Genomic DNA, 115,343 nt, shown 5'->3' with positions numbered 1-115,343 from the left:
TCCCAACATAATACACAAACACAAAACAATATCGTTTTATATTAGACGAACAAATGAGATACCATGAATAAAATAATCCTGCCTGCAGTAGCGATCATCGCAGTACTTTTTATCGTTGTAGGACTCGTAGGAGACAATAAAGCTGCAGAAGATAGTGCAATTATTACTGTAACCAATATCCAACAATTGAACGATGCACTCGCTGAAGGCCCGGTTCTGGTAGAAATTGGTTCGGACATCTGCCCCGCATGTATTGCATTGAAACCCATTATTGCAGACATCGCAAATGACTATGAAGGCACAGCTACCGTTATGTATATAAATACAAAAGAAACCGGAGCTATTGCAGCTAGTTTCAATATATACTCCATTCCTGACTCGTTTGTCATCGCTGAAAGAAGTGATAACGGTTACATCTACATGGGAGTAAACGGACAGACAACTACAGATAGAAATAGAGCAAGATTTATAGGCCTGACCACCAAGAAAACACTAAAAAGTGTACTTGATGCAGCAATCGAATACAGGCAGTAACTATCAGGTACAACAAAATGCTGGAAGCTACTTCACTCACACCTATCGCCGCTTTTTTTGCAGGAATCGTGAGTGTGCTCTCACCATGTGTGCTTCCATTACTTCCGATCGTTCTCGCTTACTCTACAGGAGAAAGCAAGCTTAGGCCCCTTGCAATCATCGCAGGGCTTACAATATCATTCACGACCATGGGCATTGCTGCTTCTGCCTTTGGAGAATACTTATTGCCCCATCTCAATGAGCTCAGAATACTGGCCGAACTCATAATAATCTTCATGGGACTTTCAATGCTAATGGAAAAGGACACGCTCGCGTTCCTTTCACAATACACCGGAAAGATCCACGCTGAAGGAAAAGGACTGTTTGGCGGGCTTGCAATAGGTATTTCTCTTGGAATTGTATGGATCCCATGTGTAGGACCGATCCTTGCTTCCATACTCACATTAGTCGCGCTTGAAAGTGATGTATTATACGGCATTACCCTTCTTTTCACATATTCCATGGGCTTTGCTGTCCCAATGACCATCATTGCTTATTCAGCAAAACTGTCCGGTAACATGCTTGGCAAACTATCAGAATATGACATTGAACTTAAAAAAGTGGCAGGAATAATACTAATAGTTGTTGGACTATGGATGGTCTACACTAACCACATTGTTGGCTACGTATGATGCAGTAAATACAACTAATAATTTCATAAGGATTAAATATCAACCAACTATTGTTTTTATTAAAGTCAATTAAGATGAATTGACATAAAGAATTTGTTGGTGGTACTGTGAAATTTAGAAAAGTGATATTAACTGGAATTATTGTTATAATTTATACTTGTATGATAACTACATCGTTGGCTGCCATCCCGGATACGACAGGAGATTTTTACTCCCCTGACATAAGTTCACTGGATGTTTTAAATAATGGAAACAATCTCAATATAATCATAACATGTACAGAGGATATTGCAGATTATAGTTTTTATGGAGCTGTTTTCATTGACACAGACCAGAACATTCTGACAGGGTACGCTGAAAATGGTGCTGATTATGTATATCAGTTCAGTTATATGAGCATAATCTACTCTGACCCCATGATAACCACGACACTTAATGATGACATGGTAGACTCAGGCACACTTCAGGCACAGAGCAATACTATATACATCACACTGCCCTTCTGGATGCTTGGCAATGATGACGGAAATGCCGATGTTTTTGTTGCAGTCCATGACCAGATGGTAAAAGCTCTTGATTTTGACAGGGCACCTGATTATGGAGTAATTGACACCAGCACAGGTGGTGTCAAAATACAGCAAACTGCTTCAAGCAATGCACGCATCTTTGACAGAGTTGGAGACGGCGGTGCTGCAGATATAGAAAATATTGATGCAACCGTCGGAAATGGGATGTTGAACCTTGTAATAACCTATGCCAATAATGTTGAGCCAAGCTCCTTTTCATATGGAGATGATATCACCGGCTGGGTGAACATTGATATTGACCAACAGCTTGCCACAGGTTTCACAAATACGGAACAGGCACCACCGACATTTGGAGTGGATTACAGAATAGAGTACGCAGCAGGAAGCCTGACAGGTACAGACGCAGCCATCAAAATGATAAATACAGATTCTGAATTGGCGAAACTGGGATATTCAGATACAACGACGAGGTCTCTTGGAGTCCCCTATAATGATGGTACTTTCAAAGTATCAGGAAATACGGTTTACCTTGGAATACCACTTACGTTACTTGGTAATGATGACGGAAATATGTACATCACCGTTGATTCCTTCACATTACAGGATTCCCTTGGAGGAGACATTGACAGCTTACCTGACAACGGTAATGGAGCCATTGATACTTCGGACGGATCCATTAAAGCATTGCTCAGTTATGGAAATGACAGGATGACATTCACAGACTCTGAATCTGATTCCACAGGGTTCGGGCATGACGGAGATGAGATCGTTTCCATAGAAACAGGATTCGATGAAAATAACATGCTGATAACTGTCACTTATAGCAGTCTGAACCTAGATGATGGTGCGATCACAAACATTTTCTTTGACATGGATCAGGATAACACAGAAGACTATTCATTGATCTATAGTCTGCAAAATGGAAAGCTGTCTGCCAGTATGATTGGAACGTTTGCCGGAAAATTCGAAGTAAAGGAAGTAACCCACCTGATCACCATGCAAGGAAACAAAATGTACCTGAGTATTCCATCAGTATTTCTGGGTAACGATGATGGGAATATGAACTTACATGCTGAAACAGCCCTCGTCAACTACGGAGCTAAGATTAGGAATTTTGAAACCGGAATAGTACAATTGAATCCGGATGAGGATGCCCGTACACTTTATGACAGAGCCCCGGATACAGGTTCATACACCATTGGAAGAAGCAAGGATTTCCAGGCTGCTGCAGAAAATGCAAATGTTCCACAGGCAGCACAGGAAGAAGAATCACCAGGATTTTCAGGACTCATAGCTTTTATTGCCCTGATAACCTGTTTGTATATCGCAGTCGGGAAAAAGAAACTGTAATATTAATATAAAGCAGAAATGTAAGAAAAGTAGGAATTCAAAATTAGAAAAGTTAAATGTGCTTAATCAATAGCACATTCATCATCGTTTGCTATTGCGACAAGTTCATTCACGCAGGCGACTGCCATTGGTGTCCCACCACGTGTGCCAACACATGTGATTGAAGGAACGTCGGCGTCCCTGACAACTTCCTTAGACTCTGCAGCATTGACAAAGCCTACCGGAGTGCCAACAATTATTGCTGGCTTGATGCCTTGCTCTATCATCCTGCATACTGCAAATGCAGCAGACGGAGCATTGCCGATAGCAACAATGGAACCTTCAAGTATATCCTTGCATTTCAGGAAACCTGCTGCGGTCCTTGTGATGCCGTATTTTTTGGCAAGTTCTGCATCCTCATCTTTGTCGAGTACACAGATAACCTCACAGTTGTGTCCCCTTTTGGTGACACCTGACTTAACCATATTGATGTCAACAAGGATGGGTGCACCTGCTTTGATGGCTGCTACGCCTGCCTTGATGGGCTCGTTAACAAAACGCATGATGTCTGCAACCGCAGGGTCGCCTGTTGAAGTAACACAGCGCTGTTTTACTTTATCCTCTAAAGTCTCATCGCCTACAAGTTTGCGGGCGATGTTACGGCTGGTCATGTATATGGCTTTGGCTTCGTCTGTCTGTGAGCCGAGATCGGTGCAGATATCAACAAGTTCAGGATCGATCTCAGTTGTCATTTCTACAAGTTCTTCGATACTTGCGTCTGTCTTTTTGGCTTCAGTAGTCATACTTCCGGTGATACCCCCTTGGAGTAATTATCCTCTTGCCATGTGGTGAATCCCATATGCGGGAATCGTTGGTGGTGATAAGGATAGTGGTGCTCATGTCCACCCAGTCATTGTGGTCCATAACCTCGCCAAGGGTGGTAACTATGTAATCCTGATCTTTGTCCCTGAGGGCATTCTTCACAAGACCTACAGGAACGGAGTCATCCTTGTGGCGTCTGATTATCTCGATGGCCTTTGAGAAATTAGATTTACGCTGACGGCTCTTTGGGTTATACAGTGACATCACAAAGTCCCCGGATGCTGCTGCATCCAACCTTTTCTCGATGACTTCCCACGGTGTCAGGAGGTCACTAAGACTCACAGTACACATGTCATTGACAATAGGTGCACCCAGCACACTTGCAGCCGCTGTGATAGCAGTTACACCGGGCAGTACCTCTACTTCAACTTCAAGGTCTGCGTGTTCTGCCACTTCAAGGACAAGGCCCGCCATTCCATAAACGTTTGCATCTCCGCCACTGATCATGGATACAACATTTTCCTGTGCAAGCTCTACAGCCTTGCGTGACCTGTCGACTTCTTTACCCATGGCACTACGTACGATTTCCTGTTTGTCCAGCAGGCTTGCCATCTGGTCAAGATAGGTTCCGTTTCCTACAATATAGTCAGAGGTCAGTATTACATCCCTTGCCTTAACTGTCAACTGTTCCACAGAACCCGGACCTATACCAATAATGTAAAGCTTTCCTTTTGCTTTACTCTGCGATTGCGATTGTGACCCTTCCATATACCTTCTTCCTTAGTATTAATTCCTTTTTTTCCGACAACGCCAGCGCAGCAGGTTCTGCCACACCTGTTAGCCCGAAGCGTTTTGCCTGCGAAGCCGATGGCGCATCATAGTTATTCAATTCGTCGTGATCTATGAATGTTATAGTGAGCCCGAAAAACTCTGCTGCTTCATGCAGGCCGGTTTCGTTCTCTTTCAGTTTTGCTGATGCGAGTCCTTCCACATCATCAATGCTTCTGCCTGCCTCTGCAAGTGCATTGTTAATCGCATCGATGGCTTCCTGGCTATCGATACCTCTTCGGGCTCCGATACCTATGATCATGCGTTTTCAGCCTTTTCCTTATCCTTTTTCAGGACCGATACATCATCTCCGACAATGACTATTTTGGGACCCTTGATCTCAAGGACTTCGACATCCTCATCGAGCAAGGCACAGTTCACCTGCACTGTGGAAGGCTTGTTTACAATATCACAGCCAAGTGTTTTGGCAATGCCCTCGACAGAATTTCTATTATGGACTTCCGTGGCAGTCGTGACTACAGGAACCGGACCAATTTCGGCTATCTTTCTGACAACCTCATTGCCCCCATGATGACCTCCAAGAAGCGGGATGGCGAAGTTCATATTAGAATCTACAACTATTACAGCAGGATCCTTCCATTTATCTTCAATGAGAGGTGCGATTTCACGTACAACGATGCCTGTGGCAAATACCGCCACGATAGCATCATATTCTTCAAAGGCTTTTTTGAAGATACTCTTGTCATACATCAGGACATCGGCATTCAAATGTCCTGCTAGGCGCTCTGCAACCTCAAGATTTCTCTCAAAGGTTATGACAGCGGTTCTTGTGCCACTCCGTATAAGTAAGACCTCCCGAAATTACCATATTCCACAGGCTCTACAACTCCGCCGATAAGGATCATTGCAGAGCGCTTGATGCCTGCTTCCTTGACCTTGTCTGCAATGTCAGATACCGTGCCCTTAATGATCTTCTGGTCAGGCCATGATGCATGGAAAACTACGGCAACAGGGGTATCTGGTGCATATTCAACTTTTTCCATTATCTGTTCTATTTTCTGGGTTCCCAGGAAAACAGCCATTGTAGCGTTATGTCTTGAAAGCTCCTTTATCTGGTCTTTTTCAAGAGTCTTGCCTGCAGGACGTGTAATTATTAGAGTTTCTGATACTTCATTAAGTGTAAGCTGTGTTTGTAATGCAGCTGCTGTTGCGAACACTGAAGATACGCCGGGAATGATCTCTACTTCTACGTCGAATTTCTTCAATTCCTCTATCTGCTCAACTATGGAACCATAGAGTGAAGGATCTCCGCTGTGTAATCTTACAACTTTCTTACCTGCTTCGAGATTGTCAACAATAAGTTTGTTTGTTTCATCAAGGGTGAGTCCGTAGCTATCTATTTTCTCACCATTTGAGTAATTAAGCACTTCTGGGTTTACAAGGGAACCTGCATATATTACGAGGTCTGCCCCTTCAAGAAGTTCTTTTCCCATAACAGTTATGTATTTAGCATTTCCGGGACCTGATCCTACGAAATATACTTTCTTGTTTGCCATCTTTGATTCTCCCTGCAATCATTTCTTTTCTGCAAAGATGATACTGAAATAGTTCCCTTTTTCAGGAATCTTCTCTCTTTCTGTGATAATGACTTCTTTTTCACTGAAAAGGCGCTCGCAGAATGTGAATTTGTTAAAACCTTCCTTTTCATAGGACTCGATTATCTCAAGAGGCCTGCTGGCCTTCAATCTGATCCTGTATTTGCTGTCTGATCCATCACTTACTTCAAAAGATGAGTCCACTTCTGCTCCTGTCTGTGCAGCAAAGGATGTTATTGAGCTGATACCCGGGATCGTTGCTGTTTCAACGTCCGGGTAGAATTTATTCATCACACGTTTTAGGTGAGTGAATGTTGAGAAGAAATTTGGATCACCAATCAGACCGAAAACCACAAGATTGTCTTTTGACTCCTCAGCAAGCATATCAGCATTCTTCTTCCACACTGCGTTGAGCACATCATAGTCTGTCAACATGGGGAATTCCAGGATCTCTGCATCTGCATAGGGTGCTACGAGATCGGCTGCAAGCCGACCGGGAACATATACCTTATAAGCATTTTTCAGGGCCTCAACAGCCTTCAGCGTCAGAAGTTCCGAATCACCGGGTCCAAGTCCTACTCCGACAAGCATTTTTAATCACCATTATTACTTTTTTATTCCTGACCGGCCAACAACAATATACACCGGGTTTTCAGGTTTGAACATAGTCTCACCTGTAAGCGGCACGCCACGTGAAACTATTACATGCAGTACCTCATCGAATAAGTCAAGTTCTTTCATCTTATTTATTACGTTTACGACCGTTTCTATTCGCACTGCATTCACAACAATACTCTTTGCCTTTTTTTCGGCAAGCACTTCAAGCACGCGGGAAATGTTTTTTGTACCACCAATGAATGCACAGTCGATGGAACCTATATCCTGTTTTTCAAGTATTTCGGAAGACTCTCCGGATAACACCCTGGAATTAGTGATATTGAATGTTTCGAAGTTCTTCTTCGTTACATTAATTGCCTCTTCCCTTGCATCAATGGCACATATGTTGATTGCTCGCACCATTTTTGAAGCTTCTATAGATACGGCTCCTGTACCACAACCTATATCGAAAAATCTGCAATCATCCTTTAAATCAAGTTTAGATAGGGATACTGCAATAATCTCCGGTTTCGTAGGACCGCCACTTACGTGCAAAAGTTCTGTCATGTTCCACCTTAACTAAGATAAATTTGAGTTATTGGAGTTAAGTAGATATAAGTTGTCCTTCATAAAACTGTTGCATTATTGCGATATGGTATATGGTTTTAAAAATTATTATGGCGGTTGCAATGGAAAACAAGAAAAATGCTAAGAAGTTACTGGTATTAGGGACTGCATCCGACGTTGGTAAGAGTATAATGGTCACAGGGCTGTGCAGAATCCTTTCCAGGAAATATAAGGTTGCACCATTCAAGGCCCAGAACATGAGCCTGAACTCATGGATAACAAAAGATGGTAAGGAAATAGGTATTGCTCAGGCAATACAGGCCAAAGCCGCCGGGGTGGAACCAACTGCAGACATGAATCCCGTACTTCTTAAACCAAAAGGTGACAGGACATCGCAGGTGATAGTGCTTGGTGAGCCTTATGCAGATAAATCCGCAGGCAACTACTATGATTCCATTGAAGAAATGCATGGCGTACTCCGTGGAGCTCTTGAAAGGCTTGAAACCGAGTATGACCTGATTGTAATGGAAGGCGCAGGCGGTGCAGCAGAGATAAATCTCTATGATCGTGATATCGTTAATATTGGAACCGCACGCATAACAGGTGCACCTATTATACTGGTTGGGGATATTGAATCCGGCGGTGTCTTTGCAAGCCTTTACGGAACTAAGGCACTGTTACCCGGGGATGTTAGTGAGAATCTCAAGGGTTTTGTCATTAACAAGTTTAGGGGCGATCCTGCCATACTCGAACCGGGTTTAAGGCAGCTTGAAGAGCTAACAGACGTACCTGTTCTCGGAGTATTGCCATATTATAAACTAAAGATACCTTCTGAGGATTCAATGGCAATCCGGAAGAAAAAAGGCAGTATTGAAAACGAGGATATCAATGATATTGATATTGCAGTCATCCGCTTGCCAAGGATATCTAACTTCACTGATTTCGAACCTCTCGAAAGGATTGCCAATGTCAGGTATGTTGATCTTGACGAGAACCTTGGTACGCCTGACTGTATAATGATTCCCGGTACCAAGAATACAGTCAGCGATCTTCTGGATCTTCAGAAAAGTGGTATGGATGCTCAGATCAAGAATCTTAAAGGTAAGGCGACCATTTTTGGTATTTGTGGCGGTTATCAGATGCTTGGAAAGATCATTCACGATTCGGGTGTAGAGAACGGAGTTGAGGCTGATTATGAGGGACTTGGATTGCTTGATATCGAAACAGTTTTCGGTGAATATAAGAAGAAGACAGTTCAGGTCCGTAAAGAGATAGTCGCCGATGGTCCTATATTCAAGAATATCAAAGGCGATGAGATATGGGGCTACGAAATTCACATGGGTGACACAAAGACTCCTAGGACCGTTTTCGGAGATGATGGCAGCATTGATGAAAGTGGTACTGTGATAGGTACGTACCTTCACGGGCTGTTTGAAAATGAAAATATCCGTCACGCTCTCATGATATACCTTGCCGAGAAGAAGGGTGTGGACTACCATCCTGAAACAGTGACAACAGAAGAGGAAGCTTACGAGGAACTTGCTGAGATTGTGGAAAGCTGCCTTGACATGAAAAAGATTTATGAACTAATTGAAAACCAGGAATAAATACCCCTATTTTTTAAATCAGCAGCATCTGACTGTTGTTTTCTTTTTTTGCACCGAACTTTCAATTTCAAACATGTAGCCTTGGCCATCTTTTTTGAATCCACCCTGAAAGGCCTTTTGTTACTTATTTACAAGCAATGTTTGCACACAGAGACATTGTAAATAACACTACTTATGTAAGCCAATGGAAAATAATATATACATAGTTACACATTGTAGGCCCACCTATAAAAAATAAGAGAACAAAAGGTTACAAAATGAACGAAAAAACACTGGATTTCATCGAACCTGAAACATCCGTGAAGGTTCTGAAAGTAGCAGGGCAAAAGTCCTCAAGAAAAAGAATTCTTGACATGGGGCTCACTCCCGGAACAAGGGTGGACGTTATTCGCAGGGCACCCCTGGGTGACCCGGTGGAGTTCAAGCTTAAAGGCTACAATCTCTCTCTCAGAAAAAGAGAGGCTGGAACCATCATGGTCGAAATACTTGAGTAATTGGAAAATCTGATCCAAACCAGAGTGGTGACAGAATGACAGAAAAAATAACGGTAGCCATTACCGGCAACCCCAATGTTGGAAAGACCTCCATATTCAATGCAATAACAGATTCAAAACAACACGTTGGAAACTGGCCCGGAGTAACCGTTGAGAGAAAGATAGGAAAAAGAGTCCACAATGACATTGAAATGGAAATTGTAGACCTTCCCGGAACCTATAGTCTTACAGCTTATTCACTTGACGAGATAATAGCACGTGATTTCATTATTGAAGAAAAGCCGGACATTGTAGTGCAGGTTATAGATGCAACAAATCTTGAAAGGAACCTTTACCTCACGACCCAGTTGATGGAACTGGGAGTGAAAATGATCATCGCACTCAATATGACCGACCTTGCACTAGCAAAAGGTGACAGCATTGATGCGGAGAATATGCAGGAATTCCTCGAAATACCCGTAGTATCCACAATCGGAAGTAAAGGAAATGGGATAGAAGGTCTTCTTGATGCAGTTGCAGGAGAGATAGATAAGACGCAGTTCACAGAGAGCGTGTTCACCTACGAAGAAGAAATAGAGAACAATGCTGATGAACTTGGATCGATCCTTGGAACTGATCCTTATTTTGCACATTATCCGTTACGATGGTTCAGCATGAAGTTGCTTGAGGGCGACGAGAATATAATTAAAAAAGCAAGGGAAAGCGATAGCTATACCCGTATAAATGAGATACTCAGCAAAATAGATGCTGATAGTTTAGAGGCAAAAATAGCAGACCAGAGATACAAGACCATACAGGCCATGCTAAGGCAGGTTTGTGACATCAACACTGAACATCTTAGCGGTTCGGACATGGTTGACCGCGTGGTGACAAACAGAGTTCTTGGAATACCTATATTTCTGTCTTTGATGTGGGCAGCTTTTGAGATTACCTTCACTTTTGCCACACCCTTCATGAATATAATAGACATATTCTTCGGATGGCTCGCAGAAACTGCCACAAATGTCATTAATATCCCATGGCTGGCATCCCTTGTAGGAGAAGGAATGATAGCAGGTGTCGGGTCGGTACTGATATTCCTGCCCAACATCCTCTTGCTCTTCTTCATGCTCTCCCTGATGGAAGACAGCGGATACATGTCAAGAGCTGCATTCATCATGGACAAACTGATGAGCAAGATCGGATTGCACGGCAAGTCATTCATTCCCCTTATAATGGGATTCGGATGTAACGTTCCTGCCATAATGGCAACACGTACCATCGAAGACACCAGAGACAGGCTCATTACCATACTTATCACACCTTTCATGTCATGCGGAGCAAGGCTGCCGGTCTATGTGTTGTTGGCAGGTGCCTTCTTCGGAAGAGATGCAGGTGTTGTGATCTTCAGTTTGTATGCTTTTGGAATACTTGTCGCGATAGTAAGTGCAAAACTCATGCGAAGTACAATACTAAGAGGTGAAGATGCACCTTTCATTATGGAACTCCCTTCATACAAGATACCTACACTCAAAGGAAGTACCATCCACATGTGGGAAAGAGGCAAGATATACCTCAAAAAAGCAGGAACTATCATACTCATAGGTGTTGTTGGAGTATGGTTACTTGCATCAATTCCGGCACCTGGAAGTGGAGGGATCTTTGCTTCCGAGGAAATTTATGGCAGCACAAATTCCGTAATAGGCGTCATTGGAGTAATGTTAGAACCCCTTGTAGCGCCCCTTGGATTTGACTGGAGAATTGCTGTAGCATTATTGTTCGGCGTTGTTGCAAAAGAAATAGTCGTTGGTTCCATGGGTGTACTCTATGGAGTAGGCGAGAATGAAGCAAGTCTTTCAGCCGTACTTGCAGCTGGAGCAATGACACCCCTTGCAGGTCTGGGGCTAATGGTGTTCACTCTTCTGTACGCACCATGTTTTGCCTGTATAGGAGTTATCAAAAGAGAAACAGGTTCATGGAAATGGACCATGTTCCAATTACTTTACGGCACAGGACTTGCATGGGGAAGTGCATTTGTTGTGTACCAGGTTGGCAGCAGAATGGGACTACTTGCCTGAACTACAAAGGAGATGATGTAGATGAAACAAAATCATGAAAATAAAGAATTAATATTTGCAGCACTTGCAGGAGCGCTGTACACCATCTTTGGAATATTCCACATTGCAGAAGGACTTGGAATAAATACCGCAACAGCAAGTCAACTATTCGTCCCGGGCGACATCCTCGGCGGGTTCTGCCTTGTGGTCATAGGAGCAGTATTCCTTTACGGCCTAAAGGAAATGAAACAGGGAATTAACGCAGGTGTCTCCTTCGTTTATGTAGGGATATTGATGTCACTTGTATTCATGGGAGCATACCTGTTGATAATGGGCGGCACTCTGCTTGATTCCTTTATAGTCCCCGATGACTACGAAGGATGGAGTATAATGGAGACTTTCAGACCGGGAATCTACCTTGGACTACTTTCACTTGCAGGAATACTGCACTGGAAAGACAGGTTTTCCCTTAATGAAGTACTTGTATTCAGGGAGGGAGCATAATGGTAGTCGGTTACAAATTTTTCCTGAAAAGAATAGCCACAATAATGGACTCCAAAGAGAATCTCATCATCTGGACCATTGCTGGTAGGCTCAACCTCAGGCAAGATGAATTCAGGAACCTCCTGAACATCATGGAAAAAAAAGGAGATATAGAGTGTACAGCTGAAGGAGAAATTAGCTGCGGCGGGAACTGTCCAGGGTGTTCAAAGCTCTGCGCAGGCCCTGAACTATCTGCAGGGAACAGTAAAATAAAATCCTACAGGCTGACGGAAAAAGGCAGGAAAAATTGCGGAAGAGTGTCCTGATACCTTTGATATTATTTTCCGTTACATTGCTTTTTTACTGTCAATTTCTGTTTTATGCTTTTTTGAACTTTCTGATCTCTGGCTCCGTTTAATTTTGTCTTTTTTGTTTTTTGCTTTTGACAAAGCCATAAGTATTAAATACAATTAGTCATCTTTAATCACTATTGTATAGATATATACATCAATGCGTTCAAAGGTGCTCACATGAAGGACTACATAAAGAAAGTAAGTGAAAAGCAGAACCTCACAATAATGGAAGCAGAGGACGCTATCACACAGATATTCACAGAGGCCACTGATGCACAAATTGCCGGCCTCCTCATAGGCCTGAAAATGAAAGGGGAGACTCCTGAAGAGATCGCAGGTTTTGCCACCGGGATGAAAAAAGCCGCAAATACAATTGCACCGGAAGTTACCGGTGTGCTCGTGGATGTCGTGGGCACCGGTGGTGACAGGCACAATACCATCAATGTTTCGACTGCAGCAGCCATCGTAACTGCAGCAGCCGGTGTAGCCGTTGCAAAACACGGTAACCGTTCTATAACCTCTCTTTCAGGAAGTGCTGACGTGCTGAAGGAACTCGGTATAAAGGTGGACAAATCACCTGAAGAAGTAAAAGCATCGATCGAAAAAGATGGCATCGGTTTCATGTTTGCACCAATATTCCATCCTGCGATGAAAAGGGTCGGACCCATTAGACAGGAAATGGGAGTCAGGACCGTGTTCAATATGCTCGGGCCCCTTACAAATCCTGCAAATGCAAAAACTCAGCTTGTTGGTGTTTTTGACAAGAAGCTATGCGAACCATTTGCCCAGGTAATGAAAAAGCTCGGTGTTGAAAGAGCAATGATAGTTCACGGAGACGGCATGGATGAGATATCCAATATATCCGAAACATATGTTGCCGAACTCAAGGACGGAAAGATCAGCACCTATACACTCACTCCTGAAGAGCTTGGGATCAAGAGAGCAAAAGCAAATGATATTGTAGGCGGCACACCGAAAGAGAACGCACTTGACATAATATACATCCTCAAAGGTGAAAAAGGACCTAAGAGAGATATTATAGTAATGAACTCCGCCGCGGCCCTTTATGTTGCTGGCAAAGCTGGCTCCGTAAAAGAAGCCATTCCAATGATCGAAGAGATACTTGATAGTGGTAGAGCCATGGAGAAACTACTGGAATTCAGTGATAACAACAACATCCAAGAGGTTATACATGAAGCAGCTTCCAAGAGTGAAGATATGCGGAATGCAGTCTGCTGAAGACATAGAACTGGCAGTAAGCTATGGAGCTGATGCTGTTGGTTTTATCACAGAGGTTCCTGTGAACACACACAGAAAACTGGATGTACAAACAGCAGCAGAGCTTGTAAAATCAGTACCCTTCTTCGTGGACTCAGTACTTGTGATAATGCCATCTGACGGTCAACAGGCACTGGAACTTATAGAGAAGGTAAAACCAGATGTTGTACAGCTTCACAATGAGCTCAGCCCTGAAGAAATAGAGATCATACGCAACGGCACGCACCAGAAGATCATAAGGACATTTACCATACCTGTAGAAAGCAAAGAATTGCCTGCAAAGCTTGTGACTGAACTGGATGCACTACTTGACAATGACCTGATAGACGGCATACTTCTGGATTCGGGCAAAGCAGGAACCAGTGGTGGCACAGGCGCGGTGCATGACTGGTCAATAAGCAGGCAGGTAGTGGAAAATACAAATATCCCGGTGATACTTGCCGGAGGATTAAAACCCGAAAACGTCCGGGAAGCGGTGGAGCAGGTACAACCATTTGCTGTTGATACTGCATCCGGTGTAGAGACAGAAGGAAAGAAAGATCCTGCCAAAGTGCGCAGGTTTGTAAGAAATGTAAGGTGTGTTAATGGTTAATTTTGATCTTAGCAAAGAAGAATTCGTATCTTTAGTGAAGGGGGCTCAAAAACCTGCTATTGTACAGCTTATGGCAAAGGTTGAGAGTATCTGCAGTCCTCTCCAGTTGTATGCAACCCTCCAGAATGCAGGTCATTCATATTTGCTTGAGTCAGTAGAGAAGGAAAAGAAACATGCAAGGTATTCGTTTGCAGGTGCAGACCCTGAGATTGTTGTCTCGATAAAGGACAGGTTCCTGACGATAGAGTGCCAGCAAAATTCTGAGCTCACGAAGTATATCTATAGGAATGTCAAGTCAATGGGAAACATTGAATCCCTTATTGGTGGCAAGTTCAGGTTAAAGATCAGCGAAGATGAAGATGCACTTGCAGCTTTTAGAAAAATATACCCCACCAGCAACGATACTATCCTGCTGAACCAGAAGCGCTTTGACAGGCAGACCTTCTTAGGAGGGGCCATAGGATACAATAGTTACGATTTTGTGTATGATTCGTGGTTAGGCATGGAAAAAAAAGGAGATGCTGAAACACCGGACATGCACTTCTCCATAATGACGAAGACCTTTGTCTTCGATCACATTACTAATGAGACATGTATGGTGGTTACACCTTTTGTGACTGAAGAAAGCGATCTTGATGCTGTTTATGAGCATGCTCTCTCTGAAGCACTTTTGATGGAAAGGTCACTCCAGATGGCATCTGTTATAGGTATCAGTGAAGACATCCCGGCTACCGATTCTGAAAAACCGGTTGCTAACATGGATCAGGATGCATATGAAGAGGCTGTGAGAAAATCAAAGCAGCACATAATTGACGGAGATATTTTCCAGGTTGTCATATCCAGAAGGTATTCTGTTAAGATGAGTCAGACGCCTCTGCAGCTCTACATCAGGCTCAGGAATATTAATCCCAGTCCTTACATGTACATCTTCAACTTCAAGGACGTAGGTATCGTGGGAGCCAGTCCCGAGACACTGATGACCGTTTACGATGATAAGGTCATGACCAATCCGATTGCAGGTACCTGTCCCCGTGGAAAAGATGATGATGAGGACCAGAAGCTTGCAGCAAAAATGCTAAACGATGAGAAAGAGTGCGCAGAACATGTCATGCTCGTGGATCTCGGCCGCAATGATGTGAGAATGGTTGCAAAGGGTGGGACCGTAAAGGTTGATGATCTCATGAGTGTCATCAAATATTCTCACGTACAGCACATCGAAAGTACTGTCAGCGGAGAGATGAGGGACGGATGTGACCAGTTCGATGCCACAAGAGCTATCTTCCCGGCAGGTACACTCTCTGGTGCTCCAAAGATACGGGCTATGGAGATTATAGACGATCTTGAACCTGAATCCCGGGGAATCTATGGTGGAGGTGTTGGTTATTATTCCTGGAACGGTGATGCTGATTTTGCAATAGTCATCAGGACTGTATTGATAAAACACAACACTGCATACGTGCAGGCAGGTGCGGGAATTGTTGCGGATTCCGACCCTGCATATGAGTTTGAGGAGACAGAAAGGAAAATGGCGGCAATGATAAAGGCAATCGGAGGGAAATAATGAAGATACTGTTCATCAACAATAAGGATTCTTTCGTATGGAATCTGGTGGACTATGTTTCTATGTTTGAACCTGAAACAGTGGTAGTTCCGAACACCATATCTCCCGAAGAGGTCAGGGTTATTTCGCCGGATGCCATCGTTGTCTCTCCGGGGCCGGGTACTCCTCACAAAACCGAAGATATCGGCACATGCCTGGATATCATCCGGGAATTTGGGTCCGAGGTTCCTGTGCTTGGTGTATGCTTGGGGCACCAGGCGATAAACACAGCTTTTGGTGGCAGCATCGGGCATGCGAAAAGCGGACCTATACATGGAAAAACATCCGAGATAAGTCATGAGCCATCCCGGCTCTTTGATGGAGTATCGAATGTATTCAAGGGTGGAAGGTATCATTCCCTTGCGATTAAGGAACTTGCCGAGGGCTTAAAGGTAACGGCAAGGACAGAAGATGACATTATCATGGCAGTGGAACACGGAACATATCCTATATACGGAGTCCAGTTCCATCCTGAATCGATACTTACTGTGGAAGGTATGAAGATTATCGAGAACTTCCTGAAAATTGCAGGGATGCATAAGGATTAAGCCTTTGCAGGCTTATTAGTAACCATGCTTATCGGTATCACAGGAACACCGGGAACAGGGAAGACATCTGTTACAAAACTAATGGAAAATGACCCATCATATCAGGTAATCCATCTCAATGAGCTTATCAGGGAAGAGAATCTTTATTCGGAAGTCGATCATGAGAGGGACTGCGTCGTCGCTGACATGGACCTGGTATATAACAGGGTTCTGGAACTGCAGGATAAATTATATCCTGTCACCATAGTTGACAGCCATCTCTCACACCATATTGCTGATATCGTTATTGTGCTGAGGACATCGCCTGAAAAACTGAAAGAAAGATTGGAAAAAAGGAAGTATTCAGTTGAAAAAGTACGGGAAAACCTCGAAGCAGAAGCCCTGGACATCATCCTGGCGGAAGCGGTGGACTGGTGCGAGAAGGTCTTTGAACTTAATACGACAGGAGGAACTGTGGATGGAACCTTCAAGGATATCGGGAAAATAATAAAGGCACTTAAGAGAGGAGAAACAGAAGAAATCGAACAGGCTTACAGACCAGGGTCTGTGGACTGGAGCGATTACTTATTTGATTAGCTTCCATCCCCTATTTTTTATGCTAAGGTAACGCCTTTAAAGTATCCACATATAAAGGTAATTTCAGTGTGAAAGTACTGCCACTACCATATTCACTTTCAACTTGTACCTCACCGTTATGCATTTTTGCATACTCCCTTACAAGCATAAGACCCAGACCTGCGCCTCCGTGTTTGCGACTTGTCGAGCCATCCGCCTGCACAAAAGGTTCAAATATTCGATCCATATCAGCTTCTTTTATTCCAATTCCACTATCTGAAACAGATATGCATATGCTATCATCCACCTTTTTTACATCTATTGATATTGCACCACCTGCGCGTGTGAATTTCAGGGAATTTTCAACCAGATTATAAAGCATTTCTGTGGTCTTAATGGCATCTGCTGTTATCTCCCCAACATCAGAATCTATCTTTGTACTAATAGTAATGTTCTTTTTAGAGGCCATTGCACCCGTTCTGTTGAGAACTACAGATAAGACATACTCCGGATGAAAGCTTTCAATCAAAAGAGACATTTTTCCAGACTCTATCCCGGACAGGTCCAGCATCCTGTTAATGAGCTCGAGTAATTTATTTCCACTTGTATTAATAATTGATAACTGTTCTTTTTGTACCGTATTGAAACTACCCGATAAACCTTCGAGTAAAACATCAGAAAAACCAATTATAGAACTCAAAGGAGTCCTTAACTCATGGCTGATGTTACCCAACAACTCATCTTTATAGCGATTAGCCTCTTCAGCAGCTATCCTTGCACGCAACATTTGTTCTTCAGCAAGCTTTCTGTTGGTTATATCTACACATGTACCAATTGCCCGATGAGGAACACCATTTTGATCGATCTCAAAAGGCTTTCCATGGCCTGTAACCCATATCCACTCCCCTGACCGGGAACGCATTCTGAAATCCATTTGAAAAGTTTCCAGTTTTTGTAGATCCCCCAGTAATTTTGAGCTTATAAACTCACTTTCGTCAGGGTGCAAAAGGGAAGTAAATGTTTCAAATGAACGGGAAAGTTCATGTGGTTCATATCCAAACATTTTGTACCAGCCAGAACTGAAATACGCGGCATTGGTATCCATATCCCAGTCCCAGAAACCAGATTCTGAAACCTCCATTGCAAGCTTGAGCCTTTCCTCACTTTTACGAAGAGAGGACTCTGCTTTTTCTTTTTCCATGAGAACAGCTTTACTATCAAGGGCTTCCCTTACAGAAAATGGAAGTCTTTTCATGCGATCCTTAAGCACATAATCTGTTGCTCCTGCCTTCATGCATGAAACAGCAGTTTCCTCATTCAGAGAACCTGTTAAAACGATGAAAGGAATACGGTTGTCGAACTCTAGCAGTATTTTAAGTGCCTGCATGCCGTCAAACGTTGGAAGACTATAATCAGATATTACAATATCAGGGGCAAATTCTTCAAGTGCTCTTGAAAAATCTTCACTTGTTTCAACTCTCAATGACTGGAAATGCACCCCATTTTTTACAAGCATCCTCTCTGCCAATTCTGTATCAAAGGGAACATCCTCTACAAACAATATATGCAGAATAGAATCGTTTTCCATCTTTTTGGGCCTCACTATCTTTTGAACTCATTCATTAGCAACCAATAAAAACCGATCTTCCTTATGGCCTCCACAAAGTTGTCAAAATCCACTGGTTTTACTATGTAACTGTTAACACCAAGGCGATAACTCTCTACAACGTCACATTCTTCCTTTGAGGATGTCAACATGACAACAGGAATCACCATTGTTTCCGGGTCACTTTTTATTGCTTTCAGCACCTCCAGACCATCAAGTTTTGGAAGTTTCAGATCAAGAAGAATCAAACGGGGTTGTGTTTTAATGTCCCTGTCTTTAAACTCCCCGTGCCCATAGATAAAATCAAGAGCTTGCTCACCATCTCCAAGGACAACTATATTGTTTACAATGTTGTTCTTTTTCAAAGCCCTAAGAGCTAATTCCACATCATTAAGGTTGTCTTCCACAAGTAGGATCTCTACTTCATTCTCCACACACATGATCTTCTCCTATAGGTAATGAAAAGTAAAATGTCGCTCCTTCATTGACCTTTCCCTCAGCCCATACCTTGCCACCATGCCTGCCCACTATACGTTGAACGATAGCAAGGCCAACACCTGTCCCCTCAAACTCTTTTTCGTTATGAAGACGTTGGAATATTCCAAATAGTTTGTGACTGTAACGGGGATCAAAACCCACACCATTATCCCTGACATAATAAACATTCATACCGTCCTCAGTGTAAGTTCCGACATCAATTATGTTCTCTTCCCTGTGCATACTGTACTTCACAGCATTGGACAAAAGATTAATCCACAACTGCTTTATTAAAGTAGGGTCTGCAAAACAAACAGGAAGATCGGATACTGTAAACACAAAACTCTTTTCATTTTCGCTTGCTACAAGATCATTAAAGACCGACTTGACCATGGCATTCATATCAATGGCAACATGATTAATTTCATTCCTCCCAATCTTGGAAAGGGCCAGCAAGTCTGTGATGAGCTTATCCATCTTTTGAGTGTTTGTCCTGATCACATTGAACAGGCGCTCACCCTCTTCATCAAATTGGTCCTCATAGTCTTCCATTATTATCTTCGAAAAACCATCAATCGCTCTCAGGGGAGCACGCAGGTCATGGGATACAGAATAAGCGAATGCCTCAAGCTCCTTGTTAGCTTCCTCCAATTGGAATGTACGTTCTACAACACGTTGTTCAAGTTCAGCATTGAGCTTCCGAATTTCTTCCTCTGCCTGTTTACGTTTGTCGATGTCCTCTATCATGCCTATGAAGTACAAAGGTTTACCATCAGGAGAGTGCACCATCGTAACGGCTAAATTCACCCATACAGTCCTGCCATCCCTGCAAATGTACCTTTTCTCCATTGAATAGTCATTAATCTCTCCGGCAAGAACTTCTTCTACATAAGGAAGCTCTTTTTGGAGGTCCTCAGGATAGCTAATATCAGAAAAATTCATTTCAAGCAATTCTTGAGAATCATAACCTATGATATCACACAACCGCTGATTGACCTGAATGAAACCACCATCCATATTACATTGACAAACGCCTACTGCCGCTTGCTCAAAAGTGGCACGGAAACGCTCCTCACTTTCACGCAGTTTATCAGCGGCAAGTTTTCGCTCTGTGATATCTTGCATGGAACCGGTCAACTGTGCAACCTTGCCATCTTTCATGATTGTACGGGCAAGTGTGCGCACCCATTTGTGTATCCCTTTAGCTGATATAAGTTCCAGCTCAAGGTCATATGGTTCACCCTTTTCAATAGCATCGTGTATTGCTTTTTCGAGGATAACTTTTGAATCCAGAGAATAGAAACTCAATCCTATCTCTCTATTCGTTTCATCGTCAGGGTCAAGGTCATGAATATGGGCAACTTCAGGAGTCCATGTACCCTCGCCCGTGGAAACATCAAATTCCCAGCCACCAATCTTCGCGATGCTTCCTACTTCATTCAGCAGACGGTCCCTCTCATGAAGAGTTATCTCTATAGTCTTACGCTCAGTGATGTCCCTGAATATGGTAAGCTGCAGATTATCGTTGTCTGCTGTAATTATGTCACCGGAAACGAGAACATGTTTTTTTTCTTCGGCCTTTGTAATGACCTCAGCTTCAAAATTCCTTACAAACCCTTGATTCTGAAGCTGAGCGATATATTGCTCCCTTTTTGCAGGATCCAGCCAGAATTCTACATCTAGAGTGGTTCTACCAATAAGCTCTTCCCTGTCAAAGCCCATGTTCCTGAAGAAACTCTCGTTGACGTTGATAATTTTCTCATTGGATGTCGTCAATATCATGCCCTCCGGTACGGTGTTAAATATTCTGGAGAACATTTCCTCTGACTTTATAAGAGCTTCTTCAGCCTTTTTGCTTGCAGTTACGTCCCTCACACTAGCAAGAATACATTTTTGGTCGTTCAACATCAAAGGCCGGGCATTTATCTCTACCGGAAATTCGGTTTCATCCTTGCGGACATGGACCCACTGGAATTGCATACCATAATCAAGAATTTCTTTTATAGGTGAAACTGAATTGTCACGCAAATTTGGAGCTGACAGGTCACAGGCAACCATCTCCAATAATTCTTCCTTCGAATAGCCATAACGTTCCAAAGCAACATTATTGGCATCCAATATCTGTCCACTTTCATCAATTAAGAACAACGCATCAGAATTGTTATCAAACAATTGATGATAACGGTTTTGAGACTCGGTCAAAGAAAACGTACGTTCCTTTACTTTCTTTTTAAGAGAAGTAGCATAACTAAGAAGAACATAGGCCATTGCCTACAGAAGAAAAACAATAACAAGTCCGCTTTTTTTGAAAATATCCAATGGTTCTTCAATGGAAGCCGACCATCCCCCTACAGGAACAGCGGCGAGTTCCCATCCACCTTCAGGCAGGTCCACGAAATAGGTCATTGGAACCATCAGAAGCGTATCGTTGGAACCAACCAGAATCTGACCGGAGCCGTCACTTAGAACCATATTCAAGTTTTCAGATGAAGTATCCAATCCTGCTTCATGTAACAAAGGATGGACATCAAAAACAAGCACTGCCATCCCCCAGAGTGAATCGTTAAGGTAAACGGACTGTCGGAATACCATACCAAAGCCACCCTGTCGCAATTCATAAGGGCCACTGATTGCTACCTCTTGCGTCTGAATGGTTCTTTGTACATCAATACGAACCTGTGGACGCTCATCGTTGATCAGATCATCAAGGTTTCTTCCTACAACAGCCTCATTGCCTGAAACAGGATAGACATACACTTCAGTGAACGTTGGAAATAACTGAATTGACCTGACAACTGATGTACCGAAATACAAACCGGAGGCAAAACTTTCAAAATTTGCATCCAATTCATTTTCAGTAGGGTTTGCCTGAGCAAATGCTTCCAGTCCTTTAAGATGAGACAGATGCAGATTTACCTGATTTGTCAATGCAGCCCCATAAGAGATCAATTGCATTTCAACTTGAGCTTGCTGACCTTCCAACAAATGGTCCTGATATACAAGACTGGCCTGCCACCACACAAATAACAATAATACCAAAATTACTACTGCACCTAACAATGCTATGTGACTCTGGCCAATGCGTGACAAGACATCAGATATCTTATGAGGTTTCCCGGACATCACCATAATTGCGCCCCTCCGCCTACTTTCTCTTTTTACTTAGTCTTAAAATATCCATTTATCAGGAACCATCCAAATCAATATGGTTACAGAATTCCCCTGTCAATTGCATTAACCCAAAACAATGGATACGAGCATATATGCTTTATTACTTAGTTAATGAAATATTGAATGCTTTCATAAATAAATTTTTGGTTTAGTGAATAACAAAAACTATGATTACGATTTTGTATTTATTATATAAGAGCACAGATATGACAAAGAGACTGTAATAAACATCATAAGCAAATTTTTCCACTTGTCTTTAGTATTGATAATAACAGATAAATAGAGAAAACTGACAATAATAAGTTGTAATGATTTTTTGCGTCTTTATGCCGAGGTGACAGAGTGGCTAATGTGACCGCCTGCAGAGCGGTTTTTCGGGAGTTCGAGTCTTCCCCTCGGCATCCTATATATAAGGAAGTTTTACTGTGACACTAAATGTTTACAATACATTAACGAGAAGTATAGAGGAATTTATCCCCTTTCACGGAAAAAAAGTCAACATGTACGTCTGCGGCCCTACAGTGTATGATCACTGCCATCTGGGGCATGCGAGAAGTTACATTTCTTTTGATGTGATCAGACGCTATCTTGCTTACAGGGGATATGACGTCAGATATGTCTCGAACATAACTGATGTTGATGACAAGATAATAGACAGGGCAAAGGAAACCGGAGAAAATCCTTTTGAGCTGTCCCGCAAGTTCACTGAATCCTTCATAGAGGACATGGAAACCCTCTCAGTGCTGGCTCCTGACACTCAGCCAAAGGTCACAGAACACATTCCCGAGATCATCGAAACTGTTGGAACATTAATAGAAAACGGTACAGCGTACGTGACCCACAAAGGCAATGTGTATTATGATCTGACAAAATCAATGGACAAGATAGGCATACTGAGCCATCAGACCGTGGAAGGACTTATGGAAGGCTCAGGGAACAGGATCGATGTAGAAAAGGACAAAAAATACCAACTTGATTTCGTGCTCTGGAAAATCTCTCCGGAGGATGAGCCCGGATGGGAAAGTCCCTGGGGTAGAGGGAGGCCTGGATGGCATATAGAATGTTCTGTGATGTCAGTGAAACACGGCTCGGAACAGCTTGATATTCATGGGGGAGGAGCAGATCTAATATTCCCTCATCATGAAGCTGAGATAATGCAATCAGAAGGTTACACGGGTATAAATCCTTTCAGCAAGTATTGGCTTCACAATGGTTTTCTGACTATTGATCATGAAAAGATGTCAAAGTCCAAGGGTAATTTCTTCACAATCAAACAAGTGCTCAGTAAATTCTCCCCCGGAACTATAAGGTTCTTCATAGTCTATACACAATACAGAAGTACTATAGATTTCAGCGAGGAGACCCTGAAAGAAGCTGGCAGGGCAAGAAAGAGATTACTAAATACGATATCAAACGTAAAACATGCCCTGAAAAAAGCCCATGAAGATGGAAATGATAACGGACTTACGGATTTAATAAGTGAAACCAGGGATGCATTCATCAATTCCATGGATGATGATTTCAACACAAGAGAAGCAATTGGAAATCTTTTTGTGTTCTCTCGTAAGATAAATTCTATAATTACCAGTGAAAAACCAGGCCGCTTATCACTTGAAAAAATACTGGAATTCTATTCAGAGATCAACGAAGTACTTGGAATACTTACAGAGGATGAAAAACCAGCTTCCGAAGATGTTGCAAATGGTCTGTCAGAGGAAGATATTACGGAAATGATAGGACTCCGGGAAAAGGCACGTGAAGAAAAAGACTGGGCAAAATCCGATGCAATCCGGGATAACCTTAAGGAAAAAGGAATTTTTATCGAGGATAGGAAAGATGGTATCCGGTGGAAACGGATGTAAGACTTAAAGCAAAAGCATACGTTACAACCTCATATTGCAAGCATCTAATCATTTAGGATAAAAATCTATTTTTTGAGTTATTGATGGTAATGAAAGTTGATTATAGATCCAACACTTTTTTATCCTTGAGCGAGGCAGTGATCTTGTCCACAGCATCTCCTGCATTCTCTGCATAAATGTCGGCTCCGATATTGTAAGCCCACTCTTTAGTTACAGGTGCGCCGCCAACCATTGTTTTGACGTTGCGCCTGAAACCTGCCTCATTTAGTTCCTCCTCTATACGTCTCTGATTGATCATCGTAATGGTCATAAGTGCTGACGAAGCTACAACATCTGCTTTAACTTCCTTTGCCTTTATTACATAATTCTCTATAGGCACGTCCCTGCCAAGGTCCACGACATTATAACCTGCAATCTTGAGCGCTGTTACAACAATGTCCTTTCCTATGGAATGGATATCACCTTCAATTGTGCCTATAACAACTGTGCCTTTTGACTTGGGTTTAGAGCCCGTCCTGTCCAGTTCAGGTAACAGTATGTCAATTGCTGCCTGCATTGCATCAACCGCTGCACTAACATGAGGAAGGAATACTTTGCCTGCTGCAAACTGTTCACCCACAGCTGTCATTGCCGCTGTGAACCCTTCTTCAATGAGTTCGGAAGGGTCCATACCTGCATCAAGGGCTTCGGTAGCAATCTTTTTTGCTGCTTTATCATCAAATTCCATGACAGCTTTTTTTGCCTTGGCAATAATCTCTTGCTTTTTAAGCATTGGAATTTCCTTTTTACTCTAGTCTGCAACCTTCTTAATGAAAAAGAGGTGTAGAAACAATCAATAAAATTACTAGAAAGATAAGTTATATAGAATAAACTGAGTGCAATGTGTCTATTGCATATGAATGTAGAAAAGAGAAAGTAATATGCAATTATCCTTGCAATATTACAGCGTGCTTGTAATACTAGAGTTGAATATTGTACATCTCAGATTAGAAAAATACATCCCTTACAAGTTCAGAAGAGAAAATCGGTTTGTAGAATTCCAAACCCCTTTGCTTGACACAAAAGGGTGTGGAGATGGAATTCTACGGAGGAAATTGCATGGTTTGGATGGATATAGACACTTTATGTTTAAGAAAGGACTATTCTTCAGCCCCGAATTCTAACTACATAAACTAATACAATGGACCTGATCATAACCTAATAACTGAATAAATGATTTCTCCGGGAAGATATGTTATAACTACTCACATGAAGAATTTTGCCCGGAGAAATCTCTTAATACTTGTGGCTTTTTGCCATCTCTACTATTGCTTGGAGGTTCTCGGTAGGGGTTTTGCTTACAATGCCACATCCAGGGCCAAGGAGGCCAATTCCTGCATCCAGTACCTTCTGTGACTCTTCCCTGATAGCTTCAGGTGTCTGGTTCCAGAGCATGTTAACAGGATCGAGATTACCTACTATGACAGCTCTCTCTACATTTCCTACAGCTGTTGCAGCATCTACATTCTGGTCAACACTGATTCCGTCCACTCCACATGTTTCCATGAGTGAGAGGCCCTTGGTAGTGTCACCACAGATATGTAGTACGGTAGCAACGTTGAGTTCACGCATCGCATCGCAGATTCTCTTATGGAAAGGTACGACGAACTTCTCGTAGAATTCATTGCCGATAAGCTGGGCACTTGCGGTTGGGTCAATGATTACCATTGTATCTGCACCGCTCTCAACCATCTTCTTTGCATATGCAACACTGAAATCAGTTGTGAATTCCATGAGTGCAAGACCAAATTCCTCATCTGTCATGATAGACATGAACCAGTCATCACCTTTGAGGTGCTGTGCAAGAGAGAAAGGACCAAGCATGCTGCCCATGATGGGCAAATCACTGGCATATTTATCTGCGAGCAGTTTGATAGCATCACAGACAACGTTAATTCTTCCCTCGTTGAGGTCATAACCTTTGAGCTTGTCGATATCTTCAATGGTCTTGACAACATGACCAACAACGGATGGCTGCTGTTCCTGTGTGCCGTCCTTGATCTCACAGCCAAAGAATTCTGCTTCTGCAGTAATATCGAAAGGTACACGTACGGCTTCAAAACCGACTACGGTGTGGCCTGCTTCTGCAAGAGTTGCCATTTTTTCAGCATCGCTGTTAGCCTCGGGCCAGAAGGCTCCACAGGCTTCCATCTGGTCAACTGTTCCTGTTTGGGTGACTGATATCGCAGGCATCCTGTCAACAGGCTGACCTTTAAGTGCTCTTGCCAATCTTTCTTTAGGGGTATATTCTGCCATGGATAATTCTCCTATTATTGACATCGGTTTTTTATTCTGAATAGATAATTGGTATTGGAATAATTTGAAAATTGTAATTATTGAATACAATTTATCCTGTATTGCAACCTCTGAAGACTCAGTTAGTTATGAATTCACATGCTTGGTGTGAATAAAAGTATTCAAAATCCACTTTATCGTACATGCCCTCTAACCAAATGAATAGCATTTTCATAAGCGTGAGACATTTCATGCATCTTGAATTCCCGTGACATCTTTAGCAACAATGATAAGTTTTCAAGCAATTCCGTAAATTCAACAAGAAACATTCTGATACTTTTTTTATAGGTTCTTTTTTACATTTGTGTACTTAGATTGAATATGTATTGAGAATCAGAGGGGGTACTTAGTACCCCTCTGAAAAATACTCTCATTAATCTCAGAACATTGCACTCATTTTTGCTACTGCATCTCCTGCATTTTCGCCGTAGATGTCTGCACCAATCTTATCAGCCCAGTCCTTAGTCACAGGTGCGCCGCCGACCATTGTCTTGACGGAATCACGAACTCCTGCTTCCTTGAGCTTTTCTTCGAGCTGGATCTGGGCGACCATCGTAGTAGTCATGAGGGCGGAAGAACCTACAACGTCTGCACCGACTTCTTTTGCTTTTTCAACAGTAACTATTCAGCCTACCACAATTAGCCTATTGATACTGATTTAATCAAAACGGAGATGTTTGCTCACTAACAACCTAAGAATCAAAAAAGCAATCAATGGCAACAATCAAAATTAATGATCCTAATAAAATGTAGGTCTCAACTTTTTGTCAAGATTGCTATTGATAGTGTTTTTATCAGGCTGAATAGTTACTTTCTCAACATAGGCGCTAATTGCTACATCCCTTCCAAGGTCTACAACCTTGAAACCAGCGATCTTGAGCATTGTTGCAACAATATCCTTACCGATTGAGTGAATATCTCCCTCGATTGTGCCAATAACGACTGTTCCCTTGGTCTCAGTCTCTGCACCCTTTGCCTCAAGTGCCGGAGTAAGTACATTTATGCCTGCAGTCATTGCTTCAGAAGCTGCGATAAGATGTGGCAGGAAAAGCTCTCCAGCCTCAAATTTGTTTCCAGCTTCGTTCATTGCTACAGTGAAACCGTCCTGGATAAGGTCTACAGGATCTACGCCTGCATCAAGGGCTTCTTCAGCAACTTCTTCTGCCATTTCATCATCAAATTCCATGATAGCTTCTTTTGCTTTTTCAATAATTTCTTCTTTTGTAGCCATAAAATTACCTCAGTTAATCAATAATTTGTCTTTAGTTTTCTGTAACCATATTGTCAACTTTTGTGACGATGGCTTTCATATCCTTAAGAATATCAGCGTCAATTGGTATAGGTTGATAGTTTTCCAGTATATCTGTTACCTTGTCATGTGCGACACTTGCCATGTCTTTTGAACCTGCATTTTCCCAGTCACCTATCATCTGTCTGTTGATGATTTCCGGATGGGAAGGAAGATCCACATTCTTCAGTGTAGACTTATGTGCAAGGAAATGCCCGCCAAATCCTGTTTTCTTAATAGCTTTATAGGCAAGGGTTTCTTCATTTACAGGAACACCATTCCTGGATTTCATAATCATATTGATAAACTCGTTATCTATTACAAGCTGCTCGAGTGAGAAAGTCATACCAAGTTCAAGCATACCTGCACCATATATCACACTGGCACCTGCATATGCAGGAATAAGTCCGGTAATGGTTTTCTCATGCCCAACCTGGGCATCAGGTATCTTGGCATCTGCCTACGAGCCTGCTACTACACACGGAAGACCATAGTATTGTGCAAGCTTTGCGACTCCCGCACTAATTAACCCGAGCTCAGGCGAGCCAACTGGTGCTGATCCTCCTTTTATGTCGAATGATGTTGTAGAACTGCCGTAGAATGTCGGATGCCCCGGTTTGAAAAGCTGTGTAAGGACAACACCGGCAAGAACTTCAGCATTATGTGTCACAAGAGTTCCTGCAATAAACACTGGTGATGATGCAGCTCCCATAGCCATGCTCAGGACCATCATCGGCATGTCATATTTGGTAGCCTGAAGTGCCATTTCACAGATCGTGTAGTCAAGTTCCAGAGGACTTGTAGGACAGCCGCCAAGTGTGAACAGCGATCTCTTGCGCGCCTCTTCCTCATCTCCGCCATAGAACGCTTTTACCAGTTCAAAATAATAAGGTACTTTGTCGGCCTCCGGGTCCAGAAGAAGGTGCTTTGAAGTGTTCTCCGTAAGTGCCATTACTTCATGCATAGTTCTGGATACAGGCTCACCTGCCAGATCAATTGCAGAAACAGGAGAACACAGGTAGCTTATATTTGATGCCCAGTCTGCGATGGAAATGTTCTGCGACCAATGATAGTGGCAATGGATAATTTTTTGCTGCTGGGATTCTTCAAGCATAATGGAATTTATGGAAATAAAGAACTGATGAGCCATGATAAAAGAGCTATTGAATGGGGCAGGGATTTGTGTCAGTATTACATAAGCATTTCAGAATCTGTTGAGTAGATATGAAAAGGAAGAAACAAAATGAGCTCAACAATCATTGACACACTAATGCTATCTGAAAAAAGAAGAGATATCATGCTTTTGTTATCCAGCGGGCCAAAGAATCGTGATGAAATAACAGAAGACCTTTCTATGCCCTGGCAATTGTTAAAGCAGCCTGTTAAAGAACTGAAAGATACCGGAATGATCTTTCAAAAAGAAGATAATTACAGATTATCAAATAACGGACAGTTGATGATAACTGCTCTGATGCCCTTATTGACGATAGTCAATACATTTTCATCTGATATTGATTACTGGATAAACAGAGATTTACAATCAATTCCTCATAATCTGGCAAAAAGAATGGGTGAACTTGAAAATTCCACCGTTAGTACTCTTTCACTGGATTACATGTTCGAGCCGCTTAAGCATTTTGTCGAGAATACTACTCAAACCAGATACTTGAACATCGTTCTATCTCTTTTTGACCCGGAAGCTCCTTCAATTCTTAAGGAGCTTTCAGAAAAGGATGTTGAAATATCATTGGTGTTTGAACGTAATACCTACGATAAAATGAATGAGAATTTCAGGGATGAGCTTGATGAGCTTAATAACTATAAAAACATCAGTTTTTACTGCATAGATTCCGAGGTCAATCCTCCCGAAATAATCATCAATGATGAGGAAATTGCGATCATATTGTTTAATAAGAACGGGAAATATGATTACAGGGAATTACTCAGCTCCGATGAAAAGGCCATTGAATGGGGAAATGAACTTTTCGAATATTACCAAGGGATCTCAAAACCTTGTTCGAAAAATAATGCTATTACACCTAAACCGTGAAAAGCAGTAACTTTTCTTGAATGACTCTGCTGGCCAGATAAGATTGCAAATACAAATGTGTCTTGCAATACTATATATGCATGAATGTGCATATATGCAATTATATGCAAGAGAACAAAGCCAAGTTCTTCAAAGCACTGGGAGACAAAACCAGGCTTACTATCGTAGGATGTCTTTTGAAGCAGGACCGCTGTGCTTGTGACTTCTCTGCAACCACAGGAAAGGACCAGACCACTGTATCCCGGCATCTGAAAATACTCTGTGAAGCAGGCATCCTCAGATATGAAAAGGATGGAAGATACGTAATTTACAGCATAAAGGATGAGAATATGAAAGAAACACTTGAAAAATGCGGAGTCGAAAAAGTAGAATCGTGCTGTCCGGGAAGCGTAATGGATTCGGATACGAAGAAGAATATTGTGAAGAAAGGTTATAGTCAAATCGCATTGGGTGTTGCACAATGTGGATGCTGTGGAGACCTTACAAATGAACAAGTGGCAACATCCATCGGATATTCCACTGAAGAAACACAGTCATTTTCTGAAGCAAACCTTGGTATTGGATGCGGAAATCCAACAGCACTTGGCGAGATAAAAGAAGGTGATACTGTTCTTGACCTGGGTTCCGGAGCAGGATTTGACAGTTTTCTGGCTGTTGAGAAAGTAGGCGATAGCGGAAAAGTCATCGGTGTGGATATGACAGATGAAATGCTTGCAAAGGCCAGGAATAATGCCGAAAATTATGGATTTGAAAATGTAGAGTTCAGGAAAGGAGACATTGAAGAGCTGCCCGTTGAAAGTGATTCTATTGACGTCATCATAAGCAACTGTGTTATAAATCTGACACCTGACAAATCCCGGGTATTCAGGGAAGCATACAGAGTGCTCAGAAAAGGCGGCAGGATGTTCATATCTGATATGGTCCTGTCGAAGGATCTTACGGAAGAGGAAAAAAATAACGAAGAACTCATTTGTGCCTGTGTTGGTGGAGCTTTGCTAAAAGATGACTACCTGAGCAAAATAAAGCAAGCCGGATTCTCTATAAAAATAGTAGGAGAAGATACCGACATCAGTAAAAGGCAGTATTCAGGATACCCGGTTGAGAGCCTTAAACTGGAACTGATAAAAACGGATGTATAAGCAGTGAATAACAAACAGATTCCCGTTCTAAAAATCACAGCTGGTTTGGTCGCATGTCCAGCCTGTAAAAAAATCGGAGTTACTGTAAAGAATGTCACAGTCAGGCATATAGTCGAAAAAGAGCAGATGGAAAGAGTTGGAAAGGGAGATTACCATCTTTGCATGGACCCTGAATGTGATATTGCTTACTACGATGAGAAAGGTACTATTTTTGATAAGAGAGCTATCAAAGTTCCATTGTGGTTCAAGAAAGATGCAAGTCCCAAATATGCCTGCTACTGCAGCCGTATAACAGAGAATGATGTTATCAAAGCGGTCCTTGAACACGGAATGCAGGACATGGGAACCATTAGGAAATTCTATGACAAGGATGAAAAATGCCAGTGCAAAATAAAGAACCCAACAGGCAACTGCTGCACAAAAGCATTCAACAAAGCTATCCGCAAAGGTATCGAATCAAAAAACAGTTAAATGGCATGGATTTCCGTGCCTGAAATTTCTTTTTATCAGGGAATATTCTGAAAAATAACTAGTCAATATCTGTTTTTGATACGCTTTTAAGCCGGTTCACGCCATCGATCTCATCAATGACATCAACAACAGCTTCAGGAACAAGAACTCTCCAGTCCTCATCATTCAACATTCGTCTTCTGGTCTCGCTGCCGGAATAGCCTTCTCTCTGGTACATAGGGGGTTGCCTGACAATGATGCCCGCTTCTTTGAATAACTGGATAACAAGAGGATTATTGGAATATACAAGTTCAAAAGGCGGAGTCATGGAAATAATATGTGATACCCATACGGCGTTACGTTGAAGGTCTTCAATAGGTATGGCATAATGCATCACATCGGCATCCTCCAGAGCATGCCTTATCATCATCACGCGCTCACCGGCAGTAAAAGGATTCCTTGGTTCATGGCTTTTTTGCGCGCTACCAATACCAATTACCAGTTCATCCACATCTTGGGCAATACTGTTAATGATCGAGTAATGCCCGAGATGGAATGGTTGAAAGCGTCCTATGTAGAACGCTCTTCTCATGTGCATATATGATAACCGTCAGTGAATTCCACATTCGTCGAATGTGAACTTCTCACATACTTCCAGATAGTGTTCTGAGTTGTTATCGTGTTTCATCTTGGCAAGCTTCTTCACAAGATCCAATCCGGGTTTAGGATCTTCCATGATCTCGACCTTATCCTTGACAAGCTCGAACATCTCCTTACCTACATCTGTGCGTATGAGTACACAGTTCCAGCCATCCGGGGTACCGACTGATCCAAGTGAAATATCAGCGGATACTGAAGTGTAGTCACAACAGTGATGACATGGATTTCTTGCGTGGTGAGCTACTTCGGGGATCTTCACACTATGGGCTTCGCCGTCCTTTGTGTAGTTCCAGAATTTACCCTTGCCAAAGTCCATCTTGACTACATCTTCGAGTTTAAGTCCCATTATTTCAGGAACAATTGTCTCGGTCATTACATCATGATAGAAACTTTCCATGCAGAGTAGTCCAAGAATCACGACGATCTTGTCGCTTGCATTTTCTACAATTAGACGTGCACCATGTGCCTGGCAGGGTACGCCAATAACGCCAATTTTATCGTATTTCTCAAAAGGTTCCTGAAGAGCTGAAAGAACTGAATCATATGTATACTTGGTACCGGTAGTACTGTCGACATCTTCCGGTTTTGTCATAAGTATAAGCTCAGTACCCCATTTGTCATCCTTGGTGATACCAACAATGCAATCTACAGCACCGGTTTCGAGCAAAGCTTTTGCCAGTAATGAGGTAACACCACCATCCTGACCTTGAATGGTGCTTTTTGCTCCAAAGAACTCTTTTACATTTGCGAATTCATCTTCTTCATATCCGTCAATAACAGGACAAAGCCTTCCGCATGTAAGACATCCTTCACATACATCAGGTGCTGCTCCTTTGACGTACAATTCTAAATTATTAGGGTCACGGACTTCTGCACGCTTGTTCATAACAATAGCACCGGCAGGACATGTTGAAACACATGCCCCGCAAGCAGTACAGACGTCGTGTTCAATGACCTCTAATATTTTTGGATGGGCCATTAATTGCCTCCGACGTTCATTTTTTTGTTTTATCCGATTATTTCTTTACCGATGAGCTTGATGGCTTTCTCTTTGTTTGGTCCGATTGGGGATCCTGCTACGATCTGTGTTACACCGATGTCAAGCAAGTCGTTAATCCTTGCCTTACAGTCTTCTGGTGTTCCGCAGATTGAGAATGCGTCCATCATGTCTTTTGTAACCATACCGCCCATGAGTGAGCCGAAGTCACCCTTTGCGATAGCTCCACCGATATCAGCCTTTGCTGCAACATCAATGCCATGGCGTTCAAGTACCATGTCAGGGGAACCTGCAACAATGAATGCAACTACAATCTGTGCTGCACTTGCTGCCTTTGCAGCGTCCTTGTCAATTGAGAAGCATGCATATGCTGCTACATCAACGTCCTTAGGATCGCGTCCGGCCTTCTTTGCACCTGCTGCGATCTGCTTTACAGCTACTTCAAAGTCCTTTGGGTGTGATGCGTTGATCAGTACACCGTCTGCTACCTCTCCTGAGAGCTCGAGCATCTTTGGACCCTGTGCACCGATGTAGATTGGTACATTTCCAGCATTAAATGCCATCTTTGCACCGTTGAACTTGACCATGTCGCCATCCTGGGTTACTTTCTCTCCTGCGATGAAGCCACGGATTGCTGAAATGCTTTCCTTTGTTGTGGTAAGTGGCTTGTCCCATGAGATGCCCATTGCATCAAAAGTTGCCTTGTCTCCAGGGCCCAGACCGAGAATTGCACGGCCACCTGATATCTCATTAAGAGAAGCAATACTTGATGCTGTGATAGCTGCGTTCCTTGTGTATGGGTTTGTTACACCTGTTCCGAGCTTGATACTGTTTGTGTTCATTGCAAGCACGGTTAAAGTTGAGTACACATCACGGTTGTTGTAGTGGTCTGTGATCCATACGTTGTCAAAGCCCTGCTGTTCAGCAAGTTTTGCATAGTGAGCAATTTTCAAAACCGGGTCGCTAGGTACAAATTCTATTCCAAATGTCATTTGAATCCTCCTCTAAAGTGTGTTCCTATTCAGGTATCTATACATATTTAAAACTTTGTTGGTCTGATTTTGCAACTGCATATAAAAACAATCCGCAAAGAGCAGTATAAAATTAATACGCACACATAAATAATTCAATCAGAACCAAACGAATAAAGAAAAACTGTAGAAAGACAACACTGTGTAAAATATGGATATGTATTTACCGTTACAGATATATTCAGTAAATGTCAGATGAAATATTGTTCATATTTGCAGGAGGTGACGCACCGGGAGTTATTGAGTCATTACCTGGAGGAGTATTTGCCTATCTGCAAGAATATGAATTGAATATGAGAATCGTTTACAAACAAATTAATTTTTGAGTAGAGTGATATAATGAAATGTTATGAGTGCGCAAAAAATGGTAAAACAACTGATACGTTGGCTGTCTGCAGTGTCTGTGGAAGGGGTGTATGCAAGGAGCACCTGGTCAGGGAAGAGACTCCCATATGGGATGGAGAATACAGCATAAAACTGAAATGTGGCATGGGGGTTGAATGCAAGTACGAGGACGTACATCACTGGAAAAAAGTGCTTTGTATGCCCTGCCATGAAGCCCTCAAGGAGAACTACTAGGTGATATTATGATGAAATGCTATGACTGCATGGAAGACGGGAAGGACGAAGAAGCAACGTGTGTGTGTATCTCTTGCGGAAAAGGACTTTGTACCGACCATGTAAAAGAACTTGAACTTCCTGTGTCAGTGGGAAAACCACCTCATGTTAACAGGCTTCCAAAAGGTTTGCCAAGAATGCTGTGTCATTATTGCTTTGACCAGACCATCGAAGATTCATTTGATTAAAGATTATACAACAAGGTGATAGAATCATGTGCGGAGAAAATAGGGGAAAAGGATGCGGACATAATGAGATAATTGGAGACATGTCAGATAAACTGGGTTTTACTCCTGAAATACTGAAAACACTTGGAGAACTTGAGCCTGAGTTCCTTCACAAGTACAACATGTGTAACAATAAGATACTCTCAGACGGAGTACTTCCGGCCAAAACTAAAATTTTGATGGCTCTTGCAGTAGTTGCGTCAAAGCAGTGTGAACGTTGTGTCCTCTCACAGATGAAGAGTGCTTTGAATAACGGGGCAACAAAAGAGGAGATCATGGAGACAATGGATGTTATTTTCATCACATCCGGTGCTCCGGCAGTAGCAGCATGCAGGGATGCATTGAAAATGCTGAAATAAAAATATCATGAGGGGGGGGGACCAATCTGGTTCCTTTTCATCATTCAATTTATCACATAATATTATACTATTGAGAGGATTGGAAATGAGGGGGACTGTTGTAAGATGCAGCCTGTTTTTTGTGGCAGCCATTGTTTTATTATCTATTAGCAATGGATTTGCAGCCGCAGAAGAGGCCACTAAATTCGGAGAATTATCTGCTGATGACTTCACTTATGAAAGCAGGTGTAGACAATGCCATGCGATCATTTACGGAGAATGGGAAGGTACAATGCATTTCAATGCATATCTTGACCCTTTTTATCTGGAAGAGGTAAAGGTTGCGAGCGCTGATACTGACGGATTAGTAGATGAATTCTGTTCCCGTTGTCACACACCCATAGGCGTGGTGTCCGGTGAGATACCGCCTGTAGATGGATCTGAAATGAGTGACATATCAAAACTTGGAGTTCAGTGTGATTTCTGCCATGTGGTATCAGGAAGCAATGGAACAGGCAACGCCCAGTTCATAGTCACCCCTGGAGATACTAAATGGGGGCCTCTTAGTGACGCAAAGTCAGCCTATCATGAATCCGAATACCTCGAGCTTTACACCCAATCAGAATATTGTGGAATGTGTCACGAAGTTATACACCCAGTAAACGGACTTGTAATAGACGACACATATCCAGCATGGAAAGACAGCCAGTACGCCGAAGACAATGTAGTATGTCAGGATTGCCATATGACAGAGGGTATCACAGAGTTCAAGGCGAATCCTGGTCGTGCAGGATCAGGTGCCCCTAAAAGAGACCATATATCCACACATGAGATAACCGGTGGAAATGCATTTGTCACAGCAATGTTTGGTGCTGAAAATGTCGGAGAGATGGCCATTGAAAGACTTCAGAACGCTGCGACACTGGACATAACTGTACCTGAAATAGCAGCCACAGGTGAAGAAGTCACAATCGAAGCAGCTATCACCAACTCTGGTGCCGGACACAATCTACCAACCGGTGTTTCCGAAATAAGGCAAATATGGCTTGAAGTAATGGTCACTGATAGCGAAGATAAAGAGATATACAGTGCCGGAACCCTTGACACGGAAGGGAATATAGAATCTGCAAAGATAATTTACAATAATGTGTTGGGTGACAGTGAAGGCAATGCGACTGATAGTTTCTGGCTTGCCGACAGGGTACTGGAAGACAACAGGATCGGACCAAAGGAAACTGTGAAAGAAGAACACACATTCATCCTGCCTGACAATGTTGTTTATCCACTTAAAGTGGAAACCAGCCTCAATTACAGGTCAGCACCTCAGGATACGATCGACCACCTGTTTGGAGAGGGAATGTATGAGGTACCTGTAATCAATATGAATGAGGTATCCAATACAATATATGATCCGGACACATCCCCGGAAGAGAGAAACGAATCAACGCCAGGTTTCAGTATATTCACTGCTTGCATGGCTTTTATGTTGATGATGTACATATTCAAAAGAAAATAATCGGAGAAAATAAAAAATGCCACCAGAAGTAGACTTGAACAAATGTGGAGGTATCGGTGCATGCGCTGAATCATGCCCGACCGATGTAATAGACATTGAAGAAAATGAGAACGGGGACCTTAAATCCGTCATTGCACGACCCGACGATTGCGTGGAATGTGGAAACTGTGTGGATGCCTGTCCCACAGAAGCTATAACCCTGGACTAAATACCAGTATGGAGTGCCAGCATGTCAGACAATCAAGGTATCCGTTTGTTGGGAATATCGGGCAGCCCACGGAAAAAGGCTACGGATTATATAGTCAACGAAGCCCTGCAGTATGCAAGGGATAAATTCGGGGCTGAAACCGAATACTTCTCTTCAAGTGGAAAGGACATGAAGTTCTGCATCCATTGTGATTATTGTGTGCGAACCAAAAAGGGGTGCATACATAAGGATGACCTTGTTGAGCTCTACGAGAAGATGATTTGGGCAGATGCCTGGATCATCGGCACTCCGGTATACCAGGGCACTTTAAGTGCCCAGACAAAAACAATACTGGACAGGTGCAGGGCGGTTGTCGCTCGTGATCCGAAAGCCTTTTTAAATAAGGTAGGAGCAGCTGCTGCTGTGGGCGGTGACAGGGTCGGAGGTCAGGAACCCGCGATCCAGGATATACATGCTTTCTATGTTATCAATGAAATGATACCCGTAGGGGGAGGGTCATTTGGCTCTAATTTTGGCGGAACGTTCTGGTCAAAGGACAAAGGCGCTGAAGGAGTTGCTGAGGATTCGGAAGGAATACGAAGTCTTCACAGGACCGTTAATAAGATGATGAAGACGGCCATGGCAATGAAGACTCTCAAATAAAGGTGTGAACTTGAAATTCGAAGAACCTGTAATCGAGGTAATCAAACGGGCACATAATGTGAAGAGTTTCAGGTTCAAAAGGCCTGAAGGTTTTGATTTCAAAGCCGGGCAATATATTATTGTAACCATAGCTGTCGATGGAAAAAATGTCAGCAAACCTTTCAGTCTCTCAAGCAGTCCAACGGAAAAGGACTATATCGAATTCACAAAAAGACTTACAGGACACGAATTCTCCAACGCACTTGATTCTATGGAAGTAGGGGATATAGCTGGGATCAGTGGGCCTTTTGGAAAGATGACTTTTGAGGGAAAATATGACAAGATAGCACTCTTGAGTGGAGGCATAGGCATTACACCCATGATCAGTATCTGTAAGTATTGCACTGACATGAAGCTCAGTACGAATATCATACTGCTATGCAGTGACAAGGCTGAACAGGATATGATATTTACAGAAGAACTTGAAGAAATGCAAAAACAAAATCCGAATCTTACCGTTTTCAATACACTAACAAGGGCTTCAGAAAACTGGAAAGGGTGCAGAGAGCGCATATGTGAAAGCATGATCTTAAGAGAACTTCCTGACTACGCAGAGAGAATTTTCTACGTATGCGGACCGCCTCCTATGGTGGACTCAATGATGGAGATGCTCCACGACATGAAAATACCTGACAGCATGATAAGCAAGGAAGCACTGATTGGATATTGAGCCAGTTTTTAAAGAACAAAAGGAGGCAGCAAAAATCATGAAGAGGATAGCATGGGGAATTACCGGATCAGGAGACCTGATCAAAGAGACATATGATGCAATGGTTGACATCAAGCAGAAAAGCAATATCGAGATCATGGTCTTCTTATCCAAAGAAGGCGAGACAGTTATGAAATGGTACCGTATGTGGAATGATATCCAGAGGGATTTCCCTAATTTCAAGACCGGCGCAGGACCAAATTCACCCTTTATAGCAGGACCACTGCAGGTAGGACACTACGATGCACTTATTATTGCCCCTTGTACTGCAAATACCGTTGCCAAAATAGTATACGGCATTGCCGACACACTTGTCACAAACGCTGTTGCACAGACTGCTAAAGGAAAAACTCCAATTTACATCCTTCCTGTGGACCAGAAGAAAGGCACTGTAAAAACAGCATCACCTGAAGGCCGCATTATGGAACTGAAAATGCGCGATGTTGATGTTTCCAACACGGAAAAGCTGGGACAGATGGAAAATATAACCCTACTCGAAAAACCAGATGATCTATACGATCTTCTTGGAATAAGTAAGGATTAAAAGAAGGTATAACCTTCCCGGAGATAAATATCAGGCAAGTTGCCAATTATATCATCCAGATTCCTGACAGACCGGAATGTAGCATATGCTGCAATGAAACTGTCCAGGGCATCTCCATCCTTATTGTCTATTATTTTTTCCCGGATCTCATCCGGGACAGTTATTCCTTTATGAAGCATTTCATCCAGGATGTGTTTCCGGGTTTGCCTCTCTTTTTCTGTCCTTCCCTTATAGCTAATGTAAAGGTCTTCACTCTTCAGTGTTGATGCCGGACATGTTTCCATAATCCATGGATTATCTTCCTTTGGTTTCTGCATTGGGAGTGCGCAAGCTTCTCCCGACATTACAAGAGGGCGTACAACATCACGAATTCCGTAGTATGTCTGTTTGTATACCCAGAGATTGTAAATGCTAAACGGAGCTTTGACCTCGATATCTGTAAGACGCTTGAGTTCAGTTTTCCCACCGGCAATTCGCATCGCCTTTTTAAATTCGTCGGCAGATTGATATTCATGAGGAAAATCAGATACAAAAGAATACCAGTCTTTCCCGGACATCAGTTTGTGAGGAAGACTAAAAGGGAAATCCATCCCGAAAACAGAGTGTTTATTTGAGATTATCAAATCACGAAGGGCAGAAAGACATGCGTGTCGTTCCTTGCTATTATTAGCTACAATATCCGATATGGGATAACATTTGAGAACTGTAAGCACATCATCTTCTGCAACACCCTCACTTATCCATATCTTGCGACCTGCATCTTTTGCACCACTGAAGTCAACACCATAAACCCTGCGTTTCCTTCCAGTGGCAGCAAATATCATGTATAATTCCGATTCAGTTGTCCCGCAGACCTCTGATGAAATCAAGAGTCATCTTATGAGCTTCATCGTCGGTGAATTGCTTTGGCGGATGCTTCATGAAATATGAAGATGGAGAATAAAGGATACCGCCTGTTCCACGGTCTAAGGCAAGTTTACAGCATCTGATAGCATCAATGACTACACCTGCGGAATTAGGTGAATCTTCTACAGAGAGGCGTAACTCAAGATTCATCGGAACATCACCAAAGAGCTTGCCTTCCATTCTCAGGAAACATACCTTATTGTCATTCTGCCAGGGGACGTAATCACTTGGTCCGACGTGGATGTTATCATCTTCCATTCTCTGGGAGACAACTGACTGTACTGCTTCTGTTTTAGATTCCTTCTTAGATGCAAGTCTGCTTCTGTTGAGCATGTTAAGGAAATCGGTGTTGCCGCCGGTGTTGAGCTGGTATGTTCTCTCAAGTTTTACACCACGCTTGTTGAAAAGATCCGCCAGTGTCCTGTGAGTGATGGTAGCACCAAGCTGGGCTTTTATATCATCGCCGATTATTGGTATGCCTTTCTCTTCGAACCTTTTTGCCCATTCGAGGTCACTTGCAATAAATACCGGCATGTTGTTGATGCAGGCCACACCTGCCTCAAGCGCGCAATCCATGTAGAAACGTGTTGCTTCTTCAGAACCTACAGGGAGATAGTTAAGTAATATCTCAGCTCCTGAGTCCTTTAATTCTTTCACTACCTGGTCCTTATCGGCTTCTTTTTCAGTGGAAGGAATAAATCTCCTGTTATCACTGTAATTGGCCATGTGTTCGGAAAATCCGTCCTGTATCCATCCCATTTTTACTTTTGCGCCGGTTTCTGGAACATTCGGACAAAAGACAGTAGTGCAGTTCGGCAGTGCAAAAACAGCTTCAGAAACATCTTTTCCAACTTTTCGTTTATCAATGTCAAAGGCCGATACAATTTCTATATCGAAGGGCTTGTAACCACCAATATCCCAGTGCATCAATCCTATAGCATCGCTTTCATCCTTGGTTTTATAATACTCGATACCCTGAATAAGGGAACTTGCACAATTGCCAATTCCTGCAATTGCTATTTTGATCTTGTCCATTCCATTACCTCTATAAAAGTGATTTTTGAAAGTAAATGACATATAAAATATAAGCAGATTAATGTATTGTTACAAATAAAAAGTTTTCTAAATAGAGGGGTGTTGCCAACTTTTGTTAAGACACGAGTTCAGGCAGATGAAACTAAGCTCGAAAAGTATATTAAGCCAGAATAAGATAAGATTTGATACAGTGGGTTTAGCCTTCGTTCGAGTATCGGGCATTGGCACTTTAAGTTTATACATATTGCTCTAAAGGAGATTTTTAAATGAAAGATATACTACATGAGATCGCAGAAGAGCTTGATCAACTAAAATCAATGGACCAGGCAATAGGTCTGGCAATAGAACTTGAAGAAGAGGGAATGGAGTATTACAGTGAAAAAGCATCTGTAATGAAGAACGAGACTGCCAGCAAACTATATGTTTTCCTTGCCGATGAGGAAAAAAAGCACGCTGAATATCTAAAGCAATTCAGGGAAAGCAAGCACATTCCTGAAGTCGAATTCACTTTCCCAAAATTCAAGGCATCATTCACGGAAGAATTCTCTGATGAGAAACTTGAAGAGATAGGGATACTTCTGGGAGCTCTTAGATTCGAACACAAGAGTGAGTATTTCTATATTGAACTTGCAGATAGAGCAGATAACGAAGAGCAGCGTGTGTTCTTTGAAAAGATAGCTGCTGCTGAAAGGGGACACTACCAGATAATTGATGAGTTGCTTGGTGCTGCAACTGAGTTCAGGATGCAGACATAAGCAGGAGAACTTTTTATGGATGATAATGAACCATTGAAAATAGCCGAGGGCATATACTGGGTAGGTGTTGTTGACTGGAACCTGAGAGATTTCCATGGCTATGAAACTCCTAAAGGTGGCAGCTATAACGCGTATCTTATAATTGATGAAAAAATAGCACTTATTGATACAGTAAAGGCAACTTTTTCCGAGGAAATGCTCAAGAGGATAAAGAAAATAGTTGATCCGTCAAAGATCGACTATGTAATATCCAATCATGTTGAAATGGACCATTCCAGTTCTATATCTACCATCATGGACATTGCACCCGGTGCAAAGTTGTTTGCATCATCCAAAGGACAAACTGGGCTTTCTGAACATTACAAGGAAGATGGGTGTGAAAACTGGAACTTCCAGGTTGTGAAAACCGGGGATGAAATAAGCCTTGGCAAAAGGACACTTATGTTCATCGAAGCCACAATGCTTCACTGGCCCGACAGTATGCAGACATACCTCAAGGAAGACAAGATACTATTCTCCAACGATGCTTTTGGCCAGCATATTGCTACTTCCAAGCGCTTTGATGACGAGGTAGAGGATGTCATGGAAGATGCGGCTATCTATTATGCCAACATACTGCTGCCTTTCAGTCCTCAGGTCCTGAAGTACGTGGAAAAGCTGAAAGAGCTCGATGTAAGTCCTGAAATGATAGCTCCTGCACATGGACTCATCTGGAGAAAAGGCGTATCAAGAGTAATTGAAGAATATGGCAAATGGGCAAGAGGATATTCTTTACCCAAGCTGCTGGTAATTTATGACAGCATGTGGGGCAGCACTGAAAAAATGGCCATGGAAATTGTTGAAGGTGTAAGGTCTGCAGGTGTTGAGGTCAGGCTGCGCCATCTCAGGAAGAATGACTGGAGCATGACAATGAAAGAGGTCATGGAATCTCCTGTCATCGCAATAGGATCTCCCACAATGAACAACAGGATGTTCTACACGATATCCGGTTTTCTAACTTATGTAGCCGGACTTCGCCCCAAGGGCAAGAAATACTTCCTCTTCGGTTCCTATGGATGGGGAGGAGGAGCTGTCAAAGGCATGGAAAAAGAGATTGAAAGCGCAAAATTCGAACTTGCCATGGAGAGTATGCAGGTAAAATTCAGACCTTATGAGGAAGACAAGAGAGCGTGCCGTGATATCGGTTACAAGCTTGGGGAAATGGCAAAAGAGAATGCAAAATCTTAAATTTATGAAAATAAATGTTAATATGAAAATAACGAGAGTGTTACAATGAAATTCGAAGGCGAACTTGAATCAGAATTCTATGAAAGGTCACAGAAAAGTGCAGAGAAAGCAGGGTACAGGCTCAATTCAGACTGGGATGTAATCACTACTGCGGTCAAAGGTATCTGTAACAACAAAAAAGAATATGGCGAATGGTACTGCTTCTGCCAGAAGAGAACCGGGGATAAAGAAAAAGACAAGAAAATCATTTGTCCATGTGCCGCAAGGACGAGGGATGTTGAAACCCGTGGTGCCTGCAAGTGTGGACTCTATATTAAGTAAAGTAAAAACATTCTTATTTTTTGATTACTGGAACTGGAATACCAGTACTCCAGATAATTATTTTTTGCATATTCAGTGACCCATTTCACATGATACAAAAGAAAGAGGAAAACCTGGAAAAAAAGGAAAGTGAAAAAAAGACAGAAGATAATCCTAGAGATAGGAACAAATTATCTGACATTTGTGCTGAGATTAAAATCAACCAGATAATGTCAAAAGAAACCACTGTCGTAAGGGATACTGAACCTATCGAAAATATCATAGAACTTATGGCAAAGACACCATACCACAGCTATCCTGTACTGAATTCAAATGATGAACTGGTTGGTATCGTTGACCAGGATAATATACTTGAATTTCTCTTTTTTGAAAGAAGCCATCGAAATCACCATACGCACCTGATGGCCATCAAAGCATTAAGTGAAGAGGCATCCAGCCTTATGGTGCATCACCCTGTAACACTCCCCTATAATACAAACCTCTGTGATGCTGCTGACATAATGATCAAACATCATATTGATCGGTTGTGTATTACCAAGAACAAAAAACTGCTTGGTGTCGTTTCAAAATCAGATATGATTAAAAAAATACATGGATTGCGGAGAAAATGACCAATGGAAGTGCTCCTCCAGATATTGGTCATATTGTTCTTAGCAAGAATACTCAGTGAGATTAGCGAAAGATTCGGACTGCCAGGCATAATTGGAGAAATTGGAGCCGGATTTATCTTTGCTCTTGCTTTAAAACCTGATGATATTGAGACGTTCACATTCTTTGCAGAACTGGGAGCCATATTCCTGCTATTTACTGCAGGTTACAAAGAGGTGCATATAAAGGATCTGAAAGCTGCATCAACAAATGCACTCATCCCTACAATATCACAGATACTTGTGGCGTTTGGTTTTGGATTCATATTGGGAGAAATGTTCGGTTTTAGTTTCATAGAGAGTCTGTTCATGGCGGTTGCTTTTAGCCCCACAAGTATTAGTGTTGTTGTTAAAACGTTGATAGATACTGATTATCTTTCAAGCAAACCAGGATCGATGATGCTCACATCAGCAATATTCGACGATATAATAGGCATATTCCTGTTGTCCATTGTAGTATCATTTGCAACACTCAATCAATTCCCCTCAGGCATCCACATACTTGGTATCTTTGGACAAATACTGGCATTCATAATCATAATAGGCATTTTGGGATGGAAGCTCTTCTCGCGCCTTTTCGAATACGTACAGAAAATGCACACTAAAGAATCACTGTTCTCTTTTGTGATACTCATTGCATTATTCTCAGCATACCTTTCAGAGGCATTCGGGCTGCATGCAGTCATTGGTGCTTTTTTTGGCGGAATACTTATCTCAGACCTGCCACTTGCAAAAATAGAGACCGTGCAAAAAAAGGTTAGTGGTATTGCCTACGGATTTTTCACACCACTTTTCTTTGCTTTCATAGGGCTTTCAGTAGATATCGAAATACTATACACCGCTGGCGCCTTTGCTATACTTGTTATTGTACTTGCCCTTTCAGGAAAACTTATCGGAGGATTCATTGGCACAAAACTGGTGGGTTTTAGTTCCATGGATAGTCTGATATTTGGAATAGGCATGATGCCACGTGCCGGAGTAGAACTTGTGGTTATTGCAATAGGTAAGGAACTTGGAATAATCAGCAATGAGGTATTCTCTGCTATTGTATTGATGGTTGTCGTATCCATTATCATCACTCCGATACTACTGGAAATGTCTATTCGATACAAAGAACGAGGAATGGCAGTATCCGAGTAGGAAATATCTAAAACAATAATTACTTAAATTAGTGAATAAGACTATTTATGAAATCTAACAATTAATTGATATTATCATCCGATATAGGAGGGGTTACTATTAGCCAGGATACAGGATTTGGGAATTTAGGCAATGATGACAGAAATGAAGATAGCCTGAAAAAAGACATCAATCCGGATGTTATGAAATACGATACAGAATCGTTTGATGTCCATAAAAAGATGGAGCTTCGAATTAAAGCCCTTGAGGAACTTGTGAACAATACCAGGGTTATAGCTTTTTTGCGCAGTCCGGTGGAGAGTGCACCGTTGGAATTCATTTCCAGAGGAATAGAAGAATTCGGATACAAAGCAGAAGACTTCACTTCAGGCAAAATCACATTCAAAGACCTCATACATCCGGATGATGCTGACCGTGTAAACCTGGAACTTACAGAGAACGCAATGGAAGGTGCAAGTGACTTCAGGCAGACATACAGGATCAGAACCAAAAAAAGTCATGTCAGAGTTGTAGAAGAAAGAACTGCCATCATGAGGGACAAGAATGGCAAGATCATCTATTACCAGGGAGTTCTTGACGATATAACCGACAAGCAATAACCTGATAACTGGCAGGTGTAAGCATAGCCCGCGTCTTTGCAATAAGTGAAACGTTCTATGATATTCTTTTCAACAAAGGCAAACCGATTTCTGCCTGCCCAGGTGGAGCTATGCTCAATAGTTCTATTTCACTCGGCAGAACAGGAGTTACGATTTCACTTATAAGTGAATTTGCCCGTGACAATATTGGGAATAGCATATATGAATTCCTAAGAGAGAACAACGTATCAACTGAGTATCTCCACCGCTACGAAGGTAAATCACCATTATCACTTGCTTTTTTAAACGACAGGAATGATGCCACGTATGAGTTCTACGAGGACTTTCCGCAAGAACGCCTTCTGACAGATATGCCCTGCTTTGCTCCGGATGATATTGTAATGTTTGGATCCATCCTTTCTGTGGCAAAGGAAGCCAGAAATAAGCTGGAAACCATCATCAATTCTGCAAAAAATGCAGGCTCAATTATTCTTTATGACCCTAATTTTCGAGAATCCCAACTTCCACTGATTGAAGAGATAAAGCCTATGATATCTAAAAATATAGCATATTCAGATATTGTGAGAGCCTCGGATGAGGACATGAAACTGGTAAAAGGATGCGAAAATTCTGAAGAGGCATATGAGTTTGTTCTGGAAAATGGCTGTGATCACCTTATATATACATCCAGTTCAGACGGTGTATACCTGAATACACCTTCTTTTTCAAAGTTCTATGAAGTACCTAGCATACAACCAGTTAGTACCGTAGGCGCCGGGGACAGTTTCAATGCAGGCATCGTTTACATGCTATATTCCAGAAAAATCAGAGATATTGAAGATATTCAGGAACATGTATGGGATGAAATAATAGGAAAGGCCATCGACTTTGCTTCTCATGTCTGTATGAGCACTGAGAACTATATATCCAACAACTTTGCCAATGGATTAAAAAAGATATAACACTAATACTAATTACTCAATTAAATTGATTAAAGTGGAGTGGGAGTAAATACAGTGGGTAACGCAGCTGTGGGAATCGAAGAGATGTTCGCAGGCCTCGAAAGTTCCGCAAAAGGACTTTCCGGGCAGGAAGCACTCGAAAGGTTACAGAAGTACGGAAAGAACGAACTTGAAGAGAAGGAAAGAACTACGGCATTGAAGGTCTTTGCCGGACAATTCGTGAACCTGATAGTATGGGTACTTATGGCTGCTGCTGTTATTTCCCTGATGATCGATGAGATCATTGACTTCTGGGTAATACTGTTTACAATTGCTGTTGTTATCGTACTTGGCTTTATACAGGAATACAGGGCTGAAAAAGCAATGGAAGCCCTGAAAAGCATAGTACAGCCCGAAACAACGGTCATCCGGGACATGAAACTTCGGAAGATACTCACAACTGATGTAATTCCCGGAGATGTACTTGTCCTGGAAACAGGAGATAAGGTGCCTGCAGATGCTGTCCTTTTTGAAACCATTGCCCTTAGACTGGATGAATCTGCCCTTACCGGTGAAAGTGTTCCGGTTGGGAAAACTCAAAATGAAAATATCTTTGCAGGTACCCAGCTTGTACATGGAAAATGTAAAGCTTTGGTCACGTCCACAGGGATGCGAACAAAGATAGGACAGATTGCCAGCCTAATACAGACAAAAAGTGAAGATACGCCCCTGCAGGCAAAGATAACAAGATTATCCCTGACACTTGCAATACTTGCGATACTTGCCTCAGCACTCACTTTTCTAATTGGTATTTCCATTGGTGCCCCTTTTGCTGATATGCTGCTCATAGCCCTTGCACTTGCTGTTGCAGCAGTGCCCGAAGGGTTGCCACTTACACTTACAATAACCCTTGCCTACGGTATGAAGAAAATGGCAGGTCACAACGCCATAATCAGAAAGATGCTCGCTGTTGAGACACTTGGTTCCACAACGGTCATATGCACGGATAAAACAGGCACCCTCACCAAGAACGAAATGACCGTGGAGAAGATATTTACCAGTGGGAACGTGCTCGAACTTACAGGGTCAGGGTACGCACCTAAAGGAGATTTCCTGAAAAAAGGCGACAGTGTCGATGTGAAGGAAGAGGATACTTCAATAAAACTGCTAAAAGCCATCGCATTGTGTAATAATTCTGCCATAGAAAAAAGAAAGGATAAATGGGAAGTTATCGGAGATCCTACGGAAATTGCGCTTACTGTTGCAGCTGCGAAGGCAGACATTTGGAAGGATGAACTGGATAAAGACTATGAGATGGTTGAGGAAATTGTTTTCACTTCTGAAAGAAAACTTATGACAACCATCCATAACACCGGCAGAGGAACAGTCTCATTCACAAAGGGAGCACCTGAGTTCGTTATCCCTAAATGTAGCAGTATTGAAAAGAACGGAGAATTATACAGCATCACCCAAGAGGACAGGGAAACAGTACTTGATAAAAATCTCGAGTTTGCAAGTTCGGCTTATCGTGTACTAGCAGTTGCATGTAAGGAAAGTCCCGGAGAAAAATTAGAGGGGAACTCTGAAAAGGACATGACTTTCCTTGGACTTGTTGCCATGATCGATCCTCCTCATGAAGAGGTCAAGGATGCCGTGGAAATGTGCAGAAAAGCCGGTATTAAGGTAATTATGATAACCGGCGATAACCAGGAGACTGCAAAAGCCATCGGAAGAAGCATCGGACTCTTTGGATACAGACAGGGATGCGGAGTCTATGAAGACGAGAAACTCCAGCGTATAGCAGCTGACTGCGCAGTGACCGGGGATGAGCTAAACGAGCTTAATGATGAAGAATTCTCAATTATAGTTGAGAACATAAATGTGTACGCCAGGACAATGCCGGAGCAAAAACTCAGGATCGTAGATACCCTGCAGAAAAAAGGACACATCGTTGCCATGACAGGTGATGGGGTCAATGATGCACCAGCGCTTAAAAAAGCCAATATTGGTATTGCCATGGGAATAAAGGGTACTGATGTTGCAAAAGAATCCAGTGTCATGATACTGCAGGATGATAATTTTGCCACCATTGTGGAAGCTGTCAAAGGTGGACGAACGATCTATGATAATATAGAGAAATTCATAACATATCTGATATCAAGGAACTTCACCCTGGTGATTCTCATCATGGCAGGCATCACACTTCTTGGTTTTGACCTCATACCACTGCTGGCACTACAGATACTTTTCATCAATATGTTCAACGAGATAATGCCTGCGATCTCACTGGGACTGGACCCTGCAGCAGACGGTATAATGAATAGACCACCTCGTGACCCGAACGATAATTTCCTGAAGAAGAGAAACCTATTTTTGGTCATCACCCTGGCACTCATAATGGGAATAGCATCTTTCCTTGTATTTGCCCTGAGTGACCCCGCAAACGACACCGTTATGGCAAGAACACTAACGTTTGCAACCGTAGTCAGCATGATACTTTTTATACCGCTGGCATTCAGGTCACTTGAACGCTCTGTGATTAGTATAGGTATTTTCACCAACAAGCTCATGATAGCAGGCGTGCTGGCTACCTTCTTCGCAACAATGTCAGTAATGTACATACCTCGTCTGAACGAAGCATTCGGATTGTTACCACTATCCCCGGAAAAATGGATCATGCCAATAGGAGTTGCTTTCATTACATTCCTCTGTGCAGAGGGACTAAAATACATCACCAGGAGTGTGAAAACCACAGATGATGTCTGGAAATAGAAAAATGGCGTTCATACTTTTTGGAGTGCTTGCAGTCATGGTTCTCATTGCCATAACAATGAACGGCACACGGAACACACAAGAAGAAGTCATAATACCTGACGAAATATTGGACTGCGATTACTGCACTTTCAATTACATAACACCATTCACACTGGCATACACATATCAGCAGCCAGACGGGAACAGGGTTGTAGAAGGTAACATTGATGCCATGAATGCAGACTACACAGATGTAGAGCTGTCAGGCAAACCTGAATGGGTAATTGCAGCAGATTCGAGTAATGGAAGCATCTGGGCTGTTGTACTCGATGACGGGACAGTAGAAGCCTTTGAGCTGTCTGATGGTGAGCTGGAAGAAATTAATATAAGTCCTGCTAAGATTCATACCGACAGCCCTCCAATACTGATGATCAAGAATGAGGAAGCTTTTTTGCTTGCACCGGGATTGTGGAATGAATCACTATTAAGCCATCCTGTCGTTCTTCCAAGCTCAGGGAGGACAGTGTTTATAGAAACAAGCGGAGACCTCGTATTCAGAGTCAATGACAGGGAATCTGCACGTCTTGAAGTCAACGCCCTTCCCGATGCACGCCTGCTGGTTGACGAAGATGAGAGAATACTTCTACTGACAGGCCCAACTGAAGATTACAAACATGGGGTGCTGGGAGACAGCATAGAGGCTTCAAGTATCACATTGGTCGAAACTGCAGGAACACCTGCAATTGCTAAAGTTATCGATATTCCTGAAGGAGATGTCATTGAAGGAATAGTCCCCTTATGGGCTGACCTTGATGGAAACGGAATACGCGAGATAATTGTCACTTTAAGCAATGCAAATGAAGGTGCAAGAGTCGTGGTTTTTGATGAAGATGGAACAACTGTGGCATCCGGACCAAGTACCGGAACCGGATATAGATGGAGACATCAGATAGCTGTTGCACCATTTGGACCAGAAGAAGAAACAGAGATCGTGGATGTGCTCACACCGCACATTGGAGGAATTGTAGAATTCTACCAGTGGGAAGGAAACGAACTACAGGTTTCTTCGAGTCTTTCAGGATACAGTTCTCATTTAGCCGGATCGAGGAATCTGGACATGGCACTTGCAGGGAACTTTGACAATGATAGCAATTTTGAATTAATGCTTCCAACTCAGAATTACAGGGAACTTGCAATACTGGAGCATAATGAAAATGGTGTTCATGTTAATGGATATCTTCCACTTGAAAGTAGATTGACCACTAATATTGCAGCTGTAACCCTGAAGAATGAAAGTGTTGCTATTGGAGTGGGAATTGACACCGGAATATTAAGAGTGTGGTATTGACAAACACAAAAATCCTGCAGGAATTATCAATGATCTCCACGATGCTGTGAAACAGATTAAAAGCAAGAAAACGTCTCTGAGTTTAGTAATAAAAGAGCCTGAAATATGCCCTTTTTGCACATATATTAGGTAGATCTTATTGCAAAACCTATTAATCTGTTGAACCTTATAATAATCCAACAGATGACAATACAGGAAACAAGCGAAAGCAAAGAGCCTTACATACTTCCAGATGCAATAACCCTGAAAGTTCATGAAGTCATGGATGAAAATGTTGACAAACTGGTTTCTCTTTTCAAGGTGCTTTCTGATCCCGTAAGGATACGTATCCTCAAAGCCCTACAGGTAAGCGATCTTTGTGTTTGTGTACTGGTGGAGATTACCGACTACAAACATTCGGCACTTTCGTATCACCTGAAATTGCTCAAGGATGCAGAGCTCGTGGACTCGAGAAGAGACAAGAATTTTCAGACATATTTCCTTACAGAACCTGGCGAAAAAATGTTGAGGACAATTGAGTCCTCATTTAAAAATGGGATGTAAATTTATATTTTCTCAGTTGGAAGGGCTGTGTTAAGCTTTACGTAGGTAACACCTTTGAGTGACATGATCCTCTCAGCGACAACTTTGACATCTTCTCCTTCCCCGTCAAGGATGATTACCTCGAGACAGTTATCATGGTCAAGGTGAATGTGGATTGCTGATTTTATAAGGTGGGAATAATCGTGCTGTATGTCTGTCAGAGCACTTGAAAGACCACGTTTTGTGTGGTCGTATATCAGTGTGATGGTACCAACACGTCTGCCTTTTACATCGCTCATCCATTCGTAGTGTGTAATATAGTTCCTTATGGCGTCCCTGATACCTTCTGATCGGGAGGAATAGCCTCTTTTTTCTATAATAGTATCAAACTTGGTAAGCAGGTTTTCCGGAAGTGATACACCTATACGCATAAGTTCCTGGTCCATTGAGATCACCTTTAATAATCATATATGTCTGAAATAATAACATTTTGTATGCAATTATAGTACATTAATGCTACATCAATTAAGATATAAATAATTATAGAACATCTATATATAAAGTAATCAACAATGCCATTGACAAAAGGATGATACAAATGAAGAAAGAAGAGCTATACTCAGGAAAAGCAAAGACCATCTACAAAACCGAAGATCCGGAAAAGCTGATATCAGAATTCAGGGACAGCTTAACAGCATTTGACGGCAAGAAAAAGAGTGAGGCTGCTAAGAAAGGCTACTATAATGCCCAGATATCCAGGAAACTCTTTGAAATGCTGGAGGAGGAAGGTATAAAGACCCATTATATCTCAATGGAATCTGATACCGATATGCTTGTTGATGCGGTGGAAATAATTGCCATAGAGGTGATCCCGCGTAATATTGCTGCAGGTTCTATCACACGTAAGTACCCTATAGAAGAAGGAACTGTTTTTAAGAAACCCGTGATAGTTCTGGACTTTAAGAGTGATGAGTATGGTGACCCGATGCTCAATGAAGATATTGCTGTTGCCATGGAAATTGCAAGCTACGAAGAGATAGCACAGATACGTGAGATGGCACTTAAGATCAACAACATTCTCGTGAATTACCTTGATGAGAAAGGATTCCTTCTCCCTGACTTCAAGCTTGAATTCGGAAGAAAAGACGATGGTGAGATTGTTGTAGCCGATGAGATCTCATGTGATACCTGCAGGCTCTGGGACAAGAGTACAGGGCAGTCTATGGACAAGGATATCTTCCGTTTTGATAAAGGCGATCTTTCAAAAGCATATGAGGAAGTCGCAAGGCGCATAGTGCCTGAGATCTTTGAGTAAGCACACACATTTACTCGTAATGAGGGGATGAAATGGAAAAATATGATGTAATAGTTGTGGGAGCAGGCATAAGCGGCCTTTTGTCTGCCCTGTCACTTTCCAAACATGGAAACAGAGTGCTGGTTCTTGAGAAAAACGAGTTTGTCGGAGGAAACTGTAACAGTTATATGGTGGATGGTTTCCAGGTAGACACTGGTGCTCATGCCATTACGCATCTTCAAGCTGGCCCCTTGAGGAGACTGATGGATAATTACTTTGATTATGTTCCTATCTTCGAGGACTACGGCCATTATTTTGTACGTACTGAAGACTCTTTTATGAAGGTACCATCCAACGTCAAAGAATTTGTTACGTTTGATGTTCTCCCCAGAAAAGACAGGATTGTGGTCACACAGGCAATTACCAAAGCCCTCACCCTTTGCACATTTGGGATTGATCTCTCAAAGCAATCTGTATATGATTCAATGCCTGGCAAGCTTTCCAAGGAAACATATGATTTCATGGATGCTATCTCCCATTTCCTTTCAGGAAAGGATATGAGGCAGACATCTGCCCAGAGAATCCTGGCGGGGAGCAGCTTTGTAAGGGACAGTGTGCCTCAGGAACAGCTTGAAAGCATAATGAATAATGAGGAGATGGCTGTAGAGCCGGTTCCAAGAACAATACTTCCACCAAATCTACATGCTTCATTACAGACAAGGATCAATAGAGTTTCCAATCCTTTCACATCTCTTGGAAGACTGGCTACCAATCAGGTAAGCTATTCCCAGGGCTATCCCCGAAAAGGTCTGAAGGCGCTTCTAAATGCCCTTTTGTCCTCGCTTCCAAAGACTGTGGAGATCAAGACAGGTTGTCAGGTAAAGAAAATACTTACGGACAAAGGCAAGATAACCGGTGTTGAGGCTGATGAGGTATACAATGCCAGCAAGGTCATATACACAGGATTTGTCACGGACCTTCCTTCCATGGTAGAGAGTCTTCCAAACTCCTATATACAGGAACTTAAAGGAGTAGTCCATACAAAGAGTCTTACAGTCTGGCTAGGACTGGATAAGGTAATGAAAGATTTTAGTTATACAGGATCTGAGATATGGTTCAAGGAAAATCCCTACTGGGCCATGCCTATCAGCAATTATGATGCCTCACTGGCTCCAAAAGGAAAACAGCTTGTTGGTTTCACATTCATAATTGATGAGGAGAACAATGAAGATGTGCAAACAAAGAAAGCATATGAAACAATCTATAATGCTATCCCGGGAATAGAAGACCATATAGAAATGAAGCATGAGCAGATTACCGTTCCTGAAAAGGCTGCCGTGACAATTGATGGTTATTTTGCGGACGTCAGGACACCCATCAGCGGGCTTTACACAGCCGGAACAGATACTGATAAAAGAAGCATGGGCATAACCCGTGCGGCTTATTCCGTTGTAGAATTGCTCAAAAAGATGAACGAAGACAATTGTCTTCACAGATAACAATGAGAAGGTGATTACCTTCTCAAAACCATTGTCCTTAACCTGTCTGCTGCATGCTCGGACTTGTCTGCAATGTCTCCGATACCACTCACCAGACGGACCAGATGATATACGCCAAGTGCACCAATAATATCTTCATTGTTAAAGATCGTTTTTACAAGTTCCTTTTCTACCAGATCTACCTGATGTTCCATTTCCTCTACTTCCACAACAAGTGCAAGAGTCTCCTCAACATCTTTTTTGCTGAAGGATGTTTCCAGCAACTCACTAAGGGTTGAAACAAGAACCTCATACATTTCCACTGTTTGAAGAGTCTTTTCCGTGAGATCAATGAATCCCTCACGAATCTCGGGAGGCGCATCAAACTTTCTGACAGTAAGCCAGAATGCCGCTTCCTGTGCATCATCAGATATTGAATCCTGCGGTTTGAGGAAGTTTAGCAGATCATTGGCATGGACCGGCAGCATAATGGAAGATGATAGTTCGGACCGGATGGTCTGCTTGATCACATCTGCTTCATGCTCTATAACATCAATCTCCCGATTGAGTCGTTCGACTTTTTCCATGTCTCCGTCGCAAAAGGCAATCACGGATTCCCCGAGTTTTCTTACGGCTTCGCCTCCTTTGTTAGCGTGCATTCCCAGTGGCTTAAACGGTGAGCTTGCAAATATATTCAATACCGAGCGGATATATTCTTTCTTGATCATATTCCGATCCCCAGAAGTCCTGTAAATATAAGCGCGGATGTGAGTGCTGCAATAGGCACTGTTACTACCCAGGAAGCAATTATCTTCCATATCACACTTAAGTCAACCGCTGCAAGGCCACCTGCAAGTCCCACACCTATGACAGAGCCGACCAGTGTGTGAGTAGTTGAGATAGGTAGTGAACTGAAACTGTGCAATACGACTACAGAAGCCGTTGCAAATTCAGCTGAGAAACCTCTTGTAGGTGTCAGTTCCGTTATTTTTGTGCCTATTGTCTCTATCACACGGTATCCCCATGTGGCAAGACCCAGTACCATTCCGAAACCTCCTACGACCATGACCCAGAGAGGTATCTCTATGCCTGCAAGCCCCAGTGCATTGAGTCCTGCATACAATGGTCCTACCGCATTGGCCACGTCATTAGATCCGTGTGCGAATGCAATGTAACATGCTGTCATGATTTGAAGTATCACGAACTTGTTCTCAATCTTATAGGGGTCGTCTGTTTTCTGCAATATGAAATGCCTGATTAGCGAAAATATCAAAAAAGCAAGTAAAGCACCCAATAGGGGAGATACCAGCCAGCTTCCTACTATTTTTAAAAGAACTCCCCACTGTATATCACTGAATGCAATGATGCCTTTATATGCGGCTATCAGACCAAAGCCAAGAACTGCTCCGACAATAGAATGTGTTGTGGATACAGGAAGATTGTAGAAAGTTGCAAGTGTAATCCAGAAACTCGCAGCAAGAATCGCAGCAAGCATACCAATTGCCACAAGGTGCGAGTCTAAAAGACTGATAGTGTCAATAGGTACTATACCTTTGGCGATTGTGGATGTTACTCTTTTTCCAAAAAATACCGCACCTGCAAACTCAAAAACTGCTGCAATAATAATAACCTGTTTTATAGAAAGCGCACCGCTACCTACAGACGTTCCCATGGCATTGGCAAGATCGTTTGCGCCAATGTTCCATGCCATATATAAACCTGCTGCAATCAACAACAATACGAGAGGATCAAAAAGACTCATCGATAATATTCTCCACTATATAGATTTAGTATACAAAAGAAGAGACATTGAGATAAATGTGCGTACCATATACTATATAGCAATAAATAAACTATATAGTAATTATTGAACTATATTACAATGATTAGAAGAAACTGTCAAGTGTCCTCTGAAAACGCACATCTGGCAATAAAGAAGCTTTTGGCAACCATTCTGATGAAGAGGTCTTCAATCGGGTCGAGATATCAGCAAGTGCCTGTTCAACAGATTCAAATCTTTGGGGTTCACTATTGAAAGCTTCCCTTACACCCTCCCTTACAACCCATACACCAAGAGGTGCCCAGTATTCAGGCCTTATTTCCCTAACCATAAATACAGTTGCCTGTCTGCGTATGGAATGGAGATATTCCAGTGCACCCAACCGAGCTGCATAGTAGCCTCCTGCAAGATTGGAATATTTATTTTTTCCATCAAAGTTCTCATGATCTGCACCGATCCACGTATCTCCCCCTGACCAGACAGTGCGCGGCATCCAGACCTCCATTAACTCAAATGAGAACATACGGGGAATGAAAACAATTTCAAAGTGGTTGCCAAATACACCACCACTAAAAACCATGACCTCACTTAATTGCTGATAGTCCCGAATACCTTTAAGAAGGTCTTTCCCAACCATGTCATCGACTGCGGTTATAGACCAACGGGTTGGGACAAGTTTTCGTTCCTGCCCCAGCAGGCCGATGGAAAAAAGGCGTGTGATATGTTCCGCAGCAACATTACTATCCCATAACTCTGATATGGCATCCTTTGCAAGTGCGTCGGTATCATAGACAAGTGCGTCAACTTTTTTGGGCACTTTCGGATTCTCGGTGATATCAAAATCCTTCAATTCACCCGAGGGACCCATTGGAGTAAGTACATTATCGAATTTGAGCTTGTTTTGTATGGGCTTGTTGAACCAGGCTTCGGTGTCAACAGGTTTTTTTGAGAGGGCCAGCTCCTGTGATTTCTCTATCAGGGGATTGTCTGGATTACGGGCATTTTTGACGTTGATGCCTGTGTTTGCCCGGACCAGCTGGGAACGAGAGGAAATTATGTCCTGTATCCCCATCCTCAACAGGGCTTTAGGGTCTTCAAGTAGCATTGCCTCATCCCCACCAAGCTCAGGTGGGATCATTGGACCTGCTTTAACCTCAGGATAGTTGTACCTTCCTACAAAAACAGATGGAGGCGATGCCCCAAAAATAGAAGAATCTCCGGATGATTTTGGAATTACAGACTCTATGGACTTAAATTTCTCCAGGATAGGACATCTTGGTCGCCCACAAAGACCTTTGCCCTTACATTTTATGCAAAGATTTCGCGTCAATGAACCTCGTTATCTCCGCAAAGAACGCAATAACCAGCATCAGGTTCATTCCTGTTGAGCCAGCCGGAACGCTGGACGAACTTGCATACATTACACATTCCAGCAACCTGGTCCCTGGATTTCATTCCATCAAGCAGGCTGGTAGCAAACCTCTTGATCTCCTGCTGGGCCTCTTCTGAAAAATCAACTTCTGCACCACGTTTATCGTTGATATACTGGGAAACAGCAGCTCTTGAGAGTCCCAATACATCTGCAACTTCCTGCTGATTTTTTCCATGCTCCCAGATCATACATCTGGCAAGCTCTGCACGTATAGCAGGCAGTACACGTTGAACCATAATTTCACATGTTGTTTTCACAAGAAGTCACCTTTTTTTAAGTATCATTTATTTTTTTGCCGAAAATCTTCGATTGCCATCTTAAGAGCGTCAAGTGCAAAGCCCGAACACCTGTCCTTTCCATCAGGAAGACCATCAAGGGCATTGATGACATCTTCGTTTGTTAGTTCAAGAGCTTCATCGACCGTCTTTCCCTTTGCCAGGTTCGTTACCATGCTTGATGTGGAAATAGCGACAACACAACCAAATGTCTTGAATTTGACATCTTCAATAACATTGCCCTTCACCTTAATAGATATATTTATTATATCACCATCGACAGTGCTTCCAATCTCACCCACACCATCAGCATCCTCTATACTTCCCACATTCTGTGGACTGCTGAACTCCTCAATAACTTTCTTTGAATACATGACTTACTCCTGCTATTCATTGGCTGGAAACTGCGGACATTTCCCTCAGCTTTAAAACTGTTTCCTTGAGGCTCTTAACAACATAATCGACATCTTCCATAGTGTTCTCCTTTCCAAGGCTTATTCTCAGAGAACCATGTATGTAATCGTCCTCTATATTCAGGGAACTGAGTACATGGGATGCCTTAAGGGATTTCGATGAACATGCAGAAGCAGTTGATGCTGCAATTCCCTTTATGTCAAGTAGCATTAAAAGCGATTCTCCTTCAACGTACTTGAAACTCAGGTTTACATTGTTCGGAAGACGTTGGGTAGGATGGCCATTAAGGCGCACATCTGCAATTGAATCAAATATTCGGGAAACAAGGGAATCACGCATTTTCTTCATATGTTGTGAGTCCGCATCCAGAAACTCATTTGCAAGAACCATCGCTTTACCAAGACCTACAATACCCGGGATATTCTCTGTTCCTGAACGCATACCCATTTCGTGATTTCCACCGAAAACGATCGGCTCAATTGCCGTGCCCTTACGAACATACAGTGCCCCTGAACCTTTTGGTCCGTGTATTTTGTGTGAGGAAATGGACAGCATATCAACTCCCAGTTCATTAACATCAACAGGAATCTTTCCCATGGACTGCACTGCATCGGTGTGGAACAAAATGTTGTGTTTACTTGCAATTTGTGCAATTTCCTTTATGGGCTGAATGGTACCTACCTCATTGTTGGCATGCATCACAGTTATGAGAACCGTATTCTTACGAATTGATCCCTCTACCATCTCAAAGTCTATTACACCATCAGAATCAACAGGAACATATGTTACTTCATGACCCATACTTTCAAGGTACTCACAGGTATTAAGCACTGCAGGATGCTCAATGACTGATGTGATAATGTGTTTTTTTCCTGTATTATGAGGGATTACTCCCCTTATGGCAAGATTGTCAGATTCGGTTCCACCTGAAGTGAATATTATCTCATTCTTTTCTGCACCAATAGAATCGGCAACTTGCTGACGTGCAATTGCAAGTGCCTCTGCAGCTTCCTGCCCGAAAGAATGCAAACTTGATGCATTTCCAAACTTTTCGGTAAAATAAGGTAACATGGAATCAAGCACAAGAGGATCTACTGGTGTAGTCGCACTGTGGTCCATATAGATACGTTTCATAATATCTACATCTAGTAGAGAATACTTTCAATAAATAAATATCCTTCAGCAAAGAACACTGAAGAATTACATTCTGGCAGAAAAATACTGCAAGATTATGTGTGGATATTCCACACACAAAAGAAAATAAGATTAATCCTTAATCTGATCCGGAGAGAATCCCCGTTCAACAAGAACTTCTTTCATGCGTCCGAGGTGGTTTCCCTGCAATTCGACACCATTGCCTTTTACAGTACCGCCACATGCAAACTTAGATTTCAGATAGGTGGAAAGTTCATGAAGATCTATTTCATGGGCATCAAAGCCTTCTACAACAGTAACTTCTTTTCCGTATCTTCTTCTATTCACTTTAACCGTTATTCTTTGCTGTTCCTTTGCCACTTCTTCACATATGCAAAGTTCTTTTGGCAATCCGCATACCGAACACATTTCAGAACTCATCTTGTGGTATTTCCTCCGAGATTATTATCTATTTTAAACACTCCATAGTCTTTAACTAAAATAGATGATTAATGTAAACAGCGATGATATTAAAATCTAATGGTGAATACGTTGCTACACACGTCGAATTTGCATGTAGTACTTTTAAACAGGCACTGGGTCTTATGTTCAGGAAAGATATTCCTGAAAATTATGCCCTGGTGTTTGTAATGAAAAAATGTAGAAAAGTATCATTACATATGCTCTTTGTCAATTATCCAATTGATGCTATTTTTCTTGATGAGCAAAAAAGAGTTATCCAGACATCCAGCCTGCAAGCCTGGATTGGCATATGCTCCTGTAAGGAAAAAGTCAAATATATCATAGAAACATCCCATGGAAAATCTGACAAAATCGGAATAACTGCAGGGGATAAAATATATTTTGAAAATCGATGCCATTAAGCCATTAACCCTTGCACATGCCATATTATTGGAATCTGCCTTAAAACCTGTTCAAAGAAATGTTTATTACATTAAGGGTTCTTTAAAGCCCTGATAATTCACCCTATACATATCATCATATTAAACCAGAGGCACATCAATGTTACCTGAAAATGATCTTAATATAGTAACTAAAGAGATGGGAAGGGAGCCAAACCTTGTGGAACAGGGATGTTTCCTGAATCTCTGGAGTGAACACTGTTCATATCGTTCAAGCGCACCATTATTAAAAACCTTCACGACCACGGGAGACCGTGTGATCATTGGCCCGGGTGATGATGCTGCTATCATCAGGTTTGGAAATGGCTGGGCTCTTGCCGTAGGAATGGAAAGCCACAATCATCCTTCATATGTGGATCCTTACAATGGGGCTGCAACTGGTGTCGGAGGAATTGTACGTGATATCATCTCTATGGGTGCACGTCCTATTGCACTGATGGATCCTCTTTACTTCGGACCTCTTGACAACCCGAAGAACCTCTATCTTTTCGAGCATATAATCGAGGGTATTGCCGGATATGGCAATTGCATCGGTGTGCCTGTAGTGCGAGGAGAAGCACTGTTCGACGAATCCTACAGTGGGAACCCTCTTGTGAACGTAGTGTGTGTGGGCCTTGCGCGTGAGGAGAACATTGTTACGGCATGTGCACAGAAGGCAGGCAACAAACTCGTGCTGATGGGCTCTACAACCGGAAGAGACGGACTCGGAGGGGCTTCTTTTGCATCAAGGGATCTTTCTGAATCATCTGAGGCAGAGGACAGGCCAAGTATCCAGATCGGTGACCCGTTCACAGAGAAACTCGTGATAGAGGCAACCCTTGAGGCAATCGGGAAAGGATATGTAAAGTCTTGCAGGGACCTTGGGGCAGCCGGGCTTGCCGGTGCAAGTTCGGAGATGGCATCCAAGGGCAATCTGGGGATGAACATCATCGCAGATAATGTGATCCTGCGTGAAACCGGCATGACACCTTATGAAATACTTATTGCCGAATCACAGGAACGCATGCTGCTTGAGGTAGAGCCTCAGAATGTCCAGGCTGTTCTGGACATTGCTGAAAAATACGACCTCAATGGCAGCATGATAGGAGAACTTACTGAGGAACTGACATATACCGTGGAGTTCAAGGGAGAGGTAGTTGCCGATATACCCATCAAAGAGTTAACAGAAGGAGCACCAACGTTTGAGCGCCCTTCAGAAGCTCCTGCTCCACGTGACATCGGAGATAAGCCAGACATACCAGCAGACCTGAAGCAAACAGTACTTGACTTGTTGTCATCCCACAATGTGGCTTCCAAGAAATGGATATACAGGCAGTATGACCATGAGGTGCAGCTAAGAACAGTAGCAAAGCCAGGTGATGATGCAGGCATACTGCGCATAGATGGAAACGAGGGAATTGCACTTTCCTGTGGATGCAATCCAAAGCACACCCTTTTGGACCCGTATCAGGGAGGAAAGGGTACAGTCACCGAGAATGCTATGAACCTGGCTGTCAAGGGTGCGTACGGTATAGCTCTTGTCGATTGCCTGAATTTTGGTAATCCGGAAAGGCCTGATATATACTGGCAGTTCAAACAGGCTATCCTGGGACTTGGGGATGCTGCAAGGGAATTGTCTATCCCCGTAGTTGGTGGAAACGTATCTCTCTACAATGAGAGTGAGGAGTTCAAGACTGCGATTGCTCCTACTCCCTCTATCGGTCTTGTCGGATACGTTGAAGATGTCACCATGGCCCCTTCTGGTCTTTTCATGAATGAAGGAGACACGATCTTCCTTGTCGGAATCACAAAAGATGAGCTTGGTGGCTCGGAATATTACAACATCATTGGAAAGGAAAATGATGGAAACGCACCACAGCCACCGGAAAATACCACCAAGATAATCGATACGCTCATAGACCTTGCAAAAAGCGGAAAGCTCACAGCATCCCACGATGTAGCACTTGGAGGAATTGCAGCTTCCATTTGTGAAATGTGTGAGAACTACGGTGCAGATGTCGATTTGAGCAATGTAGGAGAGAGCCTCAGGGCAGATGACATACTGTTCTCCGAATCCTATGCAAGGGCACTGGTAGTTACTTCAGAACCTGATGTTGTTACAGATTTACTAAAAGATGTACCATATGCAGTGATTGGAACAGTTAGTGGAAAGACATTGGACATCCGTATAGGAGATTCAAATATCCAGCTGACCCCTGATGAAATAAAAGAAGCAAGAGACAGCCTCATGGCATTGATGATGGAATAACCATCATCAATCCTTTACTTTTTTAATTTTAAAAGAAAAGACTATTCGCTTTCCTTGAGGGCATCCTCATACAATTCATTGATGTTTGTTGTTATAGGATTACTCCTCAGTAATTCGGCAAAAAATGCCAGATTATAAACCATGTATCGAACAGTCTTGTTCGTATAGAGGTGCCTCTGACCACCTGCTTCTATGTAACTTGGGCCCGGTCCGGCATCTCCAACCCAATAGCTATCGACGTTAGGTGGAATAGTACATCCCAGATGGGTAAGATTGAATAGTGTATTGGCTGCTACGTTGTGTGCGCCATCCTCGTTACCCGTTACAAGGACTCCTGCAACTTTGCCGTAAAGAGGGAACTGTCCGGTTTCAGGATCTTCTTCATCATAAGTTCCATCAAGCCTTTCCATAACAAGTTGTGAAATCGAAGAACGCACACCAAACCATATCGGAGTGGCAATAACAAGAATGTCACATTCTTTTACCTTCTTCAATATCTGAGGCCATTCATCGCTTTCGCCTTCATCCGAACTGACACCGAATTTGACATTGTAGTCAACAACCCTTATTATCTCGGTTTCGATATCCATTTCAGAAAAGAGTTTGACTGCTTTGTCAACCAATGCTCTTGTATTGGAAATTTCAGGAGATCTCTTCAATGTACAGTTCAAGAATAATGCTTTTAGCCCCATACTAAAATGATGGTTCATTGAAACATAAATACATTTCCTTATGCGGAATATGAAAAGGAAACGTAACTATTCAGCCTGATAAAAACGCTATCAATAACAATCTTGACAAAAAGTTGAAACGTAAATTTCATTAGGATCATTTATTTTGATTGTTGCTATTGATTGCTTTTTTGATTGTTAGATTGTTAGTGAGCAGACATCTCTATTTCGATGAAATCAGTACCAATAGGCAAATCGTGCCAGGCTGAATAGTTACAAGGAAACAAAAATAAGAATAAAAAAGAGTGTTAAAGAATGGTAAAAACCATTCTTTGAAGAATTACTCGTCTTTCTCTCCAAAAGCAAATTTACGCAATACTCTTGTGATCTTGATATTTACAGTATCGCCGACCTGGGTCTGTGGTACAAAGATAACAAAACCTTCTATCCTTGCTATTCCGTCTCCTTCTCTTGCAATATCCTGTATTGTTACTTCGTAGGTCTCTCCGACAGCGATTGGTGCTGTTGATTCTCTGTCATTGTTATTAAACAAAATAATGCACGTCCTTTAATTCAAAGATAAGACTAAAACCATACTGAAAACCGCCATAGATAAAATCCAATTAAACAGAATCTCAGAATAGTATTATACCTTACAGCGATAAATATACACACCTGATATTTAAATGTTCGTGAAAAGAAGGAACATCCTAAATAAAGCTGGACACCATATCTTATTTATTCTTTAGAATAAAATAGATAGATATAAATCACAATCACACTATTGATTCATAATAATTGTAGGGATGAAACCATGGACGAAGTACAGATCAAAGTAGAAAAAGCGCATCCAAATGACTTTGGGAGAGGTATTGTTCGGTTGGATCCGACAACCCTTCTAAGCTTACAACTGTCGCCCGGGGATATCGTTGAGATCGAGGGTAAGAGAAGGACCGCAGCCAAGGTTTGGAGAGCTGAAAGACAGGATTGGGGACAGGGAATAGTCCGAATAGACGGTTTCATCAGGCAGAATGCAGGTGTGGGCATCGGGGAAAGGATCATAATCAGAAAAGCAGAGATTGAGATTGCCAACAAGGTAGTCCTTGCTCCTCCCGAAGGCGTGACTATGGAGTTTGGCAGTCACATTAATGAGATAATTAAGAGGAACATCATGAAAAGACCTCTTGTAGAGGGGGATGTTATTCCTATTATCAGTTCTATGACACAGCCAATGTCTACCCAGATGTCTGGTGGCCAGGCAATACCACTTATTGCCGTTGAAACAGATCCTGAGGACACTATTATCATTATCGGAGAGATCACAGAAATCGAGCTTCGACAGAAGCCTGTCAGGGGATATGATGGTGCTACAAGAGGTGTTACATACGAGGATATAGGAGGTCTCGGCTCAGAAATACAGCGCGTAAGGGAAATGATAGAGCTCCCTCTTAAACACCCTGAACTTTTCCAGAGACTCAATATCGAACCGCCTAAAGGTATTATACTGTACGGCCCTCCCGGCACTGGTAAAACCCTGATAGCAAAGGCGGTTGCAAACGAATCAAGAGCAAACTTCCTCTACATCGCAGGTCCTGAGATAATGGGTAAGTATTACGGTGAGAGCGAGGAGCGTATACGCAAGATATTCGAAGAGGCAGAGGACAATGCTCCCTCTATAGTGTTCATCGATGAGATTGATTCTATTGCTCCGAAGAGACAGAATGTCACCGGTGAGGTGGAGCGGAGGGTTGTTGCCCAACTGCTGACCATGATGGACGGTCTCGAAGAAAGAGGCCAGGTCGTTGTTATCGGTGCAACCAACCGCCTGGATGCCATAGACCCGGCATTGCGCAGGCCCGGCAGGTTTGACCGGGAAATCGAAATCGGAGTTCCTGACAATGATGATCGCCTTGAAATTCTCCAGATCCACACAAGAGGAGTACCTCTTAGTGAGGATGTGACTGAGGAATTCCTTGAATACCTGGCACAGCATACACAGGCCTTCGTTGGTGCTGATTTGCTGGCACTGGTCCAGGAAGCTGCAATGAAATCGCTCAGGCGTGCACTTCCCGACATAAATCTTGAGGAAGAGGAAATCGCACCTGAGATCCTTGACATGTTAAGTGTCAGCAGGGATGATTTTGAAACAGCACTCCGGGAAATAGAGCCTTCGGCAATGAGAGAGGTTCTTGTTGAGATTCCTTCTGTGAAATGGGATGACGTTGGTGGTCTTAATAAAGCTAAACAGGATATCGTTGAAGCTGTGGAATGGCCCCTCACGAGGCCTGAAAAGTTTGTGCAGATGGGTATCAAACCTCCCAAGGGTGTTTTGCTGTTCGGTCCTCCCGGTACCGGAAAAACATTAATCGCCCAGGCAGTGGCAAACGAATCAAATGCTAATTTCATAAGTATCAAAGGACCCCAGATGCTGTCAAAATGGGTAGGTGAGTCCGAGAAAGCTATTCGTGAAACTTTTAAGAAAGCAAGGCAGGTAGCCCCATGTATCGTGTTCTTTGATGAGATCGATTCTATCGCACCAATGAGGAGTGCGATAACAGAAGACGGTAAAGTATCCGAGAGGATAGTAAACCAGTTGCTTACCGAACTTGACGGCCTTGAACCTCTAAAGGAGATCGTAGTGATAGCGGCTACAAACCGTCCTGATATTCTTGATCCTGCACTTCTTCGCTCAGGTAGGTTTGACAGGCTTGTACTTGTAGGTCAATCAACTCTTGCCGGTAGAAAGGATATTTTCAAAATACACACCAGGGACATTCCTCTTGGGGACGATGTCACAATTGATGAGCTTGCCAGTTCCACAGAAGGTTTTGTAGGTTCCGATATAGAAGCCGTATGCAGGGAAGCTGTTATGCTTTCGCTGAGGGATAATTTTGAGAATGAGAAGGTTGGAATGAAGTATTTCAAAGAGGCCCTCACAAAAGTAAGGCCAACTCTATCCGAGAACCTCATCGAGTATTATGAGAAGATTCAGGCGCAGTTCAAGGGCGGTGCCAAGAAAGAAGAACCAAGTGCTTATATAGGATACAGATAAATATATCAAAAATTTGAGAGTTAATATTATATTCAGGGGTGAATGAAAATGGCTAATGTCTTTGCAAAAAACCTTTCAAGCAAACAGGTTATGGCAACCGATGGCACAGAGATAGGCATCCTCTTCAATATTGTGATGGATGTCAGAACGGGTAGCCTGATCGACCTGATAGTAAAACCTGACATGAGTCTGGATACCTCTAAGTACCAGACCGACGACCAATATATATTATTGCCCTTTGAATCCGTAAGGGCCATCAAGGACTATATTGTCGTCGATAAGAATATCGCACGTGGACTGGCTACTGAAAATATCAGCATGTAAATTTTCAGACTGCAAAGTGTGAATCCACCTTTGCAGTTCTGCCATCGATTCTAATTTTTAGCATACAAGAGTATTAGATCATACCCTTGGTTAAAAGGAAATCTACAGCTTCTGCTGTCCCTTCTCCATAGGGTTCCTTTGTCACGTAGTCGGCAACTTCTTTAAGGAAGTCATCGGCATTTGATACTGCAATAGCAAATCCTGCGGCATCAAGAAGTTCAACATCATTCACCGAATCGCCGATGGCGACAAAATCACATGTACTAAGTCCCATCATTTCAGCCATTCTTGTAAGGCCGGTTCCTTTGTTGATTTTTTTGCTTTTGATGTGTATGGCAAAATGGGTATCAATTATTTCCACATCTATCTCACTGTTTATAAGTAAAGTCCTTGCCTGTTCAAGATCAAAATTTCTTCTGAGAACAATTTCCGTTTTCCTGTGCACAGGATCAAGTTTCTCCATCTCAAAACTGGAAGAAAGGAATTCATATGCAGCCTCGCACTCATGAATAACATCTGAAACAATTGGCTCATTGTCAAACCCATCAATTATAACACCACCATTTTCAGCTATAATATTGCAGCACACACCTACCAACTTTGCTGTGGCTTTGGCATAACATAGAACGTTCCCGGTTGCAATTACAACAGGAATGTCAAGTGAACGCAGTTTTGCAGCTGCCTTGAGGCTAAGCTTGCGATCCATATGAGTAATAGTGCCATCTATGTCAATTACAAGAGCCTTGTATTTCATAAACAATAGATAAGAAGAGAGAGAGATTTAAGTGTTTTCGATGCTTCGGATAGTTCAATGAGATTTCAATAGACTTCAGGCTTTTAGAGAAAACTATGAAGAATAAAACCGAACATCCCTGTTCAACAGGAATGGATGCAAATCATACCTTAAAAAGAGAGGGAGAATCCCTTTTAAAGAGATTCCCTGATAAACCATTCAGTATTAAGGATCACGCAGTCCGGGCGTTGTTACTGAAATTATTGCTTCGCCATCAGGAAGATTTGGTGAGTCAACAAGTCTTACGATTCTCTTATCGCCCTTGGATTTGCGCAGGTACAACCTGAAGGTTGCGGTATGGCCAACAATGTGTCCTCCTATTGGCTTTGTCGGATCTCCAAAGAACGCATCAGGTTTTGACATTACCTGATTTGTAACGATGACGCATGCATTGTTAAGATCCCCGAACCTTTGCAGCCCATGAAGGTGTTTGTTCAGCTTCTGCTGCCTGTCAGCAAGGGTTCCTCTGCCGATATACTCGGCCCTGAAATGAGCTGTAAGGGAGTCTACAATAATGAGCTTAACTGGCTTTTCAGTATCTTTTAATTCGTTAGCCATCTCCAGTGCCGAATCCACAAGCAGTATCTGGTGATTGGAATTAAAGGCACGTGCTACCCGTATATTTTTCAGGAATTCTTCCGGATCATATTCCATGCCATATTTTTCTGAAAGGCCGTCTACCATTTGTTTAATTCTTTCCGGCCTGAAGGTGTTTTCCGTATCGATTATTATGACGGAGCCATCAAGGCCACCTTGCTCCTGTGGCAGTTGTACGTTCACAGCAAGCTGGTGTGCAACCTGTGTTTTTCCTGAACCGAATTCACCATACATTTCGGTAATTGCCTGGGTGTCAATTCCTCCTCCCATCATCTCATCAAATTCAACGCAACCTGTGGATAGTTTTCCAACAAGCTTTCTGCGCTCCATTACAACATCTCCGGTTTCAAAGCCACCTATGTCTGCAGATTGGCGTGCAGCCAGTATTATCTTTGCAGCAGTGGACTCCCCAATATCGGCTGCAGTTGCAAGTTCCGCAGGTGATGATACAGCAATTGCTTCAACAGTCGTAAATCCGGCTTCCATCAGCTTCTGTGCAGTTGCCGGACCCACATGATCCAGGTCTTCTAATAGTACTTCAGGCATTTTATTACTCCATAGGTGCACATGTTTTCCTTTTGGTGCACAATCAGGTACTTAATTATCCTGTGAGTATATATACCTGAAGAGAGCGGAGTGAAAGTATTATTTATAACACAAGACTTATCTTCAAAAGCAAGTATTAAGGAGGAATGGCCAGAGTAGTAGTCGGTGGAACCTTCGAATGTCTTCATGACGGACATAAAAAACTGTTAAGAAAAGCATTCGAACTTGCTGAAGACGGAAATGTTGATATCGGCCTCACGTCCAATGAGATGGCAAATAAGCGTCCACGCGGAGTTCCAGATTACAATATTCGCAAAGATAAACTGCTTCGATACATAAATGAAATATCTGATCACCAGAATTTCAGGATCATAGAACTTAATGGCCCCTATGGAAAAACACTCACTGAGAACTATGACTACATCGTAGTCTCCCCTGAGACTCATTCTGTTGCCCTGAAGATAAACGAGCTCAGAAGTGATAAGGAAATGAAGAGTATACACGTCGTCATGATCGATTACATGCTTGCAGATGACGAAAAACCCATCTCATCAACAAGGATAGCACAGGGAGAGATAGATATTCACGGACATATGAAATTCACTCCCGAAACATAATTTTATAAACTATTTTTTACAACTAAGTTCCATGGGCAGAGTATTCAACGAAATGGACAATAAGATCTTTAACAAGCTTGCACCGGAACTTAGTGGAAATACCATGTCTAATGCCGGACATAACTATCCTTTTATCCTTCGACCCCTGTCGCACAAGATAGCAGAAGACGGAGACGATTTCAGGAACAGGATGAACAAGCTTGACAAAGAAGAAATGGAGTATATTTTCCAGCTTGCTATGGAAGGAAAAGAAGACATCAGATCACTTGAGGAAGACGATGTAGATACCGTTCTGGAATTGATCGAAGAGAAACTTTCAACCGAAAAATTGAAGGAACTAAAGGCAAAGCTAGGAATGGCATAATGAAGCCATCAAAGCTGCTTTTCGGAACTGCAGGAACACCAAAGAGCTCTAAAAAAAGAAACAGCATATCAGGCATTGAAAGGGTTAAAGAACTTGGACTTGGCTGTATGGAGCTTGAATTCGTTCGTGGAGTCAAAATGGGAGAAGCCACTGCAGGACAAGTCCTTGAAACATCTGAGAATGAGAGAATTTCATTGAGCGTGCATGCCCCTTACTACATCAACCTGAACTCAGCCGAACCAGAGAAAGTTGATGCAAGCATTGAAAGAATATACAAGTCATCAAAGATTGGCAGTCTTTGCGGCGCACGAAATATTGTATTCCACCCTGCATACTACCAGAAAGGTGAACCTGATAAAGTGTACGAAAAAGTATTCTTACTGCTGAAACAGCTAACTGCCCGATTGGTTGATGAAGGCATAGAAGTAATCCTTCGCCCGGAAACCACCGGTAAGGGAACCCAGTTCGGAAGCCTCCAGGAGAACGTGAAACTGAGCAGTGAGATAGAGAATGTACTTCCATGTATTGATTTTGCACACCTGCATGCAAGGAGTGGAGGCGCTGAGAACAGTTATGAAGAATTCGCTTCCACACTGGAACTGGTTGAGAATGAACTTGGCAGAGAAGGTCTGGATGACATGCATATGCATGTATCAGGCATTGAATACGGTGAAAAAGGAGAAAGGAACCATCTTAACCTTGATGAGTCCGATCTTCAATATACAGAACTTATGAGAGCATTAAAGGATTTCAAAGTGAAAGGTACTTTGATCTGCGAAAGCCCGGATAACGAGGGCGATGCACTCCTTCTAAAAAAGACATATAAGAGTGAATGATTGCCTTTTTTGCTCAGCGTGGACCTTCACTTTCACCTTTTATAGAGTCGCCATTCACAACTCCTACAGGAATATTCAGCCCGCTCTTTTCCATATAATCCTTTATCCTGTCCATTGCGTGCCATACCATTCCTCCGTTTGTAAGGATGAGGCACCTCTGGCCTGCAAGTGCGTTAAGTATGGAACGATCAACGACCCCTGCGGTCACATCAAGATAGATTTCATCCTTTTCGGCCAGAAGCTTGCTTTTCTTGCCCATGGCACCTATGCACTCGATTCCGTCACGCTTCATGATCTCTAAAAGCTCTTCTCTGGAATATCTGGCGGTATCATAAATACCAATGAAACCTGCCCTGATAGATTTCCTGTCCATTTCAACTATTGCCAGTCCTTCTTCGTGAATGTGCAGGACCTTACAATTTGCGGCTTCGTATGCGGAATCCTGGGAATATTCTCCATAGAGTATGCCAAGGTTGATGTAATCTCCCTCTTTAACCTCAGGTGGGACATCCACCCACATGAGATGTTGTGGTCTCAATGTGTGGACAAGATCAGGAATATCACGCGGGGGCTTCGAAGCACGAGCAATACCCCTCTTTCTAATTTCATCATATATCTCAAGCGTAATCGGTCTTTTGAGATAGGCCTCCTTGAGCTTCTCGGTCTGCATGAATATTTCTTCCGCTGTGCCTTCGCTGATGATCTTGTGCTCGTTCATCAAAAATACGTAATCTGCCCAGCCGTAGGCCAGATCCACATCGTGGGTTGAAATAATTATAGTCTTGCCGAAGTAGTTCAGTTCATTAAGCAGGTCCATAACTTCGTCTGCTCCGACAGGGTCCAGGTTTGCAAGAGGCTCGTCAAGAATGATGATCTCAGGATCCATTGCAACAATACCTGCGATTGCAACTCTTTTTTTCTGTCCCCCGCTCAGGTGGTGAGGAGGTTTGTCCTTAAGATGCATCAATCCGACATATTCAAGGGCGTTGTGAACGATTTCCTCTACCTTCTCCTTCGAATATCCCAGATTGGTAGGTCCGAATGCTACATCTTGGTAGATTGTGGGAGCGAATATCTGGTCATCGGAACTCTGGAAAACAATGCCGACATTTTTCCTTAGTTCCCTGAGAAATTTTGAATCATATTTCAGGGGTTTATCATGGAAAAGTATCTCGCCTTTCTTTGGTCTGTGAGTTCCGTTCATTGTAAGGAACAATGTGGATTTGCCTGAACCATTACGGCCAACAAATGCAATCTTTTTCCCTTTTTCAATTTTTACATTGATGTTGTCCAGAGCAACTGTACCATCAGGATAGGAAAAACCAAGATTCCTTGTTTCTAGTATTGCCATCTTTTCACCTCAAACAACGAACATTCCCCTGGTAAAGTAAAATACCATGATGACCAGTGCGAAGTAGGCGGACGTGAGCATTATCTCATTCATCTTCACAGGCCTTTTTTCATCAAGCAGGATAAGTTTGCCGTCATAACATCTTGAATTCATCGACACGTAGAGCTTTTCTCCCTGTTCCCAGGATCTTATAAAAAGATTTGTCCCGAGCATTACCATGGAATTGAAAGATGTTTTGAAATCCTTATACCCCAATCTGACTGTTTGTGCATACTTAACACCCATTGCCACTTCAAGGAAGACAAAGATGTAGCGGTACATCATCATAGCGATTTCAATGAAGGAATCAGGAACTTTTGTAGCCTTGAGGACCGAAAAGAGTTCTATCATGGGAGTGGTGAGGGAGAGGAAGAACAGGCATGACATACCTCCCAGAGTCCTTGCAAGTACCAGCATGGCCATCTTCAGGCCGGCTGAACTCACGCCAAAGGTGAAGCCCAGGACCTCAAAGGAAAATAGTTTAACACCTTCTCCAAAGAAGAATGCAATTATTACAACGCTTACCAGAACAAAACCTGCAGGTACTGCCAATAGTTTCAGGTAGAATTTTGCAGGAATCTGTCCGAAATGAATTGTTGCGAAAGCCATGCATAAAGCTATGACAAAAGGAACGAATGGAGAGTTTGATGAAACGCCTGCGAGAATCCCAAAAGTAACAATCGCTAATTTGAGCCAGTTATTCTTGTACCTGAGGGGACTTAGTACGGCGTAGTCATCTAATATATGTCATTTTTCAATCACGTTAATAAAATACAGTAATAAATAAATTTAACTTTATTTAACTTGGATTACAATTGTTAGAAAATAAGAAACTGTGCATTATACATAAATATATCGTTAGAAACCATAATCAATAAGATGCCTGAGTGTTGCCCAATTTTTGGAATTTGCGTATAATGCTAGAACTGTCCAGACCATAGTTAAGAACTCAAAGAAAAAATAGTTGATTTACTGAAACCAACATACATAATTAAAATAAAAATAGGGTAACTATTCAGCCTGATAAAAACGCTATCAATAACAATCTTGACAAAAAGTTGAAACGTAAATTTCATTAGGATCATTTATTTTGATTGTTGCTATTGATTGCTTTTTTGATTGTTAGATTGTTAGTGAGCAGACATCTCTATTTCGATGAAATCAGTACCAATAGGCAAATCGTGCCAGGCTGAATAGTTACAAAATAGGAAAGAATGGAAAATAAAATAACAATTATATATCCCTGATGGAGACACACATGTCATTTTACTTACTCGCGCCTTTTCCCTTATAGTAACCAATTGTATATCCGATTACAATTGCACCAAAAGCGGCCTGAAGTGCAAAGAGCAAGCTTTCTGTTTCTCCGCCTGGTGGCTCAAATAGGTATTTAGTGAACCATGGTTCTGTAGGTTCATAGGTTGGATCTATTTCAGAAACAAAATCTCCTGCTGACCCGTCCGCTCCGCCGAATTCTGACTCCGGGTTGGCAGCTACTCCATAGAGGAACTGGACAGCGAAAAGTATCACAATTATACCGACAATGTATTCGAGCTTCATTGCATAGTCTCCTTGAGTTTTGTGACAGCGGAAGATGTGAGTACGTTAAGGTCCACAAGCACATCGCTCTTGATCTGCACCACATATTTCATGATCAGTGCGGTGAGGGCACCCTCCATAATTGCAAGAGGTACTTGCGTTGTCGCAAATACGGCCGCAAATGCCGTGAACGAAGCTAGTATCCCTCCTTGCGCCGCAGGGAATGCCAGCGCGAGCTGCAAGGACGTTATGACATAAGTTATCCAATCAGCAATCGCCGTTGCAAGGAACACATTCAGGTAGAAATTCATACCTGCTTTTGATGCTGCTTTATAGAACATGAAAGCAACAAAAGGACCAGCGATTCCCATAGAGAATACGTTTGCACCCAGGGTAGTCAGGCCTCCGTGTGCCAGGAATAGTGACTGGTACAACAGTACTATTACACTAAGCACGGAAGTAATGGCAGGTCCGAATAGAATTGCCGACATTCCGGTACCCGTGGGGTGTGAGGAACTTCCCGTAACAGAAGGAAGCTTCAGGGATGAAAGTACGAAAATAAAAGCACCTGCAACAGCAAGCAGAGGCACAATTTCACGATTCTTGCTAACCAGTTTATTTAACTGGTACATACCATACATTATAACAGGGATAGAGATTAATGTCCAAATCAGCCACCAAGGCGCGGGCAGAAAACCTTCAAATATGTGCAATTAATATCACCTTCCATTTTTAATCACCATAAATCAATAAGAGCACCATATATAATCAATTAAATCTGTTTTCGATAATGGATGTAATATGTTATTATACATAAAGATAACGATTTGTGAAGATGATTAACAGTGTTATCTTATTAGATTATACTTATTTACATATCAATACATTAACGTTATCACATACAGTGCCGTATATCACTAAAATACATTCATGAAGAGAAGAATATGGGAAAACAATCAAAACAGAATAAATTGTGTAACTATGAAAAATAAGCTTTTTTGCGATGATCTAACGAACAATCACAATGCAATACATGTCAGAATGATTCTCCGGCGGTTCATCTACTGTACCGCATACCGCACGTTCATGTGGATATCCTATATCCTCGTAGATGCATATACGAGCATTAACATTCATTTCCTGAAGAACTGCCGCAACTTCCTTAGGGCCGAAGCTATCAGCCGGAAGGAGAAAAATGTTCTTGCCAAGGTTAATTTCCCTGATGAAAGCTTCTTTTGCCGGAGCAGGGTCCCTGCCGTGGGCTGTTATCATGGCAAGATTTGACATCTCTACATGAAAACGTGCACATGCAGCCTGTATGGATGAAACACCGGTAATAACCCTGTCATTTTCTCCTGCGAACTTTCCGAGCCCGGAAAACATTGGATCTCCTGTAGAAAGTATTACTGCATCAGCAGGCAGAAGATGCAGGTTTTTGAAACTCTTGATAGGGTGGGCTTCACATTTGATGTGATCTCGGGCGAGTTCGATGGCCCTTTTGGAACCATATACCACAGGCGCACTGCTTATTGCCTCGATTGCTTCCTGGGTCAGCATTCCGGGGCCAACACCCACACCTACAATTATCATTCTTTCCCACCACTGTCCATCAGTACCGTTCCATCCCTGGCAACAACTACGATACGAGCTCCTTTTCCTTTCTCAACAGCCATATCGAAGGCTCTTTTAAGACGCTCATTTCCAGGATCAAGTTCAAGCATTTCCACAACGGTTGCAAATCCGCTGTCTTTAAGCATTTCCGGGTCACCCCATTTAAGAACAAGCCCGGGAAGACCACAAATTACAACTTCTCCTTTGGCAGCTTCAAGCGCCTCGCTTATACGGCTGCCTGCAAGTACGACTGTATGGTCAGGAAAGAGCATTGTGGAATAGCGTATTCCTATCCTGCCGGTTGTAAGCACAACCTTGTCAGAGTCCCTGATGAGGTCTCCTTTCATTTCTCCAAGGTGGTCATTCCATGGCTCAACGAAACCAGTAGTACCCAGTATAGATATACCGTCAATGACGCCTATACGGCTGTTTAGGGTCTGTTTTGCAATCTCCTTTCCTTCCGGGAGATAAATAGTGACTTCAGCACCCTTGAGCCCAAGTTCTTCCACGGCCTCTGCAATTGAAGCTCTTATTTGCTCCATGGGACGTGGATTGATTGCAGGATGTCCTTTTTTTGATTCGAGGCCACTACGGGTCACAATTCCTATTCCCTGGCCTGCATATACTGAAATGTCATCAGCTTCCTTTGCATCGGCTACGAATTCAAGTCCTCTTGTGATATCCGACTCATGATCATTACTGATCTTAGCGGCAACAGCATGTCCTTTGCTTGCCTTAACATCCAGTTCGGCACGCAGTCCTACAGGCGTCGGGACAGATACATGAGTTATGTCTTCCTTCAGTGACATGACCGCTGCCTTTGCAGCAAGAGCAGCTGTTGTCCCGGTAGTATAACCCCTCTTCAGTACGGAGCCGTCGCTCAGCACAACAAGCATCCCGCTCTTTATGCCTTCCTCCAGTTCTTTGCGGGGAAATTTCGAGCGCTCAAGCCATTCATCGGGAATCTTGGATTTGTTTACCGGGTCGATCATCTCAGGTCAATTGTCCTCCATACTTTTAAAATTTACCGACTCCATCAGGTCCTTTTAAAGAGCTTTGCCAGTTCATCTTTAGTAAAGGAAATCATAGTAGGACGACCATGTGGACACGTATATGGATTACCGCAGCGCATCAGTTGACGGATAAGTTCTTCCATCTGTTTTGTACTGCATACCGCACCTGCCTTGATAGCTGCCCTGCATGCCATTGTACTACAAAGAAGATCATACCTCTCAGTGTCCTCTTTCACTCTTCCGGTGGATAGAAGGTCGGAGATGATATCGTGAATGACATCAGTATCCTCAAGCTTCCCAAAAATACTCGGAACCGTTGTAACTACATAGCTCTTCGGACCAAATTCAGAAATTGAAAAACCTATATTCTCCAGATCAGGAATGAAATCTTCAATTATGGCTTTTTCCTTCTGGCTCAGATCAAGTGTCACAGGTGTAATAAGTTCCTGCCACCCCATGTCCTGCATCCTGAGCACTTCCTCATACATAATACGCTCATGTGCAGCATGCTGGTCAATGAGTATGAGTTTGCCATCCATCTCACTGATTATGTAAAGATCACCGTACTGACCGTACACTTTCACATCAGATGGTTTGAAAGAACTGCTGAGCTCTGTTACTTCATTGGAAGTAACACTCATCTGCAACCTTTCACTTTTCTTCAACCGCTTCTGAGTGTCCTTTGCAGGATAATGATAAGGCTCCTTGTTTTCTTTGATGACAGCATCCTGTAGGGAAATATCATGTGATTCACCTGAAATGTAAGGCGCCTCCTCAACAGTATCAGACCCATCCGACTTATCCGATGTTTTAACGAGTCCCTGTTCTTCTTTCTCTTTGGATCCTGATAAAAGAACCTGGACAGGCACATCCTTTTTCTTAACCTGTATTTCAGGAACCAGTGATTCTCTTCCAAGGGCATCCTCTACGGCAGAAATAACCATAGCTTCTATTTCCTTTTCATGACTCAACCGAACTTCTCTCTTAGTGGGATGCACATTGACATCGACGTTAATCGGATTGATGGTGAATTTCAGGAATGCTGCAGGGTACCTTCCTTTGGGAAGCAGGGTGTAGTAACCAAGCCTTACTGCGTTGCTGATCAACTTTGAAGAGATGCTCCTGCTGTTTATAAAAAAGGCCTGCAGGTCATTCCCGCTTCTTGTGAGTTCCGGTTTTGAGATATATCCTGAGATAGATATGAGATCGGATTTGAATTCCAGCGGAACAAGCGAACGAGCCACATCCGCACCATACAGGTGGACAATACTGTCCTGCATTTTAGCTGATGAAGGAGACCTGAGTGTTACCTTACCATCTACCACAAGAGTGAATGAAACATCTGAATGTGCAAGTGAATTTCGGGAAACTACATCGATAATGTGTGCAAGTTCCGTCCTAGCACTTTTAAGGTACTTCTTACGGGCAGGCGTGCTGTAGAACAGGTCATTAACAAGTATACTGGTCCCCACGGCAGTGCCTGCAGAAGTTATATTTTTTATTCCACTGCTATCGACAACAACCTTCGTGCCCGCGATCTCACCCTCCTGTCGGGTGATCATTTCCACCTTCGCAACCGAGGAGATAGATGCAAGAGCTTCTCCCCTGAATCCCAGGGTCAGGACTCTGTTGAGGTCCTCGATAGTGTTTATCTTGCTGGTGGCATGCTTCTGGAAAGCTAAGGAGGCATCGTTATGACTCATTCCGACACCATTGTCCACAACAGTAATATTTTTCGTGCCGGACCCCCTTGTTTCCACTCGAACATCAGTGGCATGCGCGTCAATTGAATTGTCAAGAAGCTCCTTGACAACGGAAGCAGGTCTTTCTACAACTTCCCCTGCTGCAATTTTATTAATAGTAGATTCATCCAGCAATTTAATCCTGGAACCTGAAATATCACACGATTCTTCTGTCATTTTCTACTTCCTGTCCACAAGTATCTCTGAAATCTTTACGGGAAACTATCTGGTTGTTAGTATTTTTGTGTTTGTATTGCCAGAATTGGTAAAATCAGGCATGATATTGGCCCATATGCACACGAGTAATTGAAAATAAGTAAAATTGAGTGACAATACACTTATATCGATTCATGCTTTTAGAGGCAACATTAAATTAGAAGGTTCATGATGAATAATCCTGAAAAACTAAAAAATATTGTACCCTTACTAGCTCTTTTGACAGCTTTTCCGGCATTTTCCACAGACATGATACTGCCTGCTATTCCATCTCTTGCCCTGATGTGGAACGAGCCACTGGCAGTTGTCAATTTAATCCTCATTTGTTTTTTCGTCACTTACGGATTCTTCCTGCTTTTCTACGGCCCGATCTCAGACAGGTACGGCCGCCGAAAACCATTGATAATCGGTATTTCATTGTACATATTGGCCAGCGTGCTCTGCGCCATGGCGACCAGTGCAACCTCATTGATAGCATTTCGTATACTACAAGCTGCAGGAGCTGCGGCCAGTTCATCATTATCCATGGCCATGACCAAAGATCTCTTTTCAGGGACTCAAAGGCAAAGGATACTTGCATATATAGCCATAATCATGGCGCTGGCTCCTATGTTTGCCCCCATTGTGGGAGGATGGATACTAACATACCTTACATGGAACTGGATATTCATTGCCCAGGGATTAATGGGAGCCATAGGCCTTTTGGGTGTCCTCAGAACACCGGAAACTTTAAAAGAAGTGTCAGAAACCCCTCTGTCAAAGATCATGTCTTCTTATGGCAATCTGTTACTGAACAAAAATTATGTCATCCTGGTTCTGGTGATGTCTGTGAGCCTTTTACCATTATACAGTTTCATTGCTGGCTCTTCAGCCCTTTATATCAACGGATTTGGCCTGAGTGAACAAAATTTCAGCTACTTCTTTGCCTTTAACGCCCTGGCACTGATGGCAGGATCAATGTCATGCCTGAAACTGACAGACAGAATAAACCCCAGACACCTGATAACCACTGGTTTTGCAGGAATAACATTAGGAGCTGCACTTATTCTTATAATTGGTCAGCGCGGACCATGGAGCTTTGCAATTCCTATGGCACTGGTAACATATTCCATAGGTATCAGCAGACCTCCGAGCAACCACCTCGTACTTGAACAGGTACACAAAGATGCAGGTTCTGCATCATCTTTACTGATATTCACCTATTTCACACTTGGAGCTGTAGGCATGTGGCTGGTCTCACTGGATTGGATGGAACGCATGCAGATATTGGGAAGCATCACTTTGGTCTGTGGTGTTCTTGTGCTGATTGCCTGGATGATATTACAAAAGAAAGGTATTGGTGCAGAGCAATAGAATATAAATAAAATAGCGAATGAGCGCAAATGCACTCTTTCGCTTATTTATCCTCTTCAAGAAGTTTGCTCTTTAGTTGACTGAGCCTGTTGAGTGCCTCAAGTGGTGTTATTGAATTCAGATCCATATCCTTTAATTCTCCAATTACAGGATGAGAAGCAGTTTCACCAGATGAGGATTCCTGATCGAACAGTATCACCTGTGTATATTTGGCACTACTGCGTGGCTTCTTCCTGCTCTTGCAGTCATCCTCAGTAATAACACATTCATTCTCTATGTCTTCCAGTATCTCCCTTGCCCTGCTGGTAACATTATGAGGAACGCCAGCGATTCTTGCCACATGGATACCATAGCTCTTGTCAGTTGCACCGGGCACTATCTTCCTCAGGAACACCAGTTCGTCACCATCTTCCTTTACTGCAATGTGGAAGTTTTTCACTCTCTTCAATGTGCCTGCAAGATCTGTTAACTGGTGATAGTGTGTGGCAAAGAGAGATCTTACACCTACTCGTCCCTTGCTATGGATATACTCAACAACCGCTTTTGCGATGCTATAACCATCATAAGTGCTGGTACCTCTACCAACTTCGTCCAGCAACACCAGGCTTTTAGGTGTTGCATTATTCAGAATGTTGGCAAGCTCGACCATCTCCACCATGAAGGTACTCTGCCCGCTTGCAAGATCATCAAAAGCCCCGACCCTTGTAAACACACGGTCTACGATGCCGATAGATGCATGGGATGCGGGAACGAAAGAGCCTGCCTGTGCCATTATGACTATCATAGCTATCTGACGCATGTACGTAGACTTTCCTGCCATATTCGGCCCGGTGATAAGCATGAACTGATTAGTCTGGCAGTCCATTTCAGTATCGTTGGGAACGAACCCACCGGGAGTGGAGTTCTCCACAACCGGATGTCTTCCGTCTCTGATGAGCAGTCTGCAGTCATTGGTTATGGCCGGACGTACGTAATTGTTATTTGCAGCTACTTCTGCAAGGTTGGCAAGGACATCCATCATGCCTATCATTGATGCAGTATTCTGCAGTTCCTGTGCATGCGATGCCACCCTGGAGTTTATCTCGCAGAGAAGTTCATACTCAAGAGCTTTTGCCTTGTCGTCTGCGGAGAGTATCTCACTCTCACGCTCTTTGAGCTGGGGAGTATAGAACCTTTCAGCATTTGTCATGGTCTGCTTGCGGATGTAGTCGTCCGGAACCTGGGAAATATTGGCCTTGGTGACCTCAAGATAATAGCCGAATACTTTGTTGTATCCGACTTTCAGTGACTTTATTCCGGTTCTTTCACGTTCTTTCTGCTGGAACTGCGCAATCCAGTGTTTCCCATCCTTTGACATACTTAGAAGTTCGTCCAATTTCCCGTTGTAGCCGGATTTGATCATTCCGCCATCCCGGACGCTCACGGGTGGCTCTTCAACAATAGCTCTGTCGATCAGTTTAGCAAGGTCGTCCAGCTCCCCAAAAGAAGACAGCTGAGATACAAGGTTCACCAACAGGTCCACACCTTCACATTCACGAAGGGATTCAAGTAAAAGAGGAACTGATTCAAGTGACTTTTTCAAAGCTACAAGATCCCTTGCATTGGAATTGCCATACATTACCCTTCCTACCAGTCTTTCCATATCCCGTACCTGGGAAAGGTGGGAACGGATATCAAAACGAACGAGAGTATTTTCCTGAAGCCATGCAACCGAATCCAGACGATCATTTATAGCATCAACTGAAATAAGCGGCTTAAGAAGCCATTTCTGGAGCTGCCTTCTTCCCATAGGTGTTTTTGTATCATCAAGAACCCCGATAAGCGAAGAGTCATTGCCCTCGCCCCGCACATTCCTGACAATTTCAAGGTTCCTCAAAGTAATGGCATCTAGCACCATGAACTCGGAATCAAAATAGGTCTTGAGGTGCTGTACATGAGAAAGCTCCCGCATCTGTGTATCAACTGCATACCTGAGTGCAGCTCCTGCAGATGATATCGCAAAGGGTAACTCGCTGCAACCCATGCCTTCCAGAGTTGTTACTTTGAAGTGTTCCCTGAGCACTTTTTCAGCCCTGTCGAAGTCAAAAGCATCCTCATCAAAATCATGAACGATTATCCTCAGTTCCTTCATTCGATCGGTGAGATGTGAATCCTCAAGCAAGGACCGTGGTATGATACATTCAGAAGGACCCATGCGTGCAGCCTCGCTGGCTATCCTGTCATAGGGTGCGCTGTCTGTCAGTTGTGTTGTCAGGAATTCTCCTGTGGAGATATCCAGAAAAGCAATTCCAAAGTCCTTTTCCTCTCCGTGAAGAGCCATGAGGTAGTTATTGGATGAATCCGGGAACATGGAAGAATCCATTGCAGTGCCTGGGGTCACAACCCTCACAACACCGCGTTTCACGACTCCTTTGGCTTGTTTTGGGTCCTCAAGTTGCTCGCATATGGCTACTTTATATCCCTTTTTTATGAGCCGGGGCAGGTAATTGTCAATAGCATGGTATGGAATTCCAGCCAGCGGCATCTTTTCTCCTTCTTTGCCTTTTCCGCGGGTGGTAAGGGTTATTTCAAGCTCTCTGGCAATGGTCTTTGCATCCTCTCCGAAGGATTCGTAAAAATCCCCCATCCTGAAGAATATGAGGGCATCCTTATGCTCTTCCTTGGCAGCATAATACTGCTGCATGGCAGGGGTAATCTGTTTCATAGTAATCGATAGAATAGTTTTTCCCAAATTATCTGGGTGTTAGTATTTTTGTGTTTGCATTGGAAAACAAATCTGTATTGATTAAAAATCTTATCTGTTTTTCAAATTCAACTTTTATCACGTTCACAGAACCAAATACAGGAAATTATTGAATGAAACATATTTTTTTAAGTACTTCCAGTTCCAATTTTTATTAATGGTCGATGACACAGATGAGATTCAGAGCACTGCCGAGCAATACCTGGAAACCAAAAAGCAACTTTTTGTCCATGGAATTGGAGATTACTCTGAACTGGATAAAGACAACGCATTCAGGCTGCTTGTAGACCGCATTGAAGGCGCAATTGCAGAAGAGAACGCAGTGACCTTAAATGTACTAACAAGAGTGGAATCAAATAACGGTTAACTGCAATATTTTTCAATCATTTTCATTCTTAAGAAGGAAAAGCAGACATGACGAGCGAAACTAATACCTGATTATCTCCAGCATCATATTCCCGTCTTTCTGAAACTCATAATTCACTTTATCTTCATTGCAAGTGAATCCCCCGAACAACCGGTAACCAACCAAACCATTCGTCCAAAAAGGACCATCTTCAGAGATTTGTTCATTTGAACCCTTCCAAAAATCAATTAGCAGTATTTGGCTTTGAATAAAATATATACCTACTGTTTTGAAGCAATTTCCTGCAATATTTCATAAGCTGCCTTCAGTTCTTCACTCATATTCACGATACGTTTTCCCGAAGGAACGAAAAGTACATGTGTTCCTGTAGATTCAATAGCATAATTTTTCCCTACGCTTTGTGCAAGGGCATCGTTCATAAAAGAGTCATCCCCTTTAAGGGAAAAATGTTCACTATATGTATTTCGGGAGAAAGGAGAGCGTGACTGTAATTCAAAAACAGGAGCATCTCTCTTAAAAATGACAGCCGATGACTTGAATGTGTTACCATGGGATGTTCCTGTTCCATAACCCCGGTTGCCAATAGTGATGTTCAGATCGAAGGAAATTACCGGCAGTCCGTTGAAAGTGCCAGTAAACACGTTGTAGACCTTTTGCTTGTTACCAAGTCGGGTCTGTTCAAAACCAAAGTTGTCGACAATATCCTTTGAAGCCTGTTGGAAACCAAGTTCTCTGGCCTGTTCATTCAGGTTCGTTGCTCGCTTCTTCTCATTGAGGAGAGTAAAGATAATTGCCAGCAGGATAACTGAAACGACAAAACCTGAGAATGCGATTATAAATATCAATCTGAAATCCATTTCACCACGTACCTAAAACTGCCATTAAAAAACTATGATCTTAATAAAATCCTGAATTCTGAATTTGATTCTTCCCATTCTTTGATACTTGTATATAGCTTTGTATCGATGAAATTCGATAAATTGTAAGCCAGTCTCAGATTCTTTGAAACAATATCGGAGTCCAGATTGTCTTTGGCATGATTTCCAAATATCTCTTTAAGACCAATAGTCAATATCTCGACCAGATCGTGGCCCTGGCAGATATTCCACACATCTGCATTCAATTTTGCCAGGCCATTAATGTGTTTTTTTACCATGGCAGCATTCATATTCCTGTTACTTGGCTTGGTTTTCAACTCTTTATACAGCCTGTTGGCATTGACATTCAAATCTTTTGTATCAACGAATTTGTAGAAATTCAGGAATTTAAAATCAATGCTTAGATTATATTTTCTGGAAGCCCATCTAATATATCCAATAGCAGTGCCGCTTTCAAGCAATATTTCCCGGATAGGCCTTCCGAGCGATTGCAATTTGAACTGCGTTGCATACTCATTTAGCATTTTTTCAAGGGCTTGTGATGCCAGTATCATTGTGTCTATATCATGTGAATCGGTGGTAAGTAAATTAGTACTGTATCTTTTAGGACTAATTTGGTTCACATGCCAGTAATCTGCGTCCACGATTCCAAGAACACCTTTTTCCCCACTCTTTTCCAGTATTGATAGAGCAGATAACAATTTATCCTTATAGACAGCATAGACAATATCGCAATAGTCCCCGTCAATGATATCTGTAAATACCCTTTTGTCCGTACGTCCCTCAACAAGCAAAATAGAATTCAGAGGATCCTGACGCCTCATCCTCACCTGGTTTGCAATGCGATGTGATGTAATTTGCTCTCTCACAAAAACACCTAATTCTCAACTTTTGTCTCTAATGATACAGTCAAGTCCCACCGGTCCCCGATGATGTCAGGAGAATGTGTTGCTATCAGCACATCGAATCCGGCAAGATCTATCACTTTCATCAGGTCACTTAAAAATTCATTTTGCCATCCGATATGCAGTGATATCTCAGGTTCATCAATTAGAATCAGAGAACCAGGTTCGATCTTGAATAAAAGCTCGTAATAGAGAACTAATTCGTGTTGCTCACCGGAAGAAAGATCCCTGGGTTGGATCTCACGTTCATTTGAAGTTTTAATTACAAACCCTTTGTCCTTACTAACTGACAGGCGCTTATTCACGAATCTATTGTTAATTATGTTGACAAAAAGATCTAATTTCATTGTCAGGTCATTAAAAACATCCAGTTTTTTCCCAACGTCCTCAGTATATACAGAAAGAACGTGGGCATTTTCCTGATTTACTTCCGGGACATCAGTCAAATAATCGAATTCATAATCAGCATCCAAAACACCGATCTGAATCAGATTTTTTCTTCTTCCCTCTAATTTTGACAGATTTTGCTCAAGATCAGTGTAATCCACATCCGTTTTCTTTTTTGCCAGACGAATTGGAAAAGACCGATCTAACGATTGAGAAAGGGTTGCATATTTGGCAAGCTGTCTTTGGACCTCTTCAGACAATTCCGAAGAATAATTGCTAACTGTCTTTCTTATTGATGTTTTTGGACTTGGATATTTTTTCCTTGAGTTACCCAGTATTATAAGCCTTTGAGTCTCTATAAAATCAACATTTATTTCCTCTTTGATATCATTAAACCAACCAACACCATTCTTTTTTGCAGGCGAACGAATATCATAACGATTCAAAACTTCCCCGGAGTTCAATATTTCTCCATCTGAAAAATCCAGCCACTCGTCTGCTTCGATCTTCTTCAGGTTTGGATGATTATGTATCATTTTATCAAATGCTTTTGCATCTGGCATACAATCGAGCTGAATTTGAGTTGCCTCATTACCATTCAAATTAAGAATTAACTCATCCTGATTTTTGTCTTTATTATAGATTTTTTTCAGGAATAATAAGTTACCATCATCGAACTCAATTAAAAACTCTTCAAATGGAACCTTATAGAAAATATCGTATTCTGTGTTGAAAATAGACTTTAACATCTGCAATATGATAGTCTTGCCGACCCCATTGGGTCCATAGATAATAGTTATTCTTTCATTAGAATTCAGTTTAATCTCATGGTCATATAGATCAAACAGTTTCTTGATCTTAATTTGTGTAATATTCATCAGTATACCATAAATCAATTGAAAACTAAAATATATATCACTTTTTAACTTAGATATCAAATTCCAAATAAAATAAGCTGAAGAGGTGTCATCACCCCTTCATTTATTCATTCAAACAACAGTCACATCCATTCCTTTTGCTTCAGCAACGACCTCCGGGTTGTAGTATGAGTAAGCTCTGCTTTCAGATACTATAGCCTTCACAGGGAACAATGCTTTAACCTGCATGTTGAACCTGATCTCTTCGCCGGGCTGCATATCATCGATGTAAAGTATTACTTTGCGTCCTGCGATTTCGTATCTGGTAATCATGCCATCTTCCTTGAGGGACTCAAGACTTGATGAAACGGGTGTGAATCCGGTAGGAACCGCGATATCCACTATCATCATTCCGCTGGAACTTACTGAGCCATCGATTCCCTGGATTCCATTGTACTTCAGACGGGTGTTTACGGTCACTATATCGTTCACTGCAACATCAGTAGAATCATACTCCACGTCAAGCTCTATCTCCTTCTGCTCGATGACTTCAGGTAAGATTACATTGAAGCGCCTGACAAGTTGGTAATTCAGTTCTCCTGTGCCTTCAAGATCAAGCTCGAGTTCTGATGTTCCCTCTGGAATCTCAATTATCTGAACTACATCGAAATTCTGCTGGTTAACTTCCACAGACTTGATCTCCGTTCCATCAGCAATCACATGCACCGTAGCATCGATATCTCTGCCCGCGTTTGCCGCAGCGGTCATCAGTGCCCTGAATGCCATAACAGTATCCTGGGTACTGGAGAATCCTCCATTGGAGTTACGCTGTGCAGCTATCCACTTCAATGATGAGCTTGCTGTGGAATGCTTGCCTTCTATTAAGACAAGGGTTGCATAAGCGGTTGTCTCCACGTTCTTGCTTGATGGCGCAATAAAGTGGTAGCCTTCGTGCTCATAAGGCCTTTCCACAGCACCGTCACCGTATCCCCAGTAAGTTCCGTCATCGTCCTGTTTGGCAATTTCCAGCAGGTCGTTGAGGGCCTCATCAGCGAATGGGCTGTTAAGTTTCTGAAGAGCAAGGGTACCGATTGCAAGGGCATATGGATCGTCCTGATCTGCAAGATTGTCCTCAAGGTACTTTCTGGCATCAGCCATAACTGTGGGGCTGGCAGAGCCGTATTCATCAAGTGCCAGGGTTACATACGCTGTCAATGCGTAGGTGCCGCTGACACCTCCCATCATATCTTGATGTATCACAAAGCCCACAGGCTCCCAGGAACCGTCAGGTTGTTGGTGTGATTCGATCCAAGCGGAGGATTCTGCAAGGATGTTCTCATCAATTGTTGTCAGGTCCCTTGCACCACTGAACTGTGACAATACGAAGGCTGTCAGCCAGAGGCTGCCTTCAGGATCGCTCTCTCCGAATGCGGAAAATGATCCGTCACTGTGTCTGTATGTAAGCTCTCGCTGGTAACCTGTGACGATGTACATTTCAGCCTTTGCCTTCAGTTCAGGGTTATCCTGTCCTGTGGCTTCAAGGTAGCGCAGCACCTCAACATCAGTAGAGAAGAGCATCATGTTTTGCTCTCCACACCCGTATGGCATACCAAGCAGGTTATCCACACCGTTTATGGTCTGGGCTACTATGCTCGGAGTAAAGCTCACAAGTACCTTGCCTGAATCCGGGACAATATCTCCCGGAAGGGTCGGATCAAGTTCCACAGAATTATTCTTCAGCACTCCGTTGTCCACAATCTCCCTGGTTGCGCCTTCCGGTTCGATGATGATATCTTTGCGGACCGCATCAGCTTTTTCCGTAGTCTGTCCGGTGATCTCGATCAACTGCTTTCCAACTTCTGTCGGGCGGATAGTAAAGCTTGCATGGGCAACACTATTTGCTTCTACAGGTACTTCCTGCACATCGCCACCAACAATTTCAAACCAGTCTGCACCTGAGAGTGTAATCCTTACTTTCTGTTCCCTGTCAAGATAATTGTAGACCTGCACCTGTACAGGGAATTCTTCCCCCCGGGTTACAGCATATGGCAGGTCGGGGTCTATAAAGAAGTCCTGAAACACTGTCAGGCTTGATTCGGAAATACCGATGCCCTCCGGGCCAGATGACACTGCATGTAGTCTCCATGTTGTGATACTGTCGGGTGCTGTCAGGTCAAGACTGGCAAGCCCGCTGTCATCTGTAAGTAAATCCGGCATCCAGACCCATGTTTCAGGGAATAACTGGCGTACCCTTTCCACTTCTGCAAGCTCTCCACCTTCTGCCATGTCCTCATCGGCAGCTTCCTCTGTAGGGATAGCTTCCATCATAGGCGCCTCAACAACCTCTTCTTCCATTACCATGTCATCCATGGCTGCATCTACTTCCATGCCAAAACCTGCGAATTTGGCATTATCAAACCTTACTTCATCCAATTCAGAATGTGGCACCTCTATTCCCGGAGATGACATTACAACCATGCCGGCATTTTCCAATGTATCATAAGCACCTTCCATGTACCAGGAGGGATGGGATTCTGCCTGCGGTTCCATGAAGCGTCTTTCAAGTTCATCAAACACCTGTTTGAGGTTGAGCCTGCCCTCGCTTAGTGCATATACCGACTCGTCAACGATGGAAAAGCCAATCATGGATTTACTGCCTGCATCAAAGTCAACGGTAACATCAGTTCCCGGTTCCACTGATTCGCTGTCAAAGGAACTGGAAAGGTCTATCTGCGTGGAGAACTGCACATCAAAGGGCAGCGCATCCACGGAAACCTCACTATTGGGATTGATAGTGTACGCCACAATCTTGGCCTGAGGGCTCATCTGTGGCGTCACAGGGATACTGATGTCTTGCTCGCTGCTCGTTGCCGAATAGACTGTCCTGCCGTTGGCAAATACATCATAGAACACGGTTCCGGCATTTGTGGAGTAGACTCTGAAGGAAATCGTATCCCCCACCTCGGGAACTCCTTCACTGGTCTGGCTTATGTGAATAAAGCTTGCACTTGGTGAGTAGGCAGCGTTCAGAGACTCACTTGCACCTGCATCATCAGCATAGGCATCGATGAAAAGGTGATTAGTATTATTTGGAATATCATACTCCAGCATTGCAACACCACCTTCTGTAGCTACTGTTTCCTCGTCCCTGGTGATATCGTATGAGTCGTCCCTGATACGGGATTCCACTGTCACCTCAGCATCTACCGAATTGCCTCCCGGATCTTTTGTGACCAGAAGCACTTGCAATGGCATTCCCGGTTTTATGGAACTTGATTCAGGTATAAGCTGGATAACAAGTGGCGACTCGGATATCGTAAGCAACTTGTTGGTAGTCTCGCTGTGGTTGCCTGTATCTGTGACAGTAACATTGAGCATCAGGCTTGCCTGACCCCCGGCACCGTATGTACCTGCAGCGTATTCCACGGCTGGAAGTTCGAATTCAACTGAACCTTCCTCAAGTTTTCCGTTAAATGTCGCGTACTGCTCCCATTCCCCTACATAGCGTAAAGCTTCAACAAGTACTTCTCCTTCCACATCCTTACCGAAGAAGTAGTTTGCAGAGACAGTACCCGTAATCTTGTCAGATACAAGGAACCATTCCTGTGGTGTGCTGAGGGATACATCGAATTTTGGCAACACATATTTGTCCACCTGGATATCAACATTGGACATTGATTCTCCTGCTGTTGCGATTATTTTCCATGTGCCCAGATTAAGTTCAGAGGCAAGTGGCATGTCGAAGGAAGCTACACCGTATTCATTTGATCTTAGCTCTTCCTTGAATACCTTGATTCCTTTAGCGTCTGTTATTTCAAGGGTTATATCCTGCTCGACCGGCACAAGGTTGTTGTTCAGTGAAAGAACTCTGCCATGTACTGTCTGGCCCGGTTTGTATATGGGCTTGTCAGTCTCGATAAAAAGTGGATTGTTTTTTACCACTTCTACCGTGGCTGTAAAATTACGTTCATATCCTGCAGGTTTTGCAGTGAGTACATAGCGTCCTTCTTCAACATCCGGTACTTCAAAGGAAGCCACAACATTTCCTGAATCAGAAGTTGATGCTGCAAGAAGAGTTATCTCATTGTTATCCTCATCCGTGAGAGTATATTCCACGCAGCGAGTCACCGGTTGGTTATCCGAGAAAGCCGCCATGGTCACCGAACTCTCCCCGCCTGAGAAAAGCATTTTTGGTGCAAGTATCAAAAACTCATCACCTGATGAAGCTAACTGGTCACTACATGGACCTGCTATGCTGGAAGAAAAACCGGAACCCCCCGTATCACTTCCAATACACCCTGAAATCAAAACTGCAAACAACGATACTAAAGCTATGAATGAAACTGTATTTTTTCCTGTGAAGTTCACTTTTAACCACTCCCAATTTGTGAAATAATTAGTTCTTATAACAGATTTGGGAATAGAACTGTATATACTTTGCTTAAACTTCAAAGATGTTCGAAGTTATGAGAGGCGAAGCAATTAGATTATGAAATCAAGGATTAATGAAGAAAAAAGGTAACTATTCAGCCTGGCACGATTTGCCTATTGGTACTGATTTCATCGAAATAGAGATGTCTGCTCACTAACAATCTAACAATCAAAAAAGCAATCAATAGCAACAATCAAAATAAATGATCCTAATGAAATTTACGTTTCAACTTTTTGTCAAGATTGTTATTGATAGCGTTTTTATCAGGCTGAATAGTTACGAAAAAAGATATTGTGGGCTTTGAGATTATGTCACTCCCCAACCAACCTCTTCGTAATCTCCGCTACATGCCTGCCCTGAAACCTTGCAATTCCAAGCTCATTCTCACTAGGCTGCCTTGTATTAGCACCGCCACCAGCTATTGTTGAAGCACCGTATGGACTGCCACCTGTAATCTCCTCAAGGGTAGACTGTCTTGTTTCTGAATACGGAACACCTACTATTACCATACCATGATGCAGCAGGGTTGCGTGGAAACTCAGTATGGTCGATTCCTGCCCGCCATGCTGAGTACTGCTTGATGTGAAAACACTACCAACTTTGCCGATGAGTTCACCCTTTGACCAGATGCCTCCTGTCCTGTCAAGAAAAGCACGCATCTGTGCAGCCATCATTCCGAATCTTGTGGGTGTGCCGAATATGATTGCATCTGCTTCGGTGAGATTCTCGATGCTGGCAACAGGAATGTGCTCAAACCTCTTTTTTGATTCTGTTGCTCCCATTTTTTCAAGGATCTCAGGAGTGAAAGTTTCCTGGATCTGGTATAAGCCTACATCTGTACCTTCCACTTCCCTCGCACCTTCAACCACTGCTTCAGCCATCTTGTAGTTGTGACCGTACAAACTGTAAAAAATAACATTTATTTTCATAATCCCCACCTGTTTGAATGTCTATGATTCTAAAACTAACTCCCTGTTATATGGGGAAACTACAGGATAAATAATTTGCCAGTTGTCCGGGTGAAACATGATTTTAAATACGTGGTGTTAGATATAACTAACATAATAAGATAAACATCTAATATAATGTTAGAATTAAATATGGAGTGATTATATGGAAAAACTGGAAAAGTATACCAAGATAAGTTATACACTGGCCTTTGTACTCATCATGGCAGGAATCATACTGGTTGCAATGTTTGCAGATTATCAGCAGAGCGGTATCAGCCTGATAAATATCGGAGCTATCATCCTCTTTGTCACGTTCATCAGAGCAAAACGATATCGCAATGGACCTGTGAAAGATGAAAGAACGATCAGGATAGGAGCTTATGGACTATCGTACTCCTGGCTAATCACATTCATTTTAATAGCTCTGCTTTTCTGGGTTGAGGAATTTGGGATAGCCCAAATGACGGTCAAACAAATACTGGCAATCCTCATGTTCACAATGATCGTCACCGCAAAAGGTATCCAATGGTATCTTTTCAGGAAAGGGGATATTGAATAAATAACATTATTCAGGGATGATTTTATGAAAACAAGGATCAAGGAACTCAGAGCCAGATATGACCTGACCCAGGAGGACCTTGCTAACAAAGTTGGTGTCAGGCGCGAAACCATTGGTTTTCTGGAAAAGGGGAAATATAATCCCTCACTAAAACTTGCATATAAAGTTTCAAACGCCCTTGAAACAACAATTGATGAACTATTCATCTTTGATGAATCGGATCTTGAGTGAGCGGGAGACAATTATGGAAACAAAAACAAAAGTGTGGCTTGCAGAAGATGGGAAACCTATCATTGGTGCAGGCAAGGTTGCACTTCTCAAAGCCATAGATGAAGAAAAGTCACTTCGAAAAGCCTGTGCGAAGATGGAAATATCCTACAAACACGCCTGGAATGTGTTGAATAAGATCAATGAAAGGCTTGGAAAAGATGTGGTTACCACCGTAAGAGGAGGAAAGGATCAGGGGACCTTTCTCACAGATGAAGGCCGCAGGCTCATCAGTGAATATGAAATGAACAGGAAGTTCATTAACAACACAATGGAAGATGAAGGCTCCTGGGAGAACATAGGATTCACCATATCTGCACGCAACAAAATTCCTGGAAAGGTAACAGGCATAGAGAAAGAAGGGCTTGTCTCAAAGGTTAAGATCGAGATCGATCCATCAGCACTTACATCCATCATCACTTCCGAAGCAGTGGAGAGACTTGCCATCAAAGAAGGAGACAGGGTATTTGCAATAATCAAGTCAACTGAAGTCCTTATAGGTAAAGAGATAAAGAAGGACTAAAAATAGTTTATTTTACGAATATGCCACTCAAAACCCGTATATACTTTTGCGGTTCAGATAAGAGTAGTAAATTATAGTTATTAACCAAACTATTAATACTAATTGAGTATAACAATACTGTATGGCTAAACCCGAACAAATTCCGATAAAGCATCATCTTTCATCAGAAGAATTGCTTAAACATATGTAACTATTCAGCCTGGCACGATTTGCCTATTGGTACTGATTTCATCGAAATAGAGATGTCTGCTCACTAACAATCTAACAATCAAAAAAGCAATCAATAGCAACAATCAAAATAAATGATCCTAATGAAATTTACGTTTCAACTTTTTGTCAAGATTGTTATTGATAGCGTTTTTATCAGGCTGAATAGTTACAAACATATTAAGTCATTAGAGAAAGACACACGAGTTCTACAACGTTTATATTTTGTTAAACATCGTTATGAAGGAGCTTCTGTTAATGAAGCAGCTAAACTTGTAGGGATATCAAAACCCGTTGCATATCAATGGCAAGAGCGGTGGAATCAAGACGGATATGAAGGATTAAAGCCTAGGTTTTCAGGAGGATGTCCTTCCAAACTCACTGATGATCAAAAAGAAAAACTAAGGGACATGTTACATGAAAGAGATGATTGGTCTACAAAAGAAGTTCAGGAACTCATTTATAATGAATTTAAGGTTCAATACACCATTAAGCAAATACTAGTGATCTTGAAGAAGTTTGGCATGCATCATGCCAAACCATATGCGCATGATTATCGAAGACCACAAAATGCAGAAGATTGTTTAAAAAAAACTTACCGTTAATCGATGATGATTGCGTTATCGGATTTCTTGATGAATCATCTCCCCAAACAACATCAAATACGGTTCGTTTATGGTCTTTCAATAAACCTGCCATCTTCAAAAACACAACCAGGATAAAAGCAAACTCCTTCGGTTTTTATGCATTGAATGGTAATTCTGTTATTGATTTCAAAGAACATTCAACCAAGGAGGATGTATGTTCGTTTTTATCAGCTGTTAAAAACAATAACATGGGAGAGAGAATCGTAATTATTCTCGACAATTTTAGATCACATCGAGCAAAATATACAGTGGAATTTGCACAGGCAAATGATATTGAATTGGTCTATTTACCTCCATATTCACCCGACTTGAATCCAATCGAATTCATCTGGAAAAGTGTCAAAAGAATTATTTCTCGCAATTTTGTGAAAGATCTTGATCATATGAAAAATCTGATTGCTGAGGCGTTTATTGATTGTTCATCAAAGATTAGCTTCGCAAGAAAATGGATTGAGACATTTCTGGATGATAAGTTAAAAATGTTAAGTTAGTAACTATAATTAAATCCAATATACATAATTTCAAGATGGAATTATTATGCCGGAAAAAGAAGATTTCTCATGGGATAACAGTAAAATTAAAAACGGCAACACTCTTGGAAAAATAATCAGTATACCTGCTCAGGAAAATACTAACATTGGAATGCCTGAAAAAGTACAGTCAACTTTTGAAGATAAGAAGGAAATAGTTATCGATGAGTTCAAAGAGAAAATGGCAGAAATTCTCTCAAGAGAACTACATAAGAAATAATATGATATATCCTTTGTTTGACTTCCTTTGTTTGTATACACCATGAAGTATGAAAGGTATCAACAATAGTGCAAACATTGTTTTAATCCCGGGAGCCAGTACATCGCTTGCGCTGCCAACAATTGAACTTAGCTCAATACCCATTTTTAAATAAATGACATCAAGGAGAAGCCCAAATGCCAGTGAGCACAATGCTATCATTCCAAGATAAATAGTTGCACTTCTTTTACCGAGGAATTTTGCCACCATTGTGATAGTTGCTGCATTTGTAGCAGGTCCGGCAAGCAGGAACACAAAAGCAGTCCCCGGGCTCATGCCTTTTGAAACCAGAGCAGCAGCAAGTGGTGTTGAAGCCGTTGCACAGATGTAGAGTGGAATGCCTACAACCAAGACGATGAGCATGGAGAAAATACCCCCTCCCAGATAACCACCCACCAGTTCCTCAGGAATCACATAGGATATGATCCCTGCAAACAGGATACCTACCATTAACCATCCGGAAATATCCCCAAGAAGTTCAACGAAAGAGTATCTGAAAGCTTCCTGCAACTTGCGAAAAGTTGAAGCATCTTCATCCAGGACTACGTCTGTGCCACATGAACACGATGAATCACTGCAGGCTGCCATTGGCTGCATCATCAGAATATTTTTCTTATGAGCGGATTCTTCCTTTGTTTCACCCATTATATTTTCTGCAATTCCAGTAAGTAACGCAGTGGTCATACTGGCAATTGGACGGAAAACCGTCATTATGGGATCAAGCAATGCATATGTGATAGCTATGGAATCCACTCCGGTTTCAGGGGTGGATATTAAAAAAGAAAGAGTTGCACCTTTGGTAGCACCTCTGTTCTTCAATGATAGTGCAGTCGGAACCACGCCACATGAACATAGTGGTAGTGGAATACCAAGCAGTGAGGCATTTAGAGCAGACCTGAATTTTCCTGCCGACTTACCAAGATACTTCAGTATTTTTTCATCCGGAACGAGTGCGTGCAAAAGACCTGCAACTGCAAATCCCAGAAAAAGATATGGTGCCGCTTCCTCAAACAGACCCCATGACTCTATTGCCACTCCAGTGATGATCGTTAGAAGAGATTCAAACATCGTCATTATTTTGGTTCCTCCACGTGTTCTCTGCACATAGACATGAATAGTTCAACATGCTCGTCTGCCAGATAATAAACTTTGAACCTGCCTTCTTTTTTTACTCTTACAAGGTCAAGCTGCCGGAGAGTTCTCAGGCTATGAGAAATTGCCGACTGCGAAATTCCAAGTGCTTCCTCTATACCTTTAACGCACAGATCCCCCTGTAACAGAAGGAATAGTATCTTCAGGCGGGTGCTACATTGAAGGGCATTGAATATCTGGCACATGGAAGATATCGACTCTTCAGAGGGCAATTTTTTGACTTTTTTGTTGATAGATTGACCGTCTGCACAGATATGACCCACACGTCCCATGAACATATGAGCATATATTCATATATTCATATATTAATTTATTCCTGTGATCAGAGTACAATACAAAAAATGAAAATGATTGAATACAGAAAAAAGAAAAGATAATCAACTTTTTTAATCATCATCACATGGATAGACGTACGTCCTAAACTGCTGTAGCAACGGCTCTCCATTGCCAGTGCCACCTCTTCAACTCTGCGTACAGAAGAACTTACAAGTGGAACAGAAAGAGAAAATATAGCTTTTACAGGCGCTTTTTTGATATTCAATCCACGAGAAAACTGTGCTTCCTTCAGGCTTCTAAAGTTGTCATACAGCAACGGTACAAAATAGATAGACAGGGACATCATCATGGCAAGGTCATGGGAAGAAATACCGATGTACTTCAGTGGTAGCGGACGAAGAAGTCTTTCAATACCTGTTGTAATTCTTGATGGTGATGTGGTCGCTGTGAGTAAGGCCGCAAAAAGCAGCAAGAAAATAAACCGCAGTGTAATGATACTACCCAGCACCAGACCCTCATAACTTACCGATATCCATTTGAATCGATAAATTATGGTTCCTTCCGTAAAAAGCAGTTGGGTGATGAAAAGAATTGCAAAAAAGAATAGCATAGGACGTACTGAGCGCACAAAGTGTATTGATGGCAGCTTGCAGGCAATAACCAGACTTAAAAAAACAAAAGCTATTAACACTATTTCTACAAACGATGAAGCTTCAAGAATACAGATACTTGCAAGCATAAGACCAATTATCTTTGTCCTCGGATCGAGCCTGTGAAGCAGGGAACTACCGGGAACGAATGACAAAAACAGATTATTCATCCTGATTTACTCCCTTTTTCTCCAGTTCATTTCTTATCTCCCTAAAAGCATCATCCACTGAGAAAATACTTTCACGGACATTGAAACCCATCAGATTAAGCTCTTTCATAAGGAGAGTTATCTCAGGCAAAGGGGATGAAACTGAGTTCAAGTACTCTTCCGGAGTACCAGCGAAAGCTATTTTTCCATTTTTAAGAAGAATCACCTTCTCAGCAAACGGAAGAACTTCACACATCTGATGTGAAACGACAATTATGGAAATACCTGAACTATGAAGTTTTTTCAGTGTTAAAAGTAATGATGAACGGTTCTCCGGATCAAGGCCTGAAGTGGGCTCATCCAGAACCAGGTATTCTGGTTTCATGGCCATTACTCCGGCCAGTGCTACCAGACGCATCTGACCACCGCTTAGAGCAAAAGGCGAAAGACCGGAAATATCCATATCCAGACCAACCAGATCCAGGGCATCACTTACCCGTTTATCCAGAGCCGAACCTTTTAATCCGAAATTAGAAGGTCCAAAAGAAACATCTTCAAAAACAGTCTTTCCAAAGAGTTGCTTTTGAGGATATTGCATCAACAGACCTGCTATTGAACGCACATCCTTACTTGTGGATTCTATTCCACTCACTGTTACCGAGCCGGACTGGGGTTTGAGAAGACCGTTAAAGTGCCTGATAAGAGTGGATTTGCCAGACCCTACTTCACCCGCTATAAGAACGAACTCACCTTTTTCGATAGATAAACTTACGTTGTCCAATGCCTGTTTTTCAAGTGATGTCCCGCTGTTATACCAGAAACTCACATCCCTTACATCAATTGACATAAAGCCTCCCTGAGTTCTTCACGGGAAAGGGGAAAACAGGCCGGCTCTATAAAACCGGAATCACAAAGCCTTTTTGCCAGCTCAATTATAGGTGGGAGCTCGAAACCGAAATTCATGGCATCTCCCTGACTCAAAATAATACGTGGATTCCCATTATGCGTGATGTTGCCATTTTCCATTACTAATAAACGGTCTGCATGGACAAGCTCTTCCAGGCGATGTGTTATATATACAACAGTAGTTCCGTTTTCATTCAATTGTGTAATCAGGTCCAGAATGTCCTTTCGGGACCTAGGGTCCAGCATGGAAGTCACCTCATCAAATAATATAATTTCAGGTTCCATGGCTAGAACAGAAGCCAATGCAACTTTCTGTTTCTCACCACCACTTAATGATCTCGAAGTATGATTTTTGTACTCCTGCATGTCAACATTCTGAAGTGCTCTATCTACACGATTGCGTATATCTTCCTGCGGAAGACCAAGATTCTCAGGGCCAAATGCAACATCCTCTTCCACAGTCATTCCTATGAACTGGGACTGAGGATCCTGAAAAACCATACCCGCTATCTGACGTATATTCAGGATGGATGAAGGATCAGTGGTGTCCATTTCTTTCACGATAACAGAGCCTTCGGTGGGAAGAAGAAGACCATTCATGTGGCGTAAGAGTGTTGATTTACCAGAGCCGTTCTTACCTGCTATGGCTACGAACTCTTCTTTGTGGATATCCAGAGAAACTGAATCAAGTACCTGTGTGCCGTCAGGATAACGATAACTCAGATTGTTTATGTGAATCATGCAAACCTTTAGATAGAGTATCTGGACGCTATGACCGATGATGCAATTATTTTAAGAATGGCTCCGGGGATGTAGGGAATGAGACCAAGTGCTATTGCCTCTGGAAAAGAGAGACTTGCAACGTTCATGAGCTGCAAAACACCGAACAGGTATATAGCAAACAATCCTGCCAGCATGAACAACATATTTAGATACACTTTATCCCGACCATATCGGTCACAAAGAAATCCGATTACAAAAGCACCAAATATAAAGCCTATGAGATAGCCACCTGTTGGTCCGAAAAACATGCCCAGTCCGGAACTACCACCTGAAAATACAGGAAGACCTGCAATTCCCAAAAGCAGGTAGACTACTACACTTATTGTTCCCCACCTGGCTCCCAGAATTGCTCCTGCAAGCAGTATAAAAAGAGTCTGCAGAGTTATTGGAACAGGACTAACAGGGATAGGGATCTTAATGTAGGCACCAACTGCCATCATAGCAGCAAATAGAGATGCAAAGACCATTTTTCTAATGTTGTCATTATGAGAATATACTTTGTCTACCACAAAAAGTCACCAGCCATTTTTAAGAATGCTACATATATGAAAATCTAATTTTAATAGATATCCATGCATAAGTAACATTGTCAACCATTTAACATACGTGCGGTTTACAAATTATATAATCCTTATCCATTGAGGTAAGCAAAGTAAGAAATACAAATAAAAAAGATAATAGTGTGCAGGAAGAACCTGCACTGAAAAGAAAATTTACATATCCATATCAGGCTGTGGCATTCCAGGTGGCATTGGACCATTTTTGGAACTTGCAGCAACAACGTCGTCGATCCTGAGGATCATAACTGTTGCTTCAGTTGCTGCATTGATTGCCTGAGTCTTGATTCTGAGTGGCTCGAGAACGTCGTTCTCGTACATATCAACGATCTTGCCAGTGTAAACATCAAGACCTGCATTCTTGTTACCCTGCTCATGCTGTGCACGCAGCTCTATTATCTTGTCTATGGGGTCAAGACCTGCGTTCTCAGCAAGTGTCTGAGGTATAATTTCAAGTGCTTCTGCAAATTTGCTGACTGCAAGTTGCTCTCTACCCTTGAGTGTTGCTGCATACTCATTGAGCCTGAGTGCAAGCTCTATTTCGGGGGATCCGCCACCTGCTACTACAGTCTGGTCTTCAAGTGCTACAGCTGTGACGCAGAGTGCATCGGTAAGTGCGCTTTTAAGGCTGTCGACAATATGTGCGGTACCACCGTGAAGGATAAGTGAAGCAGTCTTTTCTTCCTTGCATCCTGTAAGGAAAGTCATCTTTGAACCACCGATGTCTCTTTCCTCGACAGCATCTGCCTGCCCGAGGTCTTCCGGTCTTATGTCCGTAACGTCCTGGAAGAGAGTTGCTCCGGTAGCCTTTGCAAGTTTCTGGAGATCACTCTTCTTTATCCTTCTGCAGGCATAGATACCGGCCTTTTCAAGATAATACTGGGCAAGGTCATCGATTGCTTTCTGGCAGAATACGACATTGGCACCGCTTGCAATGATCTTATCTACCATTTCCTTGACCATTCTTTCTTCTTGGTCAACGAACATCTGCATCTGGTCCGGAGAGGTGATCTTGATTTCAGCATCCTTTTCTATCTTGTGGAATTCGATACCGAAACTTGCCAGCATGATCTTTGCGTTTTCGACTTTCTTTGGCATGTTTGGCCTTACGCGCTCTTTGTCAATGATAAGTCCCGGAACAAGCTCCGTTTCCTGAATACTACCACCTTCTCTCTTTTCGATGGTAATATCGTCCACATCAACCTGAATGCCATCCTCTGTCTCTTCGGCAACTGAAAGCACAGCATCAATAACCAGGTCTGCAAGGAAATCTTTATACTCGCCAGCACCCTTTCCGGTGATGGATGTATTGACAAGTTTTTTCAATGTTTCCCTGTCGTCCCTGGAAACATCAATTGTGATTGTCTTGAGAATCTCAGCGGCTTTCTGTGCAGCATGCCTGTATCCTGATGCGACAATTGTTGAGTGAACACCTTTTTCCGAAAGTTCCTCGGCTTTAGTAAGGAGTTCTCCTGTGATAACGGCTGCAGTTGTTGTACCATCGCCAACTTCATCATCCTGGGTCTTTGAGACCTCAACTACCATTTTTGCAGCCGGGTGTTCAATATCCATTTCCCTGAGGATGGTTGCACCATCATTAGTAATGACAATGTCACCAAGTGAGTCTACGAGCATCTTGTCCATACCCTTGGGTCCAAGGGTGGTTCTTACTGCCTTTGCCACTGCTTTTCCGGCAAGGATATTAATGCTCTGGGCATCTCTTGCACGAGAGCTCTTGTTTCTGTTTCCTAACATGTACGTGGGCTGTCCTGACAAATTATAACCTCCTTATAATAACAAACCATTGCGTATCGATATAGAAGTTAGTGTTAATTTTGATAGAGTATCAGAGATACTCATGCTGAACAATCTAGATGCAAGCAGTTCTATATAAAGATAACTGCTGAGATTTGAATGGATATGGAGAGGAAAAACAGAGCATAGTAAAACCCCAGTAAGGAAAAGTAACAGATAAAACAAAGGAAATAATTAAAAAAGCAGGCCTATTGCCTGCCATATAATTTATTCAGATGCGCACGTATCATAAAATAGATATAATCCCTGTAACACCCTACATCAGGTATATCAAATATCGCCATTCCCCCGGCATTCCAGAAAACATTTGAAATAATGTTTTTCCGTCCCATTTCATCGATCACCTGCTTGAGTGTTAAAAGATCATCGACTATTTGTCTCCAGTCACCAGCATGTGTTTCTGAGGAAGCTACCCCTTCGGCAAGTTCAAATTGCTGCAAGGTAAATGTGTACACCTGGAACAAGTGAATGTCATCCGTTGTTAACTTGATCAATCCACTTTTTGAATCCTGGCGCAATACTTTCAGGACGAGTGGAACGTCAGGTGACCGAAACGCACCCTTATCCATCTTTTCAGTATATATATTGATTTCCTGCATATTTTCACACCCGGGACATTAACCTCTAATTTAAGATGCTCGTTTATGCAAATAAATATTGCTGAAAGATCGGATAAAAACTAAAGAAAATAAAAAAAATAAGATAGCCAACGCTTCAAGTGCAATCAGGAACTTGAAATATACAGCAGGTCCCTGTTTACAGCTTAGTATGAGACAAGTGTCTGGATACAGGCACTTTTAACGAAATTGATCATATTGCACCTGAGTTCAAATTCCTGTTCGGAAAGATCATCTGTGTCAAGATATCGGCAGAACATTTCCCTGAACTCATCAAATTTTTGCTCGTCTTGTTCCTTCATAATTCCCCTCGGAGTTACAAACGATTATGTAATCAACATATATATGTTTTGTTATATAAAAATGTTCTGTTCAGGGTTTACATGTCAAAACATGAACTATAGAGTAAAAGATAGGCTTAAATCAAAAAAGGAAATTATGTGAAAAATGTCCATTGTGTATAATGTCAAATAAAAAAGGAGATAGGAGTTCCTTACTCAGTATCACCTACCGTAATACTGTACTCGAAATTATCAGTGTTCCCGGATAGAATACTTAGTTCCCAATCTCCGATGGCCCCGGTTGCCTCATAGACCTCAGTGTAAGTTGTCGAATATTGCTGGTATGCGGATGATTCAGATGAATACGTCATAACATCAGCACTTCCAAAGTTCACAGAGCCTTTGTTCACGACCCTTACAAGCTCGAGTTCAGCTTCTTCATTGCCATTTTTGAGCACAAGATCAAAGGAAGGATTTTGTGCTGCAGACCCACCTGAATAACTTGAATATTCGTACTGGTTTGTTGACACTTCAATTCTGATAGGTGCATCAGAAAAGGTGGCAAATTCTGTTACGAAAGGTTCTGATGGTTGTTCCCATATATTGAGATATAACTGGACCTGGCTCTCCCATTCATTCAATGCAGGATCCCCTACCCCGAGATCAATTGAAGTGCTGTAACTACCCTGTATGCCCTGAGGAACTTTCAGATGTATCTTTACAATTACTGTTTCACCGGCTTTGACCTTTGAAGGTGCATCTATGGTAATCGAATCTTCGCCGAATGTCTCATCAAATGATGGTTGCTCCGGGTCGTAGTAGGATCTCTCAGGATATATCTTGTTTGTGATAATTTCCGGACTTATGGAAATATCCTTATCTCCTATGTTTACAAGTTTTACCTCATAATCGTATTCTTTACCTGCCTCAACCCTGTCATTAATATAGTTACTTGAAATCTCAATGCTTGGTGGTATCCAGACCTCAACAGAAAGGTCAAGAGAATTACCGTAGTAGACAGAGGATATTTTGTAATCTTCTTCGATGTCAACAGTATCCGCACTGATAGATGATCTGTCAAAGACTATATTTGCGTTGTAGTAGCCCAGGTCTGCATCATCGGGTACTGTTACCTCTACTATGAATTTCCTTTTCTCATCAGACTTCATCATTACATTTGAAGGTGTTACGGTGACCCATTCTTCTTCAAGATAGTTCTCTGTGTATGGTTGTAACACCATTATCGGATCAATGGTTACGGTTTCATCATTCCTGTTGATGACAGTTATAGAAACTGAGCTCGTTTCACCGGGCTGCAATTGCAGATGCGAATATGATGGTTTCACCTGAAGCTTACCATATCCCATGTCAGGAATATTTATGGTTTCCACATCTTCTGCATACGATACACCTACAAAGGACCTCTCCGAAACAAGTGGTTCCATCATAGGAGCAACATCATCTGCTATTGCCCCTGTGGCAAAGATGGCACTGACAAACAACAGCCCCATTGCAATATATAGCGGAGTTTTATTCATTATAGCATACTTCCTCTTTAGTTCTCAGATCATAGAAGTACCCGCACATATTAAAGAATTAACTAAACTTCAGATTGACTTGAAGTTATGTATGGCAAAGCATCTTGAAAATAACTTTTACAGTATACTAATCCTGGAAAGCACTTTAAGTCACATAGGAATGAATAAGTTTTAACTCATTTCCTTTTTCTTCTTTTTTACAGTACAGTTTTCCTTTAGCATTGCCATCATGATTTGTTACAAAAAAGTTCTACGCAGCCGAATATTTATATATTCCAACAATAGATGCATATTATGCAGGAAAAAAGATATCAAAAGGGCTACTTCATGGCTATAGGCATTGCTATTGGCCTCCCCCTCGGGATTCCTATAGGCCTTATGTTAGGCATGATCGCTATGGGACCGGCAATTGGTGTAGCTCTTGGAGCAGGAATTGGAACATATCTTGAAAAGAAGTATAACCCGAATCCTTTACCAATGACACCTGAGCAGGAAGCTCAAAGAAAAAAAGTTGTTCTGGCACTTGGGGCAATCCTCCTGCTGGGAATTCTAATGTTTGTTGCTTTGTTGATGATAAGTTGAGATGAATAATATGCAGGGATCTAAAGTGATTACCTTCGGCTCAAATATCAGGAAATTGTGGAATACTATAATCTAACCTCTGTGAAAAAACTAGTTTTTTTTTCAATCCTGACATTTTATATTTGCGATGATTACTGGTTTTACAAAAAATGGAAATTCTTCAAAGCAAAAGACGAACTGAAAATAAGACCTTTTTGGAGATTGTTCCTTTCAATTTTCTATGTCGTGTACCTGTTCTCAAAGATAGAGGAGTTTACCTAAAATGTTATGAACTTCTATTGGGACAAAAACCAACCCATGGTTCCTGTCAAAACATTCAAAATATGACATATTGTTGCAATTATTCCTTTTGTTGCGCTCTTGATAGGTACTGTTGAAGGACTCGTTATTAATTTTCTGTATTGATTCAAGCCTGTATCTCTTTAAAAATACTAATCGATCCATCAGAAAATAATTCGATACTGACAGGAAATCAGGAATAAAAAAGATAGTTGGTGTGATCCATTACACACCAATCTGATTTTATTTGCGTTTGCCAAACATCACAGCAGCAAAGAGACCGAACAATCCCACTACCAGTTCAAATCCGGGACTGGATTCAGATGCCTGAGACCCGGCTTCTTCTGAAACTGCGTCCATTGATTCGATTTTTTTGAGCTCTTCATCACTTATCATCCTCTCACCAACGATCATAGGATCCCCGTCATACCCAAGAGCAGCGAAGTCCATGGCATCATCGTCAAGATGGCAATCTTTACATTGAAGAGCACCCTCTTTTGGTGCAACTTCATGATTTATACTTTCATACAGTGATGTTTCCACGAATTCATACTGACCACTGTAGGGCATATCTACATAATCCATACCTGCCTTGGATGCCCGGTCCCAGTCATATGCGACCCAGTAGGCGTCCTCGCCTCCAAAAAGGTCAGGGATTATGAGGTAGTTGTACTGTGCATCACTGATCTGTTTTGCAAGATGGATCTTGAATGGATATATCTTGGAATCCACATCATACCTGTCACCCAGTGGAGCAGTGAGAACAGTAACTCCTTCAGGATCTACTTCATCCCCAAGGTAATACTTATCAAAGCTACCATTGAACCAAGCATATGTTGGAGTTACATTCATTTCCCAGATAAACTCACCCTTCATCATGTTGTAAGTGGCTTTACCGTATTCATCCACAGGTACCGTATCAAGATCCTGTCCTGCTTTAGACCAGTCCCAGTACATCTTTGTTGGCACTTCCCGGGCAAATGCGGGTACGTGACAGGTCTGACAGGCAATGGAATCTGAGTGAGCGTCAAGGCGTTCTTTGAAAACTCCCTGATGCGGCGTGTCTCCATGACAATCAGAACACAAAACCCTGCATTCAGACCCCGGAACACCAGCAAAGCGACCTGCGACATTGTGTGCAGTCGTCTTGTGACAGTTCTGACAGTCAAAATCCATACCACCCATGTGAACATCAAGCTCTCTTGAAGGCTCAAGTAGCGCAGATGACATATCACCGTGCTTTACGTTGTCACCACCACCACCGAAGAAGTGGCAACTTCCTCCACATGTCTCACGTGACGGACTTCCTATACTCTGAGCTACGGCTACAAGATCAACAGAAGAATCAACAGCTCCTGCACCTGTGGGTATTTTCTTGTATGTACCTGTTGTCTCGTGACAGACCACGCAATCTATGTTCGATGCATTGGTGAAGTCAAAGGTCTTGTCCGCCCAGCCATACCCTGTGTGACAGGAAGTGCATCGTGGTTCATTTGAACCTATGGCTACACAGAAATTATTTATCACTGTGCGTTTACCCAATCCTTCGTGCGATTGTTCCTCACATCCACACTCTGAACATGTTGTCCAGAGCCAGTGAGTCGAATTCAGCATGTCTGTTGCCTGCTGGGAGTGACATGAAATACAATCTGCAGTCACATCCGGTCCTTCCTCGTATGGGCCGGTAAGGAACGAATGGTTCAGATACGCGGCAGAAGAGGAAAAGGACAAAGCTATCAAGCAAGCAAGCAAACAGGAAAACCCAACGTAAAAATTGTGTTTCATGTTTCAACCCCGGTATAAATTAAATAAAGTTAAGTCTACCTAACATAAGTACTATATAAACGTGAAATTTGCACCTATTTAAGTATTGTGTAATACTGTCAAAAGATAGTGAGTTAACAGTGTTAATAAAGTATCTTTTCGATACTTAATTAAAAGAGATAATATTGAAAAGCGAAAATGGAGCTAAAAAGAGAAGAACAGGAAAGTCAGAAGGAAAAGATCCGCCTTTTCAGATAGTACCTAGCACCCACTTAATGACCTTATCTTTCTCTTAGACCGAGTGTTCTTTTTTTTGAATATCAGGCAAACCTGCACAGGATATAAACTGATGCATATGATCCTTGTTCTTTAAGCATGAACAACTGCCATATTGCTTACAGTTGCAAGGAGACCAATACCGGTTACTGCATACCTTGTGATGTTCCAGTAATAGCGGCCTGCATTCCTGTACACGTGATATAACACAAACATGAAACCTATTTTCAGAGGTATCAATGCAGTATAACCGTACATACTGAAAATCCGGGACAACACAGGATTTCCTTCATAGAACATACCAGTCTGCAATGCATAAAGAGTTGTTAACGTATCTCCTACAACATACAAAAGCAGTACCGGTTTGATATCCTCTAAAAAAGACATTTCAAGCCTACTTCATGCATGGATGATCGAATAAACAAAAGCATCAAGTAATGCCTCTGGATGGCTATAGTATAATCAGTTATCATATTTGGGTACCACCAAATTGTATTATTAGCTACGATGTAGTGTATCTTACAGATAACGTTTAAGTCTTCCCGCATAATTTTATAATGTACTAAAGATAAAATATTAGAAATAAATGACAGCTTCAGCTTTCCAGAACTGTTTATTTAGATAACGCACGAAAAAAAGATATAGAGGACAGAAATAATCTATTACTAAATTCAACAAAAACCCAGAACAACCATTTCCCTTGTTTGGTCGATCAGTTCCCTTATATTATCTTCCAGAAACTCATCATCAAGATCGCCACATTTAGCGCTTAAAGCCGCAAGATGTTCTATTGCTCCCAGCATCCCCACATCAAACTTGTAAGCATTTTCGGACTCATGAATTTTTTGAATCATTGTTAGCATCGTGTCCTCAGGCGTCAATTCAACCTCATTCACGTCACACAACATTTTCAGGTAGCTTTCAAGAGCTTTTCCAGCAATGATACCAGCATGAGGAAAGGACCCTTGTTCATACAGACTTTCTGCTTCTTCAAGTTCAGAATTTACCAGATTTGCTGTAACACTTCTCTGGCGATCGTTCCTTGCTAAAACGATACGATGTCCTACTGAGTGGATTATACTGACCTGAGCATCAAAACAGGCGATGAACACTTTTCTTAGATGTTTTTTCTCATTGGAGTTGCCAACAGGGTCTTTCAGACCGATGAGGGTCACTATCTTTTGGTGCAGCTCTGCAAGGTCTTCATGTTTTGATGTCCTGCCCGAACCTGCATATTCCTGAACAAGCTCCCGGCAGCTTTCATACCAATCTTCGTACCTCTGCAAAAGAGCACTTTGCAGAATCTCGTTCTTTGAATTTATCTCGCATATCCTGTATTCTACATTCGGCAATCCCGTAGAACCATCTTCAATAGGCTTCATCCTTTTTTGAGTGGTACCTCCCAGCAGATTCATATACATCTTTTCAATAAGATCGGCTTCTTTGATGTATGTGGCAATGTCTGGATTGGTCATAATAGTAGAATGGAAAAAATTGTATATAAATAAGGCGAATCAAACATGGCTTTTTTGGATAGCAAAATATTCTGCAAAAATTAAGATTATAGCCCAACCCCATGCATCTTCCTAAATTTTGAGTACATATACCATCAAAGACTATCACATCCATGTTTCTCGTAAAATTCCAGTGAAAGCTAAAAAGAACACTGGGGATTGACCATATTGCACGAAGAACATAAGTTATACAAAATTAACAGCTCGAATAGGTATATTAGTGGATTTTGCTTGGGTTTCCATTTACCCATAATGAAGGAAGTGATGAGGTAGTATGTGAGACTGTATAAAATTCCTTCAAAAAAAGATGGACAATGACTTATACCTCATTTCAGATATCAATATATAATCCAAATATGAAAAGAAAATGGCCACTTGCTAAAATAAATTGGTGGGTTGGTGGAACCCCATAATAAAGAAACTCTACTTTCAAAGGTTGGAGATGTACCAGATAGAAAGAGAAAGAAAAAAAGCATTGATTATGATGAAACATATTTAAGCTTCACCGTAGCTATGCTTGCGGTTTGAATAATTAGAACTGGTTCAAAGGGCATACTTTGATGCAGAGTCCACATCGAAGTCCACCAAGATCATTGAACATATACTCAGCACACTTTTCCCTGTGAATAATTCCTTCTTCTGTAAGGGCATCAACCGGACATATCTCGATGCACTTCATGCACTTACTGCATGCATCATTGACAAGTGGAAGTTCTATCTTTTCTTCAGAATCAAATGGTGCATCTGTCAGTATAGAAGTCATGCGTACTTTTGGTCCAAAATCTTTTGTAATCAGAAGATGGTTCATGCCAAAGTTTCCAATCCCTGCCTGATAAGCAGCATATTTGAAAGAAAGAACACCCTTTAGCGTCTCACGATCGGCATACCAGTAACCGTATTCGCTTCCCTCGCTCGGAGCAATTGTTGCCATATAACTTTCTTTTTCAATATGCTTAGCCAGCTGGAATGCAATGATTCTTAATGTGGCTGTAGCTGCCATAAGTGTATTTGTATATTCACCCCTGCCCTTGGGCAACGTTTCAAAAGCCCCCCGTGGTACAGAAACTCCCAGAACTATTACTGACTTCAACCCCTTCATTACATCCTGAGGTTTGTTTCCTGTATAATCTAAATTTTCAAAGCATGATTTGTCAGTGATACCAATAAAATCAGCACCCAGTTCAAAAGCCATATCCTTTATAATTTTTGTAAGATTGGTCTCTGTCATTTTTAATCTCCTTTTGAAAAGAAGTCGCTATATTTATAGGATAATGGTTGTAGATACAACTAACTTGCTGCATATAAATTTTACTATTTCCGGCTCTGTAGAAAACCTACCAAAATCAGTATTTGTGGACTTAATTTAACAAATTATATCAATATCATCGAGTACATTTTGAATAATTGCATACGGTTATTTGTCCCATAATTTAGAGGATTTCTACAGAGCCCTATTTCCCATTCCGCCAATTAAAGGAAAACTTCAAACATCATTTCAAAAAACCCATTTTTGCGTATAAATAATCTCGGATTTACAGCAGTCATGCAAACCCAAAGGAAAATAATTTCCTATTAGTTTGTATAATCGGAAAAATAAGTGTTATAAATTGACTAATTCCGCTTGAAACCTAGATTATATTCTAATCAGAACCATTGACAAACTTTATGAATTAATATACAACATAATAGGGCATTGTTAATTAAACATAGCTAGTTCTTTATTCCTATATTTCATCAAGAGCAAAACGGAGATTTTTAGCATTTCAAGACTTTTAGTATAACACTTTGACTTTCTCCTTAGTCTTGCCAGGAAATGCCTAAATATGCTGTTGTATCCTTCAACAGTATATGTTTCTGCTTTTGATCGAGTATGGATGTTTCTGGGGACTAACTTGGCATATGCCCTCCAATAATCCGTCATTACTTCCCCAACCTCTTTTGTCTTTAACTTTTTCCAGAGTTTTTGTCCTGTTTTTGTTCCTCTGCTGCCAAAAGAGCAATCGATGAATTTCTTCCCATATCTATCAACAGCAATCCATATCCAGCAGTAGTTTTTTTATTCCCAATATAAGTATGCATCTCGTCCAATTCCACAACAGAAATCTCATTTTCACTTTTTAGATCCTCTAATTCACTACCAAATTTTCGAATCCATTTTTGAACAGAAACATGACTAACGCCCAAAAAACGTCCAATTGAACGAAATCCCAACCCCTCCAGATAGAGTTGTAAAGCCTGTCGCTTAACAGATACGGGGCTAGCGGTGGATTTTATATCTACTGAATAGTTGTATCCACAATCATGGCATTTGTAGCGTTGTCGACCATCAATCCTACCGTTCTTCTTATGACTGGAACTCTTACACTTTGGACAATTCATATATAAAAAGAGGCCATCATATTATATAACGATGTTTAATTACCAAAGCCCATAATAGTTAATGGGGAGATTCAAATGTATACAGTCTACATTACGACACTGAATGGTTCATTCATAAATGTTGATAAAATAATTCAACTATATGTTACTGAATATGAGGGTGAAGAATACATAATGGCTATGTCTTCTGATGAAACATCGGACCCTATTTTAGAATATACAAGCAGTAAGGATGAATTAATTTCAAGCGTCATTTCTATAATAGCCAGTGCAAAAATTCAGTCTGAAACTCTTGGAAATGCTGTTATAATAGATGTAGCAGAACAACTGGAACAGAACTATGTTTAAAAAAGCTCCAATTATATGTTATCCACACACAATGTCTTAAATATCTTTCATGGACGATCCCATCGATAGTACCGACAGGGAAGATCAATTACCGCTCAAGTAAAACTTCAGTTTATTCATGTCCTTAATTCAAGATGATATGGAACATTGCTACACATCATACCGTTACACCTGTATTTCTAAAGCGAGGCAGCAACCCTACAACAACCAACCTCCTGCCAGTATCAAAACTCTGCTAATTGAATTTTGAGAAAAAATGCCATAGCAGGTATAATAATACATTCTTCCAGACACTCAAAGAGATTATGTTCATTTACCAATCCACTGGAAGAAAATTCAGGCTATCTCTTTTTGAGGAAAGTAGTCAGCCTGCAGTTTGTACATTTACGATTATTTCTTAGAAGTTGCCAAAATAAGTAGAGGAATGAAAATCCCAAAAAAGTAACCTGTATAGTGACCAACAGAATTGACAATAGCACCGTCCCGCATTATCTCTTGAGGAACCAGAACAGGCAGGATCAATATGTAATCTAAGGTTCCAATGAATAATCCCATAATGTACAATTGTTTGAAATTAGGAAAACATCTCAACCAATTCCTGACATCTAAATTCTTCTTGATAACTTCTGCAATGACATCCTTTTGCAGGTAGACCAATATCAATGCAAATGTAACTATGAATATGTACTGGAATAGTTGAGAGGGAATATTCCCAAGGACCAGTAAGAGATTCATAATAACTATCAGGAAAAGGAATGTGAGATCAATGCTCTTGAAGCAGTATTCTTTCAGAAATCTATAGACCACATATGTCAGATAGCCGAACAACGAGCTGACAGGTCCTGAAAAACCCTGATATGTTGTGTTAGGGCCAATCATGTTCATAGATACAATTGATATTATCCAGGGTAAAACCAGAAACATGAGTATCGAGTACACATAGAAGTTACGTTTATTTGTTTCAAGATTGAAAATTAAAAAACAAAGTGTTAGATAAGAAACTAAATTACCCAATAAATGTGTCAGGTCATTATGCACATAATTTGAGAGAAAAAGCGAATACAGTGTTATCTTTGAAGGGTACAGGATGAAATATGTTTCTTTCAGGCTGACAGGAAGATAAAATATGAAGACCAGAACTGCCGGAACCAGTAAAAAATAAAATAGCCAGTCACTCTTTTTCCAGTTTGCAGAAAACAAAGATGTTAAATAAAAACTTTCAATATGGCACTTTATAGACCCTGACATTTAAAATGTATTTTAATTTGACTGTAAATATGCTTTTGGGTTGATTCGTTACCAAATAAACTTTCACCAATAGCGATATAATTCAATATATCCAATAATAATATTGGGTGGGAGTTGGCATGTTTTATAAAATGGTATCAACTTCGTGGTTTAATAGCAGCATCTAGCTGAGCTTTAACACATTTTGCTGATTTTGCCCATGATATTAAAATCAACTGGGAGAGGGTTAAATATGAAAGCTAAAAGCCCGCAATTGGTCATATTGCTTGCTGCAATAATATTGGTAAGCATTACTTTTGTACTAATTGTGGACGCTACTCCAGAAAAATCTATGGAGAAATGGACTAAAGACCATATTGTAAAGAATGTTAAATTAACGCAGATATACAAGTATGAAGAAGGATACCTGGAAATAAATGAGATATATTCCGGTAATGAACTGAAGAAAAAGACAGGGATCGACAAATTTAACAAAGAGAAGAAGATCCCCCTAGAAACCGGAACTGTCATGATGAACAATGATGGGGATAAACTGACCGTTAAAGAGAATGAACTGATCCTGAAGACCAAAAAAGACGGGACTTTCAAGTTGGAAAAAGGAGAAGAAAAGGTTCACACGACAAAAACATCGCTGGTCATGACACTTGAGAGTGAACCATACCAATGGTGGGATGACTATAATGGTCCTCAGTGGACCTGGTCAAAGATACTCTGGTGGTATGTAAGGGAAGATCCGATAAATCTGATGTGGGGAGAGACTACTATATCCACAGTTGAAGGTGTGCTAGTGAATGAAGGTGACTGGGTTAGCAACCCATCGGAGTACACACATTATGTCTATGACCGGTCAGAACGGCGCTGGATAGCTGACGATGGTGTGGCTGAAAGCAGATATCGGATATTCGGTGGAAATCATACACGTTTGTGGGAAATATCTACAAATACAGATGTTGTTGTTATTGCAAATGCTCATTGTGATGATGGTGTTTTTGAATGGCCACTCGGCCACCAGGCCATTGACTACGAAGGTGTAGAAGAAGAGGTTGCCAGTTTTTACGATGTAGGCTGGACTGTTAGTCATGATGAGTGTTTCCTTGACAATGAATACACAAACAAGTACCGTGCATACAACGATGGGAATGCTACTGTGATAACTGCATCATGAGGTGGCCCATCCACCTTTTTTATTTTAGGGGAGTTTTATGGACAAAAACAGATCCATAGTATCAGCAGCAATTATAATCTTACATCCATTATTGCCTGCGTTGATGGACGTGGGATATAAGCTGTATTCTCCAATCATGGAAGATATAATATTGCATATCCTGATGACCACCATTATCTTCGGTGTCCCGGCAGCACTCATTATCTATTATGGGTACACTACAGGGGATGAGATGACTTCTACACTGTCAGGTGTCTTTTTGATCCCTCTCTACAACCTTTATTCAGATATCCTTCTGGAACTGTTAGACCCGCATTTCATAATGACAGGTACAGGTTACTGGTTGCAGATCACGACTTTCATTGATCTTGCAATCCCTGCTCTTATCTGTGGAGCAATGGGCTATTTTGCTTCAAAGAGGACAAGAGCATTTCTTTGGGTTTCGGTTTTTTTTGGAATGCTGCTTATTCTTATGTTCGTTCTCATCGATTGAGTAATTAGAATATCACCTAAGGCTAATCATTATTCTGCAAAACTTTATTTCAAAATCATAACCAACTAACTCTTCAAAAGGAAAAGGCTACTAAATCAAAAAAAAAGTACGTCCCGACCGAGGATCGAACTCGGGTCTAAGGCTCCGCAGGCCTCAAGGATATCCGCTACCCTACCGGGACACAAGGTTTCTGTTCTAATGTCTTTCTCCAATATAAAGATTATCAATGGAATGGAGGATTTGAGCTTGGAAAGGGAGTTATTCAGGGCTTGCAATCAATAAAAGTTAAATCCTGCGACAGTGATTAGTTAAGCATGTCAATGACCATAGGACTTGCAGGAAAACCCAATGCGGGGAAATCCACATTCTTCAAGGCCGCGACGATGGCGGATGTTGAAATTGCAAATTATCCTTTCACTACTATCAATGCAAATAAAGGTGTCACATATGTGCGCGCCGAGTGCCCATGTATAGAGCAAAGCAAACGTTGCGGTAATTGTGTTGAAGGCATCCGTTACGTACCTATAGAACTAATTGATGTGGCCGGACTTGTACCCGATGCACATCAGGGCCGCGGGCTTGGTAATACTTTTCTGGATGAGCTAAGACAGGCACAGGCAATCATTCACGTGATCGATGCATCAGGTGGAACTGATATCGAAGGTAATCCGGTTGATATCGGCGACCACGACCCACTTGGCGACATTGATTTTCTCAACCATGAACTCACCATGTGGATCTATAGCATCGTCAAGAGAAACTGGACCAAACTCTCACGCAAGATACAGGCGGAAGGACTCTCAATAGAGCACATACTCGCAGACCAGCTTGCCGGGGCAGGAGTGGATGAGCCACAGGTCAATGCCGCCCTTAACAAATGCAAACTGGACAGGAACCATCTTACTAAATGGTCCGATGAAGACATAATCAGTTTCTGTGACGCAGTCCGCATTCTGAGCAAACCAATGATAATCGCCGCCAACAAAACAGATGTTGCGCCACCGGAGAATGTAACTAACCTACAGGCACTTGACCAGATGGTAGTAGCCACAAGTGCGGCCGCGGAGCTTGCCCTGAGATCAGCAGCCAAGAGCCAAGCCATAAAATATGAACCAGGAGACAATGACTTCAGCATCCAGTCTGAAGAACTCAACGCCGCCCAGAAAAAGGGACTTGAGAACGTACGCACCCTTGTACAGAAAATGGACGGTACAGGCATACAAAAATGTATCAACAACGCTGTTTTCGAAATTCTCGACCTCATAATCGTCTATCCTGTAGAAGATGAAGGAAAATGGACCGATAAGAATGGAAGAGTACTACCTGATGCATTCCTCATGAAAAAAGGTTCAAATGCCCATGACTTCGCCTACAAGATCCATTCAGATATCGGAGAAGGATTCCTCTATGCAGTAGATGGGAAAACAAAAATGCGACTTGGAGAAAAGCACGAACTCAATGACGGGGATGTTGTTAAGATAGTTTCCACTGCAAAATAAAAACAAAATAAAGTGTCAGGATAATACATGAGCTTTGTAACTTCCATCTATGAGAAGCATTTACTACAGCAGGTCACGAAGTATCCCAGCCCTGAGCATGTTTCTCTGGCACTTTCTGAAACCGACCTGCTGGAAAAAGGCGGTTTCAGGAAAATAAAAGATTATATCCTCTGGTGCAAGCAACTTGGAATAAAGAGGACCAGTATCTACGTCGATGTACTGGACACCGAGGAAAAGCTCAAATCTGAAATGATAGAAAAGTTAACCGTGAAACTCAACGAGATCCTTTTAAAAATACCTAATGATATAGGATACGAGATATACGAAGAAAGCGGAAAAAGCTGCTCAAAAAAAGAAGGAAAAGGATTTCAAGTCTATGTTTCTGTTGGTTTTGGAGGACGCAGGGAAGTTACAAATGCAGTCATTTCCGTACTGAAAGATGTAAAAGAAGGGAAGATCAAAGCCTCAGAAATAAGCGAAAAAGATATCGAATCCCATCTGGTGATGAAACACGAACCTGACATATTCATTCGTTCAGGAGGAAAGCACCTATCTGATTTTTTGATATGGCAAACGGTCTATTCCGAATTTTACTTCACTGATGTCAACTGGTACAACGTAAGGAAACTGGATATAATCAGGATAATAAGGGATTTTCAAAAGCGTCAGAGAAGATTTGGTAAATAGATCAGATTTCCCTGCCCATTACAATGGCATTTTCATCAAGATAGTAGCCATCTATTTTTCCCTCAACCAGAAAACCATTATTTGAATAGAAAAGTTGAGCAGTTACATTAGACTCTCTCACTTCAAGCATCATTTTATTGAAGCCATAAAGCTTCACAAGGTCAATGCACCATTCAAGCAGTTTGCTGGCAATTCCCTGCCGCAGGCATTCCTTATGAACTGCAATGCTCTGTAAATGAGCTTTTCTTTTATCTTCTGATGACCCAACTATTGCATAACCAAGTACCCTGTCTCCCTCATAAACAAGAAAACCCGGATTACTAAGATGGGCCTTGAAAAGAAAATCCGGCCAGGGAACTTCAAAGGAACAATCCTCTATCTCAACAATTTCAGGAATGTCAGAAACCAATGCTCTTCGTATCATTGTATCATTGAATTTACTTTTTGGTCCTCTTCTCTGTGAGGCTTACTATTTATAGGATACATACTAAAAAGCTGCCGATGGTATACGGGGTCATTATATGTACAAAATGCAGGAAGAATGCACAGATCATTGAACTTGAAAGTTCAAAGACCACTCGTTGCCAGAGGTGCAGCGCAACACTAATGGTCAGAAAGTTGCGTATCTTCTTTTCATCAGAAGACCTTAACGAAGCAAGATCCTTCAGGACACAGGTACAGGCCAGTATAATAGAGAACGAAACATACACCATACAGGCTGAAAATGAGAGTGTTTCCAGAACCGAGCATCAGATATTTGGTGAGGAGATTGATGAAAAGGCTGCATGTTTTATTGACAAGCGAAAATGTCAGAAAATGAAAAATGCAGATGATTTAATACTTGAAGTACTCCAATCCAATAATAAACAGATGTTTTATGGTGATCTAAAAAAAATGGTCATAGCCAGGGACATTGATGAAGACAGATTTGATGACGTTATCAAAAAGATGATGCAGGCAGGAGAGATATACTCACCTTCAAAAGATGTTATCCGGCTTGTATAAGCTGGTCTGTTCTTCAAAAATAGATCAGATACATGGCGAGCATAATAATATTTAAAGAATATATTTAGTAGGAGTATACAAAAAATATATCTAAAAAGATGTATAATATGTAATGTCTGAATAGTTAACTTCCAATTAATAAATAATTTAATCAGGTAAGAACATGCCCG

At 42.0% G+C, this 115,343-nt stretch carries 122 protein-coding genes, 2 tRNA genes and 3 pseudogenes (1 of these 127 running past the window's edge); 63 read left to right on the top strand and 64 right to left on the bottom strand.

Translation table 11 applies throughout. The annotated features are described in order from the left end of the window. Nucleotides 1-63 precede the first annotated feature (63 nt). The 3 genes from V7O67_RS03575 (at nt 64) to V7O67_RS03565 (ending at nt 3,082) form a co-directional block, all read left to right on the top strand. Entirely contained in the window at nt 64-534 is a 471-nt protein-coding gene (locus tag V7O67_RS03575) for a thioredoxin family protein (protein WP_342306177.1), read from the top strand. A 17-nt stretch (nt 535-551) separates the two neighbouring features. Further along, entirely contained in the window at nt 552-1,205 is a 654-nt protein-coding gene (locus tag V7O67_RS03570; RefSeq protein ID WP_342306178.1) for a cytochrome c biogenesis CcdA family protein, read from the top strand. Between the two features lie 161 nt (nt 1,206-1,366). After that, complete coding sequence (locus tag V7O67_RS03565; protein ID WP_406670887.1) at nt 1,367-3,082, top strand: hypothetical protein; 1,716 nt, start codon at nt 1,367-1,369, stop codon at nt 3,080-3,082. Nucleotides 3,083-3,144: 62 nt separating this feature from the next. Here the strand turns inward: V7O67_RS03565 and V7O67_RS03560 are convergent, their stop codons facing one another. Genes V7O67_RS03560 through cbiT form a run of 7 tightly spaced genes read right to left on the bottom strand, consistent with a single transcriptional unit; the run spans nt 3,145 to nt 7,431 of the window. Continuing rightward, the gene (locus tag V7O67_RS03560; RefSeq protein ID WP_406656273.1) at nt 3,145-3,864 is read right to left on the bottom strand and encodes a precorrin-8X methylmutase; all 720 of its coding nucleotides are present in this window, start codon (nt 3,862-3,864) and stop codon (nt 3,145-3,147) included. Beyond that, nucleotides 3,854-4,651, bottom strand: coding sequence for a precorrin-3B C(17)-methyltransferase (gene cobJ / locus V7O67_RS03555; protein ID WP_406656274.1), 798 nt, complete (start codon nt 4,649-4,651; stop codon nt 3,854-3,856). Before cobJ ends, V7O67_RS03560 begins: the two co-directional genes overlap by 11 nt. Continuing rightward, nucleotides 4,620-4,973 (bottom strand): cobalamin biosynthesis protein, encoded by a 354-nt coding sequence (locus tag V7O67_RS03550; RefSeq protein ID WP_406656275.1) that lies wholly within the window; start codon nt 4,971-4,973, stop codon nt 4,620-4,622. Before V7O67_RS03550 ends, cobJ begins: the two co-directional genes overlap by 32 nt. Next, nucleotides 4,970-5,440, bottom strand: a complete 471-nt coding sequence (locus V7O67_RS03545; protein WP_406656276.1) for a cobalamin biosynthesis protein CbiG — start codon at nt 5,438-5,440, stop codon at nt 4,970-4,972. Before V7O67_RS03545 ends, V7O67_RS03550 begins: the two co-directional genes overlap by 4 nt. A gap of 44 nt (nt 5,441-5,484) precedes the next feature. Further along, nucleotides 5,485-6,228 (bottom strand): precorrin-4 C(11)-methyltransferase, encoded by a 744-nt coding sequence (gene cobM / locus V7O67_RS03540; protein WP_406656277.1) that lies wholly within the window; start codon nt 6,226-6,228, stop codon nt 5,485-5,487. Nucleotides 6,229-6,246: 18 nt separating this feature from the next. Further along, nucleotides 6,247-6,858 (bottom strand): cobalt-factor II C(20)-methyltransferase, encoded by a 612-nt coding sequence (locus tag V7O67_RS03535; protein WP_406656278.1) that lies wholly within the window; start codon nt 6,856-6,858, stop codon nt 6,247-6,249. A gap of 15 nt (nt 6,859-6,873) precedes the next feature. After that, the gene (gene cbiT, locus V7O67_RS03530) at nt 6,874-7,431 is read right to left on the bottom strand and encodes a precorrin-6Y C5,15-methyltransferase (decarboxylating) subunit CbiT (protein WP_406656279.1); all 558 of its coding nucleotides are present in this window, start codon (nt 7,429-7,431) and stop codon (nt 6,874-6,876) included. Between the two features lie 122 nt (nt 7,432-7,553). On the opposite strand from cbiT, the gene V7O67_RS03525 reads away from it, so the two are divergent. The 10 genes from V7O67_RS03525 to V7O67_RS03480 all read left to right on the top strand — a co-directional run bounded on the left by V7O67_RS03525 (nt 7,554) and on the right by V7O67_RS03480 (nt 16,998). Next, nucleotides 7,554-9,038, top strand: a complete 1,485-nt coding sequence (locus V7O67_RS03525; protein ID WP_406670885.1) for a cobyric acid synthase — start codon at nt 7,554-7,556, stop codon at nt 9,036-9,038. Between the two features lie 257 nt (nt 9,039-9,295). Beyond that, complete coding sequence (locus V7O67_RS03520; protein ID WP_342306189.1) at nt 9,296-9,532, top strand: ferrous iron transport protein A; 237 nt, start codon at nt 9,296-9,298, stop codon at nt 9,530-9,532. A 35-nt stretch (nt 9,533-9,567) separates the two neighbouring features. Then, on the top strand, nt 9,568-11,589 hold the full coding sequence (gene feoB / locus V7O67_RS03515; RefSeq protein WP_342306190.1) for a ferrous iron transport protein B: 2,022 nt from the start codon (nt 9,568-9,570) through the stop codon (nt 11,587-11,589). A gap of 21 nt (nt 11,590-11,610) precedes the next feature. Continuing rightward, entirely contained in the window at nt 11,611-12,072 is a 462-nt protein-coding gene (locus tag V7O67_RS03510; protein WP_342306191.1) for a hypothetical protein, read from the top strand. After that, nucleotides 12,072-12,377, top strand: a complete 306-nt coding sequence (locus V7O67_RS03505) for a FeoC-like transcriptional regulator (protein WP_342306192.1) — start codon at nt 12,072-12,074, stop codon at nt 12,375-12,377. The genes V7O67_RS03510 and V7O67_RS03505 overlap by 1 nt, the downstream gene beginning before the upstream one ends. 204 nt (nt 12,378-12,581) lie before the next feature. Continuing rightward, the gene (trpD, locus tag V7O67_RS03500; RefSeq protein ID WP_342306193.1) at nt 12,582-13,643 is read left to right on the top strand and encodes an anthranilate phosphoribosyltransferase; all 1,062 of its coding nucleotides are present in this window, start codon (nt 12,582-12,584) and stop codon (nt 13,641-13,643) included. Continuing rightward, nucleotides 13,597-14,274 carry a phosphoribosylanthranilate isomerase gene (locus tag V7O67_RS03495; protein WP_406670882.1) on the top strand — a complete coding sequence of 226 codons (678 nt, stop codon included), beginning with the start codon at nt 13,597-13,599 and terminating at the stop codon, nt 14,272-14,274. Before trpD ends, V7O67_RS03495 begins: the two co-directional genes overlap by 47 nt. Beyond that, nucleotides 14,267-15,835 carry an anthranilate synthase component I gene (trpE, locus tag V7O67_RS03490; protein ID WP_406670881.1) on the top strand — a complete coding sequence of 523 codons (1,569 nt, stop codon included), beginning with the start codon at nt 14,267-14,269 and terminating at the stop codon, nt 15,833-15,835. Before V7O67_RS03495 ends, trpE begins: the two co-directional genes overlap by 8 nt. Then, complete coding sequence (locus V7O67_RS03485) at nt 15,835-16,422, top strand: anthranilate synthase component II (RefSeq protein ID WP_406656285.1); 588 nt, start codon at nt 15,835-15,837, stop codon at nt 16,420-16,422. Before trpE ends, V7O67_RS03485 begins: the two co-directional genes overlap by 1 nt. Nucleotides 16,423-16,446: 24 nt before the next feature. Beyond that, the gene (locus tag V7O67_RS03480) at nt 16,447-16,998 is read left to right on the top strand and encodes an adenylate kinase family protein (protein ID WP_406670879.1); all 552 of its coding nucleotides are present in this window, start codon (nt 16,447-16,449) and stop codon (nt 16,996-16,998) included. 22 nt (nt 16,999-17,020) lie between these two features. On the opposite strand, the gene V7O67_RS03475 is transcribed toward V7O67_RS03480, so the two are convergent. Genes V7O67_RS03475 through V7O67_RS03460 form a run of 4 tightly spaced genes read right to left on the bottom strand, consistent with a single transcriptional unit; the run spans nt 17,021 to nt 22,183 of the window. Then, nucleotides 17,021-18,565: an ATP-binding protein gene (locus V7O67_RS03475; protein ID WP_342306198.1), complete on the bottom strand. Its 1,545-nt coding sequence runs from the start codon at nt 18,563-18,565 to the stop codon at nt 17,021-17,023. A gap of 14 nt (nt 18,566-18,579) precedes the next feature. After that, nucleotides 18,580-19,023 carry a response regulator gene (locus tag V7O67_RS03470; protein ID WP_342306199.1) on the bottom strand — a complete coding sequence of 148 codons (444 nt, stop codon included), beginning with the start codon at nt 19,021-19,023 and terminating at the stop codon, nt 18,580-18,582. Next, complete coding sequence (locus V7O67_RS03465) at nt 19,007-21,328, bottom strand: PAS domain S-box protein (RefSeq protein WP_342306200.1); 2,322 nt, start codon at nt 21,326-21,328, stop codon at nt 19,007-19,009. Before V7O67_RS03465 ends, V7O67_RS03470 begins: the two co-directional genes overlap by 17 nt. Before the next feature lie 3 nt (nt 21,329-21,331). Then, complete coding sequence (locus V7O67_RS03460) at nt 21,332-22,183, bottom strand: CHASE domain-containing protein (protein WP_342306201.1); 852 nt, start codon at nt 22,181-22,183, stop codon at nt 21,332-21,334. 376 nt (nt 22,184-22,559) lie between these two features. Here V7O67_RS03460 and V7O67_RS03455 point away from each other — a divergent pair. Both V7O67_RS03455 and cysS read left to right on the top strand, forming a co-directional pair. Continuing rightward, a tRNA-Cys gene (locus tag V7O67_RS03455) sits at nt 22,560-22,632 on the top strand. Between the two features lie 24 nt (nt 22,633-22,656). Then, on the top strand, nt 22,657-24,093 hold the full coding sequence (gene cysS, locus V7O67_RS03450; RefSeq protein ID WP_406670876.1) for a cysteine--tRNA ligase: 1,437 nt from the start codon (nt 22,657-22,659) through the stop codon (nt 24,091-24,093). Between the two features lie 100 nt (nt 24,094-24,193). Here cysS and V7O67_RS03445 read toward each other — a convergent pair whose 3' ends face one another. The 5 genes and pseudogenes from V7O67_RS03445 to V7O67_RS03425 form a co-directional block, all read right to left on the bottom strand. Beyond that, the gene (locus V7O67_RS03445) at nt 24,194-24,865 is read right to left on the bottom strand and encodes a B12-binding domain-containing protein (RefSeq protein ID WP_342306203.1); all 672 of its coding nucleotides are present in this window, start codon (nt 24,863-24,865) and stop codon (nt 24,194-24,196) included. 503 nt (nt 24,866-25,368) lie between these two features. Continuing rightward, nucleotides 25,369-26,388, bottom strand: coding sequence for a methylcobamide:CoM methyltransferase MtbA (mtbA, locus tag V7O67_RS03440; RefSeq protein ID WP_406655636.1), 1,020 nt, complete (start codon nt 26,386-26,388; stop codon nt 25,369-25,371). Nucleotides 26,389-26,806: 418 nt separating this feature from the next. Next, complete coding sequence (locus V7O67_RS03435) at nt 26,807-27,052, bottom strand: cobalamin-dependent protein (protein ID WP_406671419.1); 246 nt, start codon at nt 27,050-27,052, stop codon at nt 26,807-26,809. Between the two features lie 183 nt (nt 27,053-27,235). Then, a pseudogene (locus V7O67_RS03430) lies at nt 27,236-27,658 on the bottom strand (B12-binding domain-containing protein); the annotation flags it as partial. A 31-nt stretch (nt 27,659-27,689) separates the two neighbouring features. Then, nucleotides 27,690-28,679: pseudogene (locus V7O67_RS03425) on the bottom strand (trimethylamine methyltransferase family protein). 102 nt (nt 28,680-28,781) lie between these two features. Here V7O67_RS03425 and V7O67_RS03420 point away from each other — a divergent pair. From V7O67_RS03420 to V7O67_RS03405, 4 genes are all read left to right on the top strand, one after another. Then, on the top strand, nt 28,782-28,937 hold the full coding sequence (locus V7O67_RS03420; protein WP_406670874.1) for a transcriptional regulator FilR1 domain-containing protein: 156 nt from the start codon (nt 28,782-28,784) through the stop codon (nt 28,935-28,937). 21 nt (nt 28,938-28,958) lie between these two features. Then, nucleotides 28,959-29,765 (top strand): helix-turn-helix transcriptional regulator, encoded by an 807-nt coding sequence (locus V7O67_RS03415; RefSeq protein ID WP_406670872.1) that lies wholly within the window; start codon nt 28,959-28,961, stop codon nt 29,763-29,765. 104 nt (nt 29,766-29,869) lie between these two features. Then, complete coding sequence (gene arsM, locus V7O67_RS03410) at nt 29,870-30,904, top strand: arsenite methyltransferase (RefSeq protein WP_342306206.1); 1,035 nt, start codon at nt 29,870-29,872, stop codon at nt 30,902-30,904. A 45-nt stretch (nt 30,905-30,949) separates the two neighbouring features. Beyond that, entirely contained in the window at nt 30,950-31,375 is a 426-nt protein-coding gene (locus V7O67_RS03405; RefSeq protein ID WP_406670869.1) for a (2Fe-2S)-binding protein, read from the top strand. 58 nt (nt 31,376-31,433) lie between these two features. Here the strand turns inward: V7O67_RS03405 and V7O67_RS03400 are convergent, their stop codons facing one another. The 3 genes from V7O67_RS03400 to mer are packed head-to-tail and all read right to left on the bottom strand — an operon-like array spanning nt 31,434 to nt 34,003. Further along, complete coding sequence (locus tag V7O67_RS03400; RefSeq protein WP_406670867.1) at nt 31,434-31,952, bottom strand: nicotinamide-nucleotide adenylyltransferase; 519 nt, start codon at nt 31,950-31,952, stop codon at nt 31,434-31,436. 12 nt (nt 31,953-31,964) lie between these two features. Beyond that, nucleotides 31,965-32,993, bottom strand: a complete 1,029-nt coding sequence (gene fpoF, locus V7O67_RS03395) for a F420H2 dehydrogenase subunit FpoF (protein ID WP_406656294.1) — start codon at nt 32,991-32,993, stop codon at nt 31,965-31,967. Nucleotides 32,994-33,022: 29 nt separating this feature from the next. Then, entirely contained in the window at nt 33,023-34,003 is a 981-nt protein-coding gene (gene mer / locus V7O67_RS03390; protein WP_406656295.1) for a 5,10-methylenetetrahydromethanopterin reductase, read from the bottom strand. Between the two features lie 227 nt (nt 34,004-34,230). Here mer and V7O67_RS03385 point away from each other — a divergent pair, with 227 nt between their 5' ends. The 9 genes from V7O67_RS03385 to afpA all read left to right on the top strand — a co-directional run bounded on the left by V7O67_RS03385 (nt 34,231) and on the right by afpA (nt 38,883). After that, a complete protein-coding gene (locus V7O67_RS03385; RefSeq protein ID WP_406670866.1) occupies nt 34,231-34,368 on the top strand; it encodes a hypothetical protein in 138 nt (45 codons plus the stop codon). A gap of 13 nt (nt 34,369-34,381) precedes the next feature. Then, entirely contained in the window at nt 34,382-34,621 is a 240-nt protein-coding gene (locus V7O67_RS03380; protein WP_406656297.1) for a DUF2180 family protein, read from the top strand. A gap of 11 nt (nt 34,622-34,632) precedes the next feature. Continuing rightward, nucleotides 34,633-34,848 carry a DUF2180 family protein gene (locus tag V7O67_RS03375; RefSeq protein WP_406670864.1) on the top strand — a complete coding sequence of 72 codons (216 nt, stop codon included), beginning with the start codon at nt 34,633-34,635 and terminating at the stop codon, nt 34,846-34,848. 26 nt (nt 34,849-34,874) lie between these two features. Then, complete coding sequence (locus V7O67_RS03370) at nt 34,875-35,246, top strand: carboxymuconolactone decarboxylase family protein (protein ID WP_406656299.1); 372 nt, start codon at nt 34,875-34,877, stop codon at nt 35,244-35,246. Between the two features lie 85 nt (nt 35,247-35,331). Further along, nucleotides 35,332-36,741, top strand: coding sequence for a multiheme c-type cytochrome (locus tag V7O67_RS03365; protein ID WP_342306213.1), 1,410 nt, complete (start codon nt 35,332-35,334; stop codon nt 36,739-36,741). Nucleotides 36,742-36,757: 16 nt separating this feature from the next. Then, entirely contained in the window at nt 36,758-36,949 is a 192-nt protein-coding gene (locus V7O67_RS03360; protein ID WP_406656301.1) for a ferredoxin family protein, read from the top strand. A gap of 21 nt (nt 36,950-36,970) precedes the next feature. Next, the gene (locus V7O67_RS03355) at nt 36,971-37,591 is read left to right on the top strand and encodes a flavodoxin family protein (protein WP_406670863.1); all 621 of its coding nucleotides are present in this window, start codon (nt 36,971-36,973) and stop codon (nt 37,589-37,591) included. A 10-nt stretch (nt 37,592-37,601) separates the two neighbouring features. Continuing rightward, entirely contained in the window at nt 37,602-38,300 is a 699-nt protein-coding gene (locus V7O67_RS03350) for a ferredoxin--NADP reductase (RefSeq protein WP_406670862.1), read from the top strand. Nucleotides 38,301-38,337: 37 nt separating this feature from the next. After that, nucleotides 38,338-38,883: an archaeoflavoprotein AfpA gene (afpA, locus tag V7O67_RS03345; protein ID WP_342306217.1), complete on the top strand. Its 546-nt coding sequence runs from the start codon at nt 38,338-38,340 to the stop codon at nt 38,881-38,883. Here afpA and V7O67_RS03340 read toward each other — a convergent pair. Then, a complete protein-coding gene (locus V7O67_RS03340) occupies nt 38,880-39,752 on the bottom strand; it encodes a hypothetical protein (RefSeq protein WP_406670860.1) in 873 nt (290 codons plus the stop codon). The genes afpA and V7O67_RS03340 overlap by 4 nt on opposite strands. After that, nucleotides 39,721-40,824 (bottom strand): inositol-3-phosphate synthase, encoded by a 1,104-nt coding sequence (locus tag V7O67_RS03335; protein WP_406670858.1) that lies wholly within the window; start codon nt 40,822-40,824, stop codon nt 39,721-39,723. The genes V7O67_RS03340 and V7O67_RS03335 overlap by 32 nt, the downstream gene beginning before the upstream one ends. A 266-nt stretch (nt 40,825-41,090) precedes the next feature. Between V7O67_RS03335 and V7O67_RS03330 the strand changes: the two genes are divergently transcribed. The 10 genes from V7O67_RS03330 to V7O67_RS03285 all read left to right on the top strand — a co-directional run bounded on the left by V7O67_RS03330 (nt 41,091) and on the right by V7O67_RS03285 (nt 51,078). Continuing rightward, on the top strand, nt 41,091-41,579 hold the full coding sequence (locus V7O67_RS03330) for a ferritin family protein (protein WP_406670857.1): 489 nt from the start codon (nt 41,091-41,093) through the stop codon (nt 41,577-41,579). A 15-nt stretch (nt 41,580-41,594) separates the two neighbouring features. Continuing rightward, nucleotides 41,595-42,806, top strand: coding sequence for an FprA family A-type flavoprotein (locus V7O67_RS03325; RefSeq protein ID WP_406670855.1), 1,212 nt, complete (start codon nt 41,595-41,597; stop codon nt 42,804-42,806). A gap of 45 nt (nt 42,807-42,851) precedes the next feature. Then, the gene (locus V7O67_RS03320; protein WP_406656309.1) at nt 42,852-43,127 is read left to right on the top strand and encodes a ferredoxin-thioredoxin reductase catalytic domain-containing protein; all 276 of its coding nucleotides are present in this window, start codon (nt 42,852-42,854) and stop codon (nt 43,125-43,127) included. An 89-nt stretch (nt 43,128-43,216) separates the two neighbouring features. Beyond that, nucleotides 43,217-43,738, top strand: coding sequence for a CBS domain-containing protein (locus tag V7O67_RS03315; protein ID WP_342306224.1), 522 nt, complete (start codon nt 43,217-43,219; stop codon nt 43,736-43,738). 3 nt (nt 43,739-43,741) lie between these two features. Next, complete coding sequence (locus V7O67_RS03310) at nt 43,742-44,914, top strand: cation:proton antiporter (RefSeq protein ID WP_342306225.1); 1,173 nt, start codon at nt 43,742-43,744, stop codon at nt 44,912-44,914. A gap of 65 nt (nt 44,915-44,979) precedes the next feature. Further along, nucleotides 44,980-45,513 (top strand): PAS domain-containing protein, encoded by a 534-nt coding sequence (locus tag V7O67_RS03305; RefSeq protein ID WP_342306226.1) that lies wholly within the window; start codon nt 44,980-44,982, stop codon nt 45,511-45,513. 8 nt (nt 45,514-45,521) lie between these two features. Continuing rightward, a complete protein-coding gene (locus V7O67_RS03300) occupies nt 45,522-46,454 on the top strand; it encodes a PfkB family carbohydrate kinase (protein ID WP_406671418.1) in 933 nt (310 codons plus the stop codon). A gap of 39 nt (nt 46,455-46,493) precedes the next feature. Then, a complete protein-coding gene (locus V7O67_RS03295; RefSeq protein WP_342306227.1) occupies nt 46,494-49,205 on the top strand; it encodes a cation-transporting P-type ATPase in 2,712 nt (903 codons plus the stop codon). A gap of 4 nt (nt 49,206-49,209) precedes the next feature. Beyond that, nucleotides 49,210-50,535 carry a hypothetical protein gene (locus V7O67_RS03290; protein ID WP_406670853.1) on the top strand — a complete coding sequence of 442 codons (1,326 nt, stop codon included), beginning with the start codon at nt 49,210-49,212 and terminating at the stop codon, nt 50,533-50,535. Between the two features lie 159 nt (nt 50,536-50,694). Beyond that, entirely contained in the window at nt 50,695-51,078 is a 384-nt protein-coding gene (locus tag V7O67_RS03285; RefSeq protein ID WP_406670851.1) for an ArsR/SmtB family transcription factor, read from the top strand. A gap of 2 nt (nt 51,079-51,080) precedes the next feature. On the opposite strand, the gene nikR is transcribed toward V7O67_RS03285, so the two are convergent. Next, on the bottom strand, nt 51,081-51,503 hold the full coding sequence (gene nikR / locus V7O67_RS03280; RefSeq protein ID WP_406670849.1) for a nickel-responsive transcriptional regulator NikR: 423 nt from the start codon (nt 51,501-51,503) through the stop codon (nt 51,081-51,083). A 152-nt stretch (nt 51,504-51,655) separates the two neighbouring features. On the opposite strand from nikR, the gene purC reads away from it, so the two are divergent. Both purC and V7O67_RS03270 read left to right on the top strand, forming a co-directional pair. Continuing rightward, nucleotides 51,656-52,372 (top strand): phosphoribosylaminoimidazolesuccinocarboxamide synthase, encoded by a 717-nt coding sequence (gene purC / locus V7O67_RS03275; RefSeq protein ID WP_406670847.1) that lies wholly within the window; start codon nt 51,656-51,658, stop codon nt 52,370-52,372. Nucleotides 52,373-52,404: 32 nt separating this feature from the next. Then, complete coding sequence (locus V7O67_RS03270) at nt 52,405-53,850, top strand: FAD-dependent oxidoreductase (protein ID WP_406670845.1); 1,446 nt, start codon at nt 52,405-52,407, stop codon at nt 53,848-53,850. Between the two features lie 14 nt (nt 53,851-53,864). On the opposite strand, the gene V7O67_RS03265 is transcribed toward V7O67_RS03270, so the two are convergent. From V7O67_RS03265 to yciH, 7 genes are all read right to left on the bottom strand, one after another. Beyond that, the gene (locus V7O67_RS03265) at nt 53,865-54,557 is read right to left on the bottom strand and encodes a TIGR00153 family protein (RefSeq protein WP_406670843.1); all 693 of its coding nucleotides are present in this window, start codon (nt 54,555-54,557) and stop codon (nt 53,865-53,867) included. Continuing rightward, nucleotides 54,554-55,591, bottom strand: a complete 1,038-nt coding sequence (locus V7O67_RS03260) for an inorganic phosphate transporter (protein WP_406670842.1) — start codon at nt 55,589-55,591, stop codon at nt 54,554-54,556. Before V7O67_RS03260 ends, V7O67_RS03265 begins: the two co-directional genes overlap by 4 nt. Before the next feature lie 124 nt (nt 55,592-55,715). After that, on the bottom strand, nt 55,716-56,939 hold the full coding sequence (locus tag V7O67_RS03255; protein WP_406670840.1) for an Nre family DNA repair protein: 1,224 nt from the start codon (nt 56,937-56,939) through the stop codon (nt 55,716-55,718). Further along, entirely contained in the window at nt 56,936-57,298 is a 363-nt protein-coding gene (locus tag V7O67_RS03250; protein WP_342306237.1) for a helix-turn-helix domain-containing protein, read from the bottom strand. The genes V7O67_RS03255 and V7O67_RS03250 overlap by 4 nt, the downstream gene beginning before the upstream one ends. Nucleotides 57,299-57,321: 23 nt before the next feature. Beyond that, entirely contained in the window at nt 57,322-57,690 is a 369-nt protein-coding gene (locus tag V7O67_RS03245) for an iron-sulfur cluster assembly scaffold protein (protein ID WP_342306239.1), read from the bottom strand. A gap of 16 nt (nt 57,691-57,706) precedes the next feature. Further along, nucleotides 57,707-58,864: a cysteine desulfurase NifS gene (gene nifS / locus V7O67_RS03240; protein ID WP_406670838.1), complete on the bottom strand. Its 1,158-nt coding sequence runs from the start codon at nt 58,862-58,864 to the stop codon at nt 57,707-57,709. Nucleotides 58,865-58,996: 132 nt separating this feature from the next. Then, nucleotides 58,997-59,305, bottom strand: a complete 309-nt coding sequence (yciH, locus tag V7O67_RS03235) for a stress response translation initiation inhibitor YciH (RefSeq protein WP_406656327.1) — start codon at nt 59,303-59,305, stop codon at nt 58,997-58,999. Nucleotides 59,306-59,388: 83 nt separating this feature from the next. Here yciH and V7O67_RS03230 point away from each other — a divergent pair, with 83 nt between their 5' ends. Continuing rightward, entirely contained in the window at nt 59,389-59,748 is a 360-nt protein-coding gene (locus V7O67_RS03230; RefSeq protein WP_406670836.1) for a DUF192 domain-containing protein, read from the top strand. 139 nt (nt 59,749-59,887) lie between these two features. Next, complete coding sequence (gene purL / locus V7O67_RS03225; RefSeq protein WP_406670835.1) at nt 59,888-62,035, top strand: phosphoribosylformylglycinamidine synthase subunit PurL; 2,148 nt, start codon at nt 59,888-59,890, stop codon at nt 62,033-62,035. 41 nt (nt 62,036-62,076) lie between these two features. Here the strand turns inward: purL and V7O67_RS03220 are convergent, their stop codons facing one another. Together V7O67_RS03220 and V7O67_RS03215 are read right to left on the bottom strand one after the other, a co-directional pair. Next, nucleotides 62,077-62,727 (bottom strand): flavodoxin family protein, encoded by a 651-nt coding sequence (locus V7O67_RS03220; RefSeq protein ID WP_406670833.1) that lies wholly within the window; start codon nt 62,725-62,727, stop codon nt 62,077-62,079. 319 nt (nt 62,728-63,046) lie between these two features. Beyond that, the gene (locus V7O67_RS03215; protein WP_406670832.1) at nt 63,047-63,259 is read right to left on the bottom strand and encodes a TRAM domain-containing protein; all 213 of its coding nucleotides are present in this window, start codon (nt 63,257-63,259) and stop codon (nt 63,047-63,049) included. Between the two features lie 261 nt (nt 63,260-63,520). Between V7O67_RS03215 and V7O67_RS03210 the strand changes: the two genes are divergently transcribed. Beyond that, nucleotides 63,521-65,758, top strand: coding sequence for a CDC48 family AAA ATPase (locus V7O67_RS03210; RefSeq protein ID WP_406656332.1), 2,238 nt, complete (start codon nt 63,521-63,523; stop codon nt 65,756-65,758). Between the two features lie 48 nt (nt 65,759-65,806). Beyond that, a complete protein-coding gene (locus tag V7O67_RS03205; protein ID WP_406670831.1) occupies nt 65,807-66,082 on the top strand; it encodes a PRC-barrel domain-containing protein in 276 nt (91 codons plus the stop codon). 73 nt (nt 66,083-66,155) lie between these two features. Here V7O67_RS03205 and V7O67_RS03200 read toward each other — a convergent pair whose 3' ends face one another. Then, a complete protein-coding gene (locus V7O67_RS03200) occupies nt 66,156-66,836 on the bottom strand; it encodes a phosphoglycolate phosphatase (RefSeq protein WP_406670829.1) in 681 nt (226 codons plus the stop codon). Between the two features lie 204 nt (nt 66,837-67,040). Further along, nucleotides 67,041-68,018 carry a DNA repair and recombination protein RadA gene (gene radA / locus V7O67_RS03195; RefSeq protein WP_406656335.1) on the bottom strand — a complete coding sequence of 326 codons (978 nt, stop codon included), beginning with the start codon at nt 68,016-68,018 and terminating at the stop codon, nt 67,041-67,043. A 146-nt stretch (nt 68,019-68,164) separates the two neighbouring features. Between radA and V7O67_RS03190 the strand changes: the two genes are divergently transcribed. The 3 genes from V7O67_RS03190 to V7O67_RS03180 are packed head-to-tail and all read left to right on the top strand — an operon-like array spanning nt 68,165 to nt 69,835. Further along, on the top strand, nt 68,165-68,635 hold the full coding sequence (locus V7O67_RS03190) for a phosphopantetheine adenylyltransferase (RefSeq protein ID WP_342306251.1): 471 nt from the start codon (nt 68,165-68,167) through the stop codon (nt 68,633-68,635). A 31-nt stretch (nt 68,636-68,666) separates the two neighbouring features. Continuing rightward, complete coding sequence (locus V7O67_RS03185) at nt 68,667-68,999, top strand: hypothetical protein (protein WP_406670827.1); 333 nt, start codon at nt 68,667-68,669, stop codon at nt 68,997-68,999. After that, nucleotides 68,999-69,835 (top strand): deoxyribonuclease IV, encoded by an 837-nt coding sequence (locus tag V7O67_RS03180; protein ID WP_342306253.1) that lies wholly within the window; start codon nt 68,999-69,001, stop codon nt 69,833-69,835. The genes V7O67_RS03185 and V7O67_RS03180 overlap by 1 nt, the downstream gene beginning before the upstream one ends. A gap of 13 nt (nt 69,836-69,848) precedes the next feature. On the opposite strand, the gene V7O67_RS03175 is transcribed toward V7O67_RS03180, so the two are convergent. From V7O67_RS03175 to mutL, 7 genes are all read right to left on the bottom strand, one after another. Then, on the bottom strand, nt 69,849-71,186 hold the full coding sequence (locus V7O67_RS03175; RefSeq protein WP_406670826.1) for an energy-coupling factor ABC transporter ATP-binding protein: 1,338 nt from the start codon (nt 71,184-71,186) through the stop codon (nt 69,849-69,851). 9 nt (nt 71,187-71,195) lie between these two features. Beyond that, nucleotides 71,196-71,969 (bottom strand): cobalt ECF transporter T component CbiQ, encoded by a 774-nt coding sequence (gene cbiQ / locus V7O67_RS03170; protein WP_406671417.1) that lies wholly within the window; start codon nt 71,967-71,969, stop codon nt 71,196-71,198. A 522-nt stretch (nt 71,970-72,491) separates the two neighbouring features. Further along, a complete protein-coding gene (locus V7O67_RS03165) occupies nt 72,492-72,785 on the bottom strand; it encodes an energy-coupling factor ABC transporter substrate-binding protein (RefSeq protein ID WP_406670824.1) in 294 nt (97 codons plus the stop codon). Next, nucleotides 72,782-73,477 (bottom strand): energy-coupling factor ABC transporter permease, encoded by a 696-nt coding sequence (locus V7O67_RS03160; protein ID WP_406656348.1) that lies wholly within the window; start codon nt 73,475-73,477, stop codon nt 72,782-72,784. Before V7O67_RS03160 ends, V7O67_RS03165 begins: the two co-directional genes overlap by 4 nt. A 295-nt stretch (nt 73,478-73,772) precedes the next feature. After that, a complete protein-coding gene (locus tag V7O67_RS03155) occupies nt 73,773-74,354 on the bottom strand; it encodes a cobalt-precorrin-7 (C(5))-methyltransferase (RefSeq protein WP_406670822.1) in 582 nt (193 codons plus the stop codon). Next, complete coding sequence (locus tag V7O67_RS03150; RefSeq protein WP_406656350.1) at nt 74,351-75,367, bottom strand: cobalt-precorrin-5B (C(1))-methyltransferase; 1,017 nt, start codon at nt 75,365-75,367, stop codon at nt 74,351-74,353. The genes V7O67_RS03155 and V7O67_RS03150 overlap by 4 nt, the downstream gene beginning before the upstream one ends. A gap of 44 nt (nt 75,368-75,411) precedes the next feature. Next, nucleotides 75,412-77,307 (bottom strand): DNA mismatch repair endonuclease MutL, encoded by a 1,896-nt coding sequence (gene mutL / locus V7O67_RS03145; protein WP_406670820.1) that lies wholly within the window; start codon nt 77,305-77,307, stop codon nt 75,412-75,414. A 210-nt stretch (nt 77,308-77,517) separates the two neighbouring features. Here mutL and V7O67_RS03140 point away from each other — a divergent pair, with 210 nt between their 5' ends. Next, entirely contained in the window at nt 77,518-78,699 is a 1,182-nt protein-coding gene (locus tag V7O67_RS03140) for a multidrug effflux MFS transporter (protein WP_406670818.1), read from the top strand. A 43-nt stretch (nt 78,700-78,742) separates the two neighbouring features. Here the strand turns inward: V7O67_RS03140 and mutS are convergent, their stop codons facing one another. Continuing rightward, the gene (mutS, locus tag V7O67_RS03135) at nt 78,743-81,403 is read right to left on the bottom strand and encodes a DNA mismatch repair protein MutS (protein WP_406670816.1); all 2,661 of its coding nucleotides are present in this window, start codon (nt 81,401-81,403) and stop codon (nt 78,743-78,745) included. A 196-nt stretch (nt 81,404-81,599) separates the two neighbouring features. On the opposite strand from mutS, the gene V7O67_RS03130 reads away from it, so the two are divergent. Further along, on the top strand, nt 81,600-81,809 hold the full coding sequence (locus V7O67_RS03130; RefSeq protein ID WP_342306264.1) for a hypothetical protein: 210 nt from the start codon (nt 81,600-81,602) through the stop codon (nt 81,807-81,809). A gap of 260 nt (nt 81,810-82,069) precedes the next feature. Here the strand turns inward: V7O67_RS03130 and V7O67_RS03125 are convergent, their stop codons facing one another. From V7O67_RS03125 to wrbA, 5 genes are all read right to left on the bottom strand, one after another. Beyond that, entirely contained in the window at nt 82,070-82,666 is a 597-nt protein-coding gene (locus V7O67_RS03125) for a hypothetical protein (RefSeq protein ID WP_342306265.1), read from the bottom strand. Nucleotides 82,667-82,698: 32 nt separating this feature from the next. Further along, nucleotides 82,699-83,556, bottom strand: coding sequence for a DUF4435 domain-containing protein (locus tag V7O67_RS03120; protein WP_342306266.1), 858 nt, complete (start codon nt 83,554-83,556; stop codon nt 82,699-82,701). 8 nt (nt 83,557-83,564) lie between these two features. Continuing rightward, entirely contained in the window at nt 83,565-84,857 is a 1,293-nt protein-coding gene (locus V7O67_RS03115) for an AAA family ATPase (RefSeq protein WP_342306267.1), read from the bottom strand. Between the two features lie 111 nt (nt 84,858-84,968). Then, nucleotides 84,969-89,204, bottom strand: coding sequence for an alpha-2-macroglobulin family protein (locus V7O67_RS03110; protein WP_406670813.1), 4,236 nt, complete (start codon nt 89,202-89,204; stop codon nt 84,969-84,971). 375 nt (nt 89,205-89,579) lie between these two features. Continuing rightward, complete coding sequence (gene wrbA, locus V7O67_RS03105; protein WP_342306269.1) at nt 89,580-90,197, bottom strand: NAD(P)H:quinone oxidoreductase; 618 nt, start codon at nt 90,195-90,197, stop codon at nt 89,580-89,582. A 184-nt stretch (nt 90,198-90,381) separates the two neighbouring features. Between wrbA and V7O67_RS03100 the strand changes: the two genes are divergently transcribed. The 5 genes and pseudogenes from V7O67_RS03100 to V7O67_RS03080 all read left to right on the top strand — a co-directional run bounded on the left by V7O67_RS03100 (nt 90,382) and on the right by V7O67_RS03080 (nt 93,171). After that, entirely contained in the window at nt 90,382-90,777 is a 396-nt protein-coding gene (locus V7O67_RS03100; RefSeq protein ID WP_342306271.1) for a hypothetical protein, read from the top strand. 24 nt (nt 90,778-90,801) lie between these two features. Then, nucleotides 90,802-91,008 carry a helix-turn-helix transcriptional regulator gene (locus V7O67_RS03095; RefSeq protein WP_342306272.1) on the top strand — a complete coding sequence of 69 codons (207 nt, stop codon included), beginning with the start codon at nt 90,802-90,804 and terminating at the stop codon, nt 91,006-91,008. A 13-nt stretch (nt 91,009-91,021) separates the two neighbouring features. Beyond that, nucleotides 91,022-91,567, top strand: a complete 546-nt coding sequence (locus tag V7O67_RS03090) for a molybdenum-dependent transcriptional regulator (RefSeq protein ID WP_342306274.1) — start codon at nt 91,022-91,024, stop codon at nt 91,565-91,567. 311 nt (nt 91,568-91,878) lie between these two features. Further along, nucleotides 91,879-92,912, top strand: a pseudogene (locus V7O67_RS03085) (IS630 family transposase). A 46-nt stretch (nt 92,913-92,958) separates the two neighbouring features. Continuing rightward, entirely contained in the window at nt 92,959-93,171 is a 213-nt protein-coding gene (locus tag V7O67_RS03080; protein WP_342306275.1) for a hypothetical protein, read from the top strand. Here V7O67_RS03080 and V7O67_RS03075 read toward each other — a convergent pair. The 10 genes from V7O67_RS03075 to V7O67_RS03030 all read right to left on the bottom strand — a co-directional run bounded on the left by V7O67_RS03075 (nt 93,157) and on the right by V7O67_RS03030 (nt 101,934). Further along, the gene (locus tag V7O67_RS03075) at nt 93,157-94,284 is read right to left on the bottom strand and encodes an SO_0444 family Cu/Zn efflux transporter (protein ID WP_342306276.1); all 1,128 of its coding nucleotides are present in this window, start codon (nt 94,282-94,284) and stop codon (nt 93,157-93,159) included. The genes V7O67_RS03080 and V7O67_RS03075 overlap by 15 nt on opposite strands. Further along, entirely contained in the window at nt 94,284-94,640 is a 357-nt protein-coding gene (locus V7O67_RS03070; protein WP_342306277.1) for a metalloregulator ArsR/SmtB family transcription factor, read from the bottom strand. The genes V7O67_RS03075 and V7O67_RS03070 overlap by 1 nt, the downstream gene beginning before the upstream one ends. Nucleotides 94,641-94,684: 44 nt before the next feature. Next, nucleotides 94,685-95,458 (bottom strand): energy-coupling factor transporter transmembrane protein EcfT, encoded by a 774-nt coding sequence (locus tag V7O67_RS03065; protein ID WP_342306278.1) that lies wholly within the window; start codon nt 95,456-95,458, stop codon nt 94,685-94,687. Beyond that, a complete protein-coding gene (locus V7O67_RS03060; RefSeq protein ID WP_342306279.1) occupies nt 95,451-96,284 on the bottom strand; it encodes an ATP-binding cassette domain-containing protein in 834 nt (277 codons plus the stop codon). Before V7O67_RS03060 ends, V7O67_RS03065 begins: the two co-directional genes overlap by 8 nt. Beyond that, the gene (locus V7O67_RS03055) at nt 96,269-97,084 is read right to left on the bottom strand and encodes an energy-coupling factor transporter ATPase (protein WP_342306281.1); all 816 of its coding nucleotides are present in this window, start codon (nt 97,082-97,084) and stop codon (nt 96,269-96,271) included. The genes V7O67_RS03060 and V7O67_RS03055 overlap by 16 nt, the downstream gene beginning before the upstream one ends. An 8-nt stretch (nt 97,085-97,092) precedes the next feature. After that, a complete protein-coding gene (locus tag V7O67_RS03050; RefSeq protein ID WP_342306282.1) occupies nt 97,093-97,635 on the bottom strand; it encodes a biotin transporter BioY in 543 nt (180 codons plus the stop codon). A gap of 204 nt (nt 97,636-97,839) precedes the next feature. Continuing rightward, on the bottom strand, nt 97,840-99,438 hold the full coding sequence (gene thsA / locus V7O67_RS03045) for a thermosome subunit alpha (RefSeq protein ID WP_406658285.1): 1,599 nt from the start codon (nt 99,436-99,438) through the stop codon (nt 97,840-97,842). A gap of 248 nt (nt 99,439-99,686) precedes the next feature. After that, nucleotides 99,687-100,097, bottom strand: coding sequence for a hypothetical protein (locus V7O67_RS03040; protein ID WP_342306284.1), 411 nt, complete (start codon nt 100,095-100,097; stop codon nt 99,687-99,689). A 164-nt stretch (nt 100,098-100,261) separates the two neighbouring features. Then, nucleotides 100,262-100,417 carry a hypothetical protein gene (locus tag V7O67_RS03035; protein WP_342306285.1) on the bottom strand — a complete coding sequence of 52 codons (156 nt, stop codon included), beginning with the start codon at nt 100,415-100,417 and terminating at the stop codon, nt 100,262-100,264. A 191-nt stretch (nt 100,418-100,608) separates the two neighbouring features. After that, nucleotides 100,609-101,934 (bottom strand): hypothetical protein, encoded by a 1,326-nt coding sequence (locus V7O67_RS03030; RefSeq protein WP_342306286.1) that lies wholly within the window; start codon nt 101,932-101,934, stop codon nt 100,609-100,611. Nucleotides 101,935-102,228: 294 nt separating this feature from the next. Between V7O67_RS03030 and V7O67_RS03025 the strand changes: the two genes are divergently transcribed. Next, nucleotides 102,229-102,516, top strand: a complete 288-nt coding sequence (locus tag V7O67_RS03025; RefSeq protein ID WP_342306288.1) for a hypothetical protein — start codon at nt 102,229-102,231, stop codon at nt 102,514-102,516. Between the two features lie 522 nt (nt 102,517-103,038). Here the strand turns inward: V7O67_RS03025 and V7O67_RS03020 are convergent. From V7O67_RS03020 to V7O67_RS03010, 3 genes are all read right to left on the bottom strand, one after another. Next, a complete protein-coding gene (locus V7O67_RS03020) occupies nt 103,039-104,580 on the bottom strand; it encodes a tetrathionate reductase family octaheme c-type cytochrome (RefSeq protein WP_342306289.1) in 1,542 nt (513 codons plus the stop codon). A 348-nt stretch (nt 104,581-104,928) separates the two neighbouring features. Continuing rightward, the gene (locus V7O67_RS03015; protein WP_406670807.1) at nt 104,929-105,222 is read right to left on the bottom strand and encodes a DUF5658 family protein; all 294 of its coding nucleotides are present in this window, start codon (nt 105,220-105,222) and stop codon (nt 104,929-104,931) included. A 284-nt stretch (nt 105,223-105,506) separates the two neighbouring features. Then, the gene (locus tag V7O67_RS03010) at nt 105,507-106,310 is read right to left on the bottom strand and encodes a hypothetical protein (protein ID WP_342306291.1); all 804 of its coding nucleotides are present in this window, start codon (nt 106,308-106,310) and stop codon (nt 105,507-105,509) included. A gap of 438 nt (nt 106,311-106,748) precedes the next feature. Between V7O67_RS03010 and V7O67_RS03005 the strand changes: the two genes are divergently transcribed. Then, nucleotides 106,749-106,877: a hypothetical protein gene (locus V7O67_RS03005; protein WP_406670805.1), complete on the top strand. Its 129-nt coding sequence runs from the start codon at nt 106,749-106,751 to the stop codon at nt 106,875-106,877. Between the two features lie 4 nt (nt 106,878-106,881). Here V7O67_RS03005 and V7O67_RS03000 read toward each other — a convergent pair whose 3' ends face one another. Together V7O67_RS03000 and V7O67_RS02995 are read right to left on the bottom strand one after the other, a co-directional pair. Further along, on the bottom strand, nt 106,882-107,577 hold the full coding sequence (locus V7O67_RS03000) for a 4Fe-4S binding protein (protein WP_342306293.1): 696 nt from the start codon (nt 107,575-107,577) through the stop codon (nt 106,882-106,884). A gap of 468 nt (nt 107,578-108,045) precedes the next feature. Beyond that, nucleotides 108,046-108,728 (bottom strand): IS1 family transposase gene (locus V7O67_RS02995; protein WP_342303728.1). Its coding sequence is split into 2 segments (ribosomal slippage): nt 108,046-108,399 and nt 108,402-108,728, totalling 681 coding nucleotides; the frame shifts between segments, so codons are not numbered across the junction. Nucleotides 108,729-108,803: 75 nt separating this feature from the next. Between V7O67_RS02995 and V7O67_RS02990 the strand changes: the two genes are divergently transcribed. Continuing rightward, nucleotides 108,804-109,076, top strand: a complete 273-nt coding sequence (locus tag V7O67_RS02990; RefSeq protein WP_342306294.1) for a hypothetical protein — start codon at nt 108,804-108,806, stop codon at nt 109,074-109,076. A gap of 390 nt (nt 109,077-109,466) precedes the next feature. Here V7O67_RS02990 and V7O67_RS02985 read toward each other — a convergent pair whose 3' ends face one another. Then, nucleotides 109,467-110,324: a rhomboid family intramembrane serine protease gene (locus tag V7O67_RS02985; protein ID WP_342306295.1), complete on the bottom strand. Its 858-nt coding sequence runs from the start codon at nt 110,322-110,324 to the stop codon at nt 109,467-109,469. A 232-nt stretch (nt 110,325-110,556) separates the two neighbouring features. Here V7O67_RS02985 and V7O67_RS02980 point away from each other — a divergent pair, with 232 nt between their 5' ends. Together V7O67_RS02980 and V7O67_RS02975 are read left to right on the top strand one after the other, a co-directional pair. Continuing rightward, on the top strand, nt 110,557-111,489 hold the full coding sequence (locus V7O67_RS02980) for a hypothetical protein (RefSeq protein WP_342306296.1): 933 nt from the start codon (nt 110,557-110,559) through the stop codon (nt 111,487-111,489). Between the two features lie 37 nt (nt 111,490-111,526). After that, nucleotides 111,527-111,982, top strand: a complete 456-nt coding sequence (locus V7O67_RS02975) for a hypothetical protein (protein WP_342306297.1) — start codon at nt 111,527-111,529, stop codon at nt 111,980-111,982. A 109-nt stretch (nt 111,983-112,091) separates the two neighbouring features. Here the strand turns inward: V7O67_RS02975 and V7O67_RS02970 are convergent. Then, a tRNA-Arg gene (locus V7O67_RS02970) sits at nt 112,092-112,163 on the bottom strand. A 133-nt stretch (nt 112,164-112,296) separates the two neighbouring features. Here V7O67_RS02970 and V7O67_RS02965 point away from each other — a divergent pair. After that, nucleotides 112,297-113,481 (top strand): redox-regulated ATPase YchF, encoded by a 1,185-nt coding sequence (locus V7O67_RS02965; protein ID WP_406670802.1) that lies wholly within the window; start codon nt 112,297-112,299, stop codon nt 113,479-113,481. 27 nt (nt 113,482-113,508) lie between these two features. Beyond that, nucleotides 113,509-114,168: an undecaprenyl diphosphate synthase family protein gene (locus V7O67_RS02960; protein WP_342306299.1), complete on the top strand. Its 660-nt coding sequence runs from the start codon at nt 113,509-113,511 to the stop codon at nt 114,166-114,168. Between the two features lies 1 nt (nt 114,169). On the opposite strand, the gene rimI is transcribed toward V7O67_RS02960, so the two are convergent. Beyond that, complete coding sequence (gene rimI, locus V7O67_RS02955) at nt 114,170-114,577, bottom strand: ribosomal protein S18-alanine N-acetyltransferase (protein ID WP_406670800.1); 408 nt, start codon at nt 114,575-114,577, stop codon at nt 114,170-114,172. A gap of 92 nt (nt 114,578-114,669) precedes the next feature. Here rimI and V7O67_RS02950 point away from each other — a divergent pair, with 92 nt between their 5' ends. After that, the gene (locus V7O67_RS02950) at nt 114,670-115,173 is read left to right on the top strand and encodes a DUF5817 domain-containing protein (RefSeq protein WP_342306301.1); all 504 of its coding nucleotides are present in this window, start codon (nt 114,670-114,672) and stop codon (nt 115,171-115,173) included. Between the two features lie 163 nt (nt 115,174-115,336). Then, nucleotides 115,337-115,343: the 5' end (the start) of an ATP-binding protein gene (locus V7O67_RS02945; RefSeq protein WP_406670798.1), read on the top strand. The gene runs 1,265 nt beyond the window's last position; only the first 7 of its 1,272 coding nucleotides appear in the window; it begins with the start codon at nt 115,337-115,339; the stop codon falls past the right edge of the window.

It is taken from the genome of Methanolobus sp. ZRKC4, assembly GCF_045291305.1.
Classification (GTDB): domain Archaea; phylum Halobacteriota; class Methanosarcinia; order Methanosarcinales; family Methanosarcinaceae; genus Methanolobus.
This window is presented reverse-complemented; position numbering and strand designations above follow the sequence as displayed.

What these genes read in the sequence shown, in the direction of transcription:
- V7O67_RS03155 (WP_406670822.1), bottom strand. Translation starts at nt 74,354, where the DNA reads ATGATAATTGTAGGTGTGGGTGTTGGCCCCGGAATGCTGACCCAGGAA.
- V7O67_RS03230 (WP_406670836.1), top strand. Translation starts at nt 59,389, where the DNA reads ATGATATTAAAATCTAATGGTGAATACGTTGCTACACACGTCGAATTT.
- V7O67_RS03560 (WP_406656273.1), bottom strand. Translation starts at nt 3,864, where the DNA reads ATGACTACTGAAGCCAAAAAGACAGACGCAAGTATCGAAGAACTTGTA.
- cobM (WP_406656277.1), bottom strand. Translation starts at nt 6,228, where the DNA reads ATGGCAAACAAGAAAGTATATTTCGTAGGATCAGGTCCCGGAAATGCT.
- yciH (WP_406656327.1), bottom strand. Translation starts at nt 59,305, where the DNA reads ATGAGTTCTGAAATGTGTTCGGTATGCGGATTGCCAAAAGAACTTTGC.
- V7O67_RS03535 (WP_406656278.1), bottom strand. Translation starts at nt 6,858, where the DNA reads ATGCTTGTCGGAGTAGGACTTGGACCCGGTGATTCGGAACTTCTGACG.
- afpA (WP_342306217.1), top strand. Translation starts at nt 38,338, where the DNA reads ATGAAGAGGATAGCATGGGGAATTACCGGATCAGGAGACCTGATCAAA.
- trpD (WP_342306193.1), top strand. Translation starts at nt 12,582, where the DNA reads ATGAAGGACTACATAAAGAAAGTAAGTGAAAAGCAGAACCTCACAATA.
- V7O67_RS03420 (WP_406670874.1), top strand. Translation starts at nt 28,782, where the DNA reads ATGATAGTGGCAATGGATAATTTTTTGCTGCTGGGATTCTTCAAGCAT.
- V7O67_RS03480 (WP_406670879.1), top strand. Translation starts at nt 16,447, where the DNA reads ATGCTTATCGGTATCACAGGAACACCGGGAACAGGGAAGACATCTGTT.
- V7O67_RS03095 (WP_342306272.1), top strand. Translation starts at nt 90,802, where the DNA reads ATGAAAACAAGGATCAAGGAACTCAGAGCCAGATATGACCTGACCCAG.
- V7O67_RS03310 (WP_342306225.1), top strand. Translation starts at nt 43,742, where the DNA reads ATGGAAGTGCTCCTCCAGATATTGGTCATATTGTTCTTAGCAAGAATA.
- V7O67_RS03205 (WP_406670831.1), top strand. Translation starts at nt 65,807, where the DNA reads ATGGCTAATGTCTTTGCAAAAAACCTTTCAAGCAAACAGGTTATGGCA.
- V7O67_RS03180 (WP_342306253.1), top strand. Translation starts at nt 68,999, where the DNA reads ATGAAGCCATCAAAGCTGCTTTTCGGAACTGCAGGAACACCAAAGAGC.
- V7O67_RS03040 (WP_342306284.1), bottom strand. Translation starts at nt 100,097, where the DNA reads ATGCAGGAAATCAATATATATACTGAAAAGATGGATAAGGGTGCGTTT.
- V7O67_RS03130 (WP_342306264.1), top strand. Translation starts at nt 81,600, where the DNA reads ATGGTCGATGACACAGATGAGATTCAGAGCACTGCCGAGCAATACCTG.
- V7O67_RS03000 (WP_342306293.1), bottom strand. Translation starts at nt 107,577, where the DNA reads ATGACAGAGACCAATCTTACAAAAATTATAAAGGATATGGCTTTTGAA.
- V7O67_RS03470 (WP_342306199.1), bottom strand. Translation starts at nt 19,023, where the DNA reads ATGTGTGTGGAGAATGAAGTAGAGATCCTACTTGTGGAAGACAACCTT.
- V7O67_RS03520 (WP_342306189.1), top strand. Translation starts at nt 9,296, where the DNA reads ATGAACGAAAAAACACTGGATTTCATCGAACCTGAAACATCCGTGAAG.
- V7O67_RS03260 (WP_406670842.1), bottom strand. Translation starts at nt 55,591, where the DNA reads ATGAGTCTTTTTGATCCTCTCGTATTGTTGTTGATTGCAGCAGGTTTA.
- purL (WP_406670835.1), top strand. Translation starts at nt 59,888, where the DNA reads ATGTTACCTGAAAATGATCTTAATATAGTAACTAAAGAGATGGGAAGG.
- V7O67_RS03270 (WP_406670845.1), top strand. Translation starts at nt 52,405, where the DNA reads ATGGAAAAATATGATGTAATAGTTGTGGGAGCAGGCATAAGCGGCCTT.
- V7O67_RS02960 (WP_342306299.1), top strand. Translation starts at nt 113,509, where the DNA reads ATGAGCTTTGTAACTTCCATCTATGAGAAGCATTTACTACAGCAGGTC.
- V7O67_RS03505 (WP_342306192.1), top strand. Translation starts at nt 12,072, where the DNA reads ATGGTAGTCGGTTACAAATTTTTCCTGAAAAGAATAGCCACAATAATG.
- V7O67_RS03115 (WP_342306267.1), bottom strand. Translation starts at nt 84,857, where the DNA reads ATGAATATTACACAAATTAAGATCAAGAAACTGTTTGATCTATATGAC.
- V7O67_RS03265 (WP_406670843.1), bottom strand. Translation starts at nt 54,557, where the DNA reads ATGATCAAGAAAGAATATATCCGCTCGGTATTGAATATATTTGCAAGC.
- V7O67_RS03150 (WP_406656350.1), bottom strand. Translation starts at nt 75,367, where the DNA reads ATGATCGACCCGGTAAACAAATCCAAGATTCCCGATGAATGGCTTGAG.
- trpE (WP_406670881.1), top strand. Translation starts at nt 14,267, where the DNA reads ATGGTTAATTTTGATCTTAGCAAAGAAGAATTCGTATCTTTAGTGAAG.
- thsA (WP_406658285.1), bottom strand. Translation starts at nt 99,438, where the DNA reads ATGTTAGGAAACAGAAACAAGAGCTCTCGTGCAAGAGATGCCCAGAGC.
- V7O67_RS03355 (WP_406670863.1), top strand. Translation starts at nt 36,971, where the DNA reads ATGTCAGACAATCAAGGTATCCGTTTGTTGGGAATATCGGGCAGCCCA.
- nifS (WP_406670838.1), bottom strand. Translation starts at nt 58,864, where the DNA reads ATGAAACGTATCTATATGGACCACAGTGCGACTACACCAGTAGATCCT.
- V7O67_RS02985 (WP_342306295.1), bottom strand. Translation starts at nt 110,324, where the DNA reads ATGTCAGGGTCTATAAAGTGCCATATTGAAAGTTTTTATTTAACATCT.
- V7O67_RS03315 (WP_342306224.1), top strand. Translation starts at nt 43,217, where the DNA reads ATGATACAAAAGAAAGAGGAAAACCTGGAAAAAAAGGAAAGTGAAAAA.
- V7O67_RS03330 (WP_406670857.1), top strand. Translation starts at nt 41,091, where the DNA reads ATGAAAGATATACTACATGAGATCGCAGAAGAGCTTGATCAACTAAAA.
- cobJ (WP_406656274.1), bottom strand. Translation starts at nt 4,651, where the DNA reads ATGGAAGGGTCACAATCGCAATCGCAGAGTAAAGCAAAAGGAAAGCTT.
- V7O67_RS03220 (WP_406670833.1), bottom strand. Translation starts at nt 62,727, where the DNA reads ATGGGGCTAAAAGCATTATTCTTGAACTGTACATTGAAGAGATCTCCT.
- V7O67_RS03200 (WP_406670829.1), bottom strand. Translation starts at nt 66,836, where the DNA reads ATGAAATACAAGGCTCTTGTAATTGACATAGATGGCACTATTACTCAT.
- V7O67_RS03190 (WP_342306251.1), top strand. Translation starts at nt 68,165, where the DNA reads ATGGCCAGAGTAGTAGTCGGTGGAACCTTCGAATGTCTTCATGACGGA.
- V7O67_RS03245 (WP_342306239.1), bottom strand. Translation starts at nt 57,690, where the DNA reads ATGTATTCAAAGAAAGTTATTGAGGAGTTCAGCAGTCCACAGAATGTG.
- mer (WP_406656295.1), bottom strand. Translation starts at nt 34,003, where the DNA reads ATGACATTTGGAATAGAATTTGTACCTAGCGACCCGGTTTTGAAAATT.
- V7O67_RS03445 (WP_342306203.1), bottom strand. Translation starts at nt 24,865, where the DNA reads ATGCTTAAAAAGCAAGAGATTATTGCCAAGGCAAAAAAAGCTGTCATG.
- arsM (WP_342306206.1), top strand. Translation starts at nt 29,870, where the DNA reads ATGCAAGAGAACAAAGCCAAGTTCTTCAAAGCACTGGGAGACAAAACC.
- V7O67_RS03025 (WP_342306288.1), top strand. Translation starts at nt 102,229, where the DNA reads ATGCAGGAAAAAAGATATCAAAAGGGCTACTTCATGGCTATAGGCATT.
- V7O67_RS03010 (WP_342306291.1), bottom strand. Translation starts at nt 106,310, where the DNA reads ATGACCAATCCAGACATTGCCACATACATCAAAGAAGCCGATCTTATT.
- V7O67_RS03360 (WP_406656301.1), top strand. Translation starts at nt 36,758, where the DNA reads ATGCCACCAGAAGTAGACTTGAACAAATGTGGAGGTATCGGTGCATGC.
- V7O67_RS03570 (WP_342306178.1), top strand. Translation starts at nt 552, where the DNA reads ATGCTGGAAGCTACTTCACTCACACCTATCGCCGCTTTTTTTGCAGGA.
- V7O67_RS03495 (WP_406670882.1), top strand. Translation starts at nt 13,597, where the DNA reads ATGAAGCAGCTTCCAAGAGTGAAGATATGCGGAATGCAGTCTGCTGAA.
- V7O67_RS03140 (WP_406670818.1), top strand. Translation starts at nt 77,518, where the DNA reads ATGAATAATCCTGAAAAACTAAAAAATATTGTACCCTTACTAGCTCTT.
- V7O67_RS03165 (WP_406670824.1), bottom strand. Translation starts at nt 72,785, where the DNA reads ATGAAGCTCGAATACATTGTCGGTATAATTGTGATACTTTTCGCTGTC.
- V7O67_RS03325 (WP_406670855.1), top strand. Translation starts at nt 41,595, where the DNA reads ATGGATGATAATGAACCATTGAAAATAGCCGAGGGCATATACTGGGTA.
- purC (WP_406670847.1), top strand. Translation starts at nt 51,656, where the DNA reads ATGAAGAAAGAAGAGCTATACTCAGGAAAAGCAAAGACCATCTACAAA.
- V7O67_RS03365 (WP_342306213.1), top strand. Translation starts at nt 35,332, where the DNA reads ATGAGGGGGACTGTTGTAAGATGCAGCCTGTTTTTTGTGGCAGCCATT.
- V7O67_RS03320 (WP_406656309.1), top strand. Translation starts at nt 42,852, where the DNA reads ATGAAATTCGAAGGCGAACTTGAATCAGAATTCTATGAAAGGTCACAG.
- mtbA (WP_406655636.1), bottom strand. Translation starts at nt 26,388, where the DNA reads ATGGCAGAATATACCCCTAAAGAAAGATTGGCAAGAGCACTTAAAGGT.
- V7O67_RS03465 (WP_342306200.1), bottom strand. Translation starts at nt 21,328, where the DNA reads ATGGCCTATGTTCTTCTTAGTTATGCTACTTCTCTTAAAAAGAAAGTA.
- cbiT (WP_406656279.1), bottom strand. Translation starts at nt 7,431, where the DNA reads ATGACAGAACTTTTGCACGTAAGTGGCGGTCCTACGAAACCGGAGATT.
- V7O67_RS03475 (WP_342306198.1), bottom strand. Translation starts at nt 18,565, where the DNA reads ATGGAAAACGATTCTATTCTGCATATATTGTTTGTAGAGGATGTTCCC.
- V7O67_RS03290 (WP_406670853.1), top strand. Translation starts at nt 49,210, where the DNA reads ATGGCGTTCATACTTTTTGGAGTGCTTGCAGTCATGGTTCTCATTGCC.
- V7O67_RS03100 (WP_342306271.1), top strand. Translation starts at nt 90,382, where the DNA reads ATGGAAAAACTGGAAAAGTATACCAAGATAAGTTATACACTGGCCTTT.
- V7O67_RS03380 (WP_406656297.1), top strand. Translation starts at nt 34,382, where the DNA reads ATGAAATGTTATGAGTGCGCAAAAAATGGTAAAACAACTGATACGTTG.
- radA (WP_406656335.1), bottom strand. Translation starts at nt 68,018, where the DNA reads ATGCCTGAAGTACTATTAGAAGACCTGGATCATGTGGGTCCGGCAACT.
- V7O67_RS02950 (WP_342306301.1), top strand. Translation starts at nt 114,670, where the DNA reads ATGGTATACGGGGTCATTATATGTACAAAATGCAGGAAGAATGCACAG.
- feoB (WP_342306190.1), top strand. Translation starts at nt 9,568, where the DNA reads ATGACAGAAAAAATAACGGTAGCCATTACCGGCAACCCCAATGTTGGA.
- V7O67_RS02980 (WP_342306296.1), top strand. Translation starts at nt 110,557, where the DNA reads ATGAAAGCTAAAAGCCCGCAATTGGTCATATTGCTTGCTGCAATAATA.
- V7O67_RS03210 (WP_406656332.1), top strand. Translation starts at nt 63,521, where the DNA reads ATGGACGAAGTACAGATCAAAGTAGAAAAAGCGCATCCAAATGACTTT.
- V7O67_RS03175 (WP_406670826.1), bottom strand. Translation starts at nt 71,186, where the DNA reads ATGGCAATACTAGAAACAAGGAATCTTGGTTTTTCCTATCCTGATGGT.
- V7O67_RS03550 (WP_406656275.1), bottom strand. Translation starts at nt 4,973, where the DNA reads ATGATCATAGGTATCGGAGCCCGAAGAGGTATCGATAGCCAGGAAGCC.
- V7O67_RS03055 (WP_342306281.1), bottom strand. Translation starts at nt 97,084, where the DNA reads ATGATTCACATAAACAATCTGAGTTATCGTTATCCTGACGGCACACAG.
- V7O67_RS03335 (WP_406670858.1), bottom strand. Translation starts at nt 40,824, where the DNA reads ATGGACAAGATCAAAATAGCAATTGCAGGAATTGGCAATTGTGCAAGT.
- V7O67_RS02990 (WP_342306294.1), top strand. Translation starts at nt 108,804, where the DNA reads ATGTATACAGTCTACATTACGACACTGAATGGTTCATTCATAAATGTT.
- V7O67_RS03125 (WP_342306265.1), bottom strand. Translation starts at nt 82,666, where the DNA reads ATGGATTTCAGATTGATATTTATAATCGCATTCTCAGGTTTTGTCGTT.
- V7O67_RS03510 (WP_342306191.1), top strand. Translation starts at nt 11,611, where the DNA reads ATGAAACAAAATCATGAAAATAAAGAATTAATATTTGCAGCACTTGCA.
- V7O67_RS03030 (WP_342306286.1), bottom strand. Translation starts at nt 101,934, where the DNA reads ATGAATAAAACTCCGCTATATATTGCAATGGGGCTGTTGTTTGTCAGT.
- V7O67_RS03525 (WP_406670885.1), top strand. Translation starts at nt 7,554, where the DNA reads ATGGAAAACAAGAAAAATGCTAAGAAGTTACTGGTATTAGGGACTGCA.
- V7O67_RS03015 (WP_406670807.1), bottom strand. Translation starts at nt 105,222, where the DNA reads ATGTCTTTTTTAGAGGATATCAAACCGGTACTGCTTTTGTATGTTGTA.
- fpoF (WP_406656294.1), bottom strand. Translation starts at nt 32,993, where the DNA reads ATGGCCCATCCAAAAATATTAGAGGTCATTGAACACGACGTCTGTACT.
- V7O67_RS03070 (WP_342306277.1), bottom strand. Translation starts at nt 94,640, where the DNA reads ATGTTCATGGGACGTGTGGGTCATATCTGTGCAGACGGTCAATCTATC.
- V7O67_RS03065 (WP_342306278.1), bottom strand. Translation starts at nt 95,458, where the DNA reads ATGAATAATCTGTTTTTGTCATTCGTTCCCGGTAGTTCCCTGCTTCAC.
- V7O67_RS03035 (WP_342306285.1), bottom strand. Translation starts at nt 100,417, where the DNA reads ATGAAGGAACAAGACGAGCAAAAATTTGATGAGTTCAGGGAAATGTTC.
- V7O67_RS03565 (WP_406670887.1), top strand. Translation starts at nt 1,367, where the DNA reads ATGATAACTACATCGTTGGCTGCCATCCCGGATACGACAGGAGATTTT.
- V7O67_RS03370 (WP_406656299.1), top strand. Translation starts at nt 34,875, where the DNA reads ATGTGCGGAGAAAATAGGGGAAAAGGATGCGGACATAATGAGATAATT.
- V7O67_RS03400 (WP_406670867.1), bottom strand. Translation starts at nt 31,952, where the DNA reads ATGCACATGAGAAGAGCGTTCTACATAGGACGCTTTCAACCATTCCAT.
- mutS (WP_406670816.1), bottom strand. Translation starts at nt 81,403, where the DNA reads ATGAAACAGATTACCCCTGCCATGCAGCAGTATTATGCTGCCAAGGAA.
- wrbA (WP_342306269.1), bottom strand. Translation starts at nt 90,197, where the DNA reads ATGAAAATAAATGTTATTTTTTACAGTTTGTACGGTCACAACTACAAG.
- V7O67_RS02975 (WP_342306297.1), top strand. Translation starts at nt 111,527, where the DNA reads ATGGACAAAAACAGATCCATAGTATCAGCAGCAATTATAATCTTACAT.
- V7O67_RS03385 (WP_406670866.1), top strand. Translation starts at nt 34,231, where the DNA reads ATGTCAGATGAAATATTGTTCATATTTGCAGGAGGTGACGCACCGGGA.
- V7O67_RS03485 (WP_406656285.1), top strand. Translation starts at nt 15,835, where the DNA reads ATGAAGATACTGTTCATCAACAATAAGGATTCTTTCGTATGGAATCTG.
- mutL (WP_406670820.1), bottom strand. Translation starts at nt 77,307, where the DNA reads ATGACAGAAGAATCGTGTGATATTTCAGGTTCCAGGATTAAATTGCTG.
- V7O67_RS03415 (WP_406670872.1), top strand. Translation starts at nt 28,959, where the DNA reads ATGAGCTCAACAATCATTGACACACTAATGCTATCTGAAAAAAGAAGA.
- V7O67_RS03090 (WP_342306274.1), top strand. Translation starts at nt 91,022, where the DNA reads ATGGAAACAAAAACAAAAGTGTGGCTTGCAGAAGATGGGAAACCTATC.
- nikR (WP_406670849.1), bottom strand. Translation starts at nt 51,503, where the DNA reads ATGGACCAGGAACTTATGCGTATAGGTGTATCACTTCCGGAAAACCTG.
- V7O67_RS03020 (WP_342306289.1), bottom strand. Translation starts at nt 104,580, where the DNA reads ATGAAACACAATTTTTACGTTGGGTTTTCCTGTTTGCTTGCTTGCTTG.
- V7O67_RS03185 (WP_406670827.1), top strand. Translation starts at nt 68,667, where the DNA reads ATGGGCAGAGTATTCAACGAAATGGACAATAAGATCTTTAACAAGCTT.
- V7O67_RS03075 (WP_342306276.1), bottom strand. Translation starts at nt 94,284, where the DNA reads ATGACGATGTTTGAATCTCTTCTAACGATCATCACTGGAGTGGCAATA.
- V7O67_RS03575 (WP_342306177.1), top strand. Translation starts at nt 64, where the DNA reads ATGAATAAAATAATCCTGCCTGCAGTAGCGATCATCGCAGTACTTTTT.
- V7O67_RS03460 (WP_342306201.1), bottom strand. Translation starts at nt 22,183, where the DNA reads ATGTCCGGGAAACCTCATAAGATATCTGATGTCTTGTCACGCATTGGC.
- V7O67_RS03375 (WP_406670864.1), top strand. Translation starts at nt 34,633, where the DNA reads ATGAAATGCTATGACTGCATGGAAGACGGGAAGGACGAAGAAGCAACG.
- V7O67_RS03060 (WP_342306279.1), bottom strand. Translation starts at nt 96,284, where the DNA reads ATGTCAATTGATGTAAGGGATGTGAGTTTCTGGTATAACAGCGGGACA.
- V7O67_RS02965 (WP_406670802.1), top strand. Translation starts at nt 112,297, where the DNA reads ATGTCAATGACCATAGGACTTGCAGGAAAACCCAATGCGGGGAAATCC.
- V7O67_RS03080 (WP_342306275.1), top strand. Translation starts at nt 92,959, where the DNA reads ATGCCGGAAAAAGAAGATTTCTCATGGGATAACAGTAAAATTAAAAAC.